Origin of the sequence: Sinomonas gamaensis (assembly GCF_005876955.1) — a bacterium.
GTDB classification, from domain to species: Bacteria; Actinomycetota; Actinomycetes; order Actinomycetales; family Micrococcaceae; genus Sinomonas; species Sinomonas gamaensis.
In genome coordinates this window covers 55,129-149,127 of the sequence record NZ_SSCL01000011.1, presented here as the reverse complement: position 1 = coordinate 149,127, position 93,999 = coordinate 55,129, and the positions used below count along the sequence as shown (strand labels likewise).

The window sequence follows — 93,999 nt, the reverse complement described above, 5'->3', positions numbered from 1 at the left end:
TCGCCGCCCAGGCCCTGGCCGCCCCCTCCGCCCACGCCGCCCGCGAGAGCGTCAGATCAGCCCTGCCCGTCCTGGCCGACCTCGGCCTCTGAGAACCCACCCCGGACCACCCGCAGAAGAAGGAGACACCACCCCATGGCAGAACGCACCGCCACCATCGGATCCCGCGTCGGACTCCACGCCCGCCCCGCCGCGATCTTCGCCGAAGCCGCCGCCAACACCGGCATCGAAGTCACCATCGCCAAAGAAGGAGAACCCGAAGACGAGGCAATGGACGCCTCCAGCATCCTCTCCCTCATGTCACTCGGCGCCGAATACGGCCAGAAAGTCATCCTCCGCGCCGACGGCCCCGGCGCCGACCAAGCCCTCGACCACCTCGTCACCGTCCTCGAAACCGACCACGACGCCCAATAACCCCCCGTTGCGCCGTCACCTCCGCAGGGTCCACACCCTGCGCACGTGACGGCGCAACCGGTGCTGGGGGCTCAGTCGCGGACCGCGATCCCCAAATGCTCCGCCATGACCTCGGCGAGCTCGGCGGCCTGGAAGCCGCTCACGACCGCTCCCCGCAGACCCGCGATCCCGGCCACCCGCCCCAACCGGGCCCCGCGCAGGTCCACGTGCCGGAGCTCGGCCGCCGTCACGTCGAGGGCATCAACGGTGCAGCCTTCGAACGCCACTCGGGTTGCCTTCGCCCTCCCGAGGTCGAGTTCCTCGATGACGCAATCCGCGAAGAGCACGTCGGTGAGCTCTGCGGCACGGAGATTCACGAATCCGAGCTTGCAGCCGCGCACCACCACGCCGTCCCACGTGCCGTCGTAGAGCTCGCCGGAGCCGATCCGCGACGCAACGAGCTCCACGTCCCGGAACCGCGAGCGCGGAGCGCGAAGGCTGGGCGCTCCGAGCCGTTCGATCCGCGTTTCGACGAAGGACGCCCCGGTGAGGTCCGCGCCGTCAAGCGTGGCGCCGTCGAGCGCACATTCGACAAAGGCGACACCGGCGAGGCCGCGATCGGTGAGGTCAACCCCGTCGAACGTGAGACCCTCGGCCCGCTCGCCCGGCCCGAGGTCGCCGGCATAGCCTGCGTCGAGGCGCCCGAGGCGCAGCTCGGTCAGCCGGGGACGTGTGGGGTGTTGGCGCGGACTCACCCGCCGATCGTAGCCCCGCCGTAGGCTGTGGCCATGAGAATCGCTGTCCTCGATGACTACCAGAGTGTGGCCGCGCGTCTTGCCGATTGGGACTCCCTCGACGCGGAGGTCACCTTCTTCTCGGAGCACCTCGGCCATGAGGACGACGCCGTCGTGGCCGCCCTCGAGAACTTCGACGTGGTCGTGGCGATGCGAGAGCGAACCCCGCTCCCCGCGGAACGCCTTGAGCGCCTCCCGAATCTCAAGCTCATCGTCTCGACAGGACGGCGCAACGCCTCCATCGACCTCAAGGCGACGGCCACGCTCGGCATCACGGTCTGCTCGACCGGCTACCTGCCCGCCCCCGCCGCCGAGCACACTTGGGCGCTCATCCATGCCGCGACCCGACGTCTCGACGTCGAGCTCGGCGCGATCCGCACGGGAGGATGGCAGACGACGGTCGGACGCGGCCTCGACGGGCGCCGCCTGAGCGTCCTGGGCTTGGGCAACCTCGGCAGCAGGGTCGCGAAAGTGGGGCTCGCGTTCGGGATGGATGTTGTCGCCTGGAGCCAGAACCTCACTGATGAGCGCGCCGCGGAGGTCGGGGTGCGGCGTGTCGAGAAGGAGGAGCTCTTCGGGACCGCGGACATCCTCACGATCCATCTGGTGCTCTCGAAGCGTTCACGGGGGATTGTGGGCGCGGACGAGCTTGCGCTCATGAAGCGCGATGCGATCCTCGTCAATACGTCGCGCGGTCCCATCGTGGAGGAGGCCGCGCTCCTCGACGCGCTCCGCGAGGAGAGGCTTGGACTCGCGGCGCTCGACGTGTTCGACGTCGAGCCCCTCCCTGCTGCCCATCCGCTGCGACGCGAACCCCGCGCGATCCTCACCCCGCATATCGGGTACGTCACGCAGGAGCAGTACGAGATCTTCTACCGCGATGCCGTCGAGGACATCGCGGCCTTCACGTCGGGGTCACCGATCCGGATCATGGAGCTGCCGCCCGGGCGCTGACCCCGTTGCGCCCTTTACCGTGTAAACGTGACGGCGCAACGAGTGGGGGCGCCTTGGGAGCCTCAGCGCCTGGGCCTGCGCTGCGGCCCCTGCAGGAGCCGGCCGGGGAGCACCCTGCTGAGGAGCACGACCGCCTTGTACCGGCGCGAGGGGATCGACACGCCCTTGCCGCGCAGATTGTCTACCAGCCCCTCCCGCACCACGCGCTCGGCCCGCAGCCAGAGGAAGGGCGGGATGAACTTTGTGGTCATGCCCATGCGCGAGTGGAACTCGGTGTGCACGAAGCCGGGGCAGAGGGCCGTGACGATGATCCCGCGCCGCTTGTAGTGCAGGTTCGCCCACCGGCTGAAAGCGAGCATCCAGGCCTTCGCCGCCGAATAGGAGCCGCGCGGCACGAAGGCCGCGACCGAGGCGACATTGATGATGCGCCCTTCGTTGCGCGCCGACATGGCCCGGATAGCTGCGTGGCACAGGCTCAGCGGGGCTTCCACGTGCAGCCGGACGTGCTTGATCTCGTCCTCGAGCGGTGTTCGGTCGAAGTCATGCAGCAGCCCGATCCCCGCATTGTTGACCAGAATGCCCACCGGCCGCGCGGGGTCGCCGACGCGGTCGACGACGGCGGCAAGCTGGGCTTCGTCGGTCAGGTCCGCGGGCAGCACCTCGACCTCCACTCCGGTCCGCGACCGCAGCTCGGCGGCGAGCTTTTCGAGCCGCGCGCGGTCCCGCGCCACGAGGACGAGGGCGTGGCCTTGGGCAGCGAGCTGGCGTGCGAACTCGGCGCCGAGGCCGGAGCTCGCGCCGGTGATGAGCGCCGTGGTCATGCGTCCCAGCTTAGGCGCAGCCCATAGGGATCTGCGTATTTGTGGACGGGGCACAAAGATGCTGGAAACTGCAGGGACTCACGGGCCCTCCTTCTGTAGGATTCCACCAAAATCGATCGGCCCGCGTTGACCCCTCCATGACCGCCGGAAACGTACCCCGACCGGAATACTTGAGGTATGGACCGCATTGCTATCACCGGCTTCGGGGCTGTCAGCCCGCTCGGGAACGACGCACCGTCGACCTGGGAAGCCCTCCGCGAGGGACGGTCCGGCGTGTCCGTGCTCGAAGCTGACTGGGCCTCGGAGCTGCCGACCCAGATCGCCGGGACCGTCTCGGACTCGTTCGCCGAGTCCCTCGCCGTGCGCGAGGTCAAGCGACTGGACCGCTGTGAGCAGTTCAGCCTTGTGGCCGGCCGCGAAGCCTGGGCGATGGCGGGGAGCCCGGAGGTCGAGCGCGATCGGCTCGGCGTGGTCGTCGGAACCGGGATCGGCGGTATCACCACCACGATTGCTCAGGAGCACGTCCTGAAGGGGTCGGGGCACCGCCGCGTTTCGCCGCATACGGTCACGATGCTCATGGGGAATGGCCCTGCCGCCTGGCTCTCGATCGACCTCGGGGCCAAGGCCGGCGCGCGGACCCCCACGAGCGCGTGCGCGTCCGGGGCTGAGGCGATCGCGATGGGCCGCGAAATGATCCTCTCGGGGAGTGCGGACATGGTGGTGGCCGGGGGCAGCGAGGCGGCGATCACCGGCCTGACCCTTGCGGCATTCGGCCAGATTCGCGCGCTCTCCAAGCGCAACGAGGATCCGACGGCGGCCTCCCGCCCCTTTGACGCTGAGCGCGACGGCTTCGTGCTCGGCGAGGGAGCTGCCCTGCTCGTGCTCGAGCGCGAGGAGCATGCACGCGCCCGCGGGGCCGAGATCTTGGCCTTCCTGGATGGCGCGGCGGTCACGTCGGACGCCTTCGACATCGTCGGCGCGGACCCGTCGAATCAGGCCCGGACCATGAGCCTCGCGCTCCGGGCGGCGGACTTCGCCCCGGGCGACATCGACTTCGTCCACGCGCACGCGACGTCGACGCCGACCGGCGACCTGAACGAGTCGGAAGCCCTCGCCGAGACCGGAATCGACGCCCCCGTCACGTCGTCGAAGTCCATGACCGGCCACCTGCTCGGAGCGTCGGGATCCCTCAGCGCGATCGCCTCGGTCATGGCGCTCCGCGAGGGCGTGGTCCCGCCCACCATCAACGTGGAGCGCCTCGATCCCGCGATCAAGCTCGACGTCGTCGCGAACGTCAAGCGTGAGGTGGACGCGCGCGCGGCGATCGTCAACTCCTTCGGCTTCGGCGGCCATAACGCCGCCCTCGTCCTGAGCCGCAACTAGCCAGTGCGACGCCCGACGACGACCGTCCCCCCGATCTCCGCATCCCGGCGCACATAAGTGTCCAGCCCGGCGGCGGAGACCAGCGCGGCCGTGTATGGAGACTGGTGCTTGCTCGTCTCGATGAGAAGCCATCCCCCGGGGGCGAGCCATTCTCCTGCCTCGGCTGCGACCCGACGCTGGATGTCGAGGCCGTCGCGTCCACCGTCGAGCGCGGAGAGCGGCTCGTGGACGCGGGCTTCGAGCGGCATGAGGGCGATCTCCTCGCTCGGAACGTAGGGGGCATTGGCGGCCATGGCGCGCACCCTGCCGCGCAGCCGTGGCGGAAGCGCCGCGAAGAGATCACCGAGGTGGGCCTGGCCGTGGAACCGCTCGATGTTCCGTGCCGCGACCTCGACGGCGGCCGGCTCGACATCCGCTGCATGCAACTCGACCCCAGGGACGGCGTGGGTGATCGCCGCGCCGATGGCCCCGCTCCCGCAGCAGAGGTCGACGACGACCGACGCGGCGGGGGCGTCAGCAAGCAGCCGCACTGCCTCCCGTACCATGAGTTCGCTCCGCCGTCGTGGGACGAACACGCGGGGCGCCACGGAAATCTTCAGGCCGCAGAACTCCGCCCAGCCAACCACCTGCTCGAGCGGTTCCCCCGCCACCCGCCTGGCCACCAAGGACTCGAGGTCGCCCCCCGTGCTCTCGGCCTCGCGCAGCAGCCGCGCCTCGTCCTCGGCGAACACGCACCCCGCCGCCCGCAGCCGCGCCACAAGCGGATCGGCAGCCGGCGAGCGTCCCAACTCTGGCCTTGGGATAGTCACGGCGATAGTCTGCCACCACCCGTCGGGCCCTCGTGGCCCCCGACCGTCAGGAGGAATCATGGCAGGGCACACCTACAGCGTTTCGGAGATCGTCGGGACGTCGCCAGACGGCGTCGATCAGGCCGTCCGGAACGCCATCGAGACGGCATCGCAGACCCTCCGCAATCTCGATTGGTTCGAAGTCCAGTCCATTCGCGGCCATGTCGAGAACGGCTCGATCGAGGACTGGCAGGTCACCATCAAGCTTGGCTTCCGTCTGGAGCGCTGACAGAACCAGGCTCCTGAGGAGGGCTGTGCCGCGCGCCGGATGCAGTGCGCCGGCCCAGCCTCTCCTCGTCCTCGAGTTCGAAGAGCTCGTTCCACGGGCGTTTGAGGCGGATGGCCAGGGCGAGGGCGAGGTCCTCGCTCAGTCGGGTCATCCGTCCGGTCTCGAGCAGGTGGATGGTGGTCTGCGAGCGCTTCACGAGGAAGCCGAGCTGCTCCTGAGAGAGGTTCTCCTGCCGCCGCCAGCGCCGCAGCATCCCCGGGTCCTTCACCTTCACGAAAGTCTCCTCTCGGACATTCGCCGGGGTCCTTCCACGCAGGTCCCCCCATCCCACGCTCTATGCTACAAGTTAACTTAAGCTAACAGGCAACTACTTGTTGCCACCACAAGTGCTATTTGCCTGTTAAACGCTGGCAGGATGGGTATGTAGGTTGTTGCGTGTCGCTACCTTGCAAGCTGCGCTGGAGGAGAGAGCCAGGACTGTGAATGAGCCGTTGAGCCTGCGCGATCTGATCGAGACGGCAGCCGCGAAGCGACAGGCTTCGGGCCTCCGCCTCGCTGAGATCGCCGAGGCCGAGGGCCACAAGATCACCGTCACCACCATCAATGCCATCCGTCAGGGCGTCTACAAGTCCCGTCCGCGGGCGAGCACGATTCGGGCGATCGCGTGGCTCGCCGGCGTCACCGAGGACGTGGCCTTCCAGGCCGCCGGCCAGCCCGTGCCCGGGCCGCCGTTCGCGGACGAGCTGCCGCCCGGCGTCGACAATCTGCCCCCCAAAGCGCGGCGCGCCGCGATCGAGATGCTGCGGGCCCTCGTCGATCTCAACCGGCAGGCCGTCGAGGGTGTTCGTCCCCGGAAGGCGGGCCAGGAGGCCGAGGAACTTCCCCAGGACTGGCATGCCCTCGCCGCCTATCAAGGCCCTGACGAGCACCTCGAGCGCGAGCGTGAATGGGACGACCGGGGCGAGGATCCCCAGGAGCGTCCGCAGACCGGCTAGGGAACCCGGCCAGCCAAGGAATGTCAGCCCCTCCCTCTAGCCTGATCCCGTGTTCAGTCCTTGGGGGGCACTGCGCGAACTGGCCCACGTCACCTTGCATTTCATCGTCATGCCCGACGGCGCTCTCGGGCGCACCGACGGCCGTCGCCGGATCTGGCTCGACAAACGGCTCCAGCAGGCAGAACGCCGCTGCGCGCTCACCCACGAGCTGGTCCATCTCGAGCGCGGCCACACGAGCTGCGTGGGCGCACGGGCAGAGCGGGCCGTGCGCGAGGAGACTGCTCGCCGTCTCATCCCCTTCGAGGATCTCCTCGAGGCCTACCGCTGGACCCAGCACCCGGCAGAGCTGGCCGACGAGCTCTGGGTGACCGCCGACGTCGTCCATGATCGCCTCGCCGCGCTCAGCGACGAGGAATGCGGCAAGCTCGCCGCATCGTGTGCTCGCCTTCCCTGACGGACGACGGCGGGGCCTCACCCGCGCAGCAGCGCGAGCGCATCGTCCTGGCTGAGCTTGCTCTGCCGATACTCCTTGAGCAGGACGTCGAGCATCGCGTCGGCGCGGTCCGGGGCCTCGGCACCCATCGCCTCCCCTGCAAAGGCGACGCGGAGGTTGTTCGCGTAGGCGTCCGAGGCAGTCTGGGCGAGGCACAGGTGGATCGAGACGCCCGCAAGAAGAATCGTGTCGACGTCCCACGTGCGCAGGCGCTGCAGGAGGTCGGTGCCCCAGAACGCGCTGTCGCGGCGCTTGACCATGTGCGGCAGGCCGGCGATGTCCAGCTCCGGCAGCGGCTCCGCCTGCCCGGTGCCGTGGAAGGAGAAGCCCTGATCGTCGTCGAGCATGGAAAGGGTCCACGTCGACCGGTCGCGCTCGTGTTCCGTGCGCACGATGAGGGTATGCGTGCCCGACTTCCGCGCCTCCGCGATGAGCTCGTTGCAGGCGCCCACCACCCGATCACGCTGGGCGTCCAGGGCGCCGTCTTCGAAGAAGGCGTTCTGCATGTCGATCACGAGCAAGGCGGTCCTCATGACGTGGCTCTACCCCGTCGGCGGAGACTTCACGCCCCACCGTTTCGGGTACAGATAATCCGCCGTCAGAGCGGAGCGGGCACAGGAGCGGGTACAGATACGGACGTTCGGTGGGCCCTGTGGGTCTCGAACCCACGACCCGCGGATTAAAAGTCCGCTGCTCTACCAACTGAGCTAAAGGCCCCGGCCGGCGCGCGCCGGTCACTCAGTACTCTAGCGCAGCGCCGTGGGAACGCAGGCGCGAGAGGAGTACCGTACTTGGCATGAGCGAGCAAACAGGAGGTACCGGATCTGGCTCTGGGCCGATCAGGCCGCATAAGCCGAAGCCGTTCGCGCCCATCGATTTCGAGCCGTTCGCCGGGGGTGCGGACCCCGCTCGGGTCTCAGAGGCGGCCCATCTGGCGGCTCAGGCGCTCGTCCGGCGCGGGCGGGAAAGCGACGATCCCGAGATCACGAGACGCCTGGTCCGCCTCGCGGACGAGCAGGGCCTGGATGCCATCGCGGAGATGTGGGCCGAGAGCCCTGCCCGATCGCTCCCCGGCGCGCTCTGGCGCCTCTATGCCCTCCGGGCCGCGACCCGGAGCGACCCGGAGCGGATCTCCGTCTACTTCAGGGCCGGGAAGGACACGGCGCAGGTCTCCCACGCCGTCGCCGGCGTCGCCGAGCCGCCAGGGGCGGACGAGCTGACCACGATGGCCGACGCCATCCTGTCCGGGGCGTTCGACGGCGACTTCGACGTTGCGCTGGAGCGCTCCGCCGCATTCTGCCGCGTTGTGGCGCTGGGGCAGGCCAAGCTGGCCGACAGCGCGGAATGGGGGAACGCCCAGCACGCGACGAAGCTCACGCGCAATGCCAATCAGCTCGTGAAGACCGCCGAGGATCTCGAGGCCTCCGCGAAGGCGTGGCGGCGCGGCCAGCTGGATTGATCCGGCGGGCTGTCCCTTAGCGCCAGAGGCCGCGGACGTCAATGTTGACTACCGCGGGACCCCGTAGAAGACTGAGGGTGGCGTCGGACCGCGGTAGCCCCGGGCTCCAACTTTTAGCCGCTTCGAGCGGCCTTCCGCCGAGAGGCGCTCCCGGTTCGGCGCTCTATTCTTGCCAAGGGCCTTCTGCCCTGGAGTTCAAAGCCTCAGTGGTCACCGCGTAGCTGCGCAGCACGTCGGATAGCCTGACGGAAGCGCGCCCGGGCTACGATGCGAGTGCAAAGTGCCATGCCCCCCACATGGCACCCCGGGCGCGCCTCCCGACGCATCCTCGGCGACCCCTCCCCCTGGGGAGCCACACCACAAGTGGATGCGTCGGGATACAGGCTATTCCGCGGATTCCGGGCCACCGTGGTCAACAAGTAGAAACTCGGTGGCAAACCGGACTCATCTCCGTGGAAGCTAGCGAACCCAGTTCCGTACCAGCTCGAAAAGGGCCTTCCTCGTCACCGCATTCGTCTTCCGTAGCGCATTGGAAATGTGGCTCTCCACGGTGCGGACACTGAGACCGAGCTGCGAGGCGATCTCCTGATTCGTCTGGATGCCCGCGAGGAGGGCGATCTCGCGTTCGCGGTCGGTGAGGATCGCGTTGGGGAGACCCGGCTCGAACGCGATGAACTGCCCCTCGGTCTTGAACCGTGCCGCGAACCTCTCGGCCAAGCGGTCCAGACCCGTCGCTTGGGACGAGGAACCCTCGGCCAGGCGGAACCGGCGTGCGGCTCCGTGGAGCAGCATCACGATCTGGTAGGCGTCCCCGTCCGGCACGTACGCCTCGAGCAGCCGGCTCACCAGACGAAGATCGCCTTCGAGCGCGGCGCCGGCCACGGCGAGCAGTTGGTCGTGCTGGGCGACGCCTCGCTCGTGGAGGAGGGCCTCGACGCGTTCCCTCATGCGTGGTCCGGGCAGGAGGCACAGCGCGAACACGCCGGTGAAGACGGCTTCGAACACGAAGCCATGGGCGAGCTGGTCGTCGAGGAGACGGCTTGCGCGCACGTCGAAGGCCTCGGACGTCGGCGGTTTGCGCAGGACGAGCTCGTACACCCCCTTGCCGACGCCGGGCAGCGGGCCGACGTCGCGGGCGCCTGGTCCGGCCTGCTCGCCGAGGGCCGAGGACACCTCCTCGTCCCGGAGCGAGGAGAGACGCAGCATCGCGTTGTACAGCGAACTGAGCAGGAAGCCGGGCCGGCCCAAGGCGAACGCCCACCCCATCAGGTACTCGGCTTCGTCGAACAGCCCGCGGTAGAGCAACGCGAGGGCGGCCACGTAGCTCTGGGTGACGAGGCTGAACTGGTCGACTGTCTGCAGGGCCACCTGACGACGCTCGAGGGAATAGACGAGCGCTTCGTCGAACTTCCCGGCGGCGAAGAGGGCCATCCCGCGGATGAACGGCTCGAAACGAGGGAGCGTGTCGAAGCCGGCGGCGGCGTCCACGGCGGCGACCGCCGCGTCCGGGTTGAACCTGTAGAGCTCGATGAGGCCCTTCACGATCGCGCTCAGGCCGCTCGTAGGCTGACGGCTCGTCAGCTTGGCGAAGAACTCGTCAACGTCCGCGGGCACCCCATTGAGGTTCGACTCGATGAGGACGGCGAACGCGCGGGCCTCGGCCTCCCACGCCGGCTCCTTCGATGCGAAGTCCTCGAGCAGCGCATAGGCGGCGTCAGCATCGCCGTCGTTCGTCAACCACATCGCCTTGGTGATGGTGAAGAAGAGGCGGTCGCCTGGGTCGCCGCGGCGGGTGTCCGTCCCGCTGAAGACCTCGCAGACCCGGTTCTCGTCGATCGGCGCACCCCAATAGACCCGCAGGAAGGCGACGGCGTTGGAGAGGCTGGGGTCGGTCTCCCACGCCCGGTAATGGACGCGCTCGAAGAACTCGAGCCGCTTGTGGAAGTGCCGCACGGTGGCGGCATGGCTGCCCGCGAGCTCGGAGCGCAGGGCGCCGAGCGCGGCCCGGACGGGATCCTCGGCCTCCGACGCGTCGACGACTTCGTACGACGGCGACATGAAGCTCTCGCTCAGGGCGCTGCGGAGGATCTTGCGGGACTTGAGGACGTGCCCCGTGAGGTAGTCCTCGACGACGGGCGGGAAGACGGATGCGAGCAGCTCGCCCTCCGGGCCCGCCACGGCGGAGACGAGACCGCGATGCTCGAGCCGGTCGAGGACGTCGGTTCCGATCGTGTCGACGAGCCGCTCGACCGGACTGGGGCCGTGGAGCGAGAGCACGGCGAGGGCTTTGAACTCCTCCGAGCCCAGGCCGTGGAGCATGCCCTCGATGGTCGCGTGCAGATGCTCGTTCATGAGGGTGTTCCCGCTCAGGGCCCACCTGCCCTCCCGGAGGACCAGACGCTCGCTCAGCTTCGCCGTCTCGATGATGCGCACGGCAAGCCGCAGATTGCCCCCGGATTTGGCGAGGATCCGCGCGGAGACCGTCACATCGGCCGGGGCGCCCAGCCTCTCCATAATCAGCGCGTTGACCTGCTCGTAGCGGAGCGGGGGGATGGCCACCGTCACCTCAGGCCAGCGGCCGAGCGCGACTGCAGGTGCCTTGGACTCGAACGGGACGTCGCTCGCGGTGACGATGAGTGGGACCTCGGTGCGCTTCTGCACCACGTCGATCACGGCAAGGGAATCGCGATCGAGGTTGTCGATGTCATCGACAACCAGGAGCCGCGTGCCTGAGCGCGAGAGCTGCTCCGCGAGCAAGTCCGAGATGCCCATGATCCCCACCGTGCGGGTCCTGATGTCGAGCCCCATCGACAGGATCCCGGAGAAGGGCACCGCCGCGAGCGAGGGAATCGCGAAGATGCTGTACACCCTCGTTCCCTGCTCCTCCAGATGCTCGACGAGCTGCTTCACGACTGACGTTCTGCCGCTGCCCCGGGAACCGACGATCCGGACACCACGGCCCTGCGCGACGTGCCGCAGGACGCGGTCGACCACATGATCAAACAACCTCTTCAGACCTTTCTCATTGCCTGACCCCAGGCGGTTCCGGGCAGCCGAGCCGTCGAGGCCGTCATGACGATGTCGGGGAGGACGCACTGCGACGTCGCGCTCGAGACTGGGGAAGGGAAGAAACCACGCCGGCCACGCTTCCGTTCAGGGCGAAACTCCATTCCCTTGAAGAAAGCGCGGCACACAGCTTCGGGATGAGCGTACGAGGGCAGGCCCGTGTCTCAGTGGTGGACCGCGTCGGTCTCCGTGGAAACGGTGACGCCACCCTCCGTGCCGGATCATCTCCATTGAGACCCCGCTTTTCCTTCCTGATACCGCTCTATCAGCTCATTTGAGCGGTATGAGCCCCTATCATGACGCGAAATCGCCTCCCGGAGGCGCAAGAGGCCCACCACGGTGCCCTCCGTGGTGACGACCCCTAATCTCCGCGTTGGGCCACGGGGGCACCTCAGTGGTCGGCATCACGGGCGCCGCACAAGTTCACTTTTCTCGCGTAGCATGCCTCATGCCGGCCACCGCCGGACCCGCCATCTGCCCTTCAGCGTCGCGAACCGGAGAACCATGAAGCTGCGCCTCTTCCCCCAGGAGACCGCCGCACTCGAGCTTCTCGCCAAGATGGCTCAGCAGTCGGTCTCGGCGGCGCAGGTCCTCTCCGAGATGTTCGGAGCCCGACGGCAGGATCACCAGCGGATCTTCGACGAGCTCATGAACCACGAGCGCCAGACGACCGAGCTCCAACGCGCACTCCTGACGCAGCTGCGCACGAGCTTCGTGAACCCGCTTCCCCGCGAGGACCTGCTCGATCTCTCCGAGGGACTCGTGATGGGCATGGAGCAGCTCGTTGCCGTGGGCGAGGTTGTGGTGCTCAACCGCCTCGACCGGATCGCCCGGGAAGCTTCTGACCAGCTCGAGATCGTCAACCGACAGGCGGAGCTCACCGTCACTGCGATGCGGAGCCTCGGCCGGCTCGACGACCTCGAGGACTACTGGATCGAGACCACCCGCCTCGCGAAGCGCGCCAATCACACCCACCGGGTCTGGAGCGCCGACTCGATGCGCGAGCTCTCGATCGGCCACTATGCCCGCAACGCAGAAATGGCGCGTGCTCTCCTGAGCGCCGCGCAGGCCTTCAGGGACATCGCCACGAACGTTGGCCGGATCATCGTCAAGGAATCCTGACGTGGCCGAAGGAACCGTGCCGTGACGATTGCCCTCAGCGTCGCGGTCGTTGTCGTGACGTCCGTCTTCGGCTTCCTCAACGGCTTCCGCGACGCCTCGAACGCCGTGGGACTCACGGTCCGGACCCGCGCGCTCACGCCGAGCATCGCCGTCGTGCTCGCCTCGTTCTTCAACGTCATCGGCGCACTCGCGAGCGCGTGGCTCCTGAACTACTTCGGCGGCAGCTGGCTCAAGACGCCCGACGGCGGGCGCGGCCTTGTCCTGCTCCTCGCCGGCGTGGCGGCCGGGAGCCTCTGGAACGTCTACCTGTGGTGGCGCGGCTATCCGTCGTCGTCGACGCACGCGCTCGTGGGTGGAATCGCCGGGGGCAGCATCGCGGAGCTCCTCACAGGGCACGCCCCGCAGGCCGGGGTCGCTGACGTGCTGTGGCTGCAGGTGTGGCTTCCGCTCATCCTGTCGCCGCTCCTCGCCTTCGGCGCGGCGTTCTTCCTCACGAGCCTCGTGACCTGGATTGCGCGGTATCGCCAGCCGAGCGAGGCCCACGCCGCGCTCCGCGCGTCCCAGTCCGTGGGAACGGCCGCCGTCGCGTTCGGCCACGGCCTCCAGGATGGGCAGCGCATCATCGCCGTCCTGGTCCTCGCGACCGTCGGTTCGGGTGCCGACTGGTCGGCTGTGCCCCCGTGGATCGTCGGGATCGCCGCGGCGGCTCTCGGATTGGGGACGCTCGCCGGCGGCTGGCGGATCACCTACACGCTCAGCCACCGGCTCGTGCGGACCGATCCGCTGCGAGGCTTCGTCTCGCAGGCCGTCACCACGGTCATGCTGTTCTTCGGGGCGCTGTGGCTGCACTGGCCGCTCTCGACGACGCACACCGTCACCGCCTCCATCCTCGGCGCGGGAAGCAACCAGGACTTCGCGGCGGTCAAGGGGAACCTCCTGGCCCGGCTCGTGGCGTTCTGGGTCGCCACCCCTCTGGCCACGGCCCTCCTCGGGCTCATCCTCGGCCTAGCGCTGGACCCCCTCGCCCGGTACTGAGCCACCGGCACGAGCCCGGCACGAGATTCCCTAGCAGCTCACCCGAAGCGGCCGGAGACGTAATCCTCCGTGGCCTTGACCTTGGGGTTGTTGAAGATCTCCGTGGTGGCCGCGTACTCGATGAGCTTGCCCGGCTTGCCCGTGCCCGCGATGTTGAAGAAGGCGGTCTTGTCCGAGACGCGGGCGGCCTGCTGCATGTTGTGGGTCACGATCACGACGGTGTAGTTCGCCTTGAGCTCCTCGATGAGGTCCTCGATCGCGAGGGTCGAGATCGGGTCGAGGGCCGAGCACGGCTCGTCCATGAGGATCACGTCCGGCTTCACGGCGATGGCGCGCGCGATGCAGAGCCGTTGCTGCTGACCGCCGGAGAGCCCGGAACCGGGCTTGTCGAGCCGGTCCTTGACCTCGTTCCAGAGGTTGGCGCCGCGGAGCGAGGACTCGACTAGCCCTTCCGCGTCGCTCTTCGAGATGCGCTTGCCGTTGAGCTTGACACCGGCCAGCACGTTGTCGCGGATGGACATCGTGGGGAACGGGTTGGGCCGCTGGAAGACCATGCCCACGTGAGTGCGCACCGCCACCGGGTCGACGCCCGAGCCGTAGAGGTCGTCGCCGTCGAGCAGCACCTCGCCCTCGACGCGCGCGCCGGGGAGCACCTCGTGCATCCGGTTGAGGGTGCGGAGGAAGGTGGACTTGCCGCAGCCCGACGGGCCGATGAAGGCCGTGACGGAGCGGGCGGCGATGTTGATGTTGACGCCCTCGACGGCCAGGAAGTTGCCGTAGTAGACGTTCAGGTCCTTGACGTCGATTCGCTTGGACATGCTTTCCTTCGATTCAGTGCGGTCTGGAATGCGCTGGCGCAGGGCTCGGTCAGCGTCCGGTCTTCGGCGCGAAGAACCGGGCCACGAGGCGTGCGACGAGGTTGAGGATCATGACGCAGATGATGAGCACCAGCGCGGCGCCCCACGCACGCTGAAGGCTCGGATCCGGATTCGAGGGCGAGGTCGGGTTGAGGATCTGCGTGTAGATGAACGTGGGCAGCGACGACATCCAGTCCGCGAAGACGTTGGTATTGATCTTCGTCGCGAAACCGGCCGTGACCAGGATCGGTGCCGTCTCGCCGATGACTCGGGCAATCGCAAGGGTGACGCCCGAGGCGATGCCGGAGATCGCCGTCGGAATCACCACCTTGAGGATGGTGCGCCACTTGCGCACGCCCAGCGCGTACGAGGCCTCGCGGAGCTCATTCGGGACGATCCGAAGCATCTCCTCGCTCGAGCGCACCACCACCGGGATCATCAGCACGGAGAGCGCGACGGCGGCCACGAACCCGGTCTTGGTGCCCGGGCCGAAGATCGTGGCGAACAGGGCGGCGGCGAAGAGGCCGGCGACGATCGACGGGATGCCGGTCATCACGTCCACAAAGAACGTGATGCCCCGCGAGAGCCGGTTCCCGTTGCCGTACTCGACGAGGTAGACCGAGGTGAGCAGGCCGATCGGGACCGAGATGATCGTGGCCCAAAGAGTGATGAGCAGGGTACCCAGGAGCGAGTGGTAGATGCCGCCGAGGACCTTCGTGCCGTCGCTGGCGGACTCGTTGTCCTGGATGCCGCTCACGCCGTTCATGGAGGTGGTGAGGAAGCCGGGCGTCGCGAGGCCCTTGGTGCCCTCGACGAGCACGGTCCAGATGACCGAGATGAGAGGCAGGAGGGCCACGAGGAAGGCGCCGACCACGAGGCACGTGGCGAGCTTGTCCTTCGCTTTGCGGGAGCCTTCGACAACGCCGCTCCACGCGACGTAGACGGCCGTGAACACGATCGCGGCGAAGACGCCCCACCCGAAGGGGTTGAATCCCACGAGCGTGGAGAGCGCGGCGCCGAGGACGAGGCCCACGACGACGGCGGCCCAGATCGCGTAGCGGGGCAGGCGATTCCGGGTCAGGGCAGAACGGCGGGCAGTGGTCGTGATGGAGGCCATGTCAGTTCGCTCCCGAGAATTCCTTGTGGCGGCTGATGACCCAGCGGGCGACGACGTTGACCACGAGGGTGATGACGAAGAGGACGAGGCCGGCGGCGATGAGCGTGCTGAGGCTCAGGCCGCTCGCCTCGGGGAAGTTGAGGGCGATCTCCGCCGCGATCGTCTGGTTGCCGGACTTGATGAGGCTCGCGAGGAGCGGGCCCGAGGAGAGCACCAGGGCCACGGCCATCGTCTCGCCGAGCGCGCGGCCGAGACCGAGCATGACGGCGCTGATCACGCCGGGCCGGGCGAACGGGAACACGGCCATCTTGACCATCTCCCACCGGGTCGCACCGAGGGCCAGGGCGGCCTCCTCGTGGAGCTTGGGCGTCTGGAGGAAGATCTCGCGGGAGATCGACGTGATGATCGGGATGATCATCACGGCCAGCACGACGGAGGCCGTCATGATCGTCTTGCCGGTCGCCGATGGCGGCCCCGCGAAGATCGGGATCCAGCCGAGGGTCGAGGAAAGCCAGTTGTAGCCGGGAACGAGCGCCGGGGCGAGGAAGGAGATGCCCCACGCGCCGAAGACGACCGAGGGGATTGCCGCGAGCAGGTCGATCACGTAGCCGAGGATCTGGGCAATCTCCCGGGGGGCGTAGTGCGAGATGAAGAGCGCCACGCCGATGGAGATCGGGGTAGCGATGACCAGGGCGATGACGGCCGCGATCACCGTTCCGATGACGAGCGGCAGGATGTAGGCCCAGAAGCCCTTCCCGCCAGCGATCTGATCCTGCGGCGCCACGAGCGCGGGGAGGGCCTGCGCGATGAGGAAGACCGCGACGGCGAAGAGGACCACGAGGATGATGGCGCCTGCCGCGAGCGCAGCCCCCGAGAAGATCTTGTCTCCCCCGGCGCCCTCACGCGCAGACAGTGGGCGCGGCCCTTCGGCCTGCTCCGGGGTCTTGGTCTGGGTCGTGGTCACATCAGGTCCCTTGGATGTTGCAGGGGTCATTTCGCCAGCGGTTCTCGTCATCTTGACACGTCCTCTCGCACCCAGCGCAAGGCCCGCCCCAGCCGGTTGCGGTCGGGGCGGGCTTGCGCTGGAGACCTCTTGACTAGGACTTGACCTTGATGGAAGCGATCGCGGTCTTGGCCTTCGCGGCGAGGGCCGAGGAAAGCGGGGCGCTCTTCGCGGCGGAGGCGGCGGCCTTCTGGCCGGCGTCGGACACGACGTAGTTCTCCCACGCCTTCACGAGGTCCGCGGTGGCCTGATCCTTGTAGGCCGTGCAGACGACGTGGTACGAGACGAGGACGATCGGGTAGGCCGACGTGTCGGTCGTGGTCCGGTCGAGGTTCAGCGCGAGGTCGTTCGCGGCGCGGCCGTCGGCCGGCTTCGAGATCTCGACGGCCTTCGCGGCGCCCTCGGCGGAGAGGGCCACGAACTGGCTGCCGACCTTGATCTTGGCCTTGCCGAGGCTGCCGCCCACGGCCGAGTCATCGGCGTAGGCGAACGCACCCTGCGTGTCGGTCACGGTCTTGACGACGCCGGAGGTGCCCTTCGCGTTCTCGCCGGGGAGCGACGCCGGCCAGGTCTGGCTCGACTTGTCGGTCCAGACCGACGGGGCCGCCTTGGCAAGGTACTCGGTGAAGTTCTGGGTGGTGCCCGAGTCGTCGGAGCGGTGCACCGGCGTGATCTTGAGATCCGGGAGGTTGGCACCCGAGTTGTCGGCGGCGATGGCCGGGTCGTTCCACTTGGAGATCTGGCCGCGGAAGATCTTGGCGATCGTGTCGGCCGAGAGGTTCAGGGACGTGACGCCCGGCAGGTTGAAGGTCACGGCGATCGGGGAGATGTACACCGGGATGTCGAGGGCGCCGTCCGGGCCGCATACGGCCTTCGCCGAGTTGAGCTCATCGGTCGTCATCGCCGCGTCGGAGCCGGCGAACTGGCTCGCGCCCGAGATGAACGTCTTGCGGCCCGCGCCCGAGCCGTCCGGCGAGTACTGGACGGTGACGCCCGAGTTCGCCTGGGTGAAGCCCTGCTTCCACGCGTCGACCGCGGCGGACTGTGCGCTCGAGCCCGTGCCGGTCAGAGTCCCGGTGACCTTCGGGCCCGACGGCGTCGAGCTGGCGCTGCTGCCGGTGGCATTGTCGGAACCGCACGCCGACAGGGCAAGCGCGCCTGCGGCAACGACGGCGACGGCCGAAAGACGGCCGAAACGGATAGCCTTCACGAAATGACCCCTTCCAGGGTGGTTTCAGGTGCGCCGTGCGAAGGGCGCGTCCGAACGGGTGCGTACGAGTCGTACTGATTCGAAGCTAGGTTCCTCAGGTAAAGAGATTCCGCGCCGTCGGTTAACGGAAGATGAACGGGCGGCGGAGTTGGGGTGACAACCGGCGCGGGAGTCTTGCACATCACACGGCCCTCTGAGTAAAGGGCGCTGCCGACCTCCCTAGACTGCCTCTATGCAGCGGCTCGAGCATGTGGAACACGTCCTCCGTGACCGGACGAGGGCCGGTTGGGCGCGTACTCGGGCCTCAGCCCTCCCGGCGCTCCTCATGACCGTCGGCGCCGTGCTCGCCTACCTGATCGCGCAGTACCTGCTCGGGCATGTGGGACCCATCTTCGCGGCGACTTCGGCGCTCATCGCCCTCGGCTTCGGCCGCGATCTGACGGTGCGGAAGGTTCTCGAGGTATCGGTCGGCTGCACTCTGGGCATCGCCCTCGGCGACCTGGTGGTGACCTTCGCCGGGGCTGGGATCTGGCAGGCCGGCTTCGCGCTCATCGTCTCGCTCCTGCTTGCCCGCTTCCTCGACCGCGGGGTGATCTTCGCTACCCAGCTCGGCATCCAATCGCTCTTCGTCGTCCTGCTCCCCACACCAGTCGGCGGCCCGTTCACGCGAAGTCTGGATGCCATCGTGGGCGGTCTGGTCTCGCTGCTCATCACCGCGCTCGTCCCCCGCGATCCGCGGGTACAGCCACGGCACGACCTCCAGCAGCTCGTCGGTGCGTTCTCCGAGATGCTGCGTGAATGCTCCGTGGCACTCAAGGACAGCGACTCGACTCGGGCATGGCACGCGCTCGTCCGCGGCCGCGGCTCCCAAGGGCTGGTGGACACGATCCGCAGCACGCTCAAGACCTCTGGCGAGGTCGCCCGGCTCGCCCCCGCGTATCGGCGGTACCGGGGCGAAATCGAGAGCTTCGCGCAGGCCGTCGAGTACCTCGACCTCGCCCTGCGCAACGGGCGCGTCGTCGCGAGACGCCTCACGAGCGCGATCAACAACGCCGCACTCTCAAGCGCCGCGTCGGAGGGCATCGCCGACCTCCTCGAGGACACCGCGGAGGCGCTCGATCTCGTGGCTGCAGGCCTTTCCACATGGGACCGCGCAGAACGCCGCGCGAACCTCCGCTCCGCAGGCCTCATGCTCGAGGACATCGCCGCCCGCGCCCACCCGCGCAAACTCCATGTCGAGCGGCTCGAGGGCGAGGCCCTGGTGATCCTCATCCGCCCCATGCTGGTGGACCTCCTCGAGGCCACCGGCTACGAGCACAACGATGCGATAGCGCTCCTGCCGGACCTGTGACGCCTGCCGGACTTGTGACGCCCAAGAATGTCGGAGGCCGCGGCTAGCCTTGGGCACATGGCTTCGAAGACTTCCGCCCGATCCTCCCGCGCCGCCGCCTACCGCTGTGCCGAATGCGGGTGGACCACGGCGAAGTGGGTGGGCCGGTGCGGCGAATGCCAGTCGTGGGGAACCGTCGAGGAGGCCGGCGTCACCGTAGCGCGGACGACGGCGGCCACGAGCGTCCGCGAGCCGGCTCGCCAGATTGCGGAGGTCGATGCGACCGAGGCGGCCTTCCTGCCGACTGGCGTGAGCGAGCTCGACCGAGTGCTCGGCGGCGGGCTCGTGCCGGGCGCGGTCATCCTCCTTGCGGGGGAGCCCGGCGTGGGCAAGTCGACGCTCCTGCTCGACGTTGCCGCCAAGGTCGCCGCCACGGGAAGCACCCCCGGCGGGGTCCTCTACGTGACGGGCGAGGAGTCCGCCGCCCAGGTGAAGCTCCGTGCCGAGCGGATCAACGCCGTCGCCCCCGGGCTGTATCTCTCGGCGGAGACGGACCTCGCCCAGGCCCTCGGCCAGGTCGAGAAGCTGGAGCCGCGCCTCCTCGTCGTCGACTCCGTCCAGACCCTCTCGAGCGCGGAAGTCGAGGGAAGTGCAGGCGGCGTCTCGCAGGTCCGCGAGGTCGCGGCGTCGATCATCGCAGCGGCCAAGCGCCGGAACATGACCACCCTCCTTGTGGGCCACGTGACGAAGGACGGATCGATCGCGGGCCCGCGCCTGCTCGAGCACCTCGTGGACGTCGTCTGCCAGTTCGAGGGCGAAAGGCACTCGCGGCTGCGTCTGATCCGCGCTGTGAAGAACCGCTACGGGCCCACGGACGAGGTCGGCTGCTTCGACTTGGGCGAAGAGGGGATCTCGAGCGTCACCGATCCTTCGGGGCTGTTCGTCTCGCGGACGAAGGAGCCCGTGTCCGGAACGTGCATCACCGTGACGCTCGAGGGCCGCAGGCCGCTGCTCGCGGAAGTGCAGTCGCTCCTTGCCGAGAGCGCAAACGGACAGCCTCGGCGGGCCACGAGCGGGCTCGATTCGTCCCGCGTCGCCATGCTGCTCGCGGTCCTCCAACAACGGGCGGGCTGCATCCTGCACAAGGACGACAGCTACGTCGCCACCGTTGGCGGCGTCAAGCTCAGCGAGCCCGCGACCGACCTCGCGGTCGCCCTCGCCGTTGCCTCGGCAAAGACGCGACAAGCACTTCCGCAGCGGCTCATCGCGTTCGGGGAGGTCGGCCTCGCGGGCGAGGTGCGCCCCGTGCCGGGCATCAATCGCCGCATTCAGGAGGCCCACCGGCTCGGCTTCACCCACGCCGTGGTCCCGGCAAGCCCCAATGGCCCGGGCGAGATTCCCCCCGGATTCTCCGTTCGTGAGGTGGGTCACGTGGCCGAGGCACTCGGCCTCCTCATCACGCCATCCTGAGGCCGAATCGTTGCCATTTTCCGGCACGTACGCGTCCGCACGCGCATATACCATGGGACTCAGTGCCCACGTGGGTGCCTTTGCTGTGCCGCGAAAGGGAACGTCATATGGCTCGGAGTCCCGAGGAAGTGCTCGCCGACACCTTGGGTCGGGTTGCACCGGGAACCGGCCTCCGTGACGGGCTCGAACGCATCCTCCGCGGCCGCACCGGCGCTCTGATTGTCCTCGGCTTCGACCGCACCGTCGAGTCCCTCTGCTCGGGCGGCTTCGAAATCGGCATCGAGTTCTCTCCGACTCGCCTGCGCGAGCTCGCGAAGATGGACGGTGCCATCGTCATGGACCGCGAGGCGAAGACCATCATCCGGGCGGCCGTGCACCTGGTGCCGGATTCGACCATCCCCACCTCCGAATCCGGGACCCGTCACCGCACCGCAGAACGTGTCGCTATCCAGACCAGCCTCCCCGTCATCTCGGTAAGCCAGTCCATGCAGATCATCGCCCTGTACGTGGGCGGACTGAGGTTCGTCCTCGAAGGCTCGGAGAAGGTGCTCGCCCGCGCGAATCAGGCGCTCGCCACCCTCGAACGCTACCGGGCCCGGCTCGATCAGGTGACCAACTCCCTCTCCGCCCTGGAGATCGAGGCCATGGTCACCGTGCGGGACGTCGCGCAGACCCTGCAGCGCCAGGAGATGGTCCGCCGCATCTCGGAGGAGATCAGCCAGTACGTGCTCGAACTCGGAGAGGACGGCCGCCTGCTCTCGCTCCAGCTCGAGGAACTCACCGTGGGGCGCGGACCAGGCAGCGACGTCGTCATCCGCGACTACGCGGGCGAGGACGCGACGCCCGAGACCATCGAAGCGGCAGTCCAGGCCCTCGCAGACCTTTCGGCCACCGACCTCATCGACCTCAACCGCGTGGCCGCGATCCTCGGCTACGCGGGGGGCGAAGCGACGCTCGACGCCGTCGTCGAACCCCGCGGCTACCGCCTCATCTCAGGCCTCAAGCCCGTTCCCAGAGCAGTGGCCGAGCGGCTCGTGGACCACTTCGGAGGCCTCCAGAACCTCATGGCCGCGACGATCGAGGACCTCATGACGGTCGACGGCATCGGGGAGCAGCGTGCCCGGACGGTGCGCGAGGGCCTCAGCCGCATGGCCGAGGCGAGCCTCCTGGACCGCTTCCTCTGACCTCGCTGTGCAGGCCCGCGGGCGTCACTGGAGCGTGAACACGGCCTTCGGGCTCTGGAGCGATCCGAGCGACGCCGTCAGCACGTAAGTGCCGGGAAGCGGCTTGACGGTGATGGCCTTGCAGCCCTCCGTCGACCGGGTACGCGACCATGGGAGGTTCGCGGTCTCGGTGGCCCCAGGCGCGATGGTCTTCACGAGATCCTCGGCCCCGTCCTGGCAGTCCTTCGAGTCGTAGATCCGGTCCGCGCCGCTGACGATCAGATACTCCATCTGGCTCGTGCCCACATTGACGGGGCACGGAATCGGGTTCTGGTTGGTGACCTTGAGGGTCAGCACGGGATTCTCCGTCGGCGCATAGACCTGCTTATCCGTGGACGCTGCCACGGCGATCTTGGCGGGATCGCACGTCGGAGTCGGGGAGACGGTCGGGGACGCCGTCGGAGCGGCGGCCGGGGCAGTTGTCTGAGCTGCCGTCGGCGTCGCCGCCGGAGCCGAGGGGGAAGCCGACAGCGAGGGTGCAACGGTCGCGAGCGGCCCCGGATCGACGGCGGCGCGCGTTGCCGAAGCGTGCCCGAGCCCTCGCGCGAGGGTCCAGCCGCCAACCCCGAGGACGCCGAGCACCAGGACAAGGAGGGCCGCGGCGACGAGGCGACGGCGCCGGTAGACGGCTTGGCTTTGTCGCTGTGGAACGGGTCGTCGCGGCGTCGGCATGCTTCAAGGCTAGGAAACCTTGCCGCCAAGACCGGGTCGGCGCGCCGCCGCGGCTACAGTGGAATGGCCCTGATTACGCAAGGGCCGCGATCCCGCAAACGCGATCCCGCAAAGGAGGAGCCCTGACCGCCGTCGCCGAGCCAGCCCTCAGCCCTGCCGTGCTCGAAGGGCTGCACACGACCATCGTGGAGTGGTTCGCCGACGAGGCGCGCAACCTCCCGTGGCGCGACCCTGAATGCAGCCCCTGGGGAATCCTCGTCAGCGAGGTGATGCTCCAGCAGACTCCGGTGGTGCGGGTCCTCCCCGTCTGGCGCGAGTGGATGGAGCGCTGGCCTCAGCCGGCTGATCTCGCGGCGGAGCCGGCAGGCGAGGCCGTCCGGGCGTGGGGCCGTCTGGGCTATCCACGGCGTGCGCTGCGCCTCCATGCGGCCGCGACAGTCATCGCCCACGAGCACGGCGGCGTTCTGCCGGACACCGAGGCCGGCCTCCTCAGTCTTCCCGGCGTTGGCGGCTACACGGCCGCCGCCGTGGCCGCGTTTGCGTTCGGCCGCCGGGCCGCCGTCGTCGACACGAACATCCGCCGCGTGCACGCGCGCCTCGTACGTGGCGAGGCGCTCCCCTCGCCGGCGCTCACAGCGGCCGAGCGCAGGCTCGCCGAGGAACTGCTCCCGGACGACGACGGCGCAGGTCGCCTTTCCGCGTCGGTGCGCTGGAACGCGGGGGTCATGGAGCTGGGAGCGGTCGTCTGCACGGCTCGCTCTCCGAAGTGTGCCGCGTGCCCGGTGGCGCGTGACTGCGCGTGGCGAGCGGCGGGCGAGCCGCCGCCGTCGTATGTCCCCAAGGGCCAGGCGTGGCACGGCTCGGACCGGCAGGTGCGGGGCGCGGTCATGGCCGTCCTCAGGGCAGCCTCGCGGCCCGTGCCGCGCCCCCTCTTCGACGCGCCGGCGCTCCCGGCGGCCGGGGGCGAGGGTCCGATCGCCGCAGCGCTCACGCGGCTTCATGCCCTCGGGCCCGATCCCGAACGGCTCGAGCGCTGCATCGCCGGACTCGTCGCCGACGGGTTGGCGGCCGAAAGAGACGGCGGACTCGTCCTGCCGTAGCCTTTCGTCATGAGCGGGCCCCACGCCCTCCGGGCGCCCTTCGCCGCACTGGCCGCTGCACTGGTCGCGCTGCCCCTCGCCGCCTGCGTCCCCGGGCCCGTCGCCTGCCCCGCGATCGCGGCGGCACCCGTGGTCACCATCCACATCACGCCGCAGCGTGCGGCCACCCTGAAGCCCGGCACCCTCTCGGGTCAGGCCTGCCAAGACGGCCTCTGCAGCGGCGGCCAGCTGGACGTCATGGACGATTCCGGGCCTTCGGCGGGCCCGGGCTGGAAGCGGGCGTCCATCCTCATGCGGTCCCTCACCGAAAGCCCGATCGACCTCACGCTGACCGGGACCGATGCCTCAGGCGAGCCGATCGGAACCCAGCAGGCGAGGTTCACCCCGAGGGTCGAGCATCCGTGGGGACCCCAGTGCCCCAGCACGCTGATCGCCGAGGTCACGTTCGACGTCGGCAGCCTGCGGACCGCTACTCCCTCGCCCGCCCAGCGAGCCACTTGATCATGCGGGTGTTGCCCAGGGTGTTGGGCTTGACGCGCGCCAAGTCGAGGAACTCGGCAACGCCTTCATCGGAGGACCGCAGGAGCTCCGAGTACACCTCGGGGTCGACGGCCGACTGGTCAGCCATGACCTCGAACCCATGGCGCTCGAAGAAGCCAACCTCGAAGGTGAGACAGAAGACGCGCTGGACGCCGACGTCGACCGCGTCCCGGAGCAGCTGCTCCACCAGCGCATGCCCCACGCCCCTCCCCCGCCAGTCGTCCGCGGCGGCGAGCGTGCGCACCTCGGCGAGGTCTTCCCACATCACGTGCAGGGCGCCGCAGCCGATGAGCTCGCCCTCGGGCGTCTCGGCGACGCGGAACTCCTGAATCGCCTCGTAATAGGCCACCGACTCCTTGGAAATGAGGATCCGGCGCTCGGCAAGGGGCGCAACGAGACGCCTGATCGCCGCCACATCGCTGGTCCGCGCGCGTCGAAGCCGGAAAGCCTGTGCGGCGGCGGACTCGGTGACGGGTTGCGCGGCAGTCATGGAGCCATCCTAGGTGCCGGGCTGAGGCCTTCGCCGGTCCGGCCCCGGCTGAGGCCCCAGCTCCCGGGAGTAATAGAGCTGCGGCTCTGGCTGCCCAGGATCTCGATTCCTGTAGCCGTGGTGCTCGTAGAAGCGCCGGGCATCGACGTCCTCGCCGTCGACGTTGATCTCCACGAGCTCCGCACCCCGCTCGCCGACGTGGTCTTCGACCGCCTCGAGGAGGAGCGAACCGAGGCCTTCGCCCCGGCTGCCCGGCACAACATACAGCTCGTCCAGGAGCGCTACCGGGCCCTCGTACCAGACGTTGGGCCGGAGCGTCACGAGCGCGACGCCGACCGCCGGCTCCCCGACGAGGAGCGCCAGAGTGTCCTCCCGCTCCAGAAGCGCCGTAAGACGTTCGGCAAGAACTCGGATCCCGGGCGTGGGCGTGGCGAACTCCTGATTGAAGGCGTCGAGCAGCTCGGCGACGACGATGGCCTCGCCCGGCGTGGCGAGCCGCGGAACGTCCATGGCTTCCTACAACCCCAATTCCTCCGGCAGCTCCCGCTTCTCCCCCAGCACATGCTCGGCGAGGAACGCGTTGACCACTCCGTACCAGACCTTCGCGTGCTGTGGCTTCAGGATCCAATGGTTCTCGTCGGGGAAGTAGAGGAAGCGGTGCGGCGTTCGGCCTTCCTCGTCTGCGGCGAGCTGGGAGGCGCTCAGGAGCTCGTACCACAGGCGGAGTCCCTCGCCGATGGGAACGCGGTAATCCTTGTCGCCGTGGATCACGAGCATGGGCGTGCGGATCTCGCCCACGGACTGGTGCGGGGAGTTCGCGTCCGCCATGGCCGCGTCCATCTCCTTCGCCCAGTAGTGGGCCATGTCCGTAGTCATGCCGAAGCCTTCGAGGGCCCAGAGGCTCGCGTGGGTCACCACGGCGCGGAACCGGTCCGTGTGGCCGGCCACCCAGTTCGCCATGTACCCGCCGAAGGAACCGCCCATGGCTGCCGTCCGCTCGGCGTCGAGGTCCGGCCGTTCGAGGGCAGCGTCCGTGAGCGCCATGAGGTCCGTGAACGGCTCGGCTCCCCATCGGCCCCAGCCCCGCTGGATGAAATCCTGGCCGTAGCCGGTGGACAGAGCGGGGTCGGGCAGCAGGACCGCGTAGCCCTGAGCGGTCATGAGCCAAGGGTTCCAGCGCCACGTCCACGCGTTCCAGGAGCCGATCGGCCCGCCGTGGATCCAAAGGAGGAGCGGACGGCGCGCCGATGCCTCCCCTTGGGACGGTGCCGACTCGCGCGGCAGCGCGAGCCACGCCCGGAGCGGAGTGCCGTCCTCGGCCGTCGCCGTGACTTCCTCGAGCCGGCCTGGGATCTCCGGCCGCTCGGCCGGGTTGAGCAGACGGGTGGTCTCCCCCGACTCGAGGTCGATCCGCACGGCCTCCGGCGGGAAGAGATACGAGCTGCGGAGCGCGTAGGCCGCGCCACCGTCAGGCGAGACGACGACGTCCGTGTAGGCGCCGTCGTCGTGCGTCACCCGGGTGACCTCGCCGCTCGCGACGTCGATGCGGAACACGGGCGAGCGGCCGCCGTCGTCCGCAGTGACCAGGAGCGCCGAGCTGTCGGGGAGCCAAGCGGCGGGGTGGGCCAACCGGTCCCAATCGGCGGCGAGCCGACGCAGCTCGCCCGACTCGAGATCGAGCAGGTGCAACTCGCTCGTGAACGACTGCGTCGGGGTCGTGTGGGGCTCGACGACGACCGCGAGCAGGCGGCCATCCGGGCTCACGGGGCCGGGGAAGAAGTCCTTCCGGTCCTCGGAGAGCAGAGTTCTGCGCGCGCCGGTGGCCACATCGACCGCAACCACCTCGTCCCGCAGGTCCGCCTTGGCGAGGGGCTTGAGGAAGCCGGCATACACGGTGCGGCCGTCCGGGCTCACGTGGGCGTCCCCGAACCGCAGGCGCGGTCCGGCGTCCGGCGTGAGATTGCGAAGCTCGAGGGCAGGCCCCTCGTCGAGGGTGGACGGCTTCCCCGGTTCCGGAGCCTCGCGGGAGGGTTCGACGGCGAACAGCCGCGGCTCGTCCGGCCCCAAGTCAGCGTCCCAGAAGCGGACCGGGTACGCCGAGTGCAGCACCGCTGAGACCTTGTTGTCCTTGCGGGCCTTGCGGCGCTTTTCGTCGTCGTCCTCATCCTTGCTGCCAGGCAGGACTGAAGCCTGGACGAACGTCGCATCCGCGGACCGAGCCGTGAGTACCGACTCCACTCCGCCGGCTCGGCTCAGGACGACACGGGCCTCGCCGCCATCGCGCGGGAGGAGCCAGAGGGCGTTGACGGGTTCCTCATCCGGTTTCTCAGGGTCGGGACGGGCCGAGGTGAAGAAGAGGTCGCCGTTCGCGGCGAAGGCTGCACCGGCCTCACCCTTCGCGCTGCGGGTGATGCGGCGGGCGGCCCGCTCCCCGGTGGGGTCCAGTTCCCAGAGTGCCGAGCCGTACTCGGTGCCCTTGCCATTCAGCGTGGCGACCGTCGTGACGAGCCGGGAGCCATCGGGGCTCAGCACGAGCCCGCTCAGTCGCGGAATGGCCACGTAATGGTCGAGGTGATGGAACGGTGTCTCGGGAGCTTCTTCGGGGCCGGACTGTGTCTGCGGCTCGTCGATCTGGACGTCGGCACTCATGGCACTGATTCAACCCGTTCTGTGGCCCAGAGCACAGAGGCGTTCACTCATGGTGAAACAGTCCTTTCAGATTTGTGGTCACTCTGGCTCGCCGAAGTTGCGCTCCACGAGCTCGCGCACCAGCCCGACGGCGGCCTCAGCCTCGGGGCCGGACGCCTCCACCACGACCTGCGACCCCTTCCGCGCCCCGAGCGCCATGAGGGCCATGACCGACTGGGCGTCGGCGCCGTTGATCGTGATCTGGGCATCGAACTGGGAGAGGCGGCCCGCGAGGACCGCGGCTGGCCGCGCGTGCAGGCCCGTGAGGTTGGTGAGCGTGAGCACTGCCGAGGCGGTGGGCTCTCCCACCTCCGGCCCCTCCTCCGCGGGAGCGCCCGGCACGGCTTCTTCTGCGGCGCGCACGACCGCATCGAGCCCGGCGCCAGACTCTGCGGCCACGGCGGCGGCCACGGAACCTTCGACGAGGGCGGCGTCGGCGACGCGAACCCGGGAGCGCTGGTCGTCGTCGAGGAACTCGAGCACGGACTCTGCCGTCATGACGGCCGACCCAAGGTCTGCGAGAATCACGACCCCCTCGCCTTGATCCGCCGCCTCGACGCCCTTCATCACCTTCTCGAAGCTCGTCCCCAGGCCGCCATCGTCCATTCCGCCCGCGGCGACGATCGGCACGGAGCGAGCCATCTGCTCGGCGAGTTCCACGACGCCCTCGGCGAGGCGGGTGCTGTGCGAGACGATGAGCAGGCCGACGGGGCTCATGTGACCTCGCCCGAGAGGATCTCGCTGACCGCTGCGGTGACCGCGGCGCGGAGGATGTACGACGTCGACACGGCCCCAGGATCGAGGTGGCCGGCGCTCCTCTCCCCGAGGTAGCTCGCGCGCCCCTTCCGCGCGACCAGGGGTTTCGTCGCCCGCGCGCCCTCCTCGGCAGCGGACGCAGCGGCCTCGAGGGCGGCTTCGCCGTCGGCAGCCCTCCCCGCCGCATCGACGGCCGGCGACCACGCATCCACCATCGTCTTGTCGCCCAGCTCGGCCTTCCCCCGCGCTACGATGCCGTCGCGGGCCGCGGCCAGAACGGCCTCGACGGCGTATCCATCGAGCGCAGTGCGGTCCCCCGCCGCAATGGAGGCCCGCAGGAAGGCCGTCCCGTACAGCGGGCCCGCCGCGCCCCCAACCTTGCTCATGAGCGTGGTCGCGGCCAGCTTGAGCGCAGCGGCCACAGACTCGCTCGGGCTCTCATCGAGCTTCGCGACGACGGCCCGGAAACCCCGGTCCATGTTCTCGCCGTGGTCGCCGTCGCCGATGGCCCGATCGAGTTCGATGAGTTCGTCGCGATGCTCGGCCAGAACGCGGGCCGCCTCCCGGAGCCAGCGATCGGCCCAGGCAGCGTCGAGGGCGGTCATGTCACAGCCCCCATCTCAGAGCCGGCGTCCGCACTGGGGCGTCCCAGAGGGCGGTGAGTTCCTCGTCGAGGCGCAGGACGGTGACGGAGCACCCCTGCATCTCGAGGGACGTGACGTAGTTGCCCACAAGGCTCCTTTCCAGGGTGATGCCGCGCTCGGCGAGCAGCTGTGCAGCCCGCCGGTAGACGATGTAGAGCTCCGAGATGGGCGTCCCGCCCATTCCGTTCACGAGCAGGAGCGCCTTCTCCCCGGAGGCGAGCCCGAGGTCCTCGAGGACAGGCGTGAGGAGGTGGTCGGTGAGGGCGTCCGCAGGCTCAAGCCCTACCCTTCGGCGCCCCGGCTCGCCGTGGATGCCGATGCCGATCTCGATCTCGTCGTCGCCGAGTTCGAAGCTCGGCTTGCCGGCATGGGGAACGGTGGACGGCGTGAGGGCCAGCCCCATCGAGCGCACGTTCTGCGCCACGCGGCGGGCCACGGACTCGACCGCGTCGAGGGAGGCTCCGCGCTCGGCCGCCGCGCCCGCGATCTTCTCGACGAGGACTGTCCCCGCGACACCGCGGCGCCCCGCCGTGTAGAGCGAGTCCTCGACGGCCACATCGTCGTTGACGAGCACGCTCCGCACGTCGAGGCCCTCCGCCTGGCAGAGCTCGGCGGCGGTTTCGAAATTGAGCACGTCGCCCGTGTAGTTCTTCACGATGTGGACGACGCCGGCCCCGCCGTCCGCCGCCTGGGTCGCCGGGACGATCTGGTCCGGCGTGGGCGAGGTGAAGACAGCCCCTGGCACCGCGGCATCCAGCATCCCCTGGCCCACGAAGCCCGCGTGCAGCGGCTCGTGCCCGCTCCCGCCACCCGAAAGGAGCCCGACCTTCCCACTGACCGCGCCGCCCCTGCGCGTCACGTAGAGCGGATCGAGATGAACCTCGACCAGGTCCGCGTGGGCCATCCCGAAGCCCTCGACGGATTCCTCGACCACGGATCTCGGGTCGTTGATGAGCTTCTTCACGCTGCGGAGCCTACCTGCCGCGTTCAGCACTTGGGTAGAACGCGGTCAGTGGGTGTCGCGGGACCTTGCGGAGTCAGTCCCTCGTCAGTCCCTCAGGAGTCCCTCGGGGTCCAAGGCGTCCTTCGCCGCAGCGCGCGCTGCGTTCACCCGGTCCGACCACGCCGACGAGGTGTCGAGCGCACCTCCGAGGAAGTTGCGCGGCGTGTGTCCGTTGCCGAAGACACGGAGGGCAGCGAGCGTCCGCTCGATCTCCGCGGGAACAAGGTGGGCGATGGGCGGAGCCATCACGCCGACCACATGGGCCGCATAGCCGAGCCCAAGGGCGGACGCCGCCCGCCCATCGTCGCTCGTCAGGGCGCCACCGAGGAGGCGGAACTCCAGCATGGGCAGCAGGCACTCGGCCTCGGGGCCCGCGAGGGCGAGAGCGGCGTCGATCGCTTCGGGCGTCAAGTCCTTGATGCCCACTCCCCCGGACGCGAACGGCATCGGGTCGACAGGGTCGTTGTAGACCCGATCGACCTCGCTGTACGGGAGCACGCCGACGCCGTCGATCAGGACGGGCGCCGATTGACGCATGGGGGCAAGTGCCCCTGGCCCGCCCTTGCCCACGTGGGCGAAGTGCACATGAACCGTGAGGCGCCCCGCAAGCTCACGCGGGACCTGCGGAAGATCAGGCGCGCGCAGGAACTTGAAGGCCGTGTTGGAGGCGTCCCGCAGCGTCGGCGCCCAGGCAGCGAACGCCCGGAGCACGGCCGACGCGTGTTCGCCGTCGAACACCAGGACGCCGCCGTAGATTTCGGACACCCGGTACAGCCGCATCGTCACTGAAGTGACTATCGCGAGGCCGCGACCCCCACCGCACAGGAGGTTGAAGAGCTCTGGCTCCCGAGTCCTGCTGACGGTGCGGGCGACGCCATCCATCGTGACGACGTCGAAGCTCACCACGCTGTCCGCGGCGAAGCCAAACGTGCGCCCCAGGACCGGCAGCCCACCGCCGAGGGTGTAGCCGACGACGCCGACGTCCGACGACGAGCCATTGAGCGGGGCGAGCCCGAACGGCGCGGCCGCATCGATGACCTGCCGCCACTTCACGCCCGCCCCCACGGTCGCAGTCCGGGCGGCAGGGTCGATCGCCACGCTCCGCAGCGCCCTCGTGCTGATCAGCAGGCCGCCTTCGACAGCCCTTTCCGCGCCGTGGCCGGTCCCCTGAACGGCGAGCGGCACGGAATTGAGCGAAGCCCAGCGGACGCCCGCGACGACGTCAACCGCATCCCGCGCGGCAAGGACGGCGTCAGGCCGGTGCTGGACGGCGACGTTGAAGGCCGCCGCCTCCTTTGCGTAGTCGGAATCCGCGGGGTCGTACACCTCGCCGCGGACGAGGTCCTCAAGGGTGATGAACTCGAGCTGAGTGGTCATGATGTCTCTCTCGGATCAGAAAGGGTGAGACCGAGAAAGACTGTACTCTTCAGTAACCGAGTTTGTCTAGCGTTTAGATTTATTAGTCGGTGGGTTCACCCGCCATCCCGTCCTTGTCCGTCGGGTCGATGCCCTCATCTCCGGCCGATCCACCCTCGCCTTCGCGGCCCCCGGCCTCCTGTCCGGCCTGAGGACCCATCTCCTCCTCCGGCGTGGGGCTCCCATAGCCGCCCTGTTCTTCGGCCCGTTCGACGTCGTTTGAACCCGTCTCGTCTGCAGCATTCCGGTCAGTCATAACGTCCCCCTTCCCGTCGGCGGACCCTCCAAACAGCAGAGCCTCCTCCAAACAGACGACGGCGGCCCCTCACCCCTGAAGGTGAGGGACCGCCGTCGTGCTCTTTGGGAAAGTGTCAGGCGCCGAGCTCTTTCGAGCCGCCACCCTTGGCCGCCGAGACGACCTCGGGGACGCGCGGACGGGGGGTGCCGGCGAAGGTGAACTTCGCGAGGTCGCCCTCGCCCTCGACATCGACGAGGACGATGTCGCCCGCGGAAATGTCCCCGAAGAGGATCTTCTCGGACAGCTGGTCCTCGATCTCGCTCTGGATCACGCGACGCAGCGGCCGCGCGCCCATCGCGGGATCGTAGCCACGCGTGGCAAGGAGAATCTTCGCCTTCTGCGTGAGCTCGATGCCCATGTCCTTGTCCTTGAGGCGCTTCTCGAGCCGCTCGATCATGAGGTCGACGATCTCGATGATCTCTTCCTGCGTCAGCTGCGGGAACACCACAACGTCATCGACGCGGTTGAGGAACTCGGGGCGGAAGTGCTGCTTGAGCTCCTCCGTCACGCGAGCCTTCATCCGCTCATAGGTGGTCTTGGTGTCCGTGCCCGACTGGAAGCCGGTCATGACGCCCTTGGAGATGTCTCGCGTCCCCAGATTGGTCGTCATGATGATGATCGTGTTCTTGAAGTCCACGACCCGGCCCTGGCTGTCCGTGAGGCGCCCGTCCTCCAGGATCTGCAGGAGCGAGTTGAAGAGGTCCGCGTGGGCCTTCTCCACCTCGTCGAACAGGACCACCGAGAACGGCCGACGGCGCACCTTCTCGGTGAGCTGGCCGCCCTCCTCGTAGCCGACGTAGCCCGGAGGGGCACCGAACAGCCGCGAGACCGTGTGCTTCTCGGAGAACTCGGACATGTCCAGCGTGATGAGCGCGTCCTCTTCGCCGAAGAGGAACTCGGCGAGGGCCTTGGCGAGCTCGGTCTTGCCGACGCCGGTCGGGCCCGCGAAGATGAACGACCCACCCGGACGCTTCGGATCCTTCAGGCCCGCACGGGTGCGGCGGATGGAGCGGGAGAGCGCCTTGATCGCGTCGTCCTGGCCGACGACCCGCTTGTGCAGCTCCTCCTCCATGTGCAGCAGGCGCGAGGACTCCTCCTCGGTCAGCTTGAACACCGGGATGCCGGTAGAGTTCGCGAGCACCTCGGCCACGAGCTCCTCGTCCACCTCGGCCACGCCGTCCATATCGCCGGACTTCCAGGCCCGCTCGCGCTCGGCGCGCTCGGCAATGAGCTTCTGCTCCTTGTCGCGCAACGCCGCGGCGCCCTCGAAGTCCTGCGCGTCAATCGCGGACTCCTTTTCGAGCTTGAGCCCGGCGATGCGCTCGTCGAGCGCCTTGAGCTCCGGCGGGGCCGTCATCCGGCGGATGCGCAGGCGCGCGCCCGCCTCGTCGATGAGGTCGATCGCCTTGTCCGGGAGGAAGCGGTCGCTGATGTACCGCTCGGACAGGTTTGCTGCCGCCGCGAGAGCGCTGTCCGTGATCGTCACCCGGTGGTGGGCCTCGTAGCGGTCGCGGAGGCCCTTGAGGATCTCGATGGTGAGCGCAACGGTCGGCTCGGCGACCTGGATCGGCTGGAAGCGCCGCTCGAGCGCAGCATCCTTCTCGATGTGCTTGCGGTACTCGTCAAGCGTCGTGGCGCCGATCGTCTGGAGCTCCCCGCGGGCCAGCATCGGCTTGAGGATGCTCGCCGCGTCGATCGCGCCCTCGGCGGCACCCGCACCGACGAGGGTGTGGATCTCGTCGATGAAGAGGATGATGTCGCCGCGCGTGCGGATCTCCTTGAGGACCTTCTTGAGGCGCTCTTCGAAGTCGCCGCGGTAGCGGGAGCCAGCCACGAGGGAGCCGAGGTCAAGCGTGTAGAGCTGCTTGTCCTTGATGGTCTCCGGGACGTCGCCGCGAACGATCGCCTGCGCGAGACCCTCGACGACGGCGGTCTTGCCGACGCCGGGCTCGCCGATGAGCACGGGGTTGTTCTTGGTGCGCCGCGAGAGGACCTGCATGACGCGTTCCATCTCATGCTCGCGCCCGATCACGGGATCGAGCTTGTTCTCGCGCGCCGCCTGGGTCAGGTTGCGGCCGAACTGGTCGAGGACCACGGAACCGGCCGGGCTGCCCTCGGGCTGGCCGGAACCGGTGCCCGCCGACGCCGTCTCCTTGCCCTGGTACCCGGAAAGCAGCTGGATGACCTGCTGGCGCACGCGGTTGAGGTCCGCGCCCAGCTTGACGAGCACCTGAGCGGCAACGCCCTCGCCCTCGCGGATGAGGCCGAGGAGGATGTGCTCGGTGCCGATGTAGTTGTGGCCGAGCTGGAGCGCTTCGCGCAGGGACAGCTCGAGCACCTTCTTGGCACGTGGTGTGAAGGGAATGTGGCCGGACGGAGCTTGCTGCCCCTGGCCGATAATCTCCTGCACCTGCTCCCGCACACCGTCCAAGGAGATACCAAGGGATTCGAGGGCCTTGGCGGCCACTCCCTCCCCCTCGTGGATAAGACCCAGGAGGATGTGCTCGGTGCCGATGTAGTTGTGGTTGAGCATGCGGGCCTCTTCTTGGGCCAGCACGACCACGCGGCGGGCGCGGTCTGTGAATCTCTCGAACATCGCTCGAACTCCCCGGTGTTGCTGGTGGGTGCAGGGCTGCCGAAGACAGCACTGGCAAGTAGTTCGATGCTACGTGCCGGGGCCCCTCCGCACACGGCTGTTCGCCACGGGGTGAACCGCGTCGTCGAGGAGAGTCGGATGCCGTCGCGGTGAGTCGGATTCGGTGCGTTGGATTAACGAACGGGGACCCGGCGCCGTTCGCGCCGGGTCCCCGTGAATCTCGTGAACTGAGAGATCAGCCGTTCGCCTTGCGGTAGGCCTCCTGGATCTCGGCCTGGATCCGGCCGCGGCTGTTCACGCTGTAGCCGTTGTCCCGGGCCCACTGACGGATCTTCGCGGATTCCGAATTCCGCGAAGAACCACCGGACGTTGCGCGGGCGCGAGGCTGCTGCTGGCCGCCGCGGGAGGAGGACTTGCGGGCTGCAGAGACATAATCCTTGAGGGACTCACGGAGCTTCGAAGCATTCGCGTTCGAAAGGTCAATCTCGTAGCTCGCGCCATCGATCCCGAAGCGCACGGTCTCGTCAGCGGAACCGCCGTCGAGGTCGTCAACAAGGATGATCTTGACTTTTTGTGCCATGGGATTCTCTTCTCTGTCCGTGCTGGGGATCGGTATGTCTCTCAAGCCACTGCGTGCCGCCGGCGCAAATATACGGAATGAGCGCCCTTATCGCACTGCCATTATGCTTCGGCATCACCAGCACGTCAAAACGAATCAGGCGGCAGGGGGAGAACTTTTCCCTTCGTCCGCCGCTTGGGCATCCCTTTCGGCTTGGGCGAGCGCTTCACGCTCTGACTTGTCCGCGTTGAATATCGCCCGGATCGCGAACCAGAAAATGAGTCCGACGAGTACCGGGGGCAGCAGGACCGCTACGTAATCCATATCAGTTGGTCTCCGGCTTGAGGAGCGGGAAGAGGATGGTCTCGCGAATGCCCGCCTGAGTGAACAGCATCACCAGGCGGTCGATCCCGAGCCCGATGCCGCCCATGGGCGGCGCCCCGTATTCGAGGGCTCGCAGGAAGTCTTCGTCGAGCTGCATGGCCTCGTCGTCGCCTTCCGCGGCAAGTCGCGACTGCTCAGTGAGCCGCTCGCGCTGGATCACCGGGTCGATGAGCTCGGAGAACGCCGTGCCGCGCTCCATTCCGCCGATAATCAGGTCCCATGCCTCAATGAGCCGCGGATCGTCGCGGTGCGGGCGCGCGAGCGGCTGGGCCGAGGGCGGGTAATCGTAGACGAACGTGGGATTCAGCAGAGTCGGTTCGACGATATCGCCGAACAGCTCCACAACCGCCTTTTCCGTGGTCCACAAAGGGTCTGTCTTCACGCCGCGTTTGTCCCCGATCTCGAGGAGCCTTTCAAGCGGAGTATCAGGCGTGATCTCTTCCCCAACAGCCTCAGAGAGGCCGGGATACACGCCAAGCCAACGCCATTCGCCGTCAAGATCGATCGTTCCTTCAGGAGTCTCGATCTGACGCTTGCCCATGACATCTGCGACGTTGAGGATGATCTCCTTCATCCGCTCAGCCATCACGAATTGATCTGCGTACGCTTCATAGCATTCAAGAGTCGTAAATTCTGGGCTGTGCGTTGAATCCACGCCCTCGTTACGGAACACGCGCCCAATCTCATAGACGCGCTCGATTCCGCCCACAACGGCCCGCTTGAGATAGAGCTCAGTGGCGATTCGAAGAGTCATGTCCTGGTCGAAAGCATTGAGATGCGTCGCGAATGGGCGGGCGGCTGCACCACCGTGGATCAAATTGAGCATCGGGGTCTCGACTTCCACGTAGCCGTGGGAGTCGAGAGTGTCGCGAACGGTCTTGGTGATCTTGGCACGCGTGTACACCATCTGGCGTGCCTCGTCGCGGACCATGAGGTCCACGTAGCGCTGGCGGACGCGCGTCTCCTCGCTCAGCTCCGTGTGCAGCGTGGGGAGCGGCCGCAGCGCCTTCGAGGCCATCTTCCAGTCGTCGGCCATCACGGACAGCTCGCCTCGACGGGAGGAGATGACCTCGCCGTGGATGTAGACGTGGTCGCCGAGGTCGACGAGAGACTTCCAGTCCCCGAGGCGCTCCTCGCCGACATTCGCGAGGCTCAGCATGGCCTGGAGGCGCGTCCCGTCGCCTTCCTGGAGCGTGGCGAAACAGAGCTTGCCGGTGTTGCGCACGAACACCACGCGGCCGACGACGCCGACCACGTCTCCCGTGGCGGTGTCCGGCTCGAGCTCGGGGTACTTCGCGCGGATGTCAGCGAGCGAATGACTGCGCTCGAGCCTGACCGGATACGGTTCCTCACCGCGGGCGAGGAGCTTGCCGCGCTTCTCCATCCGCACGTGCATCTGTTCGCTGGCGTCGGCTGGCTCGATGCCGGTCTTGGTCGCCGGCTCTGCCCCTTGGGCGGTGTTCTGCGCAGTCACAGCATTCAATTCTAGGCCAGCGGCCTGTGGGCTAGGCTCATGCCCATGGCAGCCACCCAGATCCTCGGCTCTTCCGTTCAGACCCCTGACGGCGCGGTCCTCGAGCTGTTCACAGCCGCCGGCGACGGGCAGACCGAAGGCGGCGTCGTCGTCGTCCACGGCTCGATGGTGACCGCCGAACTCTACCGCGACTTCGCGCAGCGCCTCGCCGAATCCCTCCATGCCCCCGTCCACCTCTACAACCGCAGGGGCCGCGGGGCGTCGTCGGCCCAGCCCGAGGACTACTCGCTCGCCGTCGAAATCTCGGATCTGGGCGCTGTGCTCGCCCACACTGGCTCGCAGGCGGTGTTCGGCCACAATTACGGCGGGTGCATCGCGCTGCACGGCGGGCGCACGCTCGACATTGCCCAGCTCGCCGTCTACGACCCCATCATCTCGTTCAACGGCAGTTACAGCGCGGGGTGGCTCGACGACTACGAAGCCGCGCTCGCTCACGGGGACGAGGAGAAGGCCCTCGCCGTGCTGCTGCGTGGCCTCCAGACGGCCGGCCCGGTTTCCAAGCTGCCGCTGCCCATCCTGACCGTGCTCAACCGGATCGGCAGCCGGACCCAGCCGGGCAAGGTCCTCACCCGGCTACTGCCGACGGGCCCCCGCGAGATCCGGGCGGTCCTCGCCGCCGATTCCAAGGCCGCGCCGTTCGATGCCCTGCCGCTCGAGACGCTGTTCCTCGTGGGCGGGGCCAGCCCCGAGTACTTCGCCGAGGCGGCCCAAAAGCTCGACGGCGTGCTGCCAGCCTCCGATTTCGACGTCCTCCCGAAGCTCGCCCACGACGCTCCTGAACGGCCCGCCCGCGCCCTCATCGAGCGGCTGGCGGAGTTCTTCTCCTCCTGACCTCGCCCCGCTCCCACCGTCTCGGGTACACCAAGTCGCCCCTCTCCCTGTCTCAGGTACAGATACTGACCCTGCCCGCGGCGAGGCTCGGAAGTATCTGCACCCGAGTCGGTCCAGGAGGGAAGTTGGCGTACCCGAAACGGTGGGGGGTTAGCGGGCCTTGAGAGGCATGCTGTCGATCAGCCGGACGTCGCCGACACGTGCTGCGACAATCGCGAGCGCCTCCCCCGTGAACGGGGTCTCGCGGCAGTTGAACGCGAGCGGCTCGAGAGTGTCCGGGTCGACGACCTCGAAATAGTCGAGCTCGACGCCGGGCTGGGACTTGATGAGGTCGACGGCGTCGTCGGGCTCGAGCGGTTCGTGCGCCGTGGCGCGCTCATCCACGAGCCGCAACGCCCGGGAAAGCACGAGCGCCGCCTCGCGCTGCTCGGCGCTCAGGAACTGGTTGCGGCTGGAAAGCGCGAGGCCGTCCTCGGCGCGGACGATCGGCACCCCGACCACCTCGACGGGAAAGTCGAGATCCTTGACCATGCGGCGCACGATCGCGAGCTGCTGGGCATCCTTCTGCCCGAAATACGCACGGAACGCGGTGGGCTGCCCCGCGGCCGGGCCCGGCATCGCGAGGTGGAACAGCTTGGAGACGACCGTCAGGACGCCGTCGAAATGGCCCGGCCTCGACGCACCCTCCCACTTGCCGGCGAGCGGGCCGGCAGTCACGCGGACGAGCGGATCGCCGCCGGGGTACATCTCCTCCACGGACGGCGCGAAGGCCAGGTCCACCCCCACAGACTCAAGGAGCGCGGCGTCGGCCTCGAGCGTGCGCGGATAGCGCTCGAGGTCTTTCGGGTCGCCGAACTGCAGAGGATTGACGAAGATGCTGGCCACCACCACGTCGTTCGCCGCAACCGCCGCCTCGGCGAGGCGACGATGTCCGCTGTGGAGGGCACCCATCGTGGGGACGAGACCGAGCGACGGCGCGGATCCTCGTCGACCCGCATGCTCCCGGATGAGCCGCGCGACCTCGGACCTCAGGTCGGCCTTCGTGTGAACAACCGTGATGGGCATCTAGAGTTCCTCCCTCGGGTTCTCGTTCTCGCCCGGCTCGAGGGCTTCCTCGAGCCGCTCCCGCGTTGCGGGCCCATACAGGCCGCGGCGTTCCGCGCGGCGCGCCGTGGCGAGGGCCATCGCGCGGTAGGCCTCGAGGATGTCGGAGGCTCCGCCGTCGGCCGCCCCTGAGTCCGCAAGCTCGGCCAGCGCCTCCGCATGGGCTGCCACGGTCCCCACGTCGCCTCGCGCGACGGGGCCCGTCAGCGCAGCCTCGCCGGCAGCGAGCGCGTTGTCGAGCGAGGCGCGGAGAAGCGGCCCGAGGAGGTGGTCGGGCTCCTCCACGCCGATCCGGCCGAGGATCTCGGCCGCCTGTGCCACCAGCGTGACGAGGTGATTCGATCCATGCGCGAGCGCTGCGTGGTACGCGGCGCGGTCCCCCTCGGCGATGACCACCGGCTCGGCCCCCATCTCGACGACGAGGGCCTGGGCGATCGGCAGCATCGCCGGGTCGGCGGTCACCCCGAAGCGGCAGTCAAGGATGCGCCCCAGATCGAGGCTCATCCCCGTGAACGTCATGGCCGGATGGATCGCGAGCGGGATGGCCCCGGCCGCGCGCACCGGGGCGAGGACGCCCACGCCGTGGCGCCCGGACGTGTGCGCCACGAGCTGCCCCGGCTGCCATGCGCCGAGCTTCGCAAGGCCCTCCACGAGCGGGCCGAGCGCGTCATCCGGCACCGCAAGGAGCACGAGCTCTGCGCGCTCGACGACGTCGGGAATCTCCAGGATCGGCACCCCCGGAAGCAGGGTCTCCGCGCGCTCCCGGCTCGCCTCCGACACCGCGGAGACGCCGACGACGGCGTGTTCGGCAGCGCGCAAGGCCGCACCGAGGACCGCGCCCACCTTGCCCGCACCGATGATGCCGACTCCAAGCCGTCCGGGACGGGTCACGCGAACCCGCCCTCGGCGTCACCCGCGCGTGTGGGGCCTGAGCCTCCGCCCTCGGCCTCGTCGGTGTCCTCGGGAGGGACTCGGCAGAAACGCTCGACCAGGAGGCCGATCGCCACCATGACCACGCCGCCTCCCATCATGGCCACGGCCTGCAGCACCACAGGGCTCGTGGCCCGAACCGCCCAGACCGGAATCTGGTTCGCCACGACGCCGGCGTGCCAGCCGAGGAGGACGGCGCCCGCGTACGCGCAGGCGTGGGCGAGGACGAGCGTGCGGGCCGCGAAGATGGGGTCGATCATCCGCTTGCGCTTCTTCTCGTTCCGCCAGCGCAGCACGCGGATGCCGAGCGCGAGTGTGAAGACGGCGATGACCGCCATGCTTCCGAGCGCGCTGTAGGGCAGGACCGGCGTGGTCGCCGAGGCGCGGTCGGAGAGCTCGGTGGCGGCGAAGCCCAGGAGGCCGAGGACCACGCCGATGAGCGCGAGCACGGTGAGACGGAGTGGCTTCATGCAAGCCCCTCGTCCAGCAGCATGTCGTAGTCCTCGATGCCGCTGGAATCAGAGCAGTCTTCGAGGAGCTCGACGATCGGATGCCCTTCGAGGACCGCCGTCGGGTCGATGAGGAGCCACGGGAAGAGCACGAACGCGCGTTCGGCGGCGCGCGGATGCGGGAGGGTCAGGATCGGATCATCCTGGACGAGGTTGCCGTAGACGATGATGTCGACGTCGAGAGTGCGCGGACCCCAGCGGACCTCACGGGTGCGCAGGTGCTTGGCCTCGACAGCCTGGCAGTGGGCGAGCAGCTCGTACGGCCCGAGACTGGTCTGGACGATCATGACCATGTTCAGGAAGTCCGGCTGGCCTTCTGGGCCGCCCACGGCCTTCGTCTGGATGACGGGCGAGACGTCGACGAGCCGGACCTCGGGCCGATCGACGAGATCGGAGACGGCCTCGGCAAGCGTCTCGGCACGCTCCCCGAGGTTGCTGCCGAGCGCAAGCACGGCGCGCGTGTACCCGGACTGCTGGGCGGGCAGGTCGTCGCTCATCTCACCGGCCTCGGAAGACGGTGACGGCGACATCGTCGAAGGGCACGGCGATGGGCGCCTTGGGCTTGTGCACGGTCACCTCGGCGGAAGCAATGGCCGCGAACTCCGACAGGATCATCTCGGCGATGCGGACCGCGAGCGTCTCGATGAGGTTCACCGGCTCCCCGGAGACGATCTGCGTGATCCGCTCGGCGATGTCCGCGTAGCTTGCGGTCTTCACGAGATCGTCGGAGCTTGCGGCGTCCGCGAAGTCGCACTCCAGCACGGCGTCGACCACAAACGGCTGCCCCTCGCGGCGCTCGAAGTCAAGCACCCCGTGATGCCCGACGGCGGAGACGCCCCGGAGCGTGATGAGGTCGGCTCTCGTGCCCACTCGCCCCGCCTCAGGCCCTCGCCCGAGCGGCGACCTTGACGGCGTCGAGGTTCGGGGCGACGTCGTGCACGCGCACGCCCCACGCACCCCTCGACGCGACGACTGCGGTGATCGCGGCGGTCGCCGCGTCCCGCTGCTCGGGCTCCGCGGCCTTTCCCGCCGTGGTCAGGAGCTCGCCGAGGAAGCGCTTTCGGGACGCCGCGACGAGCACTTTGTGACCGAGGTCGAGGAAGCGCTCGATTCCCCTGATCAGCGTCCAGTTCTGCTCGCCAGTCTTGGCGAAGCCGAGGCCCGGATCGACGATGATCTTCTCGTCGTGGACGCCAGCGGCCCGCAGCCGGTCGCGGACCGACACCGTCTCGGCAAGCACGTCGTCGAGGACATCCGCGTAGTCGGTGAGCGACGTCATGACGCGGGAGTTGCCACGGTTGTGCATGAGCACGTAATAGGCGCCCCGATCGGCCACGAGGTCGATCATGTCCTGGCTCGCCTCAAGGCCCGAGACGTCATTGATGATGACCGCGCCGGCATCGAGCGCCTTGGCGGCCGTGGTGGCCCGCCGCGTGTCGACCGAGACGAGAGCACCTGCCTTGGCCAGCGCCTCGACCACGGGAAGAACCCTCCGCTGTTCCTCGTCCTCTGGGACCTCGTCGGCTCCGGGCCGGGTCGATTCACCGCCGACGTCGATGATGTCCGCACCGCCGTAGAACATGCGCAGGCCTGCGGCGATGGCCTCGTCCACCGAGGAGTGCTGGCCCCCGTCGCTGAACGAGTCCGGGGTCACGTTGAGGATGCCCATGACCACGGCGCGGTCCGTCGGGAGGGACTCGAAAGTCGCCCTCGGGAGGGGCTTGCGGAGAACGGGAAGGGGCGTGGTGTTGGGCCCGGTTCCGGGCGCTGCGGCGAGGGTGTCCATGGTCTATTACCTTCCGAGGATGAGGCTCATGGCTTCGGCGCGGGTCGCCGGATCGTGCAGCTGCCCGCGGACGGCGCTCGTGACGGTCTTCGCTCCCGGCTTCCGGACCCCCCGCATGGACATGCACATGTGCTCGCACTCCACCACGACGATCACACCGCGCGGCTTGAGGTGCTTCACGAGGGCTTCCGCGACGTCCGTGGTCAGCCGCTCCTGCACCTGGGGGCGGCGGGCGTAGATGTCCACGAGCCGCGCGAGCTTGCTGAGCCCCGTCACCCGGCCGTCATGGGACGGGATGTACCCCACGTGGGCCACCCCGTGGAACGGGACCAGATGGTGCTCGCAGGTCGAGTAGAACGGGATGTCCTTGACGAGCACGAGCTCCTCGTGGTCGAGGTCGAACGTGACACCGAGGACGTCTTCGGGGATCTGGTGGAGGCCCGCGAAGGTCTCGGCGTAGGCCTTGGCCACTCGCTTCGGAGTGTCCCGGAGCCCGCTGCGGTCGGGGTCCTCCCCGACCGCGAGCAGAATCTCACGGACAGCAGCCTCGATCCTCGGCAAGTCGATGCGCGGGTCGAGGTCGGCGGCGGCGGCAACGTCGTCGTCGTCAATATGGGTCACGGCATGATCCTATCGGGGGCTTCTCACGCCCCGTGCCGCGGGGTCCCCGTATGACCGTCATGCGGAGGCTGGCCGTTGCCGGTGAACTCCTGCTCGCCGCCCGTGTGGACGTGGGGGTGCTGGGCGTCGAGCGGCTGGTTGCGCCGCGCGTCGTTCGCTTCCTCCTGCGCCTGGCGTTCGGCATCCGTCGCATCGTGATCGTGGCGCGCCTTCGCCTCGAGCTCTTCGCGCTGACGGCGCTCGTTCTCCGTCTCGACCGGCGGCAGGTACTGCACCGGGCGGCTCTCCTTCGACAGCCACACCTCACGGAAGTCGCGCTTGCGGACATCCGCGAAGATCTCCGCGATCTCCCTCTGGTTGAGGGTCTCGTGCTCGAGCAGTGAGGCTGCGAGCCGGTCGAGGATGTCGCGGTTCTCGGTCAGGATCGCGTAGGCCTCGTCGTGGGCCTGGTCCATGAGGCGACGCACTTCCTCGTCGACCACGTAGGCGACCTGATCGGAGTAGTTGCGCTCGTGGGCCGCGTCACGGCCGAGGAACGGTTCGCCGCCGCCCTGGCCCAGCTTCACGGCACCCACGCGCTCGCTCATGCCGAACTGCGTGACCATCTTGCGCGCGGTGGACGTGGCCTTCTCGATGTCGTTGGACGCGCCGGTCGAGGGATCGTGGAAGACGATCTCCTCGGCCACGCGGCCGCCCATCGCGTAGGCGAGCTGGTCCAGGAGCTCGTTGCGGGTCACCGAGTACTTGTCGTCCTCCGGCACGACCATGGTGTAGCCGAGGGCGCGGCCGCGAGGGAGGATCGTGATCTTCGTCACCGGGGCAGAGTTGCGGAGCGCTGCGGCCACGAGAGCGTGGCCACCCTCGTGGTACGCCGTGATCTTGCGCTCAAGGTCCTTCATCACACGGCTTCGCTTCTGCGGTCCGGCCATGACGCGGTCAATGGCCTCGTCGAGCGCACGGTCATCGATCAGCTGCGCGTTGGAGCGCGCAGTGAGGAGGGCGGCCTCGTTCAGGACGTTCGCGAGATCGGCACCCGTGTAGCCAGGGGTCTTCTTGGCTACGGCCTTGAGATCCACGTTCCCTGCCATGGGCTTGCCCTTCGCATGCACCGCGAGGATCTGCTCACGGCCCACGAGGTCGGGCGCCTCCACAGGCACCTGGCGGTCGAAGCGACCGGGGCGCAGCAGCGCGGGGTCGAGGACGTCCGGCCGGTTGGTAGCGGCGATGAGGATGACGTTGGTCTTCGGATCGAAGCCGTCCATCTCCACGAGGAGCTGGTTCAACGTCTGCTCACGCTCGTCGTTGCCGCCGCCGATGCCAGCACCGCGATGGCGGCCGACGGCGTCGATCTCGTCGACGAACACGATCGACGGCGCGTTCGACTTCGCCTGCTCGAAGAGGTCACGGACGCGGGAGGCGCCGACGCCGACGAACATCTCGACGAAGTCGGAGCCGGAGATCGAGAAGAACGGGACGCCGGCCTCGCCGGCAACGGCTCGGGCGAGGAGGGTCTTGCCGGTTCCGGGAGGACCGTAGAGGAGCACGCCCTTCGGGATCTTCGCGCCCACGGCTTGGAACTTGCCCGGCTCCTGGAGGAACTCCTTGATCTCGTGGAGCTCCTCGACGGCCTCGTCAGCTCCCGCCACGTCGGCAAACGTCACCTGCGGCATGTCCTTCGTGATCATCTTCGCCCGGGACTTGCCGAACTTCATCACCTGCGAGCCGCCGCCCTGCATGCGCGAGAGCAGGAACCAGAACAGGGCGCCGAGGAGGAGGACCGGGATGATGAGCGACAGGATCGACCCGAACCAGTTGTTGCCGGTCGGGACGTCGTTGTAGCCGCCCGAGAGGTTGGCGTTGTTGACGGCCTGCACGACTTCGTTGCCGCGGGGGTCGACGTAATAGAACTGGACGTTCTTGCCCTTGTTCTGGCCGTTGTCGACGTAATCGTCCTTGAGCGTGAGATCCACGCGCTCTTCGCCGTTGTAGATCTTCGCGGAGTTGACCTTGCCGTCCTTGAGCAGCTCAATTCCGGTGCGTGTGTCGATCGTGGCGCTCCCCCCAGGAGCCAGCGTGCCGAAGGCGATGAGGAGGAGGGCGATCACGACGAGGATCCAGATCCCGGGACCCTTGACGAAGCTTTTGACGTTCATGAACTCGGGGCCGAGCCCCGTCCCTTCTGTTGTGCCGCGGCGCCATTCACCGCAGAGGACCCCCGCCCCTGCTGTCCCCTGCTCTCGAGCAGTACCGCAACAAGCTATACCGTTCGGACAGCATCACGCACGGTGGGGGGCAAAAGTTCCCCCGAACTTCCGGCGGCGGATTCAACGAAAGAGATCGGGTTATTCGTAGACGTGCGGAGCGAGCGTCCCGACGAAGTCGAGGTTGCGGTACTTCTCCGCGTAGTCGAGGCCGTAGCCCACCACGAACTCATTGGGGATGTCGAAGCCGACGTACTTGACGTCGATCTTCACCTTGGCCGCCTCCGGCTTCCGGAAGGCCGTGCAGATCTCAACCGACGCGGTGCCGCGGGACTCGAGGTTGGTCTTGAGCCAGGAGAGGGTCAGGCCGGAGTCGATGATGTCCTCGACGATCAGCACGTGCTTGCCCATGAGATCGGTGTCGAGGTCCTTCAGGATTCGCACCACTCCCGAGGACTGGGTTCCGGAGCCGTACGACGAGACGGCCATCCAGTCCATCGTCACGTGGCTGTGCAGCGCGCGAGCGAGGTCCGCCATGACCATGACCGCGCCCTTGAGAACACCGACGATCAGCAGGTCCCTGCCCTCGTAGTCCCGGTCGATCTCCGCCGCGAGCTCGGCGACTCGCTGCTGGATCTGCTCCCGGCCGTAGAGGACGTGCTTGAGGTCTGCCTGGACGTCGTGAGAATCCACCTGGGCTCCTGGAACTCGGTCTCAGCTGCCGCCGGGCCAGTGCCAGAAGGGCTCAGGCGCCAGCACAGCGTCAGCGGTGCGATACAAAGACTAGCTTCCCATACTCCGCCCCCGGCACCGCATCCTTCCGGCGGGGCTGCCGGCGCACGCTCACATGGCCCGGGACTTCGATGGGGCCCGCGGATCCGCGGCGCTCGAGGAGGCGTTCGACGGCGGCCAGCCGCTCGAAGGTGGGCTGCCCGCCGAGTTCGACGACGGCGAGGGCCAGCACGCGGCTGCGCAGCGCACCCGGGAGGGCCCGGACTTCCTCGCCGGGCAGGAGGATGGTGGGCCCGACCTGGGCGGCAGGAGGCCCGACCTCGGCGGGGAGGCGCTCGGCGAGAGACTCGTAGACCCGCAGGGCCTCGGCGTCGAGATAGTCGGCATCCTGGCCGAGGATCGCGGCGGTCCGCGCCAGCCCCTCCGCGACGCCGGGCCCGAGCTCGGATTCGAGGAACGGCATGACTCCGACCCGCACCCGCGAGCGCATGAACCGGGGGTCCTCGTTGGTCGGGTCGAACCAGGGCTCGAGGCCCTCGGCGAAGCAGACGTCGACGGTCTCCGCGCGCCGCAGGCCCAAGAACGGCCGGAGGTACAGGCCGCGCACCGAGCGCATCCCGCCCAGGGACCGGGTCCCCGAGCCGCGGGCGAGCCCGAGCAGCACCTGCTCGGCCTGGTCGTCGAGGGTGTGTCCGAGCAGTACGGCGCCGGCTCCCCACGACTGGGCCTCTGCCTCGAGCGCCGCGAGCCGGGCGTTGCGCGCCGCGGCCTCCGGCCCCTCCCCCACCTGCTGCACCTCGACGGCGACCACACGCACCGGCGAGAGGCCCAGCTCGGCCAGTGTGGCCGCCGTCGTCCTCGCAATCTCACCCGAGCCTTCCTGAAGCCCGTGGTCGACGACGACGGCGCCCGCCTCGAGCGGGTGCCCCGCGACCGAGCCGCGCCGCGCGAAGTGTGCGACGGCGGCCGCGAGGGCGAGCGAATCGGGACCGCCGGAGCATCCCACGAGCACGCGCGAGGGCCAGCCTGCCTCCGCAAGGGCGGCCTTGACCGCGTTGCGGGCACGGCCTACCGCAGGGTGGAGCCGGCGGCGGGCCGGCGAGGCGAAGTCCCGGGAACTCACCCCATCCTCGCGACCCAGCCCTCGGGGGCGTGGATCTCCTCCTCGGTCGGAAGGTTCTCGGGACGCTCCCAGATGCGGTTGAACCCGTCCATGCCAATGCGCTCGACCACCGCGTTCACGAACTTCGCGCCGTCCGTGTACTGGCGCATCTTCGCCTCGAGGCCGAGGAGCCGGCGAATGAACGTCTCCAGCACTCCCCTGTTCTGGTTCCGCGCGTTGTAGCGCTGGCGGATCGTCTTCACAGTGGGGACCACCTCGGCGTCGATCGCATCCATGACGACCGTCGCGTGGCCCTCGAGGAGGCTCATGATCGCCGTGAGGTGGGAGATGGCAGCCTTCTCGGCCGGGTCCTGGAGCAGGTCGAGGATCGCGCCCCGGCTCGGGAGCGGCTCGCCCGAGCTCACCCAGGGGCGCTCCCGCAGGGACTTCGCGGCCGCCGCGGCACGCTCCATGAGCGATTCCATATTGCCGATGAGGCTCTCGGACAGCTGGCTCACCTGCTCGAGGATGTGCGCCCGGAGCCACGGCGCGGCAGCAAACTGCACCCGGTGCGTCTGCTCATGGAGGCACACCCAGAGCCGGAAATCATCGGGCTCGACGTTCAGCTCACGCTCGATCTGCACGATGTTCGGTGCGACGAGCAGCAGCCGCCCGCCCTCGGGGATCGTCGAGTCGGAAGCAAGCGCCGCGTAGGGCTCGTACTGGCCGAGGACCTTGCTCGAGAGGAAGGCGAGGACGGCCCCGAGCTGGGCGCCGGTGAGCGCGCCTCCGACGCGGGCGGCGGAGGGCGTGATCTCGCTGGCCCGCTTCTCGATGAGCTGGGTCAGGACCGGTCCGAGCATGACCTCGAATCCCTGGGTGTTCGCCTTGGCCCACGAACCCCGGTCGACAATGAGCACCTGCGAGTCGCGCAGATCCTTGGCCGCGGCGAGGCCGGTGATCCTGTGGACGTGCGGGACGGCCTCGTCCGCGAGGCGCCGGAGGCTGGCGACGGCCTCCGCGGCCTCCCACGGTTCAAGCTGCGGCCCTGGAGGCGCGAGACGCGCTGCCGTCGCAGCCGCGAGGTCCCAGTTGACAAGCTGCGGTGCCGACTCGTGGACGTCCATAGACCCCATCAGATCACACGCGGCCGGGCGAAGTCTCTACCGGCAGCCGCAGGCGGCGAGCGCCGAGGCAGCGGCGTCGACGGCGGCCGCGTTCGACTTGCTGCCGGGGATGAGGCCGTTTCCCACAAAGGAGAAGACGAGGAGGCGGCCATCGGTGTCGACCACGTAGCCGGTCAGGCCAGTCACGGTGTTGAGTGTCCCCGTCTTGGCCCGGACGAAGCCTGCGCCCGGGGACGTCGGCCCGTAGCGCGACGCGAGCGTGCCCGTGAGCCCGGCGATCGGGAAGCCGTCGAGCGCGCGGCGCAGGCGGCCGTCCTCGCCCGTTGCCATCGTCCGTACGAGCGCCGCGAGCTGCGCCGTCGAAATCCGGTCCGAGATGGCGAGCCCCGACGCGTCGGAGAGCTCGATCCCGTCTGTCGTGCCGAAGAGCTTCTGGGCCGTTTCCTCTAGCACTGCCCGTGCGCCCTCGATGCTTGCAGGCTTCCCCGCCGCTGCTGCCGCGAGACGCGCGAGCGTTTCCGCCGCGTAGTTGTCGGATTCCCTGAGCGTGTAGGCGACTTGATCGGCGATCGGTGCGGACGCAACGCTCGCGAGTTCGGGGCCGCCGCCCGCCGGGGCGCGGGCGACCGTCGTCGACACCGAGGCCGCGGGTCCCAGCGCGGCCGCGAAGGCGTCACGGAAGGCAGTCGCGGCTGCCATCGCGGGGTCGGAAGGACGCGAGCTCGAATCACCCGGCTGCGTCCGCGCGATGTTGAGCGCGACGGGGGCAATCGGGGCGATCTCGCCCGCGGCGATGTCCCCGGTGGCCCACGCCGGGTTGAGCGCGGACCCGGAGAAGAGCGAGTCGTCGAGCTGGACGGTGATCGGCCCGCTCGCCCGGCCGAGGGCTGCGGCTGCCTGACGCGCGAGGGTCGCGAGACCAGCGCGTCCCAGCACCGCATCGGGTGAGGATTCTCCCGCGCCGAGGAAGACGTCGCCGCCGCCGACGAGTACCACGCTGTTCGGCGCGCTCCCGCGGACCACCTTCGTGTGAAGGACGGCGTCAGGGCCGAGCGTCGTGAGGACCGACGCGGCGGTCAGCAGCTTGAGGTTCGACGCCGGCGCCACCGGCTGCACGCCTGCTCGGCTGTACAGCGTCTGCCCCGTAACGCCGTCGAGCACCGTGGCCGTGAAGCTGCCGCCGTCGGCAACGAGCCGCGCGTCAAGCTCCTTCGCGAGCGACTCTGGCAGCGGCTGCGGGGCTGCCGCGCCCAGCGGCGTCGCCCCCGTGAGCGGCGCGGGCGACGACGGCGGCCGCAGCCATGCCGGAGTCGTCGCCGACGGCGTCGGCTGAGCCAGGAGGGGCGCAGGGAACACGGGCGCGAGCATCGCGCCGCCGAGCACCGCGAAGACGAGCGCGAGGAACACGACAAGGGACCACGTCACAGCACGCTGGGCGCGGCTGGGCGAGGAGTTCATGCGGGCGCATCCTGGGGGTCGGGCTGTTCGGGCGGCGGGCGCGATGGGAGAGCGCGCCCCCAGTGCGGATATCCTCAATACTAGTTGCCGCCGACCAGCGGGCCCGCCGCCCGCGCGAACACTGAGAGTGCGGCCGCCCTGAACGCTGCCAGCCAAGGAGCACCATGAAGCACGACGTCACCATCGAGATCCCGCGCGGCTCCCGCGTCAAGTACGAAGTGGACCACGAGACCGGCCGCGTCCGCCTGGACCGCGTCCTCTTCACCTCGATGCAGTACCCGACGCACTACGGCTACTTCGAGAACACGCTCGGCGAAGACGGCGATCCGCTCGACGCACTCGTGTTCTACCCGGATGTCGACCTGTTCCCCGGGATCCTCCTCGAGGCGCGCCCCATCGCGATCTTCAACATGGAGGACGAGTCCGGCGGAGACGCCAAGCTCGTCTGCGTTCCGGCCGACAAGCGCTTCGACCACATCCAGGAGAAGGAAGACCTCGACGAGTGGCTCGTCAAGGAGATCGAGCACTTCTTCACGCGCTACAAGGACCTGGAGCCCGGCAAGTGGGTCAAGCCTGCGGGCTGGGCCGACCGGGCCGCGGCCGAGGCGGAGCTCGAGGCGTCGATCAAGCGCTTCGGCGAAGGGCACTAGCACACAGGCGTTGCGCCCCCACGTCTTCCCAGCTCAGACGCGGTTGCCCGGCTAGGCTCGGGCCATGTACACGGTCACGATCAATCAGCGCGACCGCGAACCGGGTGACCGCGTTCCGCAGCTCCTCCGCGCCCTCGACCGCGCCACGCCGGAGATCCCCTTCGCGCGCACGGTCGGGGACGAAGTCCAAGCCGTGTTCTCCAAGCCGGAGCAGGCTGTCGACGTCGGACTCGCCGCCATGCGATCCGACGCCTGCGGCGGGGTGCGCTGGAACGTCGGCATCGGCGTCGGGCCGCTCGGCGAACCGCTGCCCAGTGAGATGCAGGACGTGACGGGGCTGGGACTCGTCTACTCGCGTCGCGCCGTCGAACGCGCGCAGCACATCAAGGACGAGGCCGCCATCGCCGTCGACGGCCCGGACCGCGTGCTCGCCGCGGAGGCCGCCGCCGTCCTCCGTCTGCTCGCGCTCACCGTGGCGGGGCGTACGACGGCGGAATGGCGAGTTCTCGAGCTGCTGACCCCTGGTGTGCGGGGCCAGCAGAAGGCAGTCGCCGAGGCCTTGGGCATCACGGCTCAGGCGGTGTCGAAGGCCATAGCCAGAGCCCATTGGAACGAGGAGTTCGACGCCCGTCCGGCTGCCGCCCATCTGCTCCGGCTCATGGTCGAAGCGCGCTGACCCCGCGCTTGCCTCAGAGCAGGGAGCGCAGGACGGCGACCAGGCCGTCGTCCTCGACCCTCGCCGTTACCTCGTCCGCGGCGGCCTTCACCTCGTCGGGGGCCTGGCCCATGGCGACGCCCCGCCAAGCCCACTGGAGCATCTCGATGTCGTTCCGGCCGTCGCCGACGGCGACCGTCTGCTCGACGTCAATGCCCGTGAGCGACCGGACGACTTCGAGGCCGCTCGCCTTCGTCACGCCCTGAGCCGCGATATCGAGCCACGGAGTCCAGCCCACCGAGTACGTCACCCCGTGCAGCCCGATGGCCTCGACGGCCTCGCCGAACTCCTCGGCCGTCGCGTCCGTGGAGAAGACGACCAGGCGCACCGCGCGGATGTCGAGGAGCTCCTCGAACGCCACGCCGTTGGCCTCGACCCCGAAGCTCGGGTCCTGGAACCGTTCGGTGGAGAAGAAGTTGCCTTCCGGGTCCTCGATCGCGTACTTGGCGCCCGGGAGGCGGTGGCGGAGAGCCAGAAGAGCAGGCGCGGGATCGAACACCCGCCGGTCGATCACCGTGTAGCCGCCGTTCGAGCCCGCCTCGATTCGCGTGATCACTCCGCCGTTCGAGGAGACCGCATAGCCTCGCTCGATCCCGAGGAGCTCGACGATCGGAAGAGTGGCGCCGAGGGAACGTCCTGTGGCCACGACAATCTCGTGCCCTGCAGCAACGAGGCTCTGCCCCACCTCGCGCACGGCGGGGCTCATATGCCCGTCATGGTCGACGAGGGTTCCGTCCACGTCGAGGCACACGAGCTTGCGTCCGGTAAATGAAAGCTGGTCATCGATGCCAGCGTTGAGCGTTGTTGTCATCTATCTAGTGAACCACTCCCCACCGACAGCCTTCCTTACGAGAAGGACACGAACCATGAACGGTACATGAATCGTGCGTTGTCCACATAGCGAGGGTGTGGAGCCGAGACGTGTGCCAGAGGGAGCGAGACTGACGGGATGCAGCTACTCGGCCACCTCCTCGACACGTCTCAGCGGAATGTGGGCGTTCTCGGTCGAGGCGCACGCGCGGGATTCGCGGCAGGCGAGCTCATTCGCCTCCGGCGCGGCTTCTACTTTCCGACCTCCCTGTGGCTTGGCGCTCGTCCTGACGAGAGATTTCAGATCGCGCTCTCGGCCTACATGCAGGCCAACCCGGAATCAGTCTTCTGCAGTGAGACGGCCTTGTTCGTCCGGGGAATTCCCACTGTCAAAGCTCCGCCGGCCATCGACGTCGTCGCCACCTCCAATGGTCGGCTCGGAGTGGCGCCCCCAACCTTCCAAGTGCGCGGCGGCTCCCCCGCTGCCATCCGTGCGCGCCGTTTTCCGCCACCACCCGTGAGACGTCATCTTCACCGTGATCTCGATGCCGAGGAGGTCGGCGGATACAGAAGCGTCCCACTCGTCGAGGCTCTCATCGAGGTCCTCGCGTCGGGGAAGTTTCCCAGGGCGCTCACGGTGGCCGACGGGGTCCTGCGCAGTTCCCCTTCGACTCCTCTGCTCGAGCGTCCCGAGGTCCGAAAGGCGATAGATCGGCTCACGGCAGCAAGCCAGCGCAGAAGGGCTGAGCTGATTGCAGCGCTTGCCCGGCCCGGGGCGGAGTCGCCCGGGGAATCCGTGAGCCGAGCACTCATGCACCTCTTTGGCTTCCCCGAACCGCTTCTGCAGAAGGAGCATTTCGATCCCTTGGGATTCATCGGCCGCACTGACTTCTTCTGGGACATGGCGCGGCGGCCCGTGGGTGAATTCGACGGATGGGGCAAGTATTTCCGCAACGAGCTAACGGGTGGCGAAGATCCGGGCACGATCATTCGCCGGGAAAAGCGCCGCGAAAACCGCCTTCTTGCCCTCGGGCATCAGGTTCTCCGGTGGGACTGGGCTGACCTCGAGCAGCCCATTCGACTCCGCACAAAGCTCCTCGAGGCGGGGCTGCGTCCCCGAACGAGACGCCTTGTGGTCGAGAAGATCGCTTGAAGTCGTCTTCTCGGCCACAAGGCGTCTCAGATCCGCCCAAGGGTCAGAGGACCGGGAGGACCTCCAGGCCGCCGAGGTAAGGCCGAAGGGCTGTCGGGACGTTCACGGAGCCATCGGGGTTCTGGTGGTGCTCGAGAATTGCCACGAGCCAACGCGTCGTGGCGAGCGTGCCATTGAGCGTGGCGGCACTGCGCGTGCCCTTCGGGGCGCCGTCGTTGTCGAACATCCGCTCGCGGATGTTGAGCCGCCGCGCCTGGAAGCCCGTGCAGTTGGACGTGGAGGTCAGCTCGCGGTAACGACCCTGTGTGGGGACCCACGCCTCGCAGTCGAACTTCCGGGCCGCGCTCATGCCGAGGTCTCCGGCCGCTGTGTCGATGACGCGGTACGGGAGCTCGACCTTCGCCAGCATCTCCTCCTCCCACGCGAGCAGGCGGGCATGTTCGGCCTCGGCCTGATCGAGCGGAACGTAGGAGAACATCTCGACCTTGTTGAACTGGTGCACGCGGATGATGCCCCTGGTGTCCTTGCCGTGCGACCCGGCCTCGCGGCGGTAGCACGAAGACCAGCCGGCGTAGCGGATCGGACCCCTCGAGAGGTCGAGGATCTCATCCGAGTGGTACCCGGCGAGCGAGACTTCCGAGGTCCCGACGAGGTACAGGTCGTCCTCGGCGAGGCGGTAGATCTCTGCGTCGTGCTTCACGTCGAACCCGGTGCCCTGCATGGTCTCGGGGCGGACGAGCGTGGGGGTGATCATCGGGGTGAAGCCGGCGGCGATGGCCTGGTCGAGGGCCATCTGCAGGAGCGCGAGCTCGAGGCGCGCGCCAACGCCCTTGAGGAAGTAGAACCGTGCGCCGGAAACCTTCGCGCCGCGCTCCATGTCGATCGCGCCGAGGAGCTCGCCGATCTCGAGGTGGTCGCGCGGCTCGAAGCCCTCGGCACCGAAGTCGCGCGGCGTCCCCACCGTCTTGACGACGACGTAGTCGTCCTCGCCGCCGGCCGGAACCCCGTCGATGACGAGGTTCGGGAAGATGCGCATCAGCTCGTCCTGCTCGGCCTGAGCCTCGTCGGCCTCGCTCGAGGCGGACTTCACCTTGGCGGCCAGATCCTTCACCTCGGCTAGCAGCACCTGCTTTTCCTCGCCCTTCGCGGCCGCGACCTTCTTGCCGAACGCGTTCTGCTCGGCGCGCAGCGACTCGTACTGGGTGAGAGCAGCACGGCGGCGGGAATCGGCAGCGAGGAGCCGGTCCACGAGGGACTCGTCGGCACCCCGCGCGCGCTGGCTGGCCCGGAACTTCTCGGGGTTCTCGCTGAGTTCTCTGACGTCGATCACGCCCCTAGCCTAACCGCCGGGGCGTACGCACCGCGGCGTCAGGTGCACAAGTCGGCGGGATAGAGTGAAGGCACCATGCGCAACTGGATCGTCGGTGGAAGCATCGCTGCGGCTGGTGCCTTCGCGGTGACCAGCTGGTGGGGCGTGCGCAGGCTGAGGGAACAGCACAGCCGCAGCGCGGTCGGTGAGCCGGCGCAATCCCCTCCGCCGGGTCCACAGCAGGTGGCCGTCATCCTCAATCCCATCAAGGCCCGCGCCGCCGAAGCGGAGATGCTCATTGAAGCGGCGTGCCGTGGGGCCGGCTGGCCCAAGCCGATGGTCTTCGAGACGCTCGTGGACGACCCGGGGCATTCGATGGCGCGCAAGGCGCTCGAGGCGGGGGCCGACGTCGTGATCCCCTGCGGGGGCGACGGCACCGTGCGCGTGGTGGCGGAAGCCCTCGCAGGGACGGATGTGGCGCTCGGGCTGGTCCCCCTCGGGACCGGCAACCTGCTCGCTCGGAACCTCGATCTCGACGTCACCAACCTCTCCCACTGCGTCCACACAGCGCTGTTCGGCCGGCAGCGCCGCATCGACACGGCGAGGATGGAACTCAGGAACCGGGTGACGGGCGAGACGTCCGAGCACACGTTCCTGGTCATCGCGGGGATGGGCATGGACGCCGAGATCCTGAGCGATACGAACGAGGACCTGAAGCGTGCGGTGGGCTGGATCGCCTACACCGAGGCCGGGATCCGCCACATGCCGGGACGGCGTCGGAAGCGCGTGGAGATCTCACTGAACGACGGCGAATTCCAGACCCGTCGCGTGCGCAGCGTCCTGTTCGCGAACTGCGGCAAGCTGCCCGGGGGCGTCGACTTCATCCCCGAGGCATATGTGGACGACGGGGTTCTGGACATCGTGGTGATGAGCCCCCGTACCCTGATCGGCTGGATCGCGATGTACCTCAAGGTGACGTTCCAGCACAATCGGCCGGTTCCGGCGATGTCGTTCTACGGCGCGCAGAACGTTCGCATCAGGAGCGCGGAGCCAGTCGAGACGCAGGCGGACGGCGATCCCACGGGGCCCGCGACAGATATCCGCGTCGAGGTCAATCCGCTCTCGCTGCTGGCGCGCGTGGCGCACTGAAGCCTCACCCGAGGATCGAGCGCACCCAGGCTTCGCTGGCCTCGAACGCCTCGTCGGCGTTGTGCGGGAGCACGGTCGGCCGAACCCCGTCGGCTCGGGGATAGGAGCCCAGGAATCGGGTCTCGGGGCTCAGCCGGTACAGGCCTCCGAGGGCGTCGGCGACGCGGGCGTCCCGGACGTGGCCTTCGGCGTCGATGCTGAAGAAATAATGGCCGAGGTACTCGCCCGTGGGCCGCGATTCGATGCGCGAGAGGTTGACGCCCCGCGAGGCGAACTGCCACAGGATCTCCATGAGCGCACCGGGGTGATCCTCAGGAAGCGGCACCGCGACGGTGGTCTTGTCAGCCCCCGTCGGCTCGGGAAGGGTTCCGGGCTGTGCGACCAGGATGAACCGCGTGACAGCGCCCGGGTTGTCGCCCAGATCGGCGGCGAGCACATCGAGTTCGGGATGCTCCTCCGCCACGATCGGGCTGCAGATGGCGGCATCCCCGGGACGCACGGTCGGCTCGAGCAGTGCCAACGCCCCGGCGGCCGTTGACGATGCGGGTTCGTATTCCGCCGACGGAATATGAGCAGCAGCCCATCCTCTGCATTGCGCCCATGCATGCCCGTGGGTCAATACCCGGCGCACGTCGGCGAGCTTCGTTCCAGGGCGAGCCACGAGGACGAACGTGATCGGCACCAGTTCCTCACGGACGATCCGCAGCTCGGGCCCCGTCGAGATCGCGTCCAGCGTGGCCGTCACGCCGCCCTCGACCGAGTTCTCGATCGGGACCATCGCGGCATCCGCGCCCCCCGCGCGCACAAGCTCCAAGGCCTCGTTCACGCTCGACGAGGGTATCCGCGTGGCTTCGCGGGCCTCGGGCACCTTGAAGAGGGCGGCTTCGGTGAACGTCCCCTCGGGGCCCAGGAAGGTGTAGATCACTAGAGGACCGTGGGGCGCTGGCCGTTCTCGGACACGATGGGCCTCCCAGCCTCAAGCCACGCGTCCATGCCGCCCACCACGTTGAACGCCGAGTAGCCCTGATCGACGAGCCAGCTCGTCACCCTGGCCGAACGGCCGCCCGTGCGGCACACGACCAGAAGGTCCTCGTCCGGGTCGAGCTCCCCGAGCCGCGCCGGCAGCTGGTCCATGGGAATGTGCACTGCGCCGTCGGCGTGGCCGGCCTCCCATTCGTAGTCCTCGCGGACGTCGAGCAGCGTGCCCTGCGGCAGCTTGTCGACACGCACGGATTCGAACTCGGCCATCTTGATGCCCTCCGTCAACAGCAATCGGGGATTTTCCCCTCAAGCCTATAGTGAGTAGGTCCGCGACGGGCGCCGGGAGGAGACGGATGGACGACGGCGTAGCCCGCCTTTCCGCGCGCGGGCTCCGCGATGCTCTGCGCACCGGCGAACTCTCGGCTCGCGACGCCGTCGGCCATTGCCTCGAGGCGATCGAAGCCTCGAATCGCCGTCTCGGGGCGTTCGTGACGGTGACCGCCGAAGCGGCGCTCGAAGCGGCAGCGGCCGCCGACGAGACGCACGCCGCAGCCCGCCGGAACGGCACGCTCGACACGCTCCCCGCCTTGCACGGCGTCCCGACCGCCTTCAAGGACCTTCACGACATCGCCGGCGTGCCCACGACGCACGGCAGCGCGGCCATCGACCATCCACCCGCCTCGAGCGACGGCCCGGTCGTGGCCCTGCTCCGAGCCGCCGGGATGATCTCCCTCGGGAAGACCCAGGTCCCCGAGTTCGGACTCACGGCCTACTCCGAGAACCGGGTTGCCGGGCCATCCAGGAATCCGCATGCACTTGCACTGAGCTCCGGCGGGTCCTCGGGAGGTTCGGCGGCGGCGGTGGCGGCAGGACTAATCCCGGTTGCACCCGGAAGCGACGGCGGAGGCTCCATCAGGATTCCCGCTGCGGCGTGCGGGCTCGTCGGGCTGAAACCGGGCCGCGGCCTGATCCCGGCCGGTGAGAGCACGGGGGATCCGGCACGGCTCGTCGTCTCCGGCCCCCTTGCACGGTCGGCAGAGGATGCGGCGCTCCTGCTCGACGCGCTCCTCGGGCGAAGTGCGAGCAGCGATCGGCGGGCAGGGCACTCCGGCCGCCACTCGGCGTCGTACCTCGACGCCCTCCAGGGCGAGCCGCGCCGGCTCAGGATCGGCGTCACCCTCTCCAGCCCATGGGAACAGCGCTATCGAGTAGCACCCGAACCTGAAGCACTCGCTGCGCTGGACGCAGCCGCCGAACGTCTGGCTGCGGCGGGCCACCTCGTCGCCGAGGCCGAGATCCGCTACGACAACCGCTACCCGGATGCGTTCACGGCCGCGTGGACTGCCGGGGTCGGAAGCCTGAGGATCAGGCCCGAGCGGGAGCCGCTTCTCACGCCTCTCACCCGCGCGTTCCGGCGCCGGGCCCAGCAGCGGAGCCGAGCCAAGCTCGACGAGGCACTCGCCTTCCTGCGCCGCTTCGAACGCGACACCGTGGCCCAGTATCGGCCTTGGGACGTCATGCTCATGCCCGCCCTTGCACAGACGCCCCGGCCCATCGGCTGGTTTTCCGGACAGGAGTGGGAGGCGACCGCGGACCACGACTACGCGCGGCAATGCGAGTTCGCGCCGTGGTCGTCGATGGTGAACGTCTGCGGCCTTCCCGCTGTGTCGGTTCCGACTCTGTGGACCGGCCTCGGGGTGCCCATGGGCGTGCAGCTCGTGGGGCCGATGGGCTCGGAGGCCCTGCTCCTCCAGCTCGCGCGGCTGCTCGAAGAGCCGGCTAGTACCCGTAGGGAGATCGGCTGACCGACGCGATCGCGATCACGAAGAAGGCGATCACCACCACGGTGATGAGCAGGCCGACGTAGCCCATGACCAGCCCCGCGATGGCGAACCCGCGGCCAGCCGGTTCCCGGGCCAGGCCGAGATGGCCGAGCACCACCGCGGCAATCTGCGGCAGCAGGAAGAAGCCGAAGCCCACGAGGGCCGCGATCCCGCAGACCATCGAGGCGATGCTGAGGCCTTTGGGCTCGGGCTGGATGTAGGAATAAGGCTGCGGGTACCCGTACGAGGGCTGCGGGTAGCTGGGCTGGGAGTATTCGGGCTGGCTGTACGGGGCTTGGCCGTAGGCCGGTTGGCCATAGGCAGATTGGCCATAGGCAGATTGGCCGTACGGGCCTTGGGCGTAGGGGTTGCCGGCTGCGGTGGGCGGGGCGGCCGAGGCGCCAGGCGAGGTCGGCGCCTGGGGAACCGGAGGAATCGGGCGGGTTGAGTGCCGGGACTCAGGCTGGATCGGCTCGGTGGGCGGGGCGGCCGAGGCGCCAGGCGAGGTCGGCGCCTGGGGAACCGGAGGAATCGGGCGGGTTGAGTGCCGGGACTCAGGCTGGATCGGCTCGGTGGGCTGATCTCCCTGATGCTTGTTCCACTCCGGCACGCCCTGCTCGCGATCGTCGTGCACGTCCGCCATGTCCCCTCGCTCCCCAACGATCTGTTCCGAACAGGTGCCTCACTCGGCGCCGCCTCCAGCCTACTCGCGCCCCGCGGCCAAGGCCCCCAAGAAATGTCGGTGGGGGTCAATACCGTGAGTTCATGGTGAGACAAGGAGTCATCCCGCCCTATCTTCTCGAGCGGATCGCTGGCGCTGCGCCGCGAGAGGCCTCACGGGAAGCCCGTCTGACGCTGGTGGCGGACCAGCGGCTGCGCGTCGCCAGGACCTTGGAGGCCGACGACGGAGCTCGGCCAGGCGGGCGGGGAGGACTTCACCGCGAAATCAGCGACGCGGGAGGTTCCGAGGATCTGCCGGGGCGCCTCGTGCGCAAAGAGGGCCAGGACACCGTCGATGACGTCGACGTCAACCGTGCCTACGACGGGCTTGGGGCCACCTATGGCTTCCTCGACGACGCCTTCGGGCGATCGAGCCTGGACGGCGACGGTCTGGCGCTTGAGGGCACGGTCCACTTCGGGTCCGCGTACGACAACGCCTTCTGGGACGGCTCCCGCATGGTCTTCGGGGACGGGGACCGGAAGGTGTTCAATTCCTTCACGTCATCCCTCAGCGTCATCGCGCACGAGCTCGGCCACGGCCTTCTCCAATACACCACCAATCTTGCCTACGAAGGCCAGTCGGGCGCGCTCAACGAGAGCTTCGCGGACGTGGTGGGAGTCATGGTGGAGCAGCACGCGCTCGGGCAGACGGTCCACGAGGCCACGTGGCTCATCGGAGAGGGCATCTTCGCTCCCGGCATTCAGGGCGCGGGCATCCGGTCGCTCGCTGCACCCGGGACCGCCTACGACGACCCGATCCTCGGGAAGGACCCGCAGCCGAGCCGCATGGACGGGTTTGTGCGGACCCGTGAGGACAACGGGGGCGTCCACATGAACTCCGGGATTCCCAATCATGCCTTCTACCTCGCTGCCACCGAGTTGGGGGGCCACGCGTGGGAGCGTGTCGGCCGAGTGTGGTTCGAGACGGTGGCCGGAGGGAAGCTGGACGATCGCGTCGACTTCGTGGGGTTTGCCCGCGAGACTGTTGTCACGGCAAGGCGGCTGTTCGGCTTGCACTCCGATGAGGAGGCGGCCATCGGAACTGCCTGGCGGACTGTGGGGGTGGGTGCCCAGTAGGCGGCAGGAATAGGCAGGGGGTATCGGCGTGAGGGTCAGTGTCTCGCGCTCCGGCGGCGTCACAGGGATTCCCCGGAGGGCCGCGGTCGAATTCGTGATGCGAGGCGAGCGATCGCCATCCGACAACGAATGGGCTGGCCTCTACCGAGCGGCGCGCAGCCAGACCGACCAGCTCCAGCGGGATTCGGGAAACGGGCTCGCGCGGGACGCCTTCCAATGGACCGTTCAGCTCGGACGCCAACGTCTCGAGGTGCCGGATTCGACGCTGACGGGCCCCCTCCGCCAGCTGGCGGAGAGAGTCCTCGCAGAAGGCGGGTGACGCCGTCGTCCGCTCTCTGACGGCGCCTGAATCTCGTCACCACGGGAAATCTTCATGTCCGCGCCACCCAGCGTTCCTCTTCTCTGCCAAGCTATGGGCATGGCTAACCGAGCGGGCACCGTAGCCCTTCCCAGTGACCTCGTCGACATCACGGCCCTCCTGGACGCCTACTACGACGTCTCGCCCGACCTCAACGACCCGGGTCAACGCGTTGCGTTCGGCACGTCGGGCCACCGGGGGTCGAGCTTGAAGGGCTCCTTCAACGAGAAGCACATCGCCGCCATCACCCAGGCGATCGTCGAGTACCGGGCCGGGCAGGGAATCCGGGGGCCTCTGTTCCTCGCGAAGGACACGCACGGGCTCAGCGAGCCAGCCACGAACACCGCGCTCGAGGTCCTCGGAGCCAACGGCGTGACCGTCCTCATCGACGCCCGCCACGGTTACACCCCCACGCCCGCCCTCAGCCACGCGATCCTCAAGTACAACGCGGGCCGGTCGGAGGACGACCCGGCACGAGCGGACGGCATCGTCGTCACTCCCAGCCACAATCCGCCCGCCGACGGCGGCTTCAAGTACAACCCGCCGCATGGCGGCCCGGCGGACACCGATGCGACCAGCTGGATCGCGAACCGCGCCAACGAACTCCTCGAGGCCAACCTCAGCGGCGTGAAGCGGGTGCAGCTTCAGGAAACCCTCAACGCGGACACCACGGGACAGTACGACTTCCTCTCGAACTACGTCGACGACCTCCCGCTCGTCCTGAACATTGCTGCTATCCGTGATGCGGGAGTCCGTATCGGGGCGGACCCCATGGGCGGGGCATCTGTGGACTACTGGGGCGAGATCGGCGAACGCCACCACCTCAACCTCACCGTGGTGAACCCGACGGTCGACCCGCAGTGGGCCTTCATGACGCTCGACTGGGACGAGAAGATCCGCATGGACTGCTCCTCGCCATTCGCCATGGCGGGCCTCATCACGAAGGTCAACTCGGGCGACACGAAGTTCGACATCGCCACGGGGAACGACGCGGACGCGGACCGGCACGGCATCGTCACACCGGATGCCGGACTGATGAACCCCAACCACTACCTTTCGGTGGCCATCGACTACCTCTACCGCAATCGTTCCGGATGGCGTCAGGACGCGGTGGTCGGCAAGACGCTCGTGAGCTCGTCGATGATCGACCGGGTCGCTGAGGGGCTGGGCCGAAAGCTGGTTGAAGTTCCGGTCGGCTTCAAGTGGTTCGTCCCCGGCCTGTTGAGCGGCGAGGGAGCGTTCGGCGGCGAGGAGAGCGCGGGCGCGAGCTTCGTCAAGCAGGACGGCGGGGTCTGGACCACCGATAAGGACGGCATCCTGCTGTGCCTCCTCGCGTCCGAGATCCAGGCTGTGACCGGCCAAAGCCCCTCCCAGCGCTACGCGGACCTCGCCGCGAAGTACGGGTCGCCGTCGTACGCCCGCATCGATGCAGCGGCGACCCGGGAGCAGAAGGCCAAGCTAGGCAAGCTCTCGGCCTCGGACGTGACCGCCACGGAACTCGCCGGCGAGCCGATCACGGCGAAGCTCACGGAGGCTCCCGGCAACGGCGCGAAGATCGGAGGTCTCAAAGTGACCACCGAGAATGCCTGGTTTGCGGCGCGGCCCTCGGGCACCGAGGACGTCTACAAGATCTACGCCGAGTCCTTCAAGGGCGAGGAACACCTCAAGCAGGTCCAGTCCGAGGCGAAGGCCCTCGTCGACTCGGTCATTTCCTGACTTCCCGTTGCGCCGTCACGTCCGCCGGGTCCACACCCAGCAGACGTGACGGCGCAACGAGATTTACTTAGCAAGGGTAATGAGCTATGCTAAGTATCAATGCCTTCAGCTGACACTTCCCCCGACCTCAACCTCACCGCACCCGACCTCGGCGAACTCGCCGTTGAGCTGCGCGTCGCGATCATGCGAACGTCGCGTGTGCTCCGCAATCAGGCGGGAAGCGACGTCGTCACGCCCGGCCAGACCACGGTGCTCGCCCTGCTGGCCAAGCACGGTCCCCAGACGATGCGGCAGCTCGCCGACGCCGAGCGGGTCCAAGCCCCGAGCATGACCCGGACGGTCAATGCGCTGTCCGCCCAGAACCTTGTTGAACGCACGGACAGCCCGAGCGATGGACGCCAGGTCGTCGTGGCACTCACGGCTGCAGGCCGCGAGGTGCTCGAGGAGTCCAGACGACTTCGGTCGGCCTGGCTGGCCGAGCGGCTCCATGACCTTTCCGACGCAGATCGGGCCATCATGCACCGCGCCTCCGAGATCCTCTTGGAGATGACGGCCCGATGAGTGCCATGTTCAGTGCCCTCCGCCATCCCAACTACCGTCTGTGGGCCGCCGGCGCCCTCGTCTCCAACGTTGGCACCTGGATGCAGCGCGTCGCCCAGGACTGGCTCGTGCTGACCCAGTTGACGCAGCACGACGGCGCCGCCGTCGGCATCACCACGGGGCTCCAATTCCTTCCCATCCTCGTTCTGGGCCCGTATGCCGGGGTTCTCGGGGACCGGCTCGACAAGCGCAAGCTGCTCATCGCGACCCAGTCCGCCATGGGGCTGCTGGCACTCCTGCAGGGCGTGCTCGTCCTGACGGGGACCGTCCAGCTGTGGCAGATCTATGCGATCGCCCTCGGCCTCGGCGTAGCGAGCGCGTTCGACGCTCCCCCGCGGCAAGCCTTCGTCTCGGAGCTCGTGGGGCGTCAGGACATCCCCAACGCCGTGGCCCTCAACAGCGCGTCCTTCAACCTCGCGCGCCTCGCGGGCCCCGGCGTGGCCGGCCTGCTCATCGGAGTCATCGGAACCGGATGGGTGTTCCTCCTGAACGCGGCATCCTTTGCCGGCGTTCTCCTGTCCCTGGCAAAACTGCGAACCGAGCTCCTGCATCGAAGCCCGCGCGTGCCGCGGGGCAAGCACCAGATCATCGAAGGCATGCGGTACGTCCGCACCCAGCCGAGGATCGTCCTGATCCTCGCGATGGCCGGCCTTGTGGGGATGTTCACGCTCAACTTCCAGGTCACGAACGCGCTCATGGCCGCGGATGTCTTCCATGCGGGACCGGACGCCTATGGCCTTCTGGGATCCGTCATGGCCGTGGGCACGCTCGCCGGGGCGCTCCTGGCCGCCCGTCGCAAGAAGCCGCGTATGACGCTTCTCGTGGCGGCCGCCATCCTGCTCGGTGTCGCGAGCGTCGTCGCCGCAACCATGCCCAGTTACTTCTGGTTCGCTGTCATGCTCATGTTCGTCGGGCTTTCGTCGATCACGTTCCTCAACCTCTGCAACACCATCGTTCAGCTGGGGACGGACGCGCAGTACAGGGGCCGAGTCCTCGCGCTCTACATGGCGGTGATCCAAGGCGGAACGCCCATCGGCGCACCCCTCATCGGCTGGGTTGCGAACACTGCGGGAGCGCGCTGGTCGATCCTCATCGGAGGGCTCGCGGCCCTGGCTGCTGGCCTGCTCGGCGTCATCGCGCTCACCCGCTGGGGCGAGGGGTCCTTCCGCGACCAGGTGCGTGCGGTCTGGGCGGCCCGACGCCTCGAGGCTGCCAGAACGGGCGACGGCGCCCCCGCGCCTCTTGCTTCGACCGAGCCTCAGGCTGCCCTCACCGCTGGAATGGCAGTTGGCGTACCCGAGACAGTTGGCGTACCCGAGACTGGGGCAGTTGGCGTACCCGAGACGGAAGGGGTGCGGGTGAAGGCCTGCAGCCGTGCGGACGCGCGGCCCAAGACCGGGTCCATCAGCCGCGTCGCGACCGGCAGCCTGCCCCGGGTAGCGCCGCGACGGCCCACGGAACCCCTTCGCGAGGGCTGAGCGAAGAACCCATCAACGGCACGGCCCCCGCTGCCAGGCAGGCAGCGGGGGCCGTTTCGTTTCGGGGTAAGCCGACTATCGGGTCAGAGGGTCTCGACGACGTCCTCGTACGCGAACTTCGTCTTGGCCGGCCCGAAGGCGTCGACACCGGGACGGCCGATGTTCACCACGAGGAAGCTCTTGCGGCCGCCCTCGGGGAAGAAATCGGCGTCGATGGCGTCGAAGTTGGCTCCGGTCATCGGGCCAGCGGCAAAACCGAGGGAACGAACCGCAAGGATGAAGTAACCCGCCTGGAGGTGCGCGTTGTCACGGCCGGTGCCGTAGCGGAGGGACTCATCGTTGTCGAACATGGCCTTGGCGCGCAGGGCGACGGGAAGGAACTCGTCCCACTTCTCGTGCCACTCGGTGTCGAACGCGAGGACGGCGACGAGCGGGGCGTTCCGCGTCTTCTCCTGATTGCCCGGCATCATGTGGGCCACGAGACGCTCGCGCGCTTCCGGAGACCGCACGTACGTGATGCGAAGGGGCTGGTTGTTGAAGGCCGTAGGGCCGAACTTCGTGAGCTCGTAAATCGCCTGCGCCTGCTCGTCGGTCACTTCGCCGGTGAACGAATTGGCGGTGCGGGCTTCAACGAACAGGGCGTCGACGGCGGCGGCGTCCAGCGCGGCTTCCTCATGGGCGATGCTCATGCTGATCTCCTTCTGCGGGGTTTCGGAACCGCGGCTCGGGTGAGCCGCGCTCTCCCCCGTGCTAACCGCAGGCCGTACGCTGGCCTTCCAGAATCCGCGGTGACGTTGGCCACATAGCCCCTGCCGCCCGTCGTCGTACGCCCAAGTAATATTTCTCTCTGGCATCCACCCCCTCCCGGAAGGCGACCCCATGAGCATGCTCGGAACGCGCTGGAAACTGCACGGTGACGGCCGTTCCGTTCGCCCCGGCGAGGTCGTTGCACCGCAGGAGCGGCTCGTGTGGCCGCTGACCGTCGGGATCGGCCTCCAGCACGTCGTGGCCATGTTCGGTGCAACCTTCCTGGTTCCGATCCTCACGCACATGCCGCCGGCGACCACGCTGTTCTTCTCGGGGATCGGAACCCTCCTCTTCCTCGTGGTCACGCAGGGCCGCGTGCCGAGCTACCTCGGCTCGTCGTTCGCGTTCATCGCGCCGATCCTCGCCTCGCAGCAGCAGTTCGGCGTCGCAGGCGCCCTCGGCGGCGTGGTTGTGGCGGGAATCGTGCTCGCACTGGTGGGAGCGGTCGTCCAGGCGTTCGGGGCACACTGGATCAACATCGTCATGCCGCCAGTGGTGACGGGAACGATCGTTGCGCTGATCGGCCTCAATCTCGCACCAGCCGCGAAGCAGAACTTCATTGCCGCGCCGGTCACCGCATTTGTGACGCTGCTGGCCATCATCCTGGTGAGCGTGCTGTTCCGCGGCATCCTCGGACGTCTCAGCATCCTGGTGGGCGTGGTCGTCGGCTACCTCGTGGCGGTCGCCCGGGGAGAGGTCAACTTCTCCAACGTTGATTCCGCGGCGTGGATCGGCCTCCCGCAGTTCCAGACGCCGCAGTTCCATGTGGGCGTGCTGGGGCTGTTCGTCCCCGTGGTGCTCGTGCTCGTCGCCGAGAACGTGGGCCACGTGAAGAGCGTCTCGGCCATGACGGGGCAGAATCTCGACGGCGTCGCCGGCCGCGCGCTCATCGCCGACGGCGCCGCGACCGTTCTCGCCGGCTTCGGAGGCGGATCCGGAACCACGACCTACGCCGAGAACATCGGGGTCATGGCCGCGACAAAGGTGTATTCGACCGCCGCCTATTGGGTCGCCGGACTCTGCGCGCTCCTGCTCAGCTTCTCCCCGAAGTTCGGCGAGCTCGTCGCCACCGTCCCCCCGGGCGTGCTCGGGGGTGCCGCAACCATGCTGTACGGCATGATCGGCGTGCTCGGCGTCAAGATCTGGGTCCAGGGGCGGGTCAACTTCTCGAACCAGATCAACATCACGACGGCGGCCGTCGCCCTGATCGTGGGCATCGCCGACTACACATGGAACGTCGGGCAGCTGAGCTTCGCGGGCATCGCGCTCGGGTCCGCTGCCGCGCTGCTCGTCTACCACGGGATGACAGCGCTCGCCCGCTGGCGGGGAACCGTCCGCGAGCCGGAGACCGAGCGGGTGGAGTAGGGCTGGCCCAGGCGTAGACTGGCGCGCGTCCACTGGCCCACCCGAGCTTCGACCAAAGCAGGAGGTCCCGATGACGCGTTCGAACCAGTCCATCCTCCGACGGAAGCCCATCGGCGACATCGAGGAGGAGCAGGGCGTTGGCCACCTCTCCAGATCGCTCGGCCTCTGGCAGCTGACGGCCATCGGAGTCGGCGGCATCATCGGGGCCGGAATCTTCTCGCTGGCCGGCGCAGTGGCCAACAAGACGGCCGGTCCGGCCGTGCTCATCTCGTTCCTCGTGGCGGGGGTCGCCAGCGCCGCGGCGGCACTCTCGTACGCCGAATTCGCTGGGATGATCCCCAAAGCAGGCTCGGCGTACACCTACGGCTACGCTTCCCTCGGCGAAATCGTGGGCTGGTTCATCGGCTGGGACCTGCTCCTCGAGTACACGGCGATCGTCGCCGTCGTCGCCATCGGCATCTCGGGATACTTCGGCTTCCTCGTGAGCCAGCTCGGCGTGGACCTGCCCGCCTGGATGCTCGGCGCGCCGGGCACAGGGCCGGGACACGTCGTGGACGTCTTCGCGATCATCCTCTGTCTGCTCACCGCCTGGATCCTCACCCGGGGCATCCGGAGCACGGGCCGCTTCGAGCTGGTGATCGTCGCGCTCAAGGTGCTGCTCGTCGTCGTCATCGTGGTGCTCGGCGTCTTCCACATCAACAGCTCGAACTACACGCCATACTTCCCGTTCGGCTTCGGCGGGGTCATGACCGGCGCAGCGACCGTGTTCTTCGCCGTGTTCGGCTACGACGCGATGAGCACCGCCGCCGAGGAGTCGCGCGACGCGACAAAGCACATGCCGAAGGCGATCCTCTACTCGCTCGCCATTGCCATGGCGCTGTACGTCCTCGCGACCCTCGTGCTCACCGGGATGCAGAAGTACACCGAGATCGACCCGAAGTCGGGCTTCTCGAGCGCCTTCGCCGCGGCCGGGCTGCCCGCGGTCGCCAACGTGATTGCCGTCGGCGCGATCATTTCGATCCTGACCGTCATGCTCACGTTCATGCTCGGCGTCACTCGCGTCTGGTTCTCCATGAGCCGCGACGGGCTCCTGCCCAAGTGGTTCGCCAAGACCCATCCCGAGCGCCATGTGCCCACGCGCGTCACCTGGATCGTGGGCGTAGGGTCCGCGATCCTCGCTGGCGTGCTGCCGATCACTACCGTCGCCGAGCTCACGAACATCGGCATCCTCTCGGCGTTCGTGGTGGTGTGCGTCGCCGTCATCGTGCTCCGCTACCGCAGCCCGGAGATCCCGCGGTCATTCCGAACCCCATGGATGCCAGTGGTCCCCGCGATCGGCGTCCTGTTCTCGCTGTGGCTCATCATCTCCCTCCCCTGGGAGACCTGGCTGCGGTTCGCCGTGTGGCTCGTGGTGGGCCTTGCGATCTACTTCGGCTACTCCCGCCGGAATTCCCTGCTGAACCCGGACAGCCCGCGGCACACGACGGCGGGCGAGCGCGCCGGGTGAGAGGTGGCCGCGCGCCGGTCAGGCGCCCGCGAGGAGCTCCGCCACCGCATGCCGGACATAGGCGGCACCCTCGGCGATGGCCTCGGCCGGGCTCGGCGCGAGGTCCACGAGCGCTCCCGCGACCTCGATCCCGTGCTCGGCGAGCTCGTTCGGCGTCGCGAGGATGCGGCCTGCGACGGCGACGACGGGAATGCCACGGTCGCGCGCGCGGTCCGCGAGCGCGATCGGCGCCTTCCCCGTGAGCGACTGCCCGTCGAGGGACCCTTCGCCGGTGATGACGAGATCTGCGCCGTCGAGCTGGGCGTCGAGGCCCACGAGGTCGGCCACCAGGTCGAAGCCGCTTTCGAGCTCAGCATCCGTGAAGGCGAGGAAGGCCGCGGGGAAGCCGCCGGCCGCGCCGGAGCCGGGGACGTCGACGTCGCGCCCTGTCGCCTCGGCGAGGACCCGCGCCCAGGTGCGGAGACCGGCGTCGAGCACCTGGACCGTCTCGGCGTCGGCTCCCTTCTGCGGCCCGAAGACGTGGGCGGCGCCCTCGGGTCCTGAGAGCGGATTGCGGACGTCGACGGCGATGCGGAACCTCGTGCGGGCCAGACGTGGGTCGAGCGCTGTGGTGTCGACGGCGACGATGTCCCCGAGCGAGGCGCCCCCGAGGGGCACGACGTTCCCGGCGGCGTCGAGCGGCGAAAGGCCCAGGGCGCGGAGGGCTCCCGAACCGCCGTCGGTCATCGCCGAGCCCCCGAGCCCGAGGACGATCTCTGTCGCTCCGGCATCGAGCGCGGCAGCGATGAGCTGGCCCGCGCCGTAGGAATGCGCCCGGGCGGACAGCTCAGGCGTGGGCTCACCGTCGAGGAGGGCGAGGCCGGAAGCCTGCGCGGTCTCGATGACGGCTGTCGTCCCCTTGATGGCCCACGACGCGCCTACCGGGCGGAGGATGGGACCGACGACGGCGTTGTTCCGCTCCTCGAACCCGGCAGCGACGGCCGCTTCGAGAGTGCCCTCCCCGCCGTCGGCAATCGGCACGCGCGTGATCTGCGCGTCCGGGTAGACGCTCAGGGCACCTTCGGCGATCGCGTCGGCTGCCTCGGCCGCGGTGAGGGAGCCCTTGAACTTGTCGGGGGCGATCAGAATGCGCATTCCACTATCCTGCCAGCCACGACCCATGCGTGCTGAGTGTTTCAATTAGCGCGTGGAGACCAACCGCGTCGAGGCCTTCAGCGACGGCGTCCTGGCCATCGCCATCACGATCATGGTGCTCGAGCTCAAGACACCCGACACTGCCGACCTTCATGGACTAGCAGAGATCGCGCCGACTCTGCTGACGTACCTGCTGAGCTTCGTGTACATCGGCATCTACTGGACCAACCACCACCACCTCATGCACTTGAGCGATCGCGTCACGGGCGGGGCACTTTGGGCCAACCTCAACCTGCTGTTCTGGCTTTCGGTGGTTCCCTTCACCACCCGGTGGATGGACGAGAGCAGCCTGAGCCCGCTTCCCGTGCTCGTCTACGGGATCAATCTGCTGGCCGCGGCCGTCTCCTACACGATCCTCCAGACCCGGCTGATCCGGATCCAGGGCGCGGACAGCCGGCTCGGCAGAGCCATCCGCAACGACGCGAAGGGCAAGTGGTCCATGGCGCTCTATGTGGTCGGCTGCATCGGCGCGTATGTGTCCGTGTGGATCAGCGTCGCGGCCTATGTTGCGGTGGCCGCCATGTGGATCATCCCAGACCGGCGGCTTGAGCGGGCCGTGGCGGACTCTGGCGAGGACGACTGAGCGTTCCAATTGGGAAAACACCATGGGACAGGAGCGCAGGCACGGCGAGCGCGGCGCACGCGAAGGGACGTCAGCGCGGCGGCCACTCCCCGCGGGCCTCGAGCACGCCACGCAGGAGATCGGCTCGGTCGCTCACGATCCCGTCGACTCCCACATCGAGCAGTCGGCGCATGTCCGCCGGCTCGTTGACGGTCCACACGTGCACCTGCCGGCCCAGGGCGTGGGCCCGATCGAGGAAACGCGGCGTCACCACGCGAACCCGGCCCCGACGCTCGGGCACTTGGAAGCAGTCCACGTCATGCAGCGCGCGCCGCAGCACCGCGGCGGACGCGGGGGCACCCACGGCGAGCAGCGCCGTCGTCCGCATCCCCGCCGAGGACGCGACACGGCGCGAAAGCCGCGTGAGGACGGCCCGGCGCCGGGCGTCGGAGAATGAGGCGACCAGGATCCGGTCGTGGAGCTGCAGCCGTTCGACCACCGCGACGAGCGGATCGACCGCCTCGACCGTCTTGACGTCGACGTTGAAGCAGGCCTCAGGCAATTCCTCGGCGAGCTCCTCGAAGCGGAGCACCCGCTCGCCCTCGCCGACGCGCGCCTCCGCGACAGCGGACCAGGGAAGGGCGGCGATGGGACCGGATCGGTCTGTCACACGATCGAGGGTGTCGTCGTGGAAGGCGACCAGCACGCCGTCCGCCGTCGCATGGACGTCCGTCTCGAGATGCGTGAAGCCCAGATCCCACGCGGCGCGGAACGCCGTGAGCGTATTCTCGAGCCCTGCGAGCGAGAAGCCGCGGTGAGCGAAGGCCATCGGCGCTGGTCGGAGGTAGCTCACGCGGCCACGGTACCGCGAGTAGGCTCGAAGCTATGGAAAACGTGCGCCCGACGGAGAACCTGCGCCCCACAGATGGTCCGCGACCGGTCGAGCCCCTCAGCCCCGTGAGCCGCGAATACTTCCGCACGCTGCCGCGCCGTCGGGTCGCGGCGGGGCTCGTGATCCGTGACAGCGACGGGTGTGTGCTGGCGGTGAAGCCGAACTACAAGGAGGGCTGGCTCCTGCCCGGCGGGACCGTCGATCCGGGCGAAGCGCCACGCACAGCGGCCCGGCGCGAGGGGCGCGAGGAGCTCGGTCTGGACATCGAGCCGGGCGCGCTGCTCCTCATCGCCCATTCGGCGTTCCCCGACCCGATCGGCGACGGGCTCTCCTTCCTGTACGACGGCGGCAGCCTCCCCGACGGCGCCTCGGTCACCCTCCAGGAGGAGGAGCTGATCGAATGGAAGTTCGTGAGGCCCGAGGAGTTCGAGGACTACTTCGGGTCGCATGGCGCGGTGCACGTGGGGGCGGCATTGACCGGCCTCACGGAGGGTCGGACGCTTGAGCTCGAAGACGGGATCGAGCTTCTGTGACCCGCCGTTTCACCCAGGTCGACGTCTTCACCTCGGAGTTCCTGCGCGGGAACCCCGTGGCCGTGGTCCACGACGCGTCCGGCATCTCCGACGAGGACATGGCCGCCTTCGCCCGCTGGACGAACCTCTCCGAGACCACCTTCCTCCTCCCGCCGACGCAGCCCGATCCGCCGACCCAGCCCAATGCCGACTACCGCCTCCGCATCTTCACGCCAGGCGGAGAATTGCCGTTCGCAGGACACCCGACGCTCGGCTCGGCCCGCGCCTGGCTTGAGGCCGGCGGGGTCCCGGCGGCTGCGGGCGGCAGGCGGATCGTCCAGGAGTGCGGTGTGGGCCTCGTGACGATCCAGGACGACGGCGGCCGCCTCGCCTTCGCGGCCCCGCCCCTTCGCCGGTCCGGGGCCGTGGATCCCGCCGACCTCGCGGCGATCGCGGCCTCGCTGGGGCTGGGAACGGACGATGTCGTCGACGCGGCGTGGGTGGACAACGGCCCGGGTTGGGTGGGACTGCTGCTGCAGGACGCCGAAACGGTCCTACGACTCAAGCCCGACTTCGCTGCCATGGGCGGGTACCAGGTCGGCGTCGTCGGCCCGTACGCGGAGGACTCCGTGGCGGGCCCGGCGTTCGAGGTCCGCGCGTTCTGCCCGGACCTCGCCGTGCCCGAGGACCCGGTGACGGGAAGCCTCAACGCCGGCCTCGCCCAGTGGCTCATCGGCAGCGGGCGAGCGCCGTCGTCGTATGTCGCCCAGCAGGGCACGGCACTTGGGCGACGCGGCCTCGTCCACATCAGCGCCGACGGCGAGGCCGGAGATGGCGAGATCTGGGTCGGCGGCGAGACGGTGGTCGGGATCCGCGGCGAGGTCTCGCTCTAGGAGGAACCCCTAGTCGACGAGCTCCGTCGGCAAGGTGACGACGTCCACCATCGCCTCGCCGCGGAGGACCGTGAGCTCGGTCCTTCGGCCGATCGCGTCCTCGAACATGAGCTTCTGGAGCGACTGGGCGTCAGCAAGCGGGTGGCCGTTGATCGCGATGAGGAGGTCGCCGGGGCGCACCCCGCTTTCCCCCGCCGGGCTCCCCGTCACCACCTCGGCGACCCGCAGCGCCTGCCGTTTCCCCGTCCGGGCCGTCCAGCGGTCGTCGAGCGGCGTTGGGACGGTCACGAGCCCCAGATACGCGCGGCGCACGCGGCCGTCCTCCCGCAGGGAGTGGAGGATCCGCCGCGTGGTGGCATTGATGGGCACGGCGAGGCCCAGTCCGATGCCCGCCACCGCCGTGTTGATCCCGATGACCCGCCCGTGGGAGTCTGCGAGCGCGCCGCCCGAGTTTCCCGGGTTGAGCGCCGCGTCCGTCTGGATGACGTCCTCGATGAGCCGCGAGGCCGTGCGCCCGCGCGCGGGCATGGATCGGCCGAGGGCGCTGACCACGCCTGCCGTCACGCTGCCCTCGAGGCCGAGCGGGCTCCCGACGGCGACCACGAGCGAGCCGACGAGCAGCCGGTCCGCGTCCCCGAACTCGGCCGGGTCCGGAAGGTCAAGCCGGGTCCGCAGCACCGCGAGATCCGAGAGGGGGTCGCGGCCGATGACCGCGAAGGGACCGCTCGTGCCGTCCGCGAAGGCGACCTGGCCCCGGTCCACTCGCCCCACCACGTGGGCATTGGTCACCAGATGGCCTTCGGCGCTGAGGACGACGGCGGATCCCGCGCCTCGGTCTGTATGGACCGAGGCGACACGCGGAGTGAGCCGCCGCGCGACGTCAGTGACGACCTGTGAATAGGCGTCCAGTGGCTCCTGCTCGCTCACGCAAAAGCCAACGCGCAGGAAGGCTGCACCGATTCCCATGATCGCGGCAGGCGAACGGAAACGTTTGAGCCGGTCAGCGGCGGGTACCGATCCAGCACGAGTCCACTGACGTAAGGAGGCAGTTGTGCTGCTGTGGATCGCTGTTATTCTGTTCGTCCTCTGGCTGCTGGGATTCATTGCCCTGCCCAGCTTGGGCGGAATCGTGCACATCCTGATCGTGCTGGCGGTTATCGCCCTGATCGTTCATTTTGTGCGCGGACGGAGGGCCGTCTAGCAGGAGCACTTGACGCCCCCGCGAAATAAGCTCTCGCCGAGGCATCCCGCCCCTTTCATCCCCCTAGGGGCGGGACGTCTCGGCGAGTTGCTGTCCGGGGTCTCTTGGCGTTCGGGCTCTTGAAGATCGCGCGCCTTCAGGCATCAAATTGCCCGTAAGGAAACTTGTTGGCTTTCTAAGAAGTCTTGGAGGTTCGTCATGCTGATGCTCTGGACCGCGATCATCCTCTTTGTCCTCTGGATTCTCGGCTTCATCGGCAAGGTGGGCGACGGGGTCCACATGCTGCTGCTCCTCGCGATCGGCTTCTTCATCGCGTGGGTCATGCACCGCGTGGAGATCACTCGGATCGACGAGGCGGAGCATCGCATCGCCGAACACGAAGCGGTCGCGGAGGCGGAACGGCGCCCCCAGCTCAGGTAGCCTTTCAGCCCGCCGCCGGAAGCGCGGCGAGCTTGCGCTCGAGAACCTGTGCTACGCCGTCGTCCTCGATGCCGGGCGCGTGCAGCTCAGTCGCGGCGAGGGCGCGAGGGTGGCCGGACGACATCGCGTAACCCTCCCCCGCCCAGGTGAGCATCTCGACGTCGTTCGGCATGTCCCCGAAGGCGACGACGTCCTCCGGCGCCACCCCGAGCGCGTGGGCATACTCGGCGAGCGTCACCGCCTTGTTGACGCCGAGCGGGCCCATCTCGAGCATCGTGAGATCGATCGCCGAGTGCGTGACCGAGACCAAATGCCCCACGTGAGGCGCCACGGCGCGGAAGTAGTCCTCCGCCGTCATGCCCTCGATCTTGGCCATGAACTTCACCACCTCGTCGCCCACCACGAGGTCCTCGAGCTCGCCGTGCCGCACCTCGCCCAGAAGATGGCGGTGCCGCGGCTCTGCGAAGCGCGTCTCCATGACGAATTCCTCCGCGGTCTCCGCGGCGAAGGCGGTCTTCGGGAACAGCCCCCGCACGATGTCGCGGACCTCGAGCATGACCCGGCGCGGAATGCCCTGCGAGGACACGACGGCCATCCGCTCGAGATCGTAGACAAGCGCACCGTTGGAGCAGATGACGGTGCCGGTGTGCCGCAGCTGCTCGCTCAGCGGGGTCAGCCAGCGCGCCGGCCGCCCCGTGACGAAGACGACGGCGATGCCAGCTGCCTCGCACGCCTGCAGGGCACGGATGGTCCGTTCGGAGATGCGCCCGTCGCGGTTCAGGATCGTCCCGTCGATGTCGCTTGCGACGAGCCTCACTGGACTTCGAAGTAGCCGGTCAGCTGTGCCCGGCCGAGCGTGTGGAAGAACAGCTGGAAGCCCATGAGGGCCGGCGGCGTGTCGGGGCCGATGTCGAGGCGCTCCACGTCGACCGCGTGCACCGTGACGATGTAGCGGTGCGGGCCGTGGCCCTTCGGTGGCGCGGCGCCCACGAAACCGGTGTAGCCGGCGTCGTTCCTCAGCTCGACCGCGCCCTCCGGAAGGCTAGCGTCGGAATCGGACGGGCCCATGCCGTCGACGCTCCCGCCCGCGCCCTCGGGCAGTTCGTCGACGGTCGCGGGGAGGTTGCCGACCGCCCAGTGCCAGAAGCCGCTGCCAGTCGGGGCATCCGGGTCCAGGATCGTGACGCAGTAGCTCTTGGTTCCCGCGGGGGCGTCAGACCAGCTCAGCTGGGGCGAGAGGTCCTTGCCTCCGGGCACTTGGAAATAGGCGCTCACCTGGTTGGCCGCGAGCGTGCCGCCGTCCTCGATGTCCGCGGAGGTGAGGGTGAACGACTCGACCTGCGGCAGGTCGTCGTACGGGTTGTGCTTCGCCATGAATTCTCCTTACCCAGAGCATCCGCTGCTACCGCGGAAGGTTGTCCCTCAGTTCGGCGCGGCTCGGCGGGTTGGCCCCCGGCCGGGAGACCGTGACGGCGGCCGCACGGGCGGCGAAGTCCAGGAGCCGCCGGAGCTCGTCGCGGTCCAGGCGGCGGAGCTCTCCGCGCCGCTGCGCGCCGTCGAGCTCGCGGTCCACGACTCCGCTGAGCAGGGCCGCCATGAAGGAGTCTCCCGCACCCACGGTGTCCGCGACCCGGACCTTCGCCGCGGGGACTTCGACCTCGCCCGCGGCGCAGATTCCCCAAGGGCCGTCCGCGCCGCGCGTTACCACCACGATGGCGGGCTCCTCCGGCGCCCCGAGCGACTTCCAGCGGCGCGCCGACTCGAGCGGGTCTACGCCGGGGTAGAGCCATGCGAGGTCCTCGTCCGAGGCCTTGACCACGTCGGCAAGCGCCACGAAGCGCTCGACGAGCGGGCGCACGGCCTCGCGGTCCGTGGTGATGGTGGGGCGGCAGTTGGGGTCGAAGCCGATGGTCGCCCGCGGCCGCGCGCGTTCGACGGCCGAGAGCACCTGGGCGGCGCCCGGTTCGAGGACCGTGGCGATCGAGCCGGTGTGCAGGAGGGTCGTGGCCCCGAGGAGGGTCGAGAGGCTGTCACGCAGGTCGGGGAGGTGCCAGTCGAGGTCGAATGTGTAGCTCGCCGCGCCCTTGTGGTCGAGCTCGGCGGCCGCGACGGACGTCGGCGTCCCATCCGGTGGAAGGGGCACGAGAACGCCCGCTGACTTGAGATGCTGGGTCAGGAGGCGGCCGTTGGGGTCGTCGCCGTAGCGGCCGATGAACTGCACCGGGTGGTCGAGCCGGGCGAGCCCGATGGCGACGTTGAGCGGGCTGCCTCCCGGGTGCGCATCCGTGCCGGTCGGCTTGTGGACGACGTCGATGAGGCCCTCGCCGATGACAGTCAGCATGGGGCCTACGGTAGCAGTCTGCCGAGGAGGGCGCGGCAGGTTTCGTACGCCTCGGTGCCCGGCGTGATGAGGGCGAAATGGTCCCCGGACGTCTCGTGGAGCTCAGCCGGATCGCCCGCCGCCTGAGCCGCGGACACATAGGCTTCTGAGAGCTCGAAGGGAACGGCCTCGTCGTCTCGCGAGTGCACGGCCAGCACCGGCACGCCCGTGGGGAGGCGGCGCATCGGGTCGGCGAGCGCGTATTCCTCCGCGAGCTCGGACTCGGGTCCGCCCATGAGGTTCGCTGCAGCGTCGTCGCTCAGCTTGAGGCGGTGGGCGGCGGAGAGATCGAGAACCCCCGCCTGACTGACGACGCCGACGAGTGGGACCGCGGGCTTCTCGCCTCCGGTGCGGGCCGCCTGGGCGGCGCGCCCTGCTGCCCACACTGCCAGGTGACCGCCGGCCGAGTGCCCCAGCGCGGCGACTCGCTCCCGGTCCACTCCCCTGCTGCCCAGGTTCGCGAGGTGGTCGACGCCCATCGCGACGTCCCGGAAGGTTGCCGGCCAGCCGCCTGCCGATCTGTCACTCTGTCCCCGCCACCCAACCGTGCTGCCCGCCCTGCGGTATTCCAAATTCCACACGGCGTAACCGCGCTCGGCGAGATCCAGTGCGACGGGCAGCCCGAGCTCCGCCGTCCACTTGTCGCGCCAGTAGCCGCCGTGGATGACGACGACGGTTCTTGCCGGTGCGCTAGGCCCCGCACCGGCGGGGAGGAACAGCTCGCCCCACTGGTCTCGATGGGGTCCGTAGGGGATGCGCTCTCGAGTCACCACGCGCTCCACCCTACGGCGGCGCCTCCCATGTCGGATGCGATTGCTACCGTGATGGCATGGCCAGCAACTACGACCGGCTGGATGCCGGGCAGCGCGCGATCGTCGACTCCGCAGTCGAGACGTATGCCCGCGTCCGACCGGCCCTCAAGGATGTCACGAATGACGTCCTGCACACCCTGCGCCGCATGTTCAAGGACGCCGGCGAGATCGATCCCCTCTTCATCACCGGCCGCACCAAGACGGTGGAATCGTTCAAGGAGAAGATCTCGCGCCTGGACCGGCCTGCCGAACCCGGCGGCCAGCCCACGCTCAAGTTTCCCGACCCGTTCCGGATCCTCAATGACATGGTGGGCGTCCGCGTGATCACGCGGCTGCCGCGCGAGAACGCCATGGCGGCGAATCTCATCAAGCGTCAACGGGACATCTTCGACTGCCGCGGCGACCGCGAGAAGGCCATCGGCTCGATCGAGTCTGGCACCTACGGCTATTCGAGCCGGCACCTCATTCTGAGGACGCTGCAGAACGACGCGGTGAAGGCGTATCAAGGTGTCTTCAACCCGGAGCTCCCCGCGAACGGGAGCTACTTCTTCGAGTGCCAGATCCGCACGATCTTCGCGCACGCCTGGAGCGAGATCGAGCATGACATCCGCTTCAAGAGCAGCGACCCTCGCGCGTGGAGCCCCCAGTTCGACCGGCAGTTCACGGCCACTGCGGCGATGCTCGAGGTCGTGGAGAAGGAGTTCGCCGAGCTCCACGAGCGCTACGAGAAGGTGCGCAGCTTCTGGGACGAGAACGGCGAAGGGGCCAAGCCGCTCACACCGGACCGCGTTCGGGATATCTGGCAGACCCTCCTCCCGCACGTGGACCGGAAGGTCGACGACGATTGGGGCTGGGCTGCCGAGCTCGTCGCCGCGCACGGCCTCACCGAGACGTGGCAGCTCGTGGAGATCCTCGACGCCGAGCGGATCACCGAGGTCCGCAAGGCCCTCGACCATCGCTACTCCCCCGGGCCCGACCGCCTGCTCGACGACCTCCTGCTCTGGCGCTACGGCCGCGAGCACATCGAACTGACGGCTGAAGCCGCCGACGCCCCCGTCCACCCTCGACGCGACAGCCTCCAGCGCAGGCTGAAGCAGATCGAGCGGTACCGGCTGACCTGATGGAAGGTGTCCCCGCGGGGGCGCGCTGGCTGAATTCCCCAGCATTACTGCCGAGTTCCCCAGCATTCCCCCGATCCTCGCGAGGCCGATCGAGCTCCGCCGCGAGAATCCGGGGCAGCCGGCGGGAACTGAAGATCAAAGCTGGGGAGATCGGCGGTAAAAGCGGGGAAGTCGGCCGAGGTATCCGGCAGGAGAATTGGCCGGCGTTCGTTGCCTAATGCAACGATAGGCAGGTGAACCCTGCGAGAACCTCTGAGAACAGCCACGCCCTGACGGCCTCGGCCGCCGACCGCGACGCGAAGATCGCAGTGACGGTCTTCCCGGTGCTGGTCATCGTTGCGGGCCTCATCGGCTTCATTGCCCCTGATGGGGTCAAGCCGGCGGCCCCCGCGGTGCCTTACCTCCTCGGCATCATCATGTTCTGCATGGGCCTCACGCTCACTCCGCCCGACTTCGCCTCAGTCGCGAAGCGACCCTGGGCGGTGGCACTGGGCCTCGTGGCGCACTACGTCATCATGCCCGCTGCAGGCTGGGTGATCGCCATGGCCCTTGCACCTCCCGCCCGAGCTCGCGGTCGGCGTCATTCTCGTGGGCTGCGCACCCTCGGGCACGGCGTCCAACGTCATGGCCTACCTCGCGAAGGGGGACGTTGCCCTGTCCGTGGCCGTTGCCACTGTCTCGACGCTCGTCGCCCCGCTCGTGACGCCCGCACTCACGCTGCTCCTCGCGGGTTCGTTCCTCAACGTGGATGCCAGCGGAATGGTGCTGGACATCGTCAAGACCGTCCTCATCCCGGTGATCCTGGGCCTCGTGGTTCGGCTGTTCCTCGCCAAGGCGGTCGCAAAGGTGCTCCCGGCGCTCCCATGGATTTCGGCGGTCGTCATCGCAGCAATCGTCGCGATCGTGGTCGCTGGCTCGGCCGCCAAGCTCGCCGCCGCTGGAGGCATTGTGCTGCTGGCCGTCGTCCTCCACAACGGTTTCGGGCTGGGGCTGGGATATCTGGCAGGGAAGCTCGGGCGCCTGGACCGGCGGGCCCGCCGCGCGCTCGCGTTCGAGGTGGGCATGCAGAATTCGGGCCTCGCGGCGACTCTCGCGGCAGCTCATTTCAGCCCGCTTGCAGCCCTGCCCTCGGCCGTCTTCTCGGTCTGGCACAACATTTCGGGGGCCGTCGTCGCCGCGTGGCTCGCCCGGCGCTCGGCCTCCTGAAAGCTAGCCGCGGTCCGAGCCGTAGATGAACTCCTCCGCGTGGGCAACCGCCTTCTTGAAGGAGTCGTTCCGGAGGGCGACCGCGCGCTCGGTCGCCTCGACTCCACTGGCCGCCGCCTCCATGTAGCTCGTGAGCCCAGGCGGTCGAAGGACCCAGATCCCCCCGTGCGGCGGCAGGTAGAACACGGCGAACGAGCGCGCCGCCGGGTCGTCCTCCCAGACAGGGACGACGGCGACGGCGGCACCCGTGTCCACATTGATCCACTGCGCCCTCGGGCGCGGCTGCTCCTCCTCGTACACGCTCGGATCGAGGAACGGCGCAGTCCCCTCGCCCCACCTCTCCTCGAATCTCTCGTGGAAGATGGGGAACAGGGTGTTGTCATACCGGCGCCAGCCGCTGCGCAGCGGGGTCACAGCTCATCCTCCTTCAGGGGAACCAGCGAAAGAAGATCCGAAAGATCTCCGAGTCGTTGAGGTCGAAGACTGTATCGAAGACGGAGTTGAACGATCTGCGACTGGCCAGGATCGGCCAGCGCGGGGACGGAAGCTCGGACCAGAGCGGAAGGACTGCCTCCGCTTCCCGCAGCGCCCGGTCATAGGCCGCACGTCGGCCCGGATGCCCGAGGACCGAGTAGGCCTCGATGACCTCGCGCACCTGCTCCGCGTCGGCGGATGCCGGATCCCCCTCGGCGGAGTCGGGATGAAGCTCCCGCACCAGCCGGCGGTACGCCCGCCGGATGTCCTCCTGGCTCGCTGTCCGGCTGACGCCAAGCACTCCGTAAAAGTCCGCAGAAGGCATCGCACTGCACCTCCACGCGGTCGGCGGCGTCCCGGCAGGGCCCAGCTGCGACCCTGCCGGAACACTGGAGACTCAGGCCGCGATCTCCTTGCTGTCCTTCTTCGACGAGACGGCAATCTTGCGAGGCTTGGCCTGCTCGGCGATCGGGATGCGAAGGACCAAGACGCCATCCTCGTAATTGGCACTGACATTCTGGGTGTCGAGCGAGTCGCCCAAGATGAGCTCGCGGCCGAACGTGCCAGCCGCCCTCTCGGCAGCGACAACCTCAGCCCCGTCCGGCCGGTGCGACTGCCTCTCAGCACGTACCGTGAGGACGTTGCGTTCGACGTCGACGTCGATGGACTCCGGATCGACTCCCGGCAGATCGAACTCGACCACGAACTCGCCGTCCGCGCGCCACGCTTCCATGGGCATCGCGGTGGGCCGCAGGGTATTGCCGAAGACCTGCTCGGTCAGGCGGTCAAGTTCGCGGAAGGGATCGGTTCGCATCAGCATCGTTGCCACCTCCAAAAGGTTCGATTCAATACGAAGTACTTGCGTCTCATCGACTACCAAATCTCTCTGATGAGACGTAGATATAATAGATCACCACAGGTAGATCAATGCAAGAGGGAATCAGAGTGAGAGGAGTGGGCGTGGCCCGATCGAGGGATTCATCGGATGGCGTCTACGCCATCTCAGTCGCGGCAGAACTCTCCGGCCTCGGCCTGTCCAGCCTTCGGCTCTACGAGCGCAAGGGACTCATCAACCCAGCCCGCACCGAGGGCGGCACCCGGCGCTACAGCGAGGACGACATGGAGCGCCTTCATCGCATCAGCGAACTGGTCGAGGCTGGCCTGAACATCGAGGGCGTCCGGCTCGTGCTCGCGCTGGAGGCCGAGAACGAGCACCTTCGCGCCCAGCTGGCCAAGCTGCGGGAGGTTCCGGGCCGCTGAGGACCCGTTTGCGTCCCCCGCCGACGGGTAGCGACCCGAAGACAACGAGCGAAAGGGGACTCACCCATGAAGGCATCCGAAGAGCTTGCCCACGGACTGCAGGCCATCCTCGTGGACCTCATCGAGCTCTCGCTGCAGGGCAAGCAGGCGCATTGGAACATCGTCGGACCGAACTTCCGCGACCTTCACCTCCAGCTGGACGAAGTGGTGGCAGCAGCCCGACTCCACGCCGACGAGGTCGCTGAGCGCCTGCGCGCTCTGCACACCGTCGCCGACGGCCGTTCAGCGACGGTCGCGAAGACCACAAGCCTCCAAGAGGCGGGCGAGGGCCTCATCACCACGAGCGACGCAATCGATCGGATCGTGGCCGCCCTCGAGGGCACCTGCACCACCGTGCGGGGCGTCTACGAAGCGGTCGAAAAGGACGATGCCGCCACAACGGACATCCTCAATCAGATCCTTCTCCAGCTTGAGAAACTCGCGTGGATGGTCTCTGCCGAGAAGGCGAAGACGAGCACTCCCTAGTACCAGGGCCCCGGCACGCCGGGGCCCTTCTCATGCGAGCCGTTCCTCCAGCCGGACCGTCACCGAGTCCCCGGCCTCCTTGCCGAGGACCTCTCGGAGCTCGGCTTTGACGGGGAGCTTATGGGTCCCATCGCCCAGCGCCATGAAGGAACTCTGGAAGGGGTGGCCGTCGATGGTCCCGCGCACCTTCACCAGGCCTCTCGTCCCGAAGAACTCGACAGATTCGGGCCACACCACGTATGTCCAGCCGCCCTTGCTGGGGCTCAGCTGGAGCACGGCGGTAAATTCACTGTCCACGGGGCCGGCTTTGGCCGTCATCGTGCACCTCCTGCCTCTCTGGCTGTCTCCAGTGTCAGCCCATGCTGCGCTCCAACCCAGTTCTGAGCGCCCAAGACCGTGTCTCGAGGCAACACGCCGGGGTTCAGACCGATTGGCGATGTTCAACCGGACAGGAGCGCAGCGGTGGGTCGGCTACGACGGCAAGAGGGACCGGGCAGCTTCCTCGAGGACCGCCCGGACGGCGAGCATCACGGGGTGCGCGGCCCCGGAGGAACGAATCGAGGTGAAGACCGTGCGGTGCGGGGCGCCGGGCAGGTCCACCAGTCGGGCCGAAGCCGTCCTCCCCACCCAGACGAGGTCCGGTAGGAGGGCGACGGCGTTGCCCGACTCGACGAGCGCCACGTGCGCCTGGAGGTCCGCCGTCTCATACCGCACGTCGGGCTCGAACCCGGCGGAACGGCACGCCTGCTCTGCCCAATGCCGCGAGGCAGCGCCATGCGGCTCCATGACCCAGGGCAATGCCGCTGCGTCCGCGAGCCGCCGCACGTCGTCGAACTCCTCGACGGCCCCTTCCGGGGGAACAGCCAGGCGGATGGCGTCGCTCGTGAGCGGCTCCCGGTCGAGGCCCGCGTAATGCGGCGCGGCGTGATGCGGGTACTGCTCGGCGACCACCACGTCGAAGTCGCGGGCCCACGTCTCGTGGAGCGCGGTCTCGGGCTCGTGCTGGACCATCTCAACGCGGAGGTGGGGATGCCGCTCGCGCAGGGTGCGGAGCGCGACGGGCATCAGGGCAAGGGCCGCGGTCTGGAAGACGGCGAGGCGGACGGTGCCCCGAACCTCGCTCTGGCTGGCTGCGAGCGCGGATTCCGTCCGCTCGAGGGCGTCGAGGAGCTCGCTCGTGTGCTCCACGAGCACGAGGGCTTCCGGAGTGAGGATCACCCGCCGCCCGGATTTCCGGAGGAGCTCCGCGCCGACTTCCTTCTCCAGCAGCGCGAGTTGCTGCGAGACCGAGGAGGGGCTGTAGGCGAGGGCATCGGCCACCTCCGCGAGCGTGCCTCGGATGCTGAGCTCGCGAAGGAGCCTCAGCCTGCGGATCTCCAGCATCGCGGCCTCCCATCGTTCGGCTTTTCCCACGATTATGCGTCGAAAAACGTCACTTCTGCTTCTGTAATCCTCGGCACATACTGGCAGAAGACTGCACCACCGACCGGACAGGACCCCGCACAATGACGACGACGAGCCCCAGCGCGAGCCCCGATGAGGCCGCCAGCAGCGTTCGACCCCAGGATCTCGCCGACGAGGCCATCAACCAGGTACGCCGTTGGCTCGATGCCGCCGCGAAGATCCCAGTGGACCCGGCCGCCGCGCAGCTCGCGGCCGTCCTCAAGGACCCGCACGGACTCGAGTTCACAGTGGGCTTCGTGGACGGAGTCGTGCGCCCTGAGGACCACGCCGTCGCGGCACGCAAGCTCCGCGAGCTCGCCCCCATGGCCCCAGCGTTCCTCCCCTGGCCGTTGCGGCAGGCGGTCCAGCTCGGGGGGACGCTTGCCCCGTTGGCTCCGGGCGTCGTCGTGCCTCTCGCGCGGCGCGTCCTGCGGGAGATGGTGAGCCACCTCATCATCGACGCGTCGGATGCCCGGCTGGGACCGGCGATCGCGAAGATCCGGAAGCCGGGCATCCGCCTCAACATGAACCTCCTCGGCGAGGCGATCCTCGGGAAGAACGAGGCCGAGCGCCGGCTTGAGGGAACCAAGCGCCTGCTGGCCCGCGACGACGTGGACTACGTGTCGATCAAGGTCTCCGCCACCGTTGCCCCGCACAACCACTGGGCCTTCGACGAGGCGGTCGCGGACATCGTGGAGTCGCTCACACCGCTGTACCGGCTCGCAGCCGAACGGGGGAAGTTCATCAACCTCGACATGGAGGAGTACAAGGACCTCGGCCTCACGATGGAGGTCTTCACTCGACTGCTCGAGCGCGAGGAGTTCCGCCAGCTCGAGGCGGGAATCGTGCTCCAGGCCTACCTCCCGGACTGCCTCGGCGCGATGATGCACCTTCAGGAGTGGGCGGCGAACCGGGTGGCCGGCGGCGGTGCGCCCGTCAAGGTCCGCGTGGTCAAGGGCGCGAACCTCCCGATGGAGCACGTGGACGCCGAGATCCATGGGTGGCCCGTGGCGACGTGGGGGTCCAAGCGCGAGTCCGATACCTCGTATCTCGCTGTTCTCGACTACGCGCTCCACCCGGACCGGCTCGCCAACGTCCGGATTGGCGTCGCGGGCCACAACCTCTTCGACATCGCGCTCGCGTGGCTCCTTGCCAAGGCCCGCGGGGTCGACGTGGCCGGTACGCGGCTCGTCGAGTTCGAGATGCTCCTTGGCATGGCCTCGGCGCAGGCCCAAGCGGTCCTGGCCGACGTGAAACACCTCCTGCTGTACACGCCGGTGGTCCATCCCGACGAGTTCGACGTGGCCATCGCCTACCTCATCCGCCGGCTCGAGGAGGGCGCGAGCCAGGACAACTTCATGAGCGCGGTCTTCGAGCTCGGCGCGAACGACGTGCTGTTCGAGCGCGAGAAGAAGCGCTTCCTCGCCTCCGTGGATGCGCTCGACCGACCGCCGTTCGCCGGAGGCCAGATCCCTGAGCCGAACCGGCGCCAGGACCGGCGCGCCGAACATCGCGGGCTGGGCGAGGCAGCGTACGACGGCGCAGCCTCCTCAGGCGGCTCCCTCGCCTTCACGAATACGCCCGACACCGACCCGGACCTTCCCGGGAATCGCGAGTGGGGCCGCGGGATCCTTGCCCGCGCCGAGCGCTCCCAACTCGGGAACGGCACGGTACAGCGCAACACCATCGGAAGCCCCGGTGAGCTCGACGCCGTCGTCGAGGCCGCCGTCGTCGCCGGTCGTTCGTGGGCGGGCCTCTCCGGGGCGGAGCGCGCGGAGGTGCTCGATCAGGCGGGCCGTTCGCTCGAACGGCATCGGGCGAACCTCCTCGAAGTCATGGCGAGCGAATGCGGGAAGACGCTAGATCAAGGCGACCCGGAAGTGTCCGAAGCGATCGACTTCGCGCACTATTACGGGAGCCTGGCCCGCGAGCTCGACGCGATCGACGGCGCTGGGTTCATCCCGAGCCGGCTCACGGTCGTGACTCCTCCCTGGAACTTCCCGGTGGCCATCCCCGCCGGATCAACGCTCGCGGCCCTCGCTGCGGGCTCGCCGGTGATCATCAAGCCGGCCAAGCAGGCCCGGCGCTCGGGCGCGGTCATGGTCGAGGCGATCTGGGAGGCGCTCGACGCCGCGGGCATCTCTCGCGATCTGCTGCAATACGTCCAGCTCGAAGACCGCACGCTTGGCAAGCAGCTGGTGGCCCACCCCGACGTCGAGCGCGTGATCCTCACGGGCGGCTACGAGACGGCGGAGCTGTTCCGGTCGTTCCGGAGCGACCTTCCGCTGCTCGCGGAGACGTCGGGCAAGAACGCGATCATCGTCACGCCGAGCGCGGACCTGGACCTTGCCGCGCGGGACGTTGCGCAGTCGGCGTTCGGGCATGCGGGGCAGAAGTGCTCGGCCGCGTCGCTCGTGGTGCTCGTCGGCTCGGTTGCGCATTCGAAGCGGTTCCGGAACCAGCTCGTGGATGCCGTCCAGTCGATGCACGTGGGGTATCCATGGGACCCGCGGAGCCAAATGGGACCCGTCATCGAACCCCCGGGGGACAAGCTCCGCCGAGGACTGACACAGCTGGGCGACGGCGAGCACTGGGTCCTCGAGCCGCGGCAGCTCGACGAGTCCGGCAAGCTGTGGAGCCCGGGGATCCGGGCCGGTGTGCAGCCGGGCTCGGAATACCACCGAGTGGAGTACTTCGGCCCGATCCTCGGCGTCATGACCGCCGCGACCCTCGAGGAGGCCGTGGCGCTCGTGAACGAGGTCGACTACGGGCTCACGTCGGGGCTGCATTCGCTCGACCGCGGCGAGATCGAATACTGGGCCGACCATGTCGAAGCCGGGAACCTGTATGTGAACCGGGGCATCACCGGGGCGATCGTGCGCCGGCAGCCATTCGGGGGCTGGAAGAAGTCCGCCGTGGGCGCCGGCGCGAAGGCCGGTGGACCGAACTACCTCGTGGGCCTCGGCTCGTGGACGGACTGGCCCATGGAGCAGACCCTCAGCCGTCCCATCGAGGGGGCTCCGGCGGAGCTCCTCGCCGCGGTGCGCGGCGGGCTCCACACAGACGACGCCGACTGGCTCGAGGCCGCGCTCCGCTCGGACGCGGAGGCCTGGGCCAACGAGTTCGGCGTCGCGAAAGACGTGAGCGGACTCGCCTGCGAGCGCAATCTGTTCCGATACCGGCCCGTGCCGGTCATCATCCGGTTCGAGGGGCAGACGTCGGAGCACGGCGTCGCCGAGCTCCTCCGGGTGGCCGCCGCGGGCCTGCTGGCGGGCTCCGAGCTTCTGGTGAGCACCGCCGTCGCCCTTCCCGGCGACGCTGGTGCGGTCCTGCAGAGGCACGGCGCCACCGTGGTGGTGGAGGACGACGCCGGCTGGCTGGGCCGCGCCGGCCGGATCCGTTCGGGGCGCATCCGGCTCATTTCCAGCCCGGTCGCGCCGGCCAGCACGCAGCTGTCCTTGGCTCTGGGTGGGACGCCGGACGTCGCGGTGTATCGGCACCCCGTCGTGGGCGCGGGGCGGGTGGAGCTGCTGCCGTTCCTGCGGGAGCAGGCGGTGTCGCTTACTTCGCATCGCTTTGGGAACCCGAATCCGGTGATGGAGGGACTGACACTCTGAGATCAGGACTTTTTTGGTTCGTGACCTAGCGGTGACAAGATTTGTCATGCACGATGGAGAGGCAATCTCACATCAGCTAGGGGGACAACCGACACCCGGAGGTTACAACCATGTCCTGGCTCACACGCACTGCCTCAAGCAAGCTCGCGATCGGAGCGTTGGCGGCTGGCGCGCTCGTCGTGGGCGGAACGGGGGCGGCGGCGTTCGCCGTGCAAGGCGCCGTTCCCACCGCCGACCCTACGGCGACCGGCTCGCCCACCGCTTCACCCACCGACACCGCGACGGCGTCTCCGACTGAAACTTCGGAGCCCACCGAAACGTCCTCGCCAACTCAGACCTCTGAGCCGACAGAGACCTCTGAGCCGACGAGCACGGCGTCACCGACGGAATCTACGGAACCCACGGAGACCGCGTCGCCGACTCCGACCGAATCATCGGAACCCTCGGAGACGGCGGAGGGCCCGGACGCCACGGGCCCAGCGGCTTTCGGCCTCTGCAACGCCTTCGCCCACGGCGGCATCCCGACGTGGACGGCGCCGTACCGGGCGCTTGCGGCAGCGGCGGGCAACCCGGCCAACATCCCGGCCTACTGCGGAACGGTGACTCCGGGCCAGTCCGCCGGGCATTCGGACGAGGGGCGTGACGACTCGACAGCGCCGGAGTCGCTCCGCCCGTCGCCGCATCCGGTCCAACACGGCCAGAGCGGTTCGAACGGCCACGGTCGAGGCAACCACTGATTTGACTGTTCATTGAGAGGGGCCCGGGATTGGCGTCAAGCCAGCCCGGGCCCCTCGCTCGTGCCTGAAGCACGTTCTGATGAAAGAGCCCTACCGTGTCCATTTCGGGATTTTCCCTCTCGGTTTTCGGGGTAACGAGGCGGCATGGACCACGCGACGATCGGCTCCCGAAAACGCGTCGGCGCACGTCAGCGCATCCTCGACACATCGTTCGAGCTCTTCGCCCAGCGTGGGATCCGGGACGTCGGGGTGGACGAGCTCATCACCCGCTCAGGCGTGGCGAAGGCCACGTTCTACAAGCATTTCCACACGAAGGACGAGCTGGCCCTCGCCTACCTGCAGCGCTGGTACGAAGAGCGGAGCGCGGCGATCAACGAGGCGGTCCGGCGCCACGGGGAGAGTGACATTCCGGTTCTCCTGGTGGTCTTCGACGTCTTCGACGAATGGTTCCAGCAGGGCGTGGCCGAGGTCAGCTCCTTCCTCCACGTGATGATGGAGATGGGTCCGGACCATCCGCTGGGGAAGGCGAGCATCGACTACCTTGCGCGCACGCGGGACCAGCTCGCGGACCTGGCGCGCGCCTCGGGGCTGAACGAGCCGGAGGACTTCGCCTGGTCCTGCCACATCCTCCTCAAAGGCTCGATCGTCGCAGCAGCCGAGGGCGATCCCCGCGCGGCAGAGCGCGCCCGGCATATGGCCGCGCTCCTCATCGAGGACCGCCGTCGTCGGCAGAACGGCTGAGGCGACCGGGCCCTCTATACGGCGAGCGGGCTGAGCCGGCCCGACTCTATTCGGCGAGCGGGATGCGCAGCGTGAAGACGCTCCCGACACCCAGCTCGCTAGCGACCTCGAGTCGCCCTCCGTGCTGTTCGGCCACCTCCCGAGCGAGGGCCAGGCCGAGCCCGGTCCCGGGAATGCCAGCGCGGCGCGCGGCGTCCGTGCGCTGGAACCGGCTGAAGATCCGCCCCAGATCCTCCGGCGCGATGCCGAGCCCCTGGTCCTCGATTCGGCACACCGCAGTTCTCCCCTCGCGCTCCGCCGTCATGAGCACCGAGGTGCCCGCCTCGGAATACTTGAGCGCGTTGGAGACGAGGTTGTCGAGAATTCTCACGAGACCCGTCCGGTCGCCGAGAACGGGGAGGTCGCGGTCGGCCACGACGCGCAGCTCGATGCCGCGGCCCTCGGCCTCCGGAACAGCCGAGGCGGCAGCTTGTCTCAGAAGGCGTGCAAGGTCGAGCCGGGTGCGCTGGGTTTCAACGGAGCTCCCCTCGACGGAGGCGGCGAGAATGTCGTCGACCATCTTGCGCAGGTGCCGCGCGTTGCGGCTCATGACCTGAAGGTCAGCGCGGGCGGCCGGGCCGAGGGACGTATCGTCCTGAAGGAGTTCGGCATAGCCAAGGAGGCTCGTGAGCGGGGTCCGGAACTCGTGGGACATCGCGGAGAGGAAGCTGTCCCGCGCGCGGACCGCCCCAATCACCTCGGTCACGTCTGAGCACGCCAGGACCATCCCTCCGCGCTCCCCAGCGGCATCCAGGAACTCCCGCGCCGACACCGAGACCATGCGCGCGTCGGCCCCTCGGCCCAGCCGATACACCTCGTGGCTGATGGGGTCTCCTGCAAGGGCCCGTGCCACCGGCCGCTGCTCCAAGGGAAGGAGCTCGTCGCTGCCGTCGCGGTACACGAGGAGCTCGGAATCGTCGGCGCCCGATGCCTCCTCGGGGAGACCGGCAAGGAAGAGCTGCCGCTGCTTCGCGTTCATGAACACGTCCTTGCCGTCCGAGTCCACCACCAGCACTCCCACGTCGACGGTGTCGAGGATCGTGTCGAGCAGGCGTTCACGGGTCTTGCTCTGTGCGAGCAGCTCCTCGACCTTCCGCTGCTGGGCCATGCCGCTGACCGTGAGCACCGACATGGCGATGGCGACGGCGAGGAGCATGAACGGGACCACGATCTCGGCCACCAGATTGTGGGGTGCCGTGGAACCAACGGCGAGGAGCGGGGTCCACACCATCAGAAGCGATCCGAGGGCGCTGACGGCGACGGTCAGGCGCGGGCGGTACCCGGAGCCGGCAAGCCACATCACGGGGAACACGGCGAGCAGGCCGAGCCCCGAGAGCACCCCCTCGATCCCCGACCGAAGGAGGGCGAGTGGGATGAAGTCCACCAACGGGACCAGGAGAATCGACCAGCCCGGCAGGCGGTTCCACGGCACCAGCAGGCACAGGCCCAGGATGACGAGCGCGGCAGCCTGCCCTGCGACGAATCCCGGGCGTTCCATGGCGGGGCGATCGCTGAAGAAGACGACGACGGCGACGAGCAGCAGAGTCACGTTGAGCGGAAGCTGGCCGATCAGCACCTTCCTCCGCGCGTCCAGCCGGTGGAAGCGATTCTGGGCATGGAGCACTGCGTCGAGGACTTTCTCCACGTCGCCTCCCGTCACCTACGTGATATTCAACAGACAAGTCTGTGACATCGCCGGTCAGAAATGATTCAGTTAGCCATAGAAGGGAGTTCCATGTCAGGTCGCGCACTCATCATCGAGGACAATCCCGATATCCGACGTCTCCTCGAGGCAACGCTCACCCGTCAAGGGTTCGAGGCGACGAGCGCAGGCGCAGGATATCCTGCTTTGGAAACTGCACGGCGTATTACGCCTGACCTCATCACCCTCGACCTCGGCCTCCCCGACCTCGACGGCCTCGAGGTCTGCCGCACGCTCCGCCTCTTCAGCAACGCCTATATCCTCGTGGTCACGGCGCGCGCCGCCGAGGCGGACCGCCTCGAAGCCCTTGAGCGCGGGGCCGACGACGTTCTCGCGAAGCCCTTCAGCCCGCGCGAGCTCCAGGCGCGCGTCGAGGCCCTCTTCCGGAGGCCGCGGGCTGCCTCGCTCCCGGAGAGCGAGCTGCAGACCGCGGCGCGGGTCCAGCAAGGCCTCCTCCCAGAGCATGCCCCCAACGTTCCCGGGTACGACGTCGCCGGCGCGTGCCACCCGTCCCGCAGCGTGGGCGGTGACTTCTTCGATTGGGAGTCGGACGGTTCGTCCCTGGCCTTCACCCTCGCCGATGCCATGGGCAAGGGCATGGGCGCGGCCCTCGTCGCCGCCACAGCACGGGCGGTCCTCCGGCCGGGCCGCCTCGAGCAGGGCCCGGGCGCCCTCGTGGGCACGGCGGCGCGTGCCCTCGAGCCGGACCTCCTCCGGCTCGGATCCTTCGTCACGCTCCTGCACACGCGCCTCGACGCCTCAACCGGCGACTTCACGTATGTGGACGCCGGACACGGTCTCGGCCTGCTCATCCACCCGGACGGGATGTGGGAGCGCCTCACCACCTCGGGGCCGCCGATCGGCCTTCTCCAGGGCGCGGAATGGACGGCCCACGACAGCCGCCTCGAGCCCGGCGGTGCACTCGTGGCCCTGAGCGACGGCCTCCTCGAGGCCTTCCCGCGCGTCGACACCGCCCTGAACGCGGCAGCGGCTGCGGTGCTCGAAGCGCCGGACGCCGACGCGGCGGTCCGTGCCATCATCGGCCTCGACACCACGAGCCAGGACGATACGACCGCAATCGTCGTCCGCCGTGCTGAGTCGTGAGGGAATTCGGTACCCCGTGACCCGCCTGATCATCAGAATCCTCGCCGCCCTCTCGGTCATCGCCGGATTGAATTACGTCGTCTGGAGATGGACGGCGTCGCTCAATTGGGACGCCTGGTGGATTGCCATACCGCTCGTGCTCGCGGAGACCTATTCATTCATCGACGTCACGCTGTTTTCCCTGACGGTTTGGCGGATGTCGCAGCGTGAGGACCCGCCGCAGGCGCCGCCGGGGCTGAACGTCGATGTCTTCATCACCACCTACAACGAGGAGCCGGAGCTCGTCCTCGCCACCGCACGGGCGGCCCTCGCCATCCACTACCCCCACCGCACCTGGGTGCTCGACGACGGCGCCCGCCCCGAGATGCGAGAGGCCGTCGAGCGCCTGGGGGCAGGCTACCTGTCCCGAGGCGCTGAATGGGTGGACAAACCGCGCCACGCAAAGGCGGGCAACCTCAACAACGCGCTGCACGAGACGACGGGCGAGTTCATCCTCATCCTCGACGCCGACCAGGTGCCGTACCCCGAAATCCTCGACCGCACCCTCGGCTACTTCAATGACCGAAAGGTCGCGTTCGTCCAGACTCCCCAGTACTTCGGCAACGTCCCGGACGACGATCCCCTCGGGAGTCAGGCCCCGTTGTTCTACGGCCCGATCCAGCAGGGCAAGGATGGCTGGAATGCGGCCTTCTTCTGCGGTTCGAACGCCGTCCTCCGGCGCGAGGCACTGATGCAGCTCGGGCTGACGAACTATGTGGCGGACACGGAGGCGCGGGTGCGGCGCGCCCTCGCCGTCGGCCAGCGGGTGGTGCGACGGGCACGACGCCGACCCGAGGCCCGCGATCCCAAGGTCGCCTCGCTGCTCAGCCACGTCGAGTCCGCCATCGGCGAGGGCTCGCGCCGTCTCGTCGCCGGGGATTCGATCGGCGATGCGACCTACCGCGTGCAGGCGAACGTGGACGCGGCAGTCCGCACGCTCGTGGCCGAGGATCTCGCGGGAGTGTCCATCGACGTGGCCGCGCTCCGCGAAGAGCTCGGCATGGACAGCCCGTTCGACGAGGCGACAGAGGAGCTCGACGAGGCGGTGGAGCGCCTCGCGGCCCGCGATCTGTCGCCGCTCGGCGCGCTTGAGTCGGTCCGGGCCGTTCTGGACGCGCTGAGCGTCGAACGCCTGCATGAGGCACAGCCCATCATGCCCCTCTCCACGATCTCCGTCACGGAGGACATGTCGACCTCAATGAGGCTGCACGCCTCGGGCTGGCGGAGCATCTACCACCACGAGATCCTCGCGGTGGGCCTCGCCCCCGAGGATCTTCCGTCCATGCTGACCCAGCGCACCAGATGGGCTCAGGGCACGGTGCAGGTCATGCTGCGGGAGAGTCCGCTGACGATGCGCGGCCTCTCATGGGGGCAGCGCCTCATGTACTTCAACACCATGTGGAGCTATCTTTCGGGCTTCGCGGCGGTCGTGTACTTCGCCGGCCCACTCGCCTACCTCCTCGCTGGGGTGCTTCCCGTCAACGCCATCAGCGTGGACTTCTTCGCCCGGTTCTTCCCGTTCATGGTGGTCAACCAGCTCATGTTCTGGGTCGCGGCCCAGGGGGCGAAGACGTGGCGTGGGCAGCAGTACAACCTCGCGCTGTTCCCCACGTGGATCAAGGCGTGCACCACCGCGGCGGCCAACGTCTGGTTCGGGCGGCCGCTCGGCTTCGCGGTGACCCCGAAGGCGCGGCAGGAGGGCGGGCGTCCGCTGCGCCTGCTGTGGCCACAGGCGATAGTCGCCGCGCTCCTGGTGATTGCGTGCGTTGCGGGTATTGTCCGCTGGGTGCTCGGCCTCAATCAGGGTCTGGGCACGCTCGTCAATATTGCGTGGACAGTTTTCGACTTTGCGCTGCTGAGCGTTTTGATCGGTGCCGCCAAATACCGCGGCTACGATCCTGCGAGGGAATCGGCCTTCCAGACGACCAAGGAGAAGAAATGAGATTCGCCGTCGAGGAGCGGGACGGGTACACGGAGGTGTCGGCCCAAGGCCGACTCAATATGGTGGGTGCACCCCTGCTCAAGGCCACCGTCGCCGATGCGATCGAGTCCGGTCACCGGCTCCTCGTGCTGAACCTCGGCGACACGGAGTTCATGGACTCGTCCGGACTGGGCGCGCTCGTGGGGTGCCTCAAGGCCGCGCGCCAGGCGGGTGGCGACCTCCGGATCGCCAACGTCGGAGAACAGGTGGAGATGGTCCTCAAGCTCACGAGCATGGATCGGATCCTGACCCCGTACCGCCACGTCGAGGATGCGTACAAGGATGCCTAAGCCGCTGGCAGAGGGGCACGTCCGAGGACGCGCCACGGTCATGATCGTCGACGACGTCCAGGACGAGCTCGGACGGGTCTGGCAGACCGCCGAAGTGATCTCCCCCGACGACCGGCTTCCCTTCGAGCTCGCCGTCGTCGAAGTGGTCACGAACGCGGTGAAGCACGCGAAGTCGCCGTCCGGCGACCACGTCGAACTGGATCTCGAGCTCGAGGTGCGTCGCGACCTTCTCCTCGCGCGGCTCTTCGAGCTCGGCGCCCAGCCCGTGAACCTTCCCGAGAACGCGGGCAGCATGCCGGATCCAGACTCGGAGGCGGGCCGCGGACTCGCCTTGGCCCGCCAGCTCCTGACGACGATCACGTGCGAGCGGCGCGACGGAGCCAACGTCTGGACCCTGACCCGCAAACCCAGCGAGGACAGCTAAGGCGAACGAGGGCGGCGTCTAACGAGGACGACGGCGCCCGGCACCAGGGCGACGGCCCTTCCCTGGGCTCGCGGCCGCCTGGCGCGGGGCGGCTTTCTTGGGGGTGGCCTTCTTGGGGGCCTCTTTCCGGGCGGCCTCCTTCTGGGCCGCCGACCGCTCGGACCTCCGCTGTTTCGCGGCCTCCCGCTGGTCGCGCTGAACCGAGGCCTGGCGGGAGCTCGTCGCGGAACGTCCGCGCACCACGCCGATGAATTCCTGAATGGCCTCGCTCTCGTTCTCGCGCAGCCAGGCGACTCCGACCCCATATTCAGGCACCCCCGTCACCGGCCGGTAGCGGAGCTCCTTGCGGTTGAAGTGGCGGACCACGCTCATGGGGAGGATTGCAAGGCCCGCCCCGCCTTCGACGAGGTCCAAGCGCTCGGAGGCGCCGCCGTCGTACTCGAAGAGCTCCTCCTCGATCTCGGCGAGGGGCACCTCGTCGAAAGCCTGGATCTCGTGGCCTTTCGGGGCCACGACCACCGGCAGCTCCTCATAGAGCGGGATGACGTGAAGGCCGTCGCGGTCCACGGGAAGGCGCACGAACGCGATGTCCGCGCGGCCGTCGCGGAGCACGGCGACCTGTTCGCCGTCGTCGACCATCTGCGAGGCGAGCGGCGCCTCAGGGAACCGTTCCTCCCAGCGGTGGAACCACTTCCCCGGCGAGACGCCGGTGACGAACGCGACCCGCAGGGCCGGGGGTGTGGGCTCGGAATCCATTCGTCAACCGTAGCCCAGTACCCTAGATCCATGACCTCCCGCAAGCCCCAGTCCATGAAGCCGGCCACTGCCGCGAAGAAGCTGGGCATCTACCTGCCCGCCGCCCCGCCGGAGTTCCAGGAGGGCGAAGTGTCGAGGGAGCAGCTGGACGAGCTCCAGTCGAATCCTCCGGAGTGGCTCGCAGAGCTGCGCCGGAACGGGCCGCACCCGCGCCCGGTCGTCGCGCAGAAGCTCAACGTGACGATCAGCGGGCTCGCGCGGGCTGGGGTCACCGAGGCGCTGACGACGCAGGAGATCAGCGACCTGCTTCAGAATCGTCCGCAGTGGCTCGTCGACGAGAGGGCGAACATGGCCGCCGTCCGCGACGAGCAGAAGCGCATCAGGGACGCGGCCGCCGAGAAGGCGACCAAGACCAAGGGCCAGTCCCGCCACTTCCACTGACGTGCGGGCCCGCGGGCCTTTGTCCGGCTAGCTCTGGAGATTCGCCGCCAGAAGCTCGCGGTGCGTCACGGCTGCCTCTTCGTGGAGCTTCGCTCCGGCATCCGTGAGTTCGACGAACAGCGAACGGCGGTC

The 93,999-nt window shown here is 68.5% G+C and carries 98 protein-coding genes, 1 tRNA gene and 1 pseudogene (1 of these 100 only partly in view); 44 read left to right on the top strand and 56 right to left on the bottom strand.

Annotated elements, in window-relative coordinates; translation table 11 throughout:
- Window positions 1-135 precede the first annotated feature (135 nt).
- Window positions 136-414: an HPr family phosphocarrier protein gene (locus E5679_RS15050; protein ID WP_138414684.1), complete on the top strand. Its 279-nt coding sequence runs from the start codon at window positions 136-138 to the stop codon at window positions 412-414.
- 71 nt (window positions 415-485) lie between these two features.
- On the opposite strand, the gene E5679_RS15045 is transcribed toward E5679_RS15050, so the two are convergent.
- Window positions 486-1,148 carry a pentapeptide repeat-containing protein gene (locus E5679_RS15045; protein WP_171042404.1) on the bottom strand — a complete coding sequence of 221 codons (663 nt, stop codon included), beginning with the start codon at window positions 1,146-1,148 and terminating at the stop codon, window positions 486-488.
- 33 nt (window positions 1,149-1,181) lie between these two features.
- Here E5679_RS15045 and E5679_RS15040 point away from each other — a divergent pair, with 33 nt between their 5' ends.
- Complete coding sequence (locus tag E5679_RS15040; RefSeq protein WP_138417302.1) at window positions 1,182-2,141, top strand: D-2-hydroxyacid dehydrogenase family protein; 960 nt, start codon at window positions 1,182-1,184, stop codon at window positions 2,139-2,141.
- Window positions 2,142-2,203: 62 nt separating this feature from the next.
- On the opposite strand, the gene E5679_RS15035 is transcribed toward E5679_RS15040, so the two are convergent.
- Complete coding sequence (locus E5679_RS15035) at window positions 2,204-2,962, bottom strand: SDR family NAD(P)-dependent oxidoreductase (RefSeq protein ID WP_138417300.1); 759 nt, start codon at window positions 2,960-2,962, stop codon at window positions 2,204-2,206.
- Between the two features lie 177 nt (window positions 2,963-3,139).
- On the opposite strand from E5679_RS15035, the gene E5679_RS15030 reads away from it, so the two are divergent.
- On the top strand, window positions 3,140-4,345 hold the full coding sequence (locus E5679_RS15030; RefSeq protein WP_138417299.1) for a beta-ketoacyl-[acyl-carrier-protein] synthase family protein: 1,206 nt from the start codon (window positions 3,140-3,142) through the stop codon (window positions 4,343-4,345).
- Here the strand turns inward: E5679_RS15030 and E5679_RS15025 are convergent.
- Window positions 4,342-5,154 carry a putative protein N(5)-glutamine methyltransferase gene (locus tag E5679_RS15025; protein ID WP_249336162.1) on the bottom strand — a complete coding sequence of 271 codons (813 nt, stop codon included), beginning with the start codon at window positions 5,152-5,154 and terminating at the stop codon, window positions 4,342-4,344. The genes E5679_RS15030 and E5679_RS15025 overlap by 4 nt on opposite strands.
- Before the next feature lie 58 nt (window positions 5,155-5,212).
- Here E5679_RS15025 and E5679_RS15020 point away from each other — a divergent pair, with 58 nt between their 5' ends.
- The gene (locus tag E5679_RS15020) at window positions 5,213-5,422 is read left to right on the top strand and encodes a dodecin (protein ID WP_138417294.1); all 210 of its coding nucleotides are present in this window, start codon (window positions 5,213-5,215) and stop codon (window positions 5,420-5,422) included.
- Here the strand turns inward: E5679_RS15020 and E5679_RS15015 are convergent.
- A complete protein-coding gene (locus E5679_RS15015; RefSeq protein WP_138417292.1) occupies window positions 5,394-5,696 on the bottom strand; it encodes a helix-turn-helix transcriptional regulator in 303 nt (100 codons plus the stop codon). The genes E5679_RS15020 and E5679_RS15015 overlap by 29 nt on opposite strands.
- Before the next feature lie 217 nt (window positions 5,697-5,913).
- On the opposite strand from E5679_RS15015, the gene E5679_RS15010 reads away from it, so the two are divergent.
- Both E5679_RS15010 and E5679_RS15005 read left to right on the top strand, forming a co-directional pair.
- Window positions 5,914-6,417, top strand: coding sequence for a helix-turn-helix transcriptional regulator (locus E5679_RS15010; protein WP_171042403.1), 504 nt, complete (start codon window positions 5,914-5,916; stop codon window positions 6,415-6,417).
- A gap of 49 nt (window positions 6,418-6,466) precedes the next feature.
- The gene (locus E5679_RS15005) at window positions 6,467-6,871 is read left to right on the top strand and encodes an ImmA/IrrE family metallo-endopeptidase (RefSeq protein ID WP_138417288.1); all 405 of its coding nucleotides are present in this window, start codon (window positions 6,467-6,469) and stop codon (window positions 6,869-6,871) included.
- Window positions 6,872-6,888: 17 nt separating this feature from the next.
- On the opposite strand, the gene E5679_RS15000 is transcribed toward E5679_RS15005, so the two are convergent.
- The gene (locus E5679_RS15000) at window positions 6,889-7,443 is read right to left on the bottom strand and encodes a cysteine hydrolase family protein (protein ID WP_138417286.1); all 555 of its coding nucleotides are present in this window, start codon (window positions 7,441-7,443) and stop codon (window positions 6,889-6,891) included.
- Between the two features lie 111 nt (window positions 7,444-7,554).
- A tRNA-Lys gene (locus tag E5679_RS14995) sits at window positions 7,555-7,627 on the bottom strand.
- A 79-nt stretch (window positions 7,628-7,706) separates the two neighbouring features.
- Between E5679_RS14995 and E5679_RS14990 the strand changes: the two genes are divergently transcribed.
- The gene (locus E5679_RS14990) at window positions 7,707-8,369 is read left to right on the top strand and encodes a hypothetical protein (RefSeq protein ID WP_138417284.1); all 663 of its coding nucleotides are present in this window, start codon (window positions 7,707-7,709) and stop codon (window positions 8,367-8,369) included.
- Window positions 8,370-8,828: 459 nt separating this feature from the next.
- On the opposite strand, the gene E5679_RS14985 is transcribed toward E5679_RS14990, so the two are convergent.
- Entirely contained in the window at window positions 8,829-11,363 is a 2,535-nt protein-coding gene (locus E5679_RS14985) for a LuxR C-terminal-related transcriptional regulator (RefSeq protein ID WP_249336161.1), read from the bottom strand.
- 576 nt (window positions 11,364-11,939) lie between these two features.
- Here E5679_RS14985 and E5679_RS14980 point away from each other — a divergent pair.
- On the top strand, window positions 11,940-12,557 hold the full coding sequence (locus E5679_RS14980; RefSeq protein WP_138417280.1) for a nuclease PIN: 618 nt from the start codon (window positions 11,940-11,942) through the stop codon (window positions 12,555-12,557).
- Between the two features lie 21 nt (window positions 12,558-12,578).
- Entirely contained in the window at window positions 12,579-13,592 is a 1,014-nt protein-coding gene (locus E5679_RS14975; RefSeq protein ID WP_138417278.1) for an inorganic phosphate transporter, read from the top strand.
- A 38-nt stretch (window positions 13,593-13,630) separates the two neighbouring features.
- On the opposite strand, the gene pstB is transcribed toward E5679_RS14975, so the two are convergent.
- The 4 genes from pstB to pstS all read right to left on the bottom strand — a co-directional run bounded on the left by pstB (window position 13,631) and on the right by pstS (window position 17,779).
- Window positions 13,631-14,410, bottom strand: coding sequence for a phosphate ABC transporter ATP-binding protein PstB (gene pstB, locus E5679_RS14970; RefSeq protein WP_138417276.1), 780 nt, complete (start codon window positions 14,408-14,410; stop codon window positions 13,631-13,633).
- Between the two features lie 49 nt (window positions 14,411-14,459).
- Window positions 14,460-15,566, bottom strand: a complete 1,107-nt coding sequence (pstA, locus tag E5679_RS14965; RefSeq protein ID WP_138417274.1) for a phosphate ABC transporter permease PstA — start codon at window positions 15,564-15,566, stop codon at window positions 14,460-14,462.
- Between the two features lies 1 nt (window position 15,567).
- Window positions 15,568-16,560 carry a phosphate ABC transporter permease subunit PstC gene (gene pstC / locus E5679_RS14960; RefSeq protein ID WP_138417272.1) on the bottom strand — a complete coding sequence of 331 codons (993 nt, stop codon included), beginning with the start codon at window positions 16,558-16,560 and terminating at the stop codon, window positions 15,568-15,570.
- A gap of 103 nt (window positions 16,561-16,663) precedes the next feature.
- The gene (pstS, locus tag E5679_RS14955) at window positions 16,664-17,779 is read right to left on the bottom strand and encodes a phosphate ABC transporter substrate-binding protein PstS (RefSeq protein ID WP_138417270.1); all 1,116 of its coding nucleotides are present in this window, start codon (window positions 17,777-17,779) and stop codon (window positions 16,664-16,666) included.
- A gap of 232 nt (window positions 17,780-18,011) precedes the next feature.
- On the opposite strand from pstS, the gene E5679_RS14950 reads away from it, so the two are divergent.
- The 3 genes from E5679_RS14950 (at window position 18,012) to disA (ending at window position 21,763) form a co-directional block, all read left to right on the top strand.
- Entirely contained in the window at window positions 18,012-19,130 is a 1,119-nt protein-coding gene (locus tag E5679_RS14950; RefSeq protein WP_138417268.1) for an FUSC family protein, read from the top strand.
- A 57-nt stretch (window positions 19,131-19,187) separates the two neighbouring features.
- Complete coding sequence (radA, locus tag E5679_RS14945) at window positions 19,188-20,579, top strand: DNA repair protein RadA (protein ID WP_138417266.1); 1,392 nt, start codon at window positions 19,188-19,190, stop codon at window positions 20,577-20,579.
- Between the two features lie 107 nt (window positions 20,580-20,686).
- Window positions 20,687-21,763 (top strand): DNA integrity scanning diadenylate cyclase DisA, encoded by a 1,077-nt coding sequence (gene disA / locus E5679_RS14940; protein ID WP_138417264.1) that lies wholly within the window; start codon window positions 20,687-20,689, stop codon window positions 21,761-21,763.
- Between the two features lie 24 nt (window positions 21,764-21,787).
- Here the strand turns inward: disA and E5679_RS14935 are convergent, their stop codons facing one another.
- The gene (locus tag E5679_RS14935; RefSeq protein WP_138417262.1) at window positions 21,788-22,474 is read right to left on the bottom strand and encodes a hypothetical protein; all 687 of its coding nucleotides are present in this window, start codon (window positions 22,472-22,474) and stop codon (window positions 21,788-21,790) included.
- A 185-nt stretch (window positions 22,475-22,659) separates the two neighbouring features.
- Here E5679_RS14935 and E5679_RS14930 point away from each other — a divergent pair, with 185 nt between their 5' ends.
- On the top strand, window positions 22,660-23,574 hold the full coding sequence (locus tag E5679_RS14930) for an HhH-GPD family protein (RefSeq protein ID WP_420821079.1): 915 nt from the start codon (window positions 22,660-22,662) through the stop codon (window positions 23,572-23,574).
- Between the two features lie 9 nt (window positions 23,575-23,583).
- Window positions 23,584-24,075, top strand: a complete 492-nt coding sequence (locus tag E5679_RS14925) for a hypothetical protein (RefSeq protein WP_138417260.1) — start codon at window positions 23,584-23,586, stop codon at window positions 24,073-24,075.
- Here the strand turns inward: E5679_RS14925 and E5679_RS14920 are convergent.
- The 11 genes from E5679_RS14920 to lysS all read right to left on the bottom strand — a co-directional run bounded on the left by E5679_RS14920 (window position 24,044) and on the right by lysS (window position 36,344).
- Complete coding sequence (locus E5679_RS14920) at window positions 24,044-24,604, bottom strand: amino-acid N-acetyltransferase (protein ID WP_138417258.1); 561 nt, start codon at window positions 24,602-24,604, stop codon at window positions 24,044-24,046. The two genes, E5679_RS14925 and E5679_RS14920, sit on opposite strands and share 32 nt — an antisense overlap.
- A 9-nt stretch (window positions 24,605-24,613) precedes the next feature.
- Window positions 24,614-25,114 carry a GNAT family N-acetyltransferase gene (locus E5679_RS14915; protein ID WP_138417256.1) on the bottom strand — a complete coding sequence of 167 codons (501 nt, stop codon included), beginning with the start codon at window positions 25,112-25,114 and terminating at the stop codon, window positions 24,614-24,616.
- A gap of 6 nt (window positions 25,115-25,120) precedes the next feature.
- The gene (locus tag E5679_RS14910) at window positions 25,121-27,253 is read right to left on the bottom strand and encodes an alpha/beta hydrolase family protein (RefSeq protein WP_138417254.1); all 2,133 of its coding nucleotides are present in this window, start codon (window positions 27,251-27,253) and stop codon (window positions 25,121-25,123) included.
- Between the two features lie 78 nt (window positions 27,254-27,331).
- Window positions 27,332-28,009: a dihydroxyacetone kinase phosphoryl donor subunit DhaM gene (gene dhaM, locus E5679_RS14905; protein ID WP_138417252.1), complete on the bottom strand. Its 678-nt coding sequence runs from the start codon at window positions 28,007-28,009 to the stop codon at window positions 27,332-27,334.
- Window positions 28,006-28,653: a dihydroxyacetone kinase subunit DhaL gene (gene dhaL, locus E5679_RS14900; protein WP_138417250.1), complete on the bottom strand. Its 648-nt coding sequence runs from the start codon at window positions 28,651-28,653 to the stop codon at window positions 28,006-28,008. The genes dhaM and dhaL overlap by 4 nt, the downstream gene beginning before the upstream one ends.
- 1 nt (window position 28,654) lies before the next feature.
- Window positions 28,655-29,656, bottom strand: coding sequence for a dihydroxyacetone kinase subunit DhaK (gene dhaK, locus E5679_RS14895; RefSeq protein ID WP_138417248.1), 1,002 nt, complete (start codon window positions 29,654-29,656; stop codon window positions 28,655-28,657).
- 84 nt (window positions 29,657-29,740) lie between these two features.
- Entirely contained in the window at window positions 29,741-31,072 is a 1,332-nt protein-coding gene (locus E5679_RS14890) for an FAD-binding oxidoreductase (protein WP_138417246.1), read from the bottom strand.
- Between the two features lie 82 nt (window positions 31,073-31,154).
- Window positions 31,155-31,367 carry a hypothetical protein gene (locus E5679_RS14885; RefSeq protein WP_138417244.1) on the bottom strand — a complete coding sequence of 71 codons (213 nt, stop codon included), beginning with the start codon at window positions 31,365-31,367 and terminating at the stop codon, window positions 31,155-31,157.
- A 115-nt stretch (window positions 31,368-31,482) separates the two neighbouring features.
- Entirely contained in the window at window positions 31,483-34,005 is a 2,523-nt protein-coding gene (locus tag E5679_RS14880) for an ATP-dependent Clp protease ATP-binding subunit (RefSeq protein WP_138417243.1), read from the bottom strand.
- Window positions 34,006-34,240: 235 nt separating this feature from the next.
- Window positions 34,241-34,585 (bottom strand): histone-like nucleoid-structuring protein Lsr2, encoded by a 345-nt coding sequence (locus E5679_RS14875; protein WP_138417241.1) that lies wholly within the window; start codon window positions 34,583-34,585, stop codon window positions 34,241-34,243.
- A 304-nt stretch (window positions 34,586-34,889) separates the two neighbouring features.
- On the bottom strand, window positions 34,890-36,344 hold the full coding sequence (gene lysS / locus E5679_RS14870; RefSeq protein WP_249336164.1) for a lysine--tRNA ligase: 1,455 nt from the start codon (window positions 36,342-36,344) through the stop codon (window positions 34,890-34,892).
- 123 nt (window positions 36,345-36,467) lie between these two features.
- Here lysS and E5679_RS14865 point away from each other — a divergent pair, with 123 nt between their 5' ends.
- Window positions 36,468-37,313 carry an alpha/beta fold hydrolase gene (locus E5679_RS14865; protein ID WP_249336158.1) on the top strand — a complete coding sequence of 282 codons (846 nt, stop codon included), beginning with the start codon at window positions 36,468-36,470 and terminating at the stop codon, window positions 37,311-37,313.
- A gap of 150 nt (window positions 37,314-37,463) precedes the next feature.
- Here the strand turns inward: E5679_RS14865 and panC are convergent, their stop codons facing one another.
- From panC to dacB, 12 genes are all read right to left on the bottom strand, one after another.
- Window positions 37,464-38,378: a pantoate--beta-alanine ligase gene (gene panC, locus E5679_RS14860; RefSeq protein WP_138417237.1), complete on the bottom strand. Its 915-nt coding sequence runs from the start codon at window positions 38,376-38,378 to the stop codon at window positions 37,464-37,466.
- Window positions 38,379-39,308, bottom strand: coding sequence for a Rossmann-like and DUF2520 domain-containing protein (locus tag E5679_RS14855; protein WP_138417234.1), 930 nt, complete (start codon window positions 39,306-39,308; stop codon window positions 38,379-38,381).
- Window positions 39,305-39,817, bottom strand: a complete 513-nt coding sequence (locus E5679_RS14850; protein ID WP_138417233.1) for a DUF3180 domain-containing protein — start codon at window positions 39,815-39,817, stop codon at window positions 39,305-39,307. The genes E5679_RS14855 and E5679_RS14850 overlap by 4 nt, the downstream gene beginning before the upstream one ends.
- The gene (folK, locus tag E5679_RS14845; protein ID WP_138417231.1) at window positions 39,814-40,353 is read right to left on the bottom strand and encodes a 2-amino-4-hydroxy-6-hydroxymethyldihydropteridine diphosphokinase; all 540 of its coding nucleotides are present in this window, start codon (window positions 40,351-40,353) and stop codon (window positions 39,814-39,816) included. The genes E5679_RS14850 and folK overlap by 4 nt, the downstream gene beginning before the upstream one ends.
- Before the next feature lies 1 nt (window position 40,354).
- Complete coding sequence (folB, locus tag E5679_RS14840) at window positions 40,355-40,726, bottom strand: dihydroneopterin aldolase (protein WP_138417228.1); 372 nt, start codon at window positions 40,724-40,726, stop codon at window positions 40,355-40,357.
- Window positions 40,727-40,736: 10 nt separating this feature from the next.
- A complete protein-coding gene (gene folP, locus E5679_RS14835) occupies window positions 40,737-41,642 on the bottom strand; it encodes a dihydropteroate synthase (RefSeq protein WP_138417226.1) in 906 nt (301 codons plus the stop codon).
- 6 nt (window positions 41,643-41,648) lie between these two features.
- Window positions 41,649-42,263, bottom strand: a complete 615-nt coding sequence (gene folE / locus E5679_RS14830) for a GTP cyclohydrolase I FolE (protein ID WP_212746964.1) — start codon at window positions 42,261-42,263, stop codon at window positions 41,649-41,651.
- Between the two features lie 23 nt (window positions 42,264-42,286).
- On the bottom strand, window positions 42,287-44,416 hold the full coding sequence (ftsH, locus tag E5679_RS14825) for an ATP-dependent zinc metalloprotease FtsH (protein ID WP_138417224.1): 2,130 nt from the start codon (window positions 44,414-44,416) through the stop codon (window positions 42,287-42,289).
- 189 nt (window positions 44,417-44,605) lie between these two features.
- Window positions 44,606-45,157: a hypoxanthine phosphoribosyltransferase gene (gene hpt, locus E5679_RS14820; protein WP_138417222.1), complete on the bottom strand. Its 552-nt coding sequence runs from the start codon at window positions 45,155-45,157 to the stop codon at window positions 44,606-44,608.
- A gap of 70 nt (window positions 45,158-45,227) precedes the next feature.
- On the bottom strand, window positions 45,228-46,319 hold the full coding sequence (tilS, locus tag E5679_RS14815; protein WP_138417220.1) for a tRNA lysidine(34) synthetase TilS: 1,092 nt from the start codon (window positions 46,317-46,319) through the stop codon (window positions 45,228-45,230).
- Complete coding sequence (locus E5679_RS14810; protein WP_138417218.1) at window positions 46,316-47,434, bottom strand: zinc-dependent metalloprotease; 1,119 nt, start codon at window positions 47,432-47,434, stop codon at window positions 46,316-46,318. Before E5679_RS14810 ends, tilS begins: the two co-directional genes overlap by 4 nt.
- A 27-nt stretch (window positions 47,435-47,461) precedes the next feature.
- A complete protein-coding gene (dacB, locus tag E5679_RS14805) occupies window positions 47,462-48,883 on the bottom strand; it encodes a D-alanyl-D-alanine carboxypeptidase/D-alanyl-D-alanine endopeptidase (protein WP_138417216.1) in 1,422 nt (473 codons plus the stop codon).
- A gap of 164 nt (window positions 48,884-49,047) precedes the next feature.
- On the opposite strand from dacB, the gene E5679_RS14800 reads away from it, so the two are divergent.
- Both E5679_RS14800 and E5679_RS14795 read left to right on the top strand, forming a co-directional pair.
- Window positions 49,048-49,533, top strand: coding sequence for an inorganic diphosphatase (locus E5679_RS14800; protein WP_138417214.1), 486 nt, complete (start codon window positions 49,048-49,050; stop codon window positions 49,531-49,533).
- 64 nt (window positions 49,534-49,597) lie between these two features.
- Window positions 49,598-50,209, top strand: a complete 612-nt coding sequence (locus E5679_RS14795) for a MarR family transcriptional regulator (protein WP_138417212.1) — start codon at window positions 49,598-49,600, stop codon at window positions 50,207-50,209.
- A 13-nt stretch (window positions 50,210-50,222) separates the two neighbouring features.
- Here E5679_RS14795 and E5679_RS14790 read toward each other — a convergent pair whose 3' ends face one another.
- On the bottom strand, window positions 50,223-51,059 hold the full coding sequence (locus tag E5679_RS14790) for an HAD family hydrolase (RefSeq protein ID WP_138417210.1): 837 nt from the start codon (window positions 51,057-51,059) through the stop codon (window positions 50,223-50,225).
- 138 nt (window positions 51,060-51,197) lie between these two features.
- Between E5679_RS14790 and E5679_RS14785 the strand changes: the two genes are divergently transcribed.
- On the top strand, window positions 51,198-52,211 hold the full coding sequence (locus E5679_RS14785; protein ID WP_138417207.1) for a hypothetical protein: 1,014 nt from the start codon (window positions 51,198-51,200) through the stop codon (window positions 52,209-52,211).
- Between the two features lie 43 nt (window positions 52,212-52,254).
- On the opposite strand, the gene serS is transcribed toward E5679_RS14785, so the two are convergent.
- Window positions 52,255-53,541, bottom strand: a complete 1,287-nt coding sequence (gene serS, locus E5679_RS14780) for a serine--tRNA ligase (protein ID WP_138417205.1) — start codon at window positions 53,539-53,541, stop codon at window positions 52,255-52,257.
- Between the two features lie 75 nt (window positions 53,542-53,616).
- Here serS and E5679_RS14775 point away from each other — a divergent pair, with 75 nt between their 5' ends.
- Window positions 53,617-54,669 carry a diacylglycerol/lipid kinase family protein gene (locus E5679_RS14775; RefSeq protein WP_138417202.1) on the top strand — a complete coding sequence of 351 codons (1,053 nt, stop codon included), beginning with the start codon at window positions 53,617-53,619 and terminating at the stop codon, window positions 54,667-54,669.
- A gap of 4 nt (window positions 54,670-54,673) precedes the next feature.
- On the opposite strand, the gene pheA is transcribed toward E5679_RS14775, so the two are convergent.
- Window positions 54,674-55,594 carry a prephenate dehydratase gene (gene pheA / locus E5679_RS14770; RefSeq protein ID WP_138417200.1) on the bottom strand — a complete coding sequence of 307 codons (921 nt, stop codon included), beginning with the start codon at window positions 55,592-55,594 and terminating at the stop codon, window positions 54,674-54,676.
- On the bottom strand, window positions 55,594-55,917 hold the full coding sequence (locus E5679_RS14765) for a rhodanese-like domain-containing protein (protein ID WP_138417316.1): 324 nt from the start codon (window positions 55,915-55,917) through the stop codon (window positions 55,594-55,596). Before E5679_RS14765 ends, pheA begins: the two co-directional genes overlap by 1 nt.
- Before the next feature lie 86 nt (window positions 55,918-56,003).
- Between E5679_RS14765 and E5679_RS14760 the strand changes: the two genes are divergently transcribed.
- The gene (locus E5679_RS14760) at window positions 56,004-57,455 is read left to right on the top strand and encodes an amidase (protein ID WP_138417198.1); all 1,452 of its coding nucleotides are present in this window, start codon (window positions 56,004-56,006) and stop codon (window positions 57,453-57,455) included.
- On the opposite strand, the gene E5679_RS14755 is transcribed toward E5679_RS14760, so the two are convergent.
- Window positions 57,430-58,116 carry a DUF4190 domain-containing protein gene (locus E5679_RS14755; RefSeq protein ID WP_138417196.1) on the bottom strand — a complete coding sequence of 229 codons (687 nt, stop codon included), beginning with the start codon at window positions 58,114-58,116 and terminating at the stop codon, window positions 57,430-57,432. The genes E5679_RS14760 and E5679_RS14755 overlap by 26 nt on opposite strands.
- Window positions 58,117-58,238: 122 nt before the next feature.
- Here E5679_RS14755 and E5679_RS14750 point away from each other — a divergent pair, with 122 nt between their 5' ends.
- From E5679_RS14750 to E5679_RS14730, 5 genes are all read left to right on the top strand, one after another.
- Window positions 58,239-59,270, top strand: coding sequence for a M4 family metallopeptidase (locus E5679_RS14750; protein ID WP_138417194.1), 1,032 nt, complete (start codon window positions 58,239-58,241; stop codon window positions 59,268-59,270).
- Window positions 59,271-59,298: 28 nt separating this feature from the next.
- Window positions 59,299-59,589, top strand: a complete 291-nt coding sequence (locus E5679_RS14745) for a protealysin inhibitor emfourin (protein ID WP_138417192.1) — start codon at window positions 59,299-59,301, stop codon at window positions 59,587-59,589.
- 99 nt (window positions 59,590-59,688) lie between these two features.
- On the top strand, window positions 59,689-61,344 hold the full coding sequence (pgm, locus tag E5679_RS14740; protein ID WP_138417190.1) for a phosphoglucomutase (alpha-D-glucose-1,6-bisphosphate-dependent): 1,656 nt from the start codon (window positions 59,689-59,691) through the stop codon (window positions 61,342-61,344).
- Between the two features lie 99 nt (window positions 61,345-61,443).
- On the top strand, window positions 61,444-61,905 hold the full coding sequence (locus tag E5679_RS14735; RefSeq protein ID WP_138417188.1) for a MarR family winged helix-turn-helix transcriptional regulator: 462 nt from the start codon (window positions 61,444-61,446) through the stop codon (window positions 61,903-61,905).
- Window positions 61,902-63,422: an MFS transporter gene (locus E5679_RS14730; protein WP_138417185.1), complete on the top strand. Its 1,521-nt coding sequence runs from the start codon at window positions 61,902-61,904 to the stop codon at window positions 63,420-63,422. The genes E5679_RS14735 and E5679_RS14730 overlap by 4 nt, the downstream gene beginning before the upstream one ends.
- 83 nt (window positions 63,423-63,505) lie before the next feature.
- Here the strand turns inward: E5679_RS14730 and E5679_RS14725 are convergent, their stop codons facing one another.
- Window positions 63,506-64,111, bottom strand: a complete 606-nt coding sequence (locus E5679_RS14725; RefSeq protein ID WP_138417183.1) for a malonic semialdehyde reductase — start codon at window positions 64,109-64,111, stop codon at window positions 63,506-63,508.
- Between the two features lie 190 nt (window positions 64,112-64,301).
- On the opposite strand from E5679_RS14725, the gene E5679_RS14720 reads away from it, so the two are divergent.
- Complete coding sequence (locus E5679_RS14720; protein WP_138417181.1) at window positions 64,302-65,594, top strand: uracil-xanthine permease family protein; 1,293 nt, start codon at window positions 64,302-64,304, stop codon at window positions 65,592-65,594.
- 70 nt (window positions 65,595-65,664) lie between these two features.
- Window positions 65,665-67,101, top strand: a complete 1,437-nt coding sequence (locus tag E5679_RS14715; protein ID WP_138417179.1) for an amino acid permease — start codon at window positions 65,665-65,667, stop codon at window positions 67,099-67,101.
- A gap of 18 nt (window positions 67,102-67,119) precedes the next feature.
- Here E5679_RS14715 and E5679_RS14710 read toward each other — a convergent pair whose 3' ends face one another.
- The gene (locus E5679_RS14710; protein ID WP_138417177.1) at window positions 67,120-68,235 is read right to left on the bottom strand and encodes a glycerate kinase; all 1,116 of its coding nucleotides are present in this window, start codon (window positions 68,233-68,235) and stop codon (window positions 67,120-67,122) included.
- Window positions 68,236-68,287: 52 nt separating this feature from the next.
- Here E5679_RS14710 and E5679_RS14705 point away from each other — a divergent pair, with 52 nt between their 5' ends.
- Window positions 68,288-68,878 carry a TMEM175 family protein gene (locus tag E5679_RS14705; RefSeq protein ID WP_138417175.1) on the top strand — a complete coding sequence of 197 codons (591 nt, stop codon included), beginning with the start codon at window positions 68,288-68,290 and terminating at the stop codon, window positions 68,876-68,878.
- 70 nt (window positions 68,879-68,948) lie between these two features.
- On the opposite strand, the gene E5679_RS14700 is transcribed toward E5679_RS14705, so the two are convergent.
- A complete protein-coding gene (locus E5679_RS14700; protein ID WP_138417314.1) occupies window positions 68,949-69,686 on the bottom strand; it encodes a glycerophosphodiester phosphodiesterase family protein in 738 nt (245 codons plus the stop codon).
- Between the two features lie 56 nt (window positions 69,687-69,742).
- Here E5679_RS14700 and E5679_RS14695 point away from each other — a divergent pair, with 56 nt between their 5' ends.
- Window positions 69,743-70,282, top strand: a complete 540-nt coding sequence (locus E5679_RS14695) for an NUDIX domain-containing protein (protein ID WP_138417173.1) — start codon at window positions 69,743-69,745, stop codon at window positions 70,280-70,282.
- On the top strand, window positions 70,279-71,154 hold the full coding sequence (locus tag E5679_RS14690) for a PhzF family phenazine biosynthesis protein (protein WP_138417171.1): 876 nt from the start codon (window positions 70,279-70,281) through the stop codon (window positions 71,152-71,154). Before E5679_RS14695 ends, E5679_RS14690 begins: the two co-directional genes overlap by 4 nt.
- A gap of 9 nt (window positions 71,155-71,163) precedes the next feature.
- Here the strand turns inward: E5679_RS14690 and E5679_RS14685 are convergent, their stop codons facing one another.
- Entirely contained in the window at window positions 71,164-72,081 is a 918-nt protein-coding gene (locus E5679_RS14685) for a S1C family serine protease (protein WP_249336156.1), read from the bottom strand.
- Between the two features lie 124 nt (window positions 72,082-72,205).
- On the opposite strand from E5679_RS14685, the gene E5679_RS14680 reads away from it, so the two are divergent.
- Both E5679_RS14680 and E5679_RS14675 read left to right on the top strand, forming a co-directional pair.
- A complete protein-coding gene (locus E5679_RS14680) occupies window positions 72,206-72,355 on the top strand; it encodes a lmo0937 family membrane protein (RefSeq protein WP_138417167.1) in 150 nt (49 codons plus the stop codon).
- Between the two features lie 198 nt (window positions 72,356-72,553).
- A complete protein-coding gene (locus E5679_RS14675; protein ID WP_138417165.1) occupies window positions 72,554-72,775 on the top strand; it encodes a DUF5670 family protein in 222 nt (73 codons plus the stop codon).
- Window positions 72,776-72,779: 4 nt separating this feature from the next.
- Here E5679_RS14675 and E5679_RS14670 read toward each other — a convergent pair whose 3' ends face one another.
- From E5679_RS14670 to E5679_RS14655, 4 genes are read right to left on the bottom strand one after another with little or no spacing between them, the layout of a single operon-like run.
- Window positions 72,780-73,592: an HAD family hydrolase gene (locus E5679_RS14670; RefSeq protein WP_138417163.1), complete on the bottom strand. Its 813-nt coding sequence runs from the start codon at window positions 73,590-73,592 to the stop codon at window positions 72,780-72,782.
- Complete coding sequence (locus tag E5679_RS14665) at window positions 73,589-74,149, bottom strand: YbhB/YbcL family Raf kinase inhibitor-like protein (protein ID WP_138417161.1); 561 nt, start codon at window positions 74,147-74,149, stop codon at window positions 73,589-73,591. The genes E5679_RS14670 and E5679_RS14665 overlap by 4 nt, the downstream gene beginning before the upstream one ends.
- A gap of 28 nt (window positions 74,150-74,177) precedes the next feature.
- The gene (locus tag E5679_RS14660) at window positions 74,178-75,116 is read right to left on the bottom strand and encodes a carbohydrate kinase family protein (RefSeq protein ID WP_138417159.1); all 939 of its coding nucleotides are present in this window, start codon (window positions 75,114-75,116) and stop codon (window positions 74,178-74,180) included.
- A gap of 5 nt (window positions 75,117-75,121) precedes the next feature.
- Entirely contained in the window at window positions 75,122-75,928 is an 807-nt protein-coding gene (locus E5679_RS14655) for an alpha/beta hydrolase family protein (RefSeq protein WP_138417157.1), read from the bottom strand.
- 56 nt (window positions 75,929-75,984) lie between these two features.
- On the opposite strand from E5679_RS14655, the gene E5679_RS14650 reads away from it, so the two are divergent.
- Both E5679_RS14650 and E5679_RS14645 read left to right on the top strand, forming a co-directional pair.
- Window positions 75,985-77,088, top strand: coding sequence for a GTP pyrophosphokinase (locus E5679_RS14650; RefSeq protein WP_138417155.1), 1,104 nt, complete (start codon window positions 75,985-75,987; stop codon window positions 77,086-77,088).
- A 269-nt stretch (window positions 77,089-77,357) separates the two neighbouring features.
- Window positions 77,358-78,294: pseudogene (locus E5679_RS14645) on the top strand (bile acid:sodium symporter family protein).
- A 3-nt stretch (window positions 78,295-78,297) separates the two neighbouring features.
- Here E5679_RS14645 and E5679_RS14640 read toward each other — a convergent pair.
- The 3 genes from E5679_RS14640 to E5679_RS14630 form a co-directional block, all read right to left on the bottom strand.
- Window positions 78,298-78,699, bottom strand: coding sequence for a hypothetical protein (locus E5679_RS14640; protein WP_138417312.1), 402 nt, complete (start codon window positions 78,697-78,699; stop codon window positions 78,298-78,300).
- A gap of 22 nt (window positions 78,700-78,721) precedes the next feature.
- Window positions 78,722-79,093, bottom strand: coding sequence for a J domain-containing protein (locus E5679_RS14635; RefSeq protein ID WP_138417153.1), 372 nt, complete (start codon window positions 79,091-79,093; stop codon window positions 78,722-78,724).
- 72 nt (window positions 79,094-79,165) lie between these two features.
- Window positions 79,166-79,588 (bottom strand): Hsp20/alpha crystallin family protein, encoded by a 423-nt coding sequence (locus tag E5679_RS14630; protein WP_138417151.1) that lies wholly within the window; start codon window positions 79,586-79,588, stop codon window positions 79,166-79,168.
- Between the two features lie 140 nt (window positions 79,589-79,728).
- On the opposite strand from E5679_RS14630, the gene E5679_RS14625 reads away from it, so the two are divergent.
- Window positions 79,729-80,028: a MerR family transcriptional regulator gene (locus E5679_RS14625; protein ID WP_338055914.1), complete on the top strand. Its 300-nt coding sequence runs from the start codon at window positions 79,729-79,731 to the stop codon at window positions 80,026-80,028.
- A 66-nt stretch (window positions 80,029-80,094) separates the two neighbouring features.
- On the top strand, window positions 80,095-80,553 hold the full coding sequence (locus E5679_RS14620; protein ID WP_138417147.1) for a Dps family protein: 459 nt from the start codon (window positions 80,095-80,097) through the stop codon (window positions 80,551-80,553).
- Window positions 80,554-80,583: 30 nt separating this feature from the next.
- On the opposite strand, the gene E5679_RS14615 is transcribed toward E5679_RS14620, so the two are convergent.
- Entirely contained in the window at window positions 80,584-80,871 is a 288-nt protein-coding gene (locus E5679_RS14615) for a DUF1905 domain-containing protein (protein WP_138417146.1), read from the bottom strand.
- Window positions 80,872-81,024: 153 nt separating this feature from the next.
- The gene (locus E5679_RS14610) at window positions 81,025-81,936 is read right to left on the bottom strand and encodes a LysR substrate-binding domain-containing protein (protein WP_138417144.1); all 912 of its coding nucleotides are present in this window, start codon (window positions 81,934-81,936) and stop codon (window positions 81,025-81,027) included.
- Window positions 81,937-82,058: 122 nt separating this feature from the next.
- On the opposite strand from E5679_RS14610, the gene E5679_RS14605 reads away from it, so the two are divergent.
- The 3 genes from E5679_RS14605 (at window position 82,059) to E5679_RS14595 (ending at window position 87,091) form a co-directional block, all read left to right on the top strand.
- Window positions 82,059-85,613 carry a proline dehydrogenase family protein gene (locus E5679_RS14605; RefSeq protein WP_138417142.1) on the top strand — a complete coding sequence of 1,185 codons (3,555 nt, stop codon included), beginning with the start codon at window positions 82,059-82,061 and terminating at the stop codon, window positions 85,611-85,613.
- A gap of 110 nt (window positions 85,614-85,723) precedes the next feature.
- Window positions 85,724-86,350, top strand: coding sequence for a hypothetical protein (locus E5679_RS14600; protein ID WP_138417140.1), 627 nt, complete (start codon window positions 85,724-85,726; stop codon window positions 86,348-86,350).
- 144 nt (window positions 86,351-86,494) lie between these two features.
- Window positions 86,495-87,091, top strand: coding sequence for a TetR/AcrR family transcriptional regulator (locus E5679_RS14595; protein WP_138417138.1), 597 nt, complete (start codon window positions 86,495-86,497; stop codon window positions 87,089-87,091).
- Between the two features lie 46 nt (window positions 87,092-87,137).
- On the opposite strand, the gene E5679_RS14590 is transcribed toward E5679_RS14595, so the two are convergent.
- Window positions 87,138-88,790, bottom strand: coding sequence for a sensor histidine kinase (locus E5679_RS14590; protein ID WP_171042401.1), 1,653 nt, complete (start codon window positions 88,788-88,790; stop codon window positions 87,138-87,140).
- 75 nt (window positions 88,791-88,865) lie between these two features.
- On the opposite strand from E5679_RS14590, the gene E5679_RS14585 reads away from it, so the two are divergent.
- The 4 genes from E5679_RS14585 to E5679_RS14570 are packed head-to-tail and all read left to right on the top strand — an operon-like array spanning window position 88,866 to window position 92,670.
- Window positions 88,866-89,936 carry a SpoIIE family protein phosphatase gene (locus E5679_RS14585; protein WP_249336155.1) on the top strand — a complete coding sequence of 357 codons (1,071 nt, stop codon included), beginning with the start codon at window positions 88,866-88,868 and terminating at the stop codon, window positions 89,934-89,936.
- 16 nt (window positions 89,937-89,952) lie between these two features.
- Entirely contained in the window at window positions 89,953-91,917 is a 1,965-nt protein-coding gene (locus E5679_RS14580; protein ID WP_138417132.1) for a glycosyltransferase, read from the top strand.
- Complete coding sequence (locus E5679_RS14575) at window positions 91,914-92,246, top strand: STAS domain-containing protein (RefSeq protein ID WP_138417130.1); 333 nt, start codon at window positions 91,914-91,916, stop codon at window positions 92,244-92,246. The genes E5679_RS14580 and E5679_RS14575 overlap by 4 nt, the downstream gene beginning before the upstream one ends.
- Window positions 92,239-92,670: an ATP-binding protein gene (locus tag E5679_RS14570; RefSeq protein ID WP_171042400.1), complete on the top strand. Its 432-nt coding sequence runs from the start codon at window positions 92,239-92,241 to the stop codon at window positions 92,668-92,670. Before E5679_RS14575 ends, E5679_RS14570 begins: the two co-directional genes overlap by 8 nt.
- Window positions 92,671-92,688: 18 nt before the next feature.
- Here E5679_RS14570 and E5679_RS14565 read toward each other — a convergent pair whose 3' ends face one another.
- Window positions 92,689-93,426, bottom strand: a complete 738-nt coding sequence (locus E5679_RS14565) for a LysR family transcriptional regulator substrate-binding protein (protein ID WP_138417126.1) — start codon at window positions 93,424-93,426, stop codon at window positions 92,689-92,691.
- A 30-nt stretch (window positions 93,427-93,456) separates the two neighbouring features.
- Between E5679_RS14565 and E5679_RS14560 the strand changes: the two genes are divergently transcribed.
- Window positions 93,457-93,867: a DUF5997 family protein gene (locus tag E5679_RS14560; protein WP_138417124.1), complete on the top strand. Its 411-nt coding sequence runs from the start codon at window positions 93,457-93,459 to the stop codon at window positions 93,865-93,867.
- Window positions 93,868-93,894: 27 nt separating this feature from the next.
- Here the strand turns inward: E5679_RS14560 and E5679_RS14555 are convergent, their stop codons facing one another.
- On the bottom strand, window positions 93,895-93,999 hold the 3' end of the coding sequence (locus E5679_RS14555) for a MarR family winged helix-turn-helix transcriptional regulator (protein ID WP_138417122.1). 276 nt of this gene lie beyond the right edge of the window; 105 of the gene's 381 nt are visible here — the last part of the coding sequence; its start codon lies beyond the right edge, outside the window; its stop codon occupies window positions 93,895-93,897.

Bases quoted from the DNA above. Each gene is read 5' to 3' on its own strand.
- E5679_RS15050 (WP_138414684.1), top strand. From the start codon at position 136: ATGGCAGAACGCACCGCCACCATCGGATCCCGCGTCGGACTCCACGCC.
- E5679_RS15040 (WP_138417302.1), top strand. From the start codon at position 1,182: ATGAGAATCGCTGTCCTCGATGACTACCAGAGTGTGGCCGCGCGTCTT.
- E5679_RS15035 (WP_138417300.1), bottom strand. From the start codon at position 2,962: ATGACCACGGCGCTCATCACCGGCGCGAGCTCCGGCCTCGGCGCCGAG.
- E5679_RS15030 (WP_138417299.1), top strand. From the start codon at position 3,140: ATGGACCGCATTGCTATCACCGGCTTCGGGGCTGTCAGCCCGCTCGGG.
- E5679_RS15020 (WP_138417294.1), top strand. From the start codon at position 5,213: ATGGCAGGGCACACCTACAGCGTTTCGGAGATCGTCGGGACGTCGCCA.
- E5679_RS15000 (WP_138417286.1), bottom strand. From the start codon at position 7,443: ATGAGGACCGCCTTGCTCGTGATCGACATGCAGAACGCCTTCTTCGAA.
- E5679_RS14990 (WP_138417284.1), top strand. From the start codon at position 7,707: ATGAGCGAGCAAACAGGAGGTACCGGATCTGGCTCTGGGCCGATCAGG.
- E5679_RS14980 (WP_138417280.1), top strand. From the start codon at position 11,940: ATGAAGCTGCGCCTCTTCCCCCAGGAGACCGCCGCACTCGAGCTTCTC.
- pstB (WP_138417276.1), bottom strand. From the start codon at position 14,410: ATGTCCAAGCGAATCGACGTCAAGGACCTGAACGTCTACTACGGCAAC.
- pstA (WP_138417274.1), bottom strand. From the start codon at position 15,566: ATGGCCTCCATCACGACCACTGCCCGCCGTTCTGCCCTGACCCGGAAT.
- pstC (WP_138417272.1), bottom strand. From the start codon at position 16,560: ATGACCCCTGCAACATCCAAGGGACCTGATGTGACCACGACCCAGACC.
- E5679_RS14950 (WP_138417268.1), top strand. From the start codon at position 18,012: ATGCAGCGGCTCGAGCATGTGGAACACGTCCTCCGTGACCGGACGAGG.
- radA (WP_138417266.1), top strand. From the start codon at position 19,188: ATGGCTTCGAAGACTTCCGCCCGATCCTCCCGCGCCGCCGCCTACCGC.
- disA (WP_138417264.1), top strand. From the start codon at position 20,687: ATGGCTCGGAGTCCCGAGGAAGTGCTCGCCGACACCTTGGGTCGGGTT.
- E5679_RS14935 (WP_138417262.1), bottom strand. From the start codon at position 22,474: ATGCCGACGCCGCGACGACCCGTTCCACAGCGACAAAGCCAAGCCGTC.
- E5679_RS14925 (WP_138417260.1), top strand. From the start codon at position 23,584: ATGAGCGGGCCCCACGCCCTCCGGGCGCCCTTCGCCGCACTGGCCGCT.
- E5679_RS14920 (WP_138417258.1), bottom strand. From the start codon at position 24,604: ATGACTGCCGCGCAACCCGTCACCGAGTCCGCCGCCGCACAGGCTTTC.
- E5679_RS14915 (WP_138417256.1), bottom strand. From the start codon at position 25,114: ATGGACGTTCCGCGGCTCGCCACGCCGGGCGAGGCCATCGTCGTCGCC.
- E5679_RS14910 (WP_138417254.1), bottom strand. From the start codon at position 27,253: ATGAGTGCCGACGTCCAGATCGACGAGCCGCAGACACAGTCCGGCCCC.
- dhaM (WP_138417252.1), bottom strand. From the start codon at position 28,009: ATGAGCCCCGTCGGCCTGCTCATCGTCTCGCACAGCACCCGCCTCGCC.
- dhaL (WP_138417250.1), bottom strand. From the start codon at position 28,653: ATGACCGCCCTCGACGCTGCCTGGGCCGATCGCTGGCTCCGGGAGGCG.
- E5679_RS14890 (WP_138417246.1), bottom strand. From the start codon at position 31,072: ATGACCACTCAGCTCGAGTTCATCACCCTTGAGGACCTCGTCCGCGGC.
- E5679_RS14885 (WP_138417244.1), bottom strand. From the start codon at position 31,367: ATGACTGACCGGAATGCTGCAGACGAGACGGGTTCAAACGACGTCGAA.
- E5679_RS14880 (WP_138417243.1), bottom strand. From the start codon at position 34,005: ATGTTCGAGAGATTCACAGACCGCGCCCGCCGCGTGGTCGTGCTGGCC.
- E5679_RS14875 (WP_138417241.1), bottom strand. From the start codon at position 34,585: ATGGCACAAAAAGTCAAGATCATCCTTGTTGACGACCTCGACGGCGGT.
- lysS (WP_249336164.1), bottom strand. From the start codon at position 36,344: ATGCACGTGCGGATGGAGAAGCGCGGCAAGCTCCTCGCCCGCGGTGAG.
- E5679_RS14865 (WP_249336158.1), top strand. From the start codon at position 36,468: ATGGCAGCCACCCAGATCCTCGGCTCTTCCGTTCAGACCCCTGACGGC.
- panC (WP_138417237.1), bottom strand. From the start codon at position 38,378: ATGCCCATCACGGTTGTTCACACGAAGGCCGACCTGAGGTCCGAGGTC.
- E5679_RS14850 (WP_138417233.1), bottom strand. From the start codon at position 39,817: ATGAAGCCACTCCGTCTCACCGTGCTCGCGCTCATCGGCGTGGTCCTC.
- folK (WP_138417231.1), bottom strand. From the start codon at position 40,353: ATGAGCGACGACCTGCCCGCCCAGCAGTCCGGGTACACGCGCGCCGTG.
- folP (WP_138417226.1), bottom strand. From the start codon at position 41,642: ATGGACACCCTCGCCGCAGCGCCCGGAACCGGGCCCAACACCACGCCC.
- ftsH (WP_138417224.1), bottom strand. From the start codon at position 44,416: ATGAACGTCAAAAGCTTCGTCAAGGGTCCCGGGATCTGGATCCTCGTC.
- E5679_RS14810 (WP_138417218.1), bottom strand. From the start codon at position 47,434: ATGGGGTCTATGGACGTCCACGAGTCGGCACCGCAGCTTGTCAACTGG.
- dacB (WP_138417216.1), bottom strand. From the start codon at position 48,883: ATGAACTCCTCGCCCAGCCGCGCCCAGCGTGCTGTGACGTGGTCCCTT.
- E5679_RS14800 (WP_138417214.1), top strand. From the start codon at position 49,048: ATGAAGCACGACGTCACCATCGAGATCCCGCGCGGCTCCCGCGTCAAG.
- E5679_RS14795 (WP_138417212.1), top strand. From the start codon at position 49,598: ATGTACACGGTCACGATCAATCAGCGCGACCGCGAACCGGGTGACCGC.
- E5679_RS14790 (WP_138417210.1), bottom strand. From the start codon at position 51,059: ATGACAACAACGCTCAACGCTGGCATCGATGACCAGCTTTCATTTACC.
- E5679_RS14785 (WP_138417207.1), top strand. From the start codon at position 51,198: ATGCAGCTACTCGGCCACCTCCTCGACACGTCTCAGCGGAATGTGGGC.
- E5679_RS14775 (WP_138417202.1), top strand. From the start codon at position 53,617: ATGCGCAACTGGATCGTCGGTGGAAGCATCGCTGCGGCTGGTGCCTTC.
- E5679_RS14765 (WP_138417316.1), bottom strand. From the start codon at position 55,917: ATGGCCGAGTTCGAATCCGTGCGTGTCGACAAGCTGCCGCAGGGCACG.
- E5679_RS14760 (WP_138417198.1), top strand. From the start codon at position 56,004: ATGGACGACGGCGTAGCCCGCCTTTCCGCGCGCGGGCTCCGCGATGCT.
- E5679_RS14755 (WP_138417196.1), bottom strand. From the start codon at position 58,116: ATGGCGGACGTGCACGACGATCGCGAGCAGGGCGTGCCGGAGTGGAAC.
- E5679_RS14750 (WP_138417194.1), top strand. From the start codon at position 58,239: ATGGTGAGACAAGGAGTCATCCCGCCCTATCTTCTCGAGCGGATCGCT.
- pgm (WP_138417190.1), top strand. From the start codon at position 59,689: ATGGCTAACCGAGCGGGCACCGTAGCCCTTCCCAGTGACCTCGTCGAC.
- E5679_RS14735 (WP_138417188.1), top strand. From the start codon at position 61,444: ATGCCTTCAGCTGACACTTCCCCCGACCTCAACCTCACCGCACCCGAC.
- E5679_RS14730 (WP_138417185.1), top strand. From the start codon at position 61,902: ATGAGTGCCATGTTCAGTGCCCTCCGCCATCCCAACTACCGTCTGTGG.
- E5679_RS14725 (WP_138417183.1), bottom strand. From the start codon at position 64,111: ATGAGCATCGCCCATGAGGAAGCCGCGCTGGACGCCGCCGCCGTCGAC.
- E5679_RS14720 (WP_138417181.1), top strand. From the start codon at position 64,302: ATGAGCATGCTCGGAACGCGCTGGAAACTGCACGGTGACGGCCGTTCC.
- E5679_RS14715 (WP_138417179.1), top strand. From the start codon at position 65,665: ATGACGCGTTCGAACCAGTCCATCCTCCGACGGAAGCCCATCGGCGAC.
- E5679_RS14710 (WP_138417177.1), bottom strand. From the start codon at position 68,235: ATGCGCATTCTGATCGCCCCCGACAAGTTCAAGGGCTCCCTCACCGCG.
- E5679_RS14700 (WP_138417314.1), bottom strand. From the start codon at position 69,686: ATGGCCTTCGCTCACCGCGGCTTCTCGCTCGCAGGGCTCGAGAATACG.
- E5679_RS14695 (WP_138417173.1), top strand. From the start codon at position 69,743: ATGGAAAACGTGCGCCCGACGGAGAACCTGCGCCCCACAGATGGTCCG.
- E5679_RS14675 (WP_138417165.1), top strand. From the start codon at position 72,554: ATGCTGATGCTCTGGACCGCGATCATCCTCTTTGTCCTCTGGATTCTC.
- E5679_RS14665 (WP_138417161.1), bottom strand. From the start codon at position 74,149: ATGGCGAAGCACAACCCGTACGACGACCTGCCGCAGGTCGAGTCGTTC.
- E5679_RS14660 (WP_138417159.1), bottom strand. From the start codon at position 75,116: ATGCTGACTGTCATCGGCGAGGGCCTCATCGACGTCGTCCACAAGCCG.
- E5679_RS14650 (WP_138417155.1), top strand. From the start codon at position 75,985: ATGGCCAGCAACTACGACCGGCTGGATGCCGGGCAGCGCGCGATCGTC.
- E5679_RS14635 (WP_138417153.1), bottom strand. From the start codon at position 79,093: ATGCCTTCTGCGGACTTTTACGGAGTGCTTGGCGTCAGCCGGACAGCG.
- E5679_RS14630 (WP_138417151.1), bottom strand. From the start codon at position 79,588: ATGCTGATGCGAACCGATCCCTTCCGCGAACTTGACCGCCTGACCGAG.
- E5679_RS14620 (WP_138417147.1), top strand. From the start codon at position 80,095: ATGAAGGCATCCGAAGAGCTTGCCCACGGACTGCAGGCCATCCTCGTG.
- E5679_RS14615 (WP_138417146.1), bottom strand. From the start codon at position 80,871: ATGACGGCCAAAGCCGGCCCCGTGGACAGTGAATTTACCGCCGTGCTC.
- E5679_RS14610 (WP_138417144.1), bottom strand. From the start codon at position 81,936: ATGCTGGAGATCCGCAGGCTGAGGCTCCTTCGCGAGCTCAGCATCCGA.
- E5679_RS14605 (WP_138417142.1), top strand. From the start codon at position 82,059: ATGACGACGACGAGCCCCAGCGCGAGCCCCGATGAGGCCGCCAGCAGC.
- E5679_RS14600 (WP_138417140.1), top strand. From the start codon at position 85,724: ATGTCCTGGCTCACACGCACTGCCTCAAGCAAGCTCGCGATCGGAGCG.
- E5679_RS14595 (WP_138417138.1), top strand. From the start codon at position 86,495: ATGGACCACGCGACGATCGGCTCCCGAAAACGCGTCGGCGCACGTCAG.
- E5679_RS14585 (WP_249336155.1), top strand. From the start codon at position 88,866: ATGTCAGGTCGCGCACTCATCATCGAGGACAATCCCGATATCCGACGT.
- E5679_RS14575 (WP_138417130.1), top strand. From the start codon at position 91,914: ATGAGATTCGCCGTCGAGGAGCGGGACGGGTACACGGAGGTGTCGGCC.
- E5679_RS14570 (WP_171042400.1), top strand. From the start codon at position 92,239: ATGCCTAAGCCGCTGGCAGAGGGGCACGTCCGAGGACGCGCCACGGTC.
- E5679_RS14565 (WP_138417126.1), bottom strand. From the start codon at position 93,426: ATGGATTCCGAGCCCACACCCCCGGCCCTGCGGGTCGCGTTCGTCACC.
- E5679_RS14560 (WP_138417124.1), top strand. From the start codon at position 93,457: ATGACCTCCCGCAAGCCCCAGTCCATGAAGCCGGCCACTGCCGCGAAG.